The sequence below is a fragment of the Bacteroidota bacterium genome (assembly GCA_018266755.1).
Classification (GTDB): domain Bacteria; phylum Bacteroidota; class Ignavibacteria; order Palsa-1295; family Palsa-1295; genus JAFDZW01.
The window spans coordinates 1,488,977-1,604,319 of sequence record JAFDZW010000005.1; the positions used below are offsets into that span (position 1 = coordinate 1,488,977).

Genomic DNA, 115,343 nt, shown 5'->3' on the forward strand with positions numbered 1-115,343 from the left:
CACCGGGGACGGACTGAGAGTCCGTCCTACTTCTTCGCCCCAACACGTCATTCTGAGCAACGCGAAGAATCCCTTTCGGTTTGCCTCGACCTTCCGTACACTCCTGAAGGGATTCTTCGCTTCGCTCAGAATGACACGTGTTGGGGAAGTTTTACCAATAAAAAAGGCGGGTGGTGGCCCGCCTTTTGTAGACTTTGTCGGATCGACGTCGATTAGACTTCGATGGTCTTTGCTTTTTCGAAGACGTCCTCGATGGTGCCGACCATGTGGAAGGCTTGCTCGGGGAGGTCGTCGCATCCGCCGTCGAGGATCATCTTGAACGAGCGGATGGTGTCTTCGAGCTTCACGTACTTGCCCTGCAAGCCGGTGAACTGCTCGGCCACGAAGAACGGCTGTGAAAGGAATTTCTGCACTTTGCGTGCGCGCTTGACGATCGTCTTGTCCTCGTCGGAGAGTTCGTCCATGCCGAGGATGTTGATGATGTCCTGCAGGTCTTTGTACTGCTGCAAAATGTTCTGCACGCCGCGCGCGACGGCGTAGTGCTCTTCGCCGACGACGTCGGGGCTCAGGATGCGGCTCGTGGAATCGAGCGGATCCACGGCCGGGTAGATACCGAGTTCGGAGATCGCACGCGAGAGCACGGTCGTTGCATCCAAGTGGCTGAACGCCGTTGCCGGTGCGGGATCGGTCAAATCGTCAGCCGGCACGTAGATGGCCTGCACCGATGTGATCGAACCCTTCTTCGTCGAGGTGATGCGCTCCTGCAACTGCCCCATCTCTGAAGCGAGCGTCGGCTGGTACCCCACGGCGCTCGGCATACGGCCAAGCAGAGCGGATACTTCGGAGCCTGCCTGCGTGAAACGGAAAATGTTGTCGATGAAGAGCAGCACGTCTTTGCCTTCTTCGTCGCGGAAGTATTCGGCGAATGTCAAAGCCGTAAGGCCGACGCGCTGGCGCGCTCCGGGCGGCTCGTTCATCTGTCCGAAGACGAGCACGGTCTTATCGAGCACGCCGCCTTCGCTCATTTCGAGGTAGAGGTCGTTTCCTTCGCGCGTACGTTCGCCCACGCCGCCGAAGACCGAATAACCGCCGTGGTGCATGGCGATGTTATGGATGAGCTCCATGATCACGACCGTCTTGCCGACGCCGGCGCCACCGAAGAGGCCCGTCTTACCGCCTTTGGAATAGGGCTCGAGCAGATCGATCACCTTGATGCCCGTTTCGAGAATCTCGGCTTTGGTCGAGAGGTCTTCGAACTTCGGCGGATCGCGGTGGATGCTCCAGGAAAATTTCGAATCGATCTGCGCGCCGCCGTCGATCGTCTGGCCCACGACGTTGATCAGGCGTCCGAGCGAGTTCGGGCCGACCGGCACCGAGATCGGCGCGCCGGTATCGAAGGCCGACATGCCGCGGACGAGACCGTCGGTCGAGTCCATCGCAACGGCGCGGACGCGGTCCTCGCCCAAGTGCTGCTGCACTTCGACGATCAGGTCTTCCTGCTTGCCGTCGGCGTTGGTGCGGGGTACCTTGATAGCGTTGAGAATAGCCGGAAGCTGGCCGTCCTTGAAGTCGATATCGAGAACGGGGCCGATAACCTGCGCAATAGTGCCTTGATTCATACGATTATGGGGCGATAGAAGCGTGATATTTTCAGACCGATGTAAACAGCCATCCGGTGGAGAGGGTTTCGGCAGTACGGCCCCTACTGAATATGGTACTCCGAAAGGACCTGCGCTACCCCTCGATGCGTCGAATCCATCAGCTCCACCATCCCGATATTCTTGGCATAGTAAAATTCGTACATCGTGGGCTGGGCGTTCGGTATGCCGGGGTAGTATTCCCATAGTTCGAGCTGCAGTACATCGCTGTAGGTATGACCTCCGGCCGTGAACGAGGGCAACAACGCAATCGTCGTGTACTCCCAGCGGCGCGCATTGGGGTTGGCTGTGGTGTCCGAGATCTCGGTCCAACTGGCGCCGATACGCGTATCGAGGAATATGCCTTCGCGTACGGGGAGCGAGAGCACTTCGTAGAGCGAGTTCTCGTCGCTGCGAAAGTACGACTGCGAGACGAACGACGTACTGTTGTTCGGAGGCAAAAAGGTCACCGAGTCCTGCAAGATATGATAAATGCGCCCTTCGAGCACCGTATCGCCGAGCATCGTGCGATAGGTTGTATTCCCTGCCGCCATCGTATAGACCCACGTGCTCCCGGCGCCCGATGGCAAGAAGACGCCCGCATCCGGCGACTGTTCCGGCGATGTCGTCGAGCGGCAACCGACGGATGCGATGAGTACGCCCGTGAGGATCAGGATGCAAACGCTACTGAGTCGGGTCATAACGATCGATAGAGTTATTGGATATGGTAGTCAAGCAGCGATTCGGTCGTATCGCCATTGATAATACGCAGCGTTTCGCCGATCCCGCGAGCAAAATACTGTGTACCGATCACCGTATCCCGGACGCCGCCTTTTGTCGTGTACGCGACCCAGGTGAGCGCAAGGTTATTCGCATACGATTTGCCGTTGATGCTCATCGAGCCCTTCACGGGTGTCGAGCGGAACGCCCCGTTGACGAGCGAGTCCTGCAGCTTCAGCGTCGATCCCCAATTGAGATTCGGCGTTTCGTCGAGGATCAATCCTTCGGAGAGCGGGTGACGTTGTTTGTCGAAGTACAGCGTAAAGTACGACGAATCTTCGCGCCGGTAGTAGAGTGTATCGTTCTTGTCGTACTCGTAGATGCGGGTGTATTCTTTGTTACGGATCGTAACCAAACCTCGGACCGCACGCGTCGAGGTGCTGTCGTGGGTCTTGTAGCGCCACCACGTACCGGAAGTCATCGGAAAATGTTCGGTGCCGAGCACGGTGTTGTCGGTCGGCGAATTACTGTCCGAACATGCAGCAAGCAAGAAACAACACCCCACCGCGGCGATCACCGCCGCAACAAACGACCTATTGTGTTTCATCGTGACAATAGAGGAATGAACACTGCTCGTTGAACTACAACCTCATGCGGGTATTAGTGCCATTGTTCGATCAGACGGAGAAGGGCAAATTGGTTCTCTCGATCCTAAACTGATGTCGACCTCATACATTGTGCGTTAGAACTTTAATACTCGGATGCAGAGCCGTCGGTTGAACCGGCTGACCGACGAGTTTAGCATGAAGTCAGAGAACATACACGGAGTTATAGCCGTCCACTTCTATCACCACAACTTCACATAGATTCACTCGTCGGTTCGTAGCATCCAAGCAATGACCGCAGGAGCGCCCCTCGATTTAGAGTCACGAAGATTTATTTAACAGAGATCTAACATGGGCAGTAGCAACGTAGAGGAATGGTATGTGAAAGAAAGAATGAGAATTCCTCTTATCATCGAGTCTACTCGCAATCTAATCCTTGCTGACCTCATTCAATTTACGTGGTACATTAGGATCGAGGTGGTTGAACTCTCGGACAAGAAGAAAAATAAAATACTTTACATAATGTTCTGCGCTTCAAAAACACAAGTTTATCAAAGGAGCCCAATTCAACCATTGATCAGCTCATAAAATTTCATTTCTTGGAAAATTTATGCAGAAAAACCCACTCAGTTCATGAACCCCGTATTTTGTGCCATAGTTATTAAATATGGGTACTTTCGGGTGCCTCGTAAAATAACAGAGTCGGACAAACCCCACGGGATGCCCGACTCAGTCCTTAAATAGGGGTAGGGTGTAACTTTTCACTGGAACGCCCTCTCCCAATCTTAGAAAGGTAATGTTTATGGCAGCATTGTTAGTAACCTATGACCTAAGGAATCCAGGCCAAGATTATAAAGACTTTCATGAAGTCATCAAATCGTATCCCTGGATCGAGCTATCAGAATCGTCTTATGGAATTGCAACCTCGTCATCGCCCGACACCGTCTGGGAGCGATTGCAGCCATACACTGACGCAAATGATAGTGTTGCCATCATCCGGCTGACACGGCCATACCAAGGGTGGCACAATCAACCTGTCTGGGACTTTCTAAATAAGAACGTCCAATGACGGGCTTGCCGTAGCACTGGCGAAGGGCTTGGACTATGAACTCCAAGCCCTTTCCCTTGTCCAAGGAAGTAGGCTTTAATATCCTCTTCCCTTACTCAACAAAGATACGGATTGTCGTTCTTTAGTCCAAATCATTTGTAATTAAAAAATAGTACAGCTTCAGTTCCCGAAACGTTGATGTAGAGATACACAGGCACGTTCATCTCAAAACTCATACTCAAATGACAGACATTACGCTCATCGACGCGCTACACAATGCTAAAATTATCCAAGAGAGTTCTACCACCTTAATGACAACTCTTGGCGACAGTGGACTTAAAAAAGAGAGTCCGCTTTTCCAGTCAATTCATTACGAGGTCCTCAAAGTACAGAACTGCGCGAATTCGCTCGTCTCAATACTAACTCTAGCTAATGGCGAGAAAGGGCTCGGCTAAACTATGGGAGTATTTGACAAAGTGGGTGGTGCAACTATCGCCGAAATCGACGCAATGTCCGAGGAGGATATGATTGCGGAAATAGAAACAATCGCCAAGTTTTACAGCACCGGTGACCCAAGACACGCTTTCGCTGTAAATATGTTGCTCCAGCGACGAAACGATAGGCTAACCAGAAGGATGCTACGCGTTGCAATTATTACGCTGGCCGTATCACTCATTGCACTTTTGATTTCTTTTATGAACCACACAGCAAGCCATTGCTGAGTTACAATTTTGTCCCCACATACCCGAACTCACACTTGAATTAGGAAGCTACCCCCCCATGCTGCATTTTACCCTCCCGCGAAACCTGTGTTGGCGGGGTGCGTGAGAGTATGGAATGTATCATCATTCTCTTTCATTTTCTTGCCACATGAGAACACGCGTGTTATTGTTACTCCTCTTGATTGTGGCGGCGGCGCAGCTCGATGTGTATGCGCAACCTGTCGTGCGGCTGAGCGGGACGATTACCGATGCGCATACGCACGAAGTGTTGCCACGCGCATCGGTCGCCATCCTCGGCACACGCAGCGGGACGATCGCCAATAGCGACGGCAAGTACTCACTCGCGCTCACAGCCGGTTCGACGGTACGCTTGCGCATCAGTTCGCTCTCGTACCGGCCGGATACCATCACGATCTCGATCGCTGCCGACACCCGCCGCGACATCGAGCTTACCCCATACCCCGCAGAACTCGAGACCGTCGTCGTCACCTCCGACGCATCGCGCGAACAAGCGCGCAAGATCATGCGCGAGGTGATCCGGCGCAAAAAACTCTGGCGCGACTGCTTGCACAGCTATCAATGCACGGCGTACTCACGCTGGAACATGCGCACGATCAGCGGCGACGACACAACGGTTCGCTCGGTAGTCGAATCGAACGCCGACGGCTATTGGCGTTCGGACAAAGGGCTATACGAACGGGTAACCGCACGTCGCCAGACCGCGAACTTCCCGGCCGAAGCAAACCAGTTCAGCCTCGGCGAGATCATGAATTTCTACGACAACCGGATCGACTTCGACGAGTTCAGCCTGACCACGCCGGTCGCCGACGATGCATTCTCGTCCTACGATTATGATCTCGTCGGGACGGGAACGGTCGGCAACTCGCCGGTCTGGAAGATTCGGCTCTATCCGGGCGTTGCATCCGAAGCATTTGACGGCGTCGTCTGGATCGATCAGATCGACTACTCGATCGCATATCTCGACCTGACGCCAAGCGCCGCCGTCAAACTCGGACCGATGAAAGATATTCGCTTGCAGCAAACATTCGATCTGTTTCGCGATACGTTTTGGATGCCGGTGAATTTGCGCTCGCAGGTGACCTTCAAGCTCGATCTGCCGTTCGTGCCGCAGTTCAAGCTCGAACTCATCACACTTATAAAAGACTATTCGATCAACACGTCGATCCCCGACTCGATGTTTATCGGCCCACGACACCGCGCGGCGCCGCAAGCCGACTCGACGAGCAAGACTGTCTTCGAGGAATCGCGGCCGATCCCACTGGCAACCGACGAAGCCAAGGCGTACCACACGATCGACAGCTCGGTCGCAGCCCACAAGTCCGATTCCTCGGGCGGCGGATTCTCGCTACTCGACGTGCTCTCGTTTCTCGATATTCCTCGGTACGATCAGATCGAAGGCTTCCGATTCGGGATTGCACAGTCCGTCAAGCCGCTCGACTCCTGGCCGCTTACGCTTAGCGGCGCGCTTGCGTATGGGCTTCGCGATAAGCAGTGGAAATACGATGTCGGCTTGCGGCAAGGGCTGATCTGGAAGACACAAAAGCGATCGGTGTTTACGGGTTCGCTCAGCGGCGAATTCTCGGGCGAGTACAAAGACGTGCAGGATGTATGGCTATGGCTATCGGCACACTACTTCGACGATCTCGCTGCGCGTGGCGATGCGTACTCATCCGTCGAAACCTCGATCACGTCGCTTATTTACAAACGCGATTACCAGCAGTTCTACCGTCACAAGGGCTTCAGTGTTGGTCTCGACGGCAGTCCGGTAAGCGGATTGCAGCCCTCGCTCACGTATCGGAACGAGAACATTTGGGATGCCGACTCGCTCCGGCTCGTCAACGACAGCATACCCTCGCAGAAGCACACGAACGCAACGCTTGCGTTATCGCTCGGGTATGACATTCCGGTGCACGGCATGTCGATCGAACTCGGAGCGACGCTCACGACTGCATCGCACGGACTTGGCAGCGACTATGCGTTCACGACCGCACAGGTCGATCTGTCGGCCTCAAAGCGGCTTGGCGGATGGGGCGTGATGCAGATCACGGGTCTCTATCAAACAACGCTTGCGGGGGGATTGCCGCGATGGAATCTGCTCTATTTCGAAACGCGCGACGAGTTCTTTTCGAAATTCGATCACATCCGCGGGATGAAGCCGTTCGAGTTTATGGGCGACCGAATCTGGTCGGTCGATATCGATCATAACTTCTACGATCTGCCCACGCGGCTGCTGGGGTTGAATTTCCTCGATCCGCTGAATCTGCAGTGGCGGGTACATGCGGCGATTGCTGCGACAAGCATCACGCACTCGGCAACCGCACCCGCCGCCACGACGGGAGAGCGCCCGTACACCGAGATCGGCTTCGGCGTCGGGAACATCTATCACATTATCAATCTGGATGCGACGTGGCGGCTCGACCACAAAACAGGTTCGGACTTCTACCCGTCAGTAAATTTGCAGTTTGTGTTCTAACGGTTGTGACACTATGAAACTGCATTCCGGTATCTTCCTTGCCTTCGTGCTGTGGGCGGGAATTGCATTCGGCCAGAGCGAGCCGCCGGCGTATCATCACGTCGCCGAGCGCATCGTGGCGGCCTTCAACAACGATCAGTTTATCGCCCTTCCCGAACTCTGCGCGGAGAATCTGAAAGACCAATTGGTCAGCGCCAGGATCGTCAAACTCTTTAAAGACCTGAAAGCCGAACAAGATGCGATACTTTCCTGGGAGTACGAGTATCGCCGTGGTTCGTATGCGTACTATAAGATATTATTCGCACGGTCGGTCTGGTCGTTGCGCTTCTTACTCAATGGGGAAAACCTGATCACTTCCATCACGATGATGCCGCGCCTTGCCTCGCAAACGAACACCGTGCATAATCTCACCCCGATGTCGCTTCCGTTCGAAGGGCAATGGCATGTGATCTGGGGTGGCGATACGCCGGAGCAAAACCGGATGCATCTGCAATCGAATTCGCAGAAGAACGCATTCGACGTGAACATCGTCGATTCGACGGGCCGATCGTACAAAACAACCGGGCGAACGAACGACGACTATTTTGCATTCGGTCGGCCGATACTTGCACCGTGCGATGCCGTGGTGGTCGAGGCGGTTGACGGCGTGCGAGATAATCCGCCGGGTGCGACAAACTATCTGCATCCGGGAGGGAATACGGTTGTTCTGCAGACAACCAACGGCGAGTATATTTATCTGACGCATCTGAGGCAGTACTCGCTCATGGTCACCGAAGGCGACGAAGTCCGCCGCGGACAGCTCGTCGCCTCCTGCGGCAACTCCGGCAATTCGTCCGAGCCCCAACTGCACATGAACCTGCAGAACTCCGATCTGAGCACGGCGACCGGCATCAAATGCTACTTCGATTCGATCGTCGTCGGGGGAACACTCCTGCGCAATTATTCGCCTGTGCGCGGCGACGAGATACAAAACCCGCGCTGAAGCCCACCGTTGGCGTATTTTTGCACCCGAATCGTAACGCTCGAACTCTTATTCCTATTTATTACTACGGATGTCAGTACTTGTAGTTGGCACTTTGGCGGTTGATACGCTCGAAACTCCGTTCGCAACGAAAGAACGCGCACTCGGCGGCAGCGCAACATATATCTCACTGGCGGCGAACTACTTCGTGCCGGGCGACGGTGTCGCGATCGTCAGCGTCGTCGGCGAGGATTTTCCCGAGCACGGATGGAATCTGCTCAAAGGCCGCAAGTTCGATCTCGATGGCGTTGAAGTGGTCAAAGGCGGAAAAACATTCTTCTGGCACGGCCGCTATCACTACGACATGAACACGCGCGATACGCTTGTCACCGAGCTCAACGTACTCGCCGACTTCAAGCCGCAAGTCCCGGCGCACGCCGCCTCGCCGGAGTTTCTGGTCCTCGGAAATGTCGCACCGGATCTGCAAGCGGATGTCATCAAGCAACTGCGCACACAGCCGAAGCTGATCGTGCTCGACACGATGAACTTCTGGATCACCGGCGCGCTCGACGCTCTAATGAGTACGCTCTCGCAGGTCAACGCTCTTGTGCTCAACGATAGCGAGGCCCGGTTACTGGTCGAACATCCGAGCTTAATCGTCTGCGGCCGCAAGCTTCAGTCGATGCTCTCGCCGAACGGTACACGCATCGTCATCATCAAAAAGGGCGAGCACGGAGCGCTGTTGTTCTATGACGACAAATTCTTTTCGGCTCCGAGCTTCCCGCTCGAAGACATCTTCGACCCCACCGGGGCCGGCGATACGTTCATGGGCGGCTTCGTCGGGTACCTTGCGAAGCGAGGTACCGTGACGTACGAGGATGCAAAACGCGCCGTGATCTATGGCACGGTGCTGGCAAGTTACTGCTGTTCGAAGTTCTCGACGGAAGGTATCGAGCAGTTGAATATGTCCGATGTCTACGAGCGCTTCCTGCAATTGCGCGAGCTCTCGACATTTGAAGAGGAATAACATCCAGAATTTGGATTGCTCGGATAGGGCCAGCACTATGTGTCATTCTGAACGGAGCGTAGCGATGTCAGGAATCCGGACAAGTTGTATTCTATAAGCGACAGGTGTCTGAAATCGCAGCCAAACCAGATTCTTCCTTCGTCGCAATGACACCAGCCCCTGCACGACAATCACAGACACCCCCCAGCCCGACGAATTCAAGTTCAGACAAAAAAAAGAGCCGGCCATTGGCCGGCTCTTTCGTATAATCAAGAATGATCGTTCGCTTCGTCAGTCATTCGGCAGTTTGATCGAGATCCAACGCGAATCTCCGGCTGCCGTTTTGACCGTCAATCCGACAGCAAGGCCCTTACAGCCCTTCAACAGTTTTTCGAAGTCGTTGACGTTCTTAATGCTCGTCGTCGTCGTCTTCACACGAAGTTTCGTGATCACCGCATTCGTCCCGAGACCGCGATCGTATGCTTCGGACGCAGGATCGATACGGGAGATAAAGACACCGCCGTCGGTGCCGAACTTCTCCTTCTCGTTGGACGTCAGGTTGCGCACGGTCATGCCGATGTCATCGAACGTTGCAGAGGTCTTTTCTGGTACGGCAGCGTCGTTGTCGTCCGTGTTGTCGTTATTCTTATCGTTCGATGCAAGGTCTTCGGTTCTCGGCTTGAGCTTGACGTTGACGTCGAACTCCTTGCCGTCGCGCCACATGTGCAGCTTGACGTTATCGCCCGCATGATGCAGTGCGATCTGACCCTGCAGTTGGTTCGCTTCGCCGACTTCCTGGCCGTCAACCGACAGAATCACGTCGTTTTGCTTCAGACCCGCAGCTTCGCCCGCGCCGCCTTTGACGACATCCTCGATGCGTACGCCGCGCGGTGAGCTCAGGCCGAGCGCTTCGGCTTCCGTGGCATCGACGCCTTTGATCGTTACGCCGATATACCCACGGTTGACCTTGCCGTTACGAATGAGATCGATCGCAACGGTCTTTGCCAGATTGACCGGGATCGCAAACCCGTAGCCGGCGAACATACCGGTCCGTGTAGCGATAGCGGCGTTGATCCCAACGACCTGGCCCTTCACGTTGAAGAGACCGCCGCCCGAGTTACCCGGGTTGATCGCCGCATCGGTCTGAATGAAATTCGTGATCGAGTAATTACCCTTCGACGAACGCGAGGCGCCCTCCTGGGGCAGGTCGAGCTGACGGCCGAGCGAGCTGACAATACCTTTCGTTACGGTCGATTCCAACCCAAGCGGATTGCCGACCGCGAGCACCCAATCGCCGACCTGCACATCGTCGCTATTGCCGAGCGCAGCGGCCGTAAGGCCCGTTGCGTCGATCTTCACGACGGCGAGATCGGTCGTCGGGTCCGTGCCGACAACCCTGCCGTCGAACGTACGCTTGTCGGTTAGTTTAATCGTGAGGCCGCCTTTCTTTGCGGCATCGGCGACAACGTGATTGTTTGTCAGGATGTAGCCGTCGCTGGTGATAATCACACCGGATCCAAGCCCTTCCTGCGGACCTTGCTGGCCGAACGGATCGAATCCGTCCCCCTCATCGTCATCTCCCTGGCCCGGGAAATTGTGGAAGAAGAACTTGAACGGGTTGCTCGGGTCCATCTGTCCGCCGCCATTGCCCGAGCTCTTCTTTTTCGGAGCTTCGGTTTTGATATGAATGGAAACAACGGATGGCTGGATCGCTTTGGAAAGCGCACGGAAGGCTGTGTTCATGTTCTGGAGCGCCGAAGCATCCGGAACGTTCGGCGTCGGTCCGCCGAGTTGCACCGGATCGCCGGCACCGAAGGCGAGATTGAGCTTCGACACACCGCCGAAGGCCACGACGATGCCCAAGCCCATCAGCACGCCGAACGCAACCATCATGAACGGTCGTACTGTCAATTTCTTCATTTGCATAGTTCGTTGATTCTCCTTGGATAAATTCTACGCTCCGCGGTACGCACGGAACGTATCAATTCAATTAAACGAGGGGCGTTTCTGGAAGTTTCAGAGCTGATCTTCACCACGCGGCTCCGGTGGAAACGGCATCGGTAACCGTCATTCTGAGCCTGAGCAAAGCGAAGGGGAAGAATCCCTTGATGAAACCCTGCGAGGCTCCGCCAAAGGGATTCTTCGTTTTGCTCAGAATGACTATTGTACACTGAGCCGCTACCGATCTTCCCCACCCCGGCGATTAGTGCTGCTGCTTCCCGTTCTTCATCGCCCCGAATACTCGCTCGGACTTCGCGCGTCCTCGCTGCATTCCCTCGAGATGATTGCCGAAGTACGTGCGAAAGAGCGTGTCGAGCCCGATACGCGCAGAGGGGCTCAGTCGTAGCGCCGCGGCATGTTCGAGCGGATTCGCGTTGAGATACTTGACCGCACCGATGATCTCGCGCGTCAGCGGGACGTATCGCTGTGGGTATTCGTGCCCGCTGCTTCCACCGCCATCAAGTTCGATGATGTCGCCGATCTCGGTATCGAAGAAAAAATGCTTACCCTCTTGTGGTTCAAATGTGAACGTGATCTCGAACCCGCTCAATGCCGAATAGCGAAGAAAGAACCAGTAGAGAATCGGCCAGACAGCCTCGCCGGTTGTCGTCGCATCCATCAACCCGAGCGTCCGACACACGAGATCGAATATTTCCGCATGCCCTTCTTCGTGATGCTGGGAGCGGATCAGCAACTCGGCGATGCGCGTGGCCGCTTCGATGTGGTCGAGGTCGGCCATAATACGCCGATGCGCGAGGTTCACCTCCGCTGCCGAAAGAAGGTAGAGCTCGGACTGCTCCTTGCGATAGAACACGATCTTCGAGTTGGTGAACGGCTCGAGCGCCGAGCCGAACTTCGACTTCTGCTGCCGGGCGCCTTTGGCAATAACGTCCACCAGCCCGTACTCTTTCGAGTAGAGCGTGACGATCTTCGATGTATCTCCCTGCTTTCGGGAGCGAAGCACGATGGCGTCGGTAGCTACGAGCATGGGTTACGTTGTACGAATCGCGTTCGGGAGACGGGGAATGTAAAATGTAAAATGTAAAATGTAAAATGGGGTTTCAAGATGCCACTTGATTCGTATGGGCACACCCCGTATTCAATTTTACATTTTACATCTTACATTTTACATTCTCCCCCGCCCCTCCCTGTATCTTTTTCAACTAAAAAGCGTTCTTTTAGAGTACTCATTAACACACAACGAGGCAAATGAAGCATCTCCTTCTGTTCGGATTCGCGCTGGCGATGACGTATATGGTAGCATCGTGCGGTCCAAGCGTGACGACGAGTGACCCAATCAATAAGCTTGACACGTTTATTACCGGATCGGTCACCGCTTCCGGTGGCATTCGTTTGTATCAGCTTGATCTGACATGCGGGTGCCCGTTCGCGATGCGAATTGACGGTGCGGATACCACATCGATCGTGTACGACACCAGGGACTTGTCGACGATCACGAGGCCGCATGCAGTCAAAGCCTCGATGCGTAGCGGACTCAGCTCCGGCATGCACACCGGCTGGATACTCCTGCATATGGCGCCGCCGTCGCTCGACACATTCTATGTGACGCTCCGCGATACGGTGATGATCCCGTAAAGAACGCGAAAGTTCTGTCAAAGAAAGGCGCCCTCAGTGGCGCCTTTCTTATTGCACAACAAAAAAAGGGCGGACAACTTGTCCGCCCTTCTCAGTTACGACGTTGTGGTCGTTGCTTAAAGCACGATCAGCTCTTTCGGCGATTTATTGATCACCTCGACATGATCGCCGCGGACGATGACATCATCCTCGATACGAACACCACCAAGACCTTCGACATAAATGCCCGGCTCGATCGTGAACACCTGGTTCGGTTCGAGCATGAAGCGTTCGCCGCGCTGGCTGATGACCGGAATCTCGTGCACCTCGATGCCGAGTCCGTGACCCGTACCGTGGCCGAACTTCGAGCCGTAGCCATGCAGCGTGATGTAATCGCGGCAAATGCTATCGACCTCGCGGCCGTTCATGCCTGGACGAGCTCTGTCAATACCGCGTTGCTGCGCGATCTTGACAATATCGTAGATCTTCTGCAACTCGGTCGATACTTTGCCGAGCGCAACCGTACGCGTCATATCGGAATTGAAGCCTTTGTAACGGCAGCCGAAATCGAGCGTGATCATCTCGCCCTTCTTGAGCTTCTTGTCGCTGGCATGTCCGTGCGGAAGCGCCGAGCGCTCGCCGGATGCGACGATGATCTCGAACGCATCGCCTTCGGCGCCGAACTTACGCGTCCAGTACGAGATCTCGGCAGCGACGTCGTATTCGGTGATGCCGGGCTTGATCAGCTCGATCACTTTCGCAAATACTTTGTCGCCGATGGCCGCCGCAGCCTGGATCATTTGGATCTCGTCTTCCGTCTTGATCATCGTCATCGACTCGACGAGTTCTTTCTTTGCGACGAGCTTCAGATGACGGAATTTCTTGCGGATAAAATCATAGACCCAATAGGGCATGTGATTTTCTTCGAAGCCGACCGCATCGAAATCGCTGAAGAGCTGCTTCTCGGCGATGCAGTCGAGCAGCGTTTGGTTACGATCGACGATCGAGATCTTCGCTCCTGCGACTTCTACCTTGCATTGCGCTTTGTAGCGGAAATCGGTGAAGAAGTGCGGCTTCCCTTGTGCGGGGACAACGAGGATACCGTTCGAGCCGGAGAACCCGATGAGATAATGAATGTTCGGCAGGTGCGTGATCACGAGTGCATCGAGACCGTGATCGCGAACCGTCCGTTGTAGTTTCAAAAGTCTTGCCATGTCAAAATTCGAACGTCACTTGAGAGAAAATACACGTTGGATAGCGTGGGGAAACACTGAAATAGCCGCTTCCGCTTCGATTATTTTAAACTTTTTTCAAGCCTGGAGCGGCTCCCGTGGGTAGAAGAGGGGGTAGAAAAAATAAATCCCAGCACCCGAAGGCACTGGGATTTTTCTCTCACCTTGACTCTGGTTACAAACGGCCTAGATGGAACCCGCCTACAGCCATAAGTCTCACAATCAAATTCTCTAACGCCACCGAACGGGCCGAAGGTTCCGCAACTGGCCACATCCTGCGTTTTTTTGCTTCCGCGAACACGAGGGTACCGCAGTGGTACCCTCCGTCCAAGCGTGGGGCGCTCCGAAGCCTGCACCCGCTGATGAGGCCGTCGCCTTTCTTAAGACGACGAATGAGGTGAAAACCTCCCTGTTGTCAATCAGATCCTGCTTCCGGCAGGATCCCGGGTAGACCCTCGGCGATTTCGCGGCCTGTACCCCGTGTGGTTGAGTTTTGCCCGATGTTGATGAGCGGCATCGCCGAGGGAGTACATTGTCACACTCAACTGCCACACCCGGAAAACTGGCAGATGAGACACTCTCTCTTCTAGCAGACCGCAGCGCTCACTAACCCATCACGCTGCGGTCTGATACAAAAATAACCTACGATGAGTACAATCCTACTACTCAGAAAGTACTCAATTTGAAAATTGACCCATAATAATCCGGCAATAAATCGACGGGTATATTTGACAGACCGATTAATGATAACTATATGATATTAAATGCTTTGGAGAAATTGAAAAACCTGAGATTCTACGCGGACGCTTGGAAATACACAATAAATGTTGGTACTCAGACCGAGTACCTATATGGAGGAAAGAAACAAATGCATGCTCTCACTTTCCGAAAGACCGATCTTTTTCCTCGCGCGATAACGGTGGTTTTCGACACTGCGCTCGGAGATACTGAGAATATTCGCTATCTCTTTAGAAGTCAACTCGATACGTAAGAGCGTACACACCTTTGCTTCCATCGGGGTGAGCGTCGGGAATTTGCCGAGCAGGGTTTGCTTGAAGTCCGGGTGAACGGCCGAGAACGTCTTGTCGTATTCTTCCCAGTCGATCGACTGGCTCGACAGATCGCGGGTCTTCTCTTTGATCTTCTGAAGTCCGACGGCCGGATTGGTCGTTTCGGAAATAATCCGGCGTATATCGCCGCTGAAACGAGAAAGCACCTCGGCCTGCCGCACCAGATGCCCGGTCTTTTCCATCAACTCCCGCTCGAGCTGCTCGCTCTTGAGCCGAAGCAGCTCCGCCTCTTTCTCTCGCTGCTGAACCTCATGCTCGATGCGGATCATGTCCATCCGCCGCTTCGTCTGCTCGGAAAGCAGATGCTCTTTTTGTTTATGAAACTCCTTATAAGCCTCAAGGGCCTCTTCGTACCTATGCTGCGCTGCCGCAAGCTTGGAGGTCATCTCGTATGTCGTGAGAATCTGGAATGCGTGCGGCACAATCTCGCATAGTGCTTTCGCGTGTATAAGATGCTCCTCCGCGAGTTTGAACGACCCCTCGTCAATGAGTAATTCAGTGAGATGCAGTTGAACATTAGCTTCGAGCATTTTACGACCACTATTCTCATAGTCGGCGATAGCACGTTCAAGGTGCATCTTTGCTCTTTCGTACTGACCCAAATGATAGTAGGCACGACCAAACATATGCTGAACCACTGCGTACTGAGGTTTTATTTTCTTCCTGACGACATCCTCCTCGATCGGACCGAGCATCTCTATCACCTTTGATGCTTCGCCGAGAGAGAGCAATATTATGCATTCTCTGATTCGAAAGAGTACAATCCCAACCGGTTCTCTCTCAGAGCGAGAAAGCTCAATTGCAGCCTGTGCTAAGGTCAATGCTTGATCGTATTGTCCAATGGTATTTAGATGTTCCGAAATCGCGGATAGCGCTCGTGCCTTTGAAAATACATTTTGACTCTCCGTAGCAAGTTGAACACAACCTTCATATTGCGCCACAGCTTCATCACTTGCGCCGTGTTGATGATAAAGATCGGCAAGCCAAAAGTGCGAAAAAAGCTTAGTTGCAATACTCGCGTTCGAATCTGGTGCAAGTACTTTTCGGTAGGATATGATCGCATCCTGTACCCGGCCTCTGCTTGCTTGCAGTCGCGCATGAAATGCAACGAGCCATGCGTTACGCTCAGCAGTCGGGGTTTCGGCGACGAGTCTCTCCAACCATTCAGTATATTGTTCTTCCTTTGTAAGCGGTTCGGCGAAAGGTTGCCAATGGAGCAGTACTGTCAACGCTTGAATTAGAATCGCCTGAGCAAGAGCTGACGGTTCCGATATCGCGGACTCTATCCTATCCAATTCCGACCGGTCTGGCGCGTCGGACGCAAGCGTTTGGTACTGGCGTTTGATATCGTCTTCTATTTGTAACATCGCACAAAATTACTAAATAGTCAAATCGCCCGCTTGGATTTCCAATAGTCATATATTTGTAGGGTACTTCACATTTCAGACCAGCAACAATGCTAATACTTGCCACGAACCTCAGCCACTATCCGCTCACTTCTGTCGTACTAAGCTATGTCACGTTGAGCGGCAGTCCAGTCACAGATACTTGCTCAATTCCGCCCGCCCCATCCGGTAGTTCAATGGGAAGCGTTGTCACCGGCACGCAACCTGCTTCTGCATTCACCGGTATAACCGTGACGATGGGAGCAAATGTCTACACCGTCGCGTTTGGCGGATCGATCCCTGCTGCTTCCGGACTGAAACTCTCGTGGGCACAGAACGGCGACGCCTCCGAAGTTATCTTTACGGATCAGAATGTGGTAGGCGAGCACTAAGACCTAAACCCCTTGCCAACGAGAACGCAGACGCACATTCGGCTGCGTTCTCATCTTTGTCCTCTTGTCTAAAGCGAGCTTATTTGTCTTGGGGGTGGGGTGTGAATCACTGTCATCCCGAATATTCATCAACCATTACAAACCAATGAAAACATCAAAACAGCTCATTCTCAGCCTCGCTATCTTCGGAGGCCTTGTAGTTCTCGGAGGTTGTTCACAGCCTTCATCTCCAAATTCTGGGGGGGGGGATAATCGCTGTCGCCCATGACAACGATCATTCTCAAGTCCTCCATAAAGGGAAGAACTCAACACTTTCCGTTAACGATTACGTCACAAACTATACGACCGAAAGCGCGGTGATTCGGGTGTACTCCGGTTCATCCACCTACGATGACATTTCTGTAAGCGGCCAAGGTCAATTCACCTATAGTATAACAAACACTGCTACTACCGTCTATGTTAACGGGACAGCGGTGCCGTATAATACTCGGACGAATGTCACGCTTCCGAACTCCCATGTGATCAGTATTACATGGTATAACGATGGTACTAACGCCATAACCCTCATGGACGAAAGCGTGGTCTGAGTCACCCGTTTGGTCGAAACACAAGGCACATCAAGCGACCTACTTGATGTGCCTACTTATTCCGTCATCCTCTACAGCGACCCCACCATTTTCTCCGGTCGCACCCACTCGTCGAATTGTTCGCTCGTCAAGAGGCCGAGATCGATCGCGGCCTGGCGAAGCGTTGAATTCTCTTTGTGCGCTTTCTTTGCGATCTTCGCCGCGTTCTCGTAGCCGATGTGCGTATTGAGCGCCGTGACGAGCATGAGCGAATTCTCGAGGTTCTCTTTGATCGCCGGCATGTTCGGCTCGATACCGACCGCACAGTGTTCGTTGAACGACAGACACGCATCTGCGATCAGTCGAGCCGAAGTCAGCACATTAAAGATGATCACCGGCTTGAAGACGTTCAGCTCGAAATGGCCCGTCATACCGCCGACCGAGACCGCAACGTCGTTGCCGATCACCTGTGCGCAGACCATCGTCATGGCTTCCGACTGCGTCGGGTTCACCTTGCCCGGCATGATGGACGAACCCGGTTCGTTTTCCGGGATCAGGATCTCCCCGATGCCACAGCGCGGGCCCGACGCAAGCAAGCGAATGTCATTGGCGATCTTCATCAGGCTCACGGCCGTCGTCTTGAGCGCACCGCTGAGTTCGACCATCGCATCGTGCGCCGCGAGCGATTCGAACTTGTTCTCGGCCGACACGAACGGCAAGCCGGTCAACCCTGCAATCTTCTTTGCGACAAGATCGGCGTACCCCTTCGGCGTATTAAGCCCGGTCCCGACGGCCGAGCCGCCGAGCGCCAACTCTGCGACATGCGGCAAGGTATGTTCGATCGTGCGCATGGCATGATCGAGCTGCGAGACATAGCCTGAAAACTCCTGGCCAAGCGTGAGCGGCGTTGCGTCCATCAAATGTGTACGGCCGATCTTCACGACGTCCATATACTGCTTCGCCTTGGCATCGAGCGTATCGCGAAGCGTCTTGATCGCTGGCAGCACGTCGTGCTTGACGATGGTGTATGCCGCGATGCTCATTGCCGTCGGGAAGGTATCGTTCGACGACTGCGACTTGTTGACGTCGTCGTTCGGATGGATCTTCTTCTTCTCGTCGAGCAGTGTACCGCCGAGGAGGACATGCGCGCGGTTCGCGACCACTTCGTTCACATTCATGTTCGACTGTGTGCCCGAACCAGTCTGCCACACGACGAGCGGAAACTCGGCGTCGAGCGCCCCGCTCGAAATTTCGTCGCAGACCTTGCAGATGATATCGCATTTATCGGTCGGGAGTACGCCAAGCTCGTTGTTGGCCATGGCGGCGGCCTTCTTCAGGATGGCGAATGCGCGGATGATTTCCGTCGGCATGCGGTGTCCGCCGATCTTGAAGTTGTTGCGCGAACGCTCCGTCTGCGCACCCCAATAATGTTCTGCCGGCACATTGACCGGACCCATCGTGTCCTTCTCGATTCTGAATTCCATAACGGTTGAGAGCGGTGTATTAAGTGGCCGTTAAACGAAAATCGGAGGAAAAATGTCAACGGACTTTTCTTGGTAGTGGCTCAGTCTGAAACGGTGTAAGCAGCTCTCATTCTGAGCAACGCGAAGAATCCCTTTGGCGGAGCCTCACAGGGTTTCAGCAAGGGATTCTTCGCTTCTGCTCCTGTGGTCGCAGAAGAATGCTCAGAATGACGTTTGGAATACAGTCAAAACTAAGCCACTACCCTTTTATTGCGGGCCGTCATTTTCAACGAAAGTCACGCAGGGACCGTAGTGAAGATTCCCTTCTGTCTGCACTAACCCCTCTAATACACCTGAACTGACAAGCGGTTACACAAGTAGCTCCCGCTTTAGCCGGAGCGGCGCCGACTTTAGTCGGCGCTACTTGTGATTGCTACCCGATCATTTGTCGCTTATACAAGTATTCGATCAATGCCTTGTCGAATGGTGTGGTGGTGTCGAGGACAACATGGTCGATCTGCTCGTTGGCAAGTGACTCGTGTAATTCGCTCAGATATGCATCGACTGCGGTCTTGTAGCTTTCTTGCAGTTGATACGGCTGCGTCTTGATGAATTCGCCCGTCTCACTGTCGTAGATCGTCGCATCGCTCGCCGAGAGTGCGAGTGTACGCTCGACGGGATCGAGCACCTGAAACGCGATCACTTCGTGCCCACCATGACGCAAGAGTTTGAGCGAGGTGATCACTTCCTGCGGCTCGTCGAGGAAATCGCTGATCACGATCACAAGCCCGCGCCGCTTGATGCGTTCGAGCACGTTGCGAAGCACTGCTTGCGTACTCGTCTTGTTCGACGGCTCGGCCTGTTGCAAGACGCGCAGCATCTCGCGCAAATAGCTTGCTTTCAATCGCGCCGGAAAGAACGAACGAACCTGCTCGTCAAAGATAGCTAACCCCACCGCGTCTTGCTGCCGCGTCAGGAGGTATGCAAGTGCGGCGGCGAGGATCGTTGCGTATCGATATTTCGTAATGTGCTTCGAGTCACTCGTATAATCCATCGACCGCGACGCATCGACGATGATATGCGCCTTGAGATTGGTCTCTTCCTCATACTGTTTAATATAGTAGCGGTCGGTACGTGCGAAGAGCTTCCAGTCGATGTTACGGATGGGGTCGCCGGGGTTATACGGCCGGTGTTCGGCGAACTCGACGCTGAAGCCGTGATACGGCGACTTATGTAAGCCCGTGATGAACCCCTCGACGACAAATCGAGCCACCAACTCCATATTCCCGAGCGACGAAGCAATCTCGGGCCTCAGGTAATCGGGTGTGGTGATGGTTTCGGGCATGCGGTCGATCAGTATAGTGCGTAGCGTAGCGAGCAGTGGCACGGACTCTTAGTCCGTGCTCTCTCGTACACCACTCCGTTTCGTATTTGGCTGAATGTAGAATGCATAGTCTTCACCGCCAGCGGACAGCCCTGACTTGATCGGATTGTTCCACATATATAACTACTTTTCGTGTAATTCCTTCTCATCGCGTATCAACCGATCGAAGTACTCGTCCTGCCAAACGCTGCCGCTGCGATTCAATAGCGTATTGATACTGCGAGCGCTGGATCCTTTGATACCTCGCAGGATCTCCGGCAACCCGAACCATGTCTCCCGCCCGTTCGGTAACGGTCGCAGGAGTATGTGAACATGATCTGGCATCACCACGCCGAAGTAGAGTTCGTATCTCCGTGTATGGTCGAAGAGTACATGATGTTTCACGAGTAGGCGGGCCTCATCGGACAGATCACCGATACCGGAGCGAAATGTAATAAAGTACGTGCTTCCTCCCTCTTGCCAATGCGGGAGGTTTCCCCGATGTTCTTGGAATTCTAAGCCGACGGTATGGTCGAGATACACGAGGACTTCACGGATGGTGGTTGCTTCAAGAGCACGGACTAAGAGTCCGTGCCACTACTCACACGCTCGCTGCGCCTACGCTTCGAAACCGCCAGCCACGCTCGGCGCCCAGGTCGTTGGCGCAACCTCGATCACTTCATACTCGGCAACGCCGTTCGTGCGAAACGGGTCGGCGGCGATCATCTTCTCGATCACCGCCACATCGTCTGCTTTGCCGAAGAGCACACCACCGGTGCGCGGAACGCGCGGACCGCTGAAGAGCAGGATTCCCTGGTCGTACTGCGTGCGCAAATAGGCACGATGCACATCGGTAAATTCCTGCACTACTTCGATAGGCTTGACGTATGTCAGGTGGATCAAGAAAAACTTCATAGTTCGGTCAAAGAAAGCGATGAATTCGGGTTGAACCAAAACCAGTGGTTTCGGTATTGTACCCTGTCTGTTAATTATTGTCAGATATGAACACAAATCTGCAACGTTTATTCGTAGCTATTTTGCTCGCACCGGTATTGCTGTGGGGGTGCGGCGGGAAAAAGACGGTTAGCGGTGAGAACCGCGTCGTCGAGCACATCCTCTCGGATCTCGAAGGTCTCAATCCGCTCAATACCACCGGCGCGAACGAGACGTACGCCGAGGAAGAGGTATTCCAACGTCTCATCGGGATCGACGTCAAGTCGATGCAGTATACTGTTCCCGTCCTCGCCGATTCGCTTCCGATCGAATCTGCCGATCACTTGCAATTCGATTTTCGTCTTCGCAAAGGCGTAAAGTTCGCCGATGGCCAGGAGATGACGGGCAACGACGTGATCTTCAGCCTCAAGGCTCTGAAAAATCCGCTCAATATCCAGAGCGCGCAAAAACGGGTGTACGTCGATAACATCCATAGTGCAGAGCTGATCGACGGCGATCCGTATCGCGTCCGCTTCAAACTCTCGAAGCCGTACTTCCTCGTCAAACAAGCGGCGTTCGGAGACGTGCTTTATATTTTACCGAAGCATGTCTTCGACCCGAAGGGATTGACGGATCAGTATTCGTGGGACGACATCGCGGCGATCGTAGAAAAGAGCGGCAGCGCCGATCTCGACAGCGCAACGGCTGCGAATATGAACGTCAACCAGGCAATGAAAGAATTTGCCAACTGGTTCACCCAGCCCGAACGCACACGCGATCCCAAATACATTATGGGCACGGGACCATACAAGCTCAAGCAATGGATCACCAATGACCGTGTCATCCTTGAGCGCAATACATTTTATAAGAACATGATCGGGACCAAGTACGGCGACGCCTACCCGGACCAGATCATCTACAAGAGTATCAGCGACTGGAACGCAGCCGTAACGGCAGTCAAAGCACGAGACCTCGACCTCATCGGATTCCTGCAGCCGCAGTACTATGTAAAGATCGACACGGCGCAGCAGCCATACATTAAGAAAACAACCTACCCGATGCCTGCCTATGCGCTCATCGGCTGGAATATGGAGCGTCCGTACTTTAAGGATCCGAAAGTCCGCCTTGCATTGGCACATTTGATCGACCGAAAGACCATCATCGACCGCGTGCTCTTCGGACTGGCTCGCCCGACACAATCGCCCGTCTTTTTCGGAAAACCGGAATACAACCCAAACCTCCCGCTGATCTCATACAACCCGGACACCGCAAAGCTGCTGCTGAAGGAAGCAGGCTGGGAAGATCACGATGGCGACGGCGTCCTTGACAAGACGATCGACGGCAAGGTCGTGCCGTTCTCGTTCACCTTCCTTGTGAACGTCAACGACACGCGCAAACAGATCCTGCTCGTGATCGCAGAGGCATTGCGAAAGGTCGGGATCAAGGCCGAGGTGCAAGCGCTGGAATGGTCGGTGTTCCTCGATCGCAATCGCGATCACAATTTCGACGCACGCTACGGTTCGTGGCAAAACGATCCGTTCGAGAATGACGCCTACCAGCTCTATCATTCGTCGCAAGCCGCCAACCGAGGCTCGAATTACGATAGCTGGAAGAGCCCTCGCGCCGACAAATTGCTCGAAGCGATCCGCAGCGAGCTCGACGATGCGAAGCGCATGGAGTTGCAGCGCGAGTTTCAGCAAGTGCTTTACGACGAGCAGCCGGAAGCGATCCTCTGGGTACCGGAGAATCCGACCGTATGGGTCGATCGCTTCGACAATGTCGAATTCAATGCCTATCGTCCCGGATACAACCCCGCATGGTGGAAAGTTCGAGGCGTCGGCGCTACACCGAAAGAAAACGCTAGTTTCTAAATGAACCACCTGACATCGCATTTACAACGTGCAATGGTGCATGACCTCAGCGTCATGCAACATCTGCTGACGAAGTTACCGGAATCCGCATGGGACTATCGCCCACGCGAGAACATGCGCAGCGTTCCGGAGCTACTTCACTATCTGTCCTACATCGGATCGTCGTCGCTTGCTGTGTTTCTCGCCGGCGGTTTCGTACCCGAGAACATGTCGATCTTTCGCGAAGCGCGCGAGCGCACCGCGAATCTCACACGGGGTGATTTCCATGACGCCTTCGAGACTGAGAAGCACGCGATCACGGAAGCGCTTGCGTCGGTAACGGATGAGGATCTCTACTCACGCCCATCACTCCAGGCGGGGAAGATCGAGGGTTCGCTGTTGGATGCGATCCTGAACGGATCGGTCAAATATCTCGCGTCATACAAGATGCAGCTCTTCCTCTATGCGAAGGAGTGCGGTGCGGAAGTCTCTACGCCGAATAATTGGAGAGGCGTCGATCCGGTGCCGACCGCATAGTTACTTGTGTTTCTTCTTTTTCTTGACAGGTGCAAGCGTTTGCAATAGCGCTTGCGCCTGTTCTCGTTTTGAGGAGGGGATGCCGCGAAGTTTGAGCATGGCATGCAGCGTCGCGATCGCCTTCTTCTTTTGGGCCAGCTTCACTTGTGCACGGGCGCTTCCGAGATACGAGCGACCAAGCTGATCTCCGGTGAGGTCGAACACATCGCGGGAATGATCGAAGACGGCCAGCGCCTTCGCATGGTTACCAAGCGCGACATACTGATCTGCAAGATCAAGCGTCGCACCCGCACCGATTGCATCGCCAGTGTGCGCAGCGGCAACCGTTTCCAGTCGTGTGATCGCCTTCGCATGCTCGCCCGAATTGATGAGAGACGAAGCGACCTGCAACTGAGCACGAGCTCCGATATTCGTTTGAATCAGATACCGTCGAGTCAGTTCGTCGAAGATCGCATTCGACGAATCGGCAAGATGCATTCCGTCGCGCACGTAGACAGCATATTCATACATCGCCTGCGGTGCGGCATCGCTTGAGTAATAGCGCATGTCGAACGCATTCGTATAATACGTAGCAACGTTCTTCTGCTCGTCTTTTTTGGCCAGTCGAGCAAGTTCGAGATATGCCATCGACGCGGCCATCGAAGCGGCGTTGTGCAGCGTCACGTCTGCGAGAATTGCGCGAGCGTCGTCGTGCGAGCCTTTGCCCGCAATGATACTTCGGGCCGTCATCAAGCGCGCCATCGCGAAGAGCGTGTCGCGTTCGTAACGCTTTGCAAACTGCTCGAACGTTGTGCGGGCCGATTCAAACCGTTCTGCCTCGAACTCCACCTCTCCCTTGCGATACAGAAGCCCCGGAGCGAACGCTGCATCTGCATTTTTCTTGTACATCGAATCGGCAAGCGCAATGGCTTCGGGATACCGTTCGAGCGACGCAAGCGCACCGATGGCGCCGAAGATCGATGCGACATATTCCGGCGATGCGGGATACTCGCGCACAATGCGTCGATAGGCCACGTAGGCTCCTGCAAGATCTCCACCGCGTTCGCGCTGCCCCGCTTGTAAGTATGCGACCTTCGCGGCGAACGGCGAGGAGCGGTATTTTTTATAGATCGTCGCGGCGGCTTCGTTGGCCCGCTCGTTCTGCTTGATGGCATAGGCTGCCACTGCGATATTATAGTAGCAGCGATCGAGCAGATCGGTCTGCGGTACTTTATTGACAACATACTGAAATGCATTGATCGCCGAACGCGCGCTGTCGGAGCGCATGCGAATGATGCCGAGCTGGAACATCGACCGCGCAGTGCGGTAGTCGTCGAATGTCGGCCGGTCCACAGCAAGATTGTAGATCTTGACCGCTTTGCTCAGATGTCCCGCCGCATATTCCGCATCGCCTCTGCGCGAGAGCGCATCGTAGGCGTACCGCGTGATCGAATCCAGTTTCATTACGCGCTCGAACGACCGGTCTGCCTGCACGTACTCACCCGCACGAAAGAGCGACCAGGCATATCCGTACTCTGCATCGATTCGTCGCTCGCTCGACGGGAATTCGTCAAGCACTCGTTTGAACATGATGCGTGCCGGCTCCACGCTATCGACGCGAAGCAGCGCCCTGCCATACCAGAAGAGCCCCTCGTCAAGTCCGGGCGAGTTGAGATTCGCACGGAGGACGAACTCGCCGAGATCGTGAACGGCGTCGTGCCATCCGCCGAGCGCCACAAGCGATAGCCCGCGTTCAAGCGAGCTCAACGCGATCAGTGCGGTATCGTACGACGAGAGGTTCGATAGCGCGAACCCGAAGTACTCGGCGGCTCGGGCGAAGTTCATCTTGCGATAGTTGATATCACCGAGAAGAATCGCAGAGTAAATTCCTGCTCGCGTGCGCCGCGTCGCCACCGGTTCGAGCAACGCTTCGGCAGCGATCGTGTGATTGCTCGTGAACTCTACAAGTGCGAGATGATAGCGGGCTTTGTCGGAATAGATCGCCGTCTCGTCCTGCGATAGGGCCGTCAGGATGTCGCGAGCCGACTCGAATTTCCCTGCGCGAAAGAGTGCGATACCGGCGTAGAACCGCGCTCGTGACGGAATGTCGTCATAGACGTGCTCGGTCGGTGCGGCAAGAGCGGGCGAGGCTTGAACACCGCGAAGTGCATCCGCGTCGTTATAAAACGTCCCGGTGTAGCCAACGAGCGGACGCGAGAATTTCGAGATCACATTGCTAAGGCTGTCGTCGTCGGCAAGCGCACGAAAGAGTGTAGCAGCGCGTGTATTGTCTCCGTTCTCCAATGCCGCCCACCCGCGTTCGAACTCGACAAGGTGGTGCAGGTATGTGCGTACTTGCAGATCTGCATTATTGCTATCGGGCCGAGCGAGTATTGTGTCCGCGAGATCGAGCACACGTACTGTCGAGTCGAACGCTCGTCGTGATGAATACACAGATGCTCGAAGCACACATTCGTACACATTCGGGTATTGTGGCGCGAAGAGCGCTGACCCCACACTATCCGTCATTCCCCGTTCGGCGCGCGAGCTGATGCGTTCTTGTCGCAACGACGGATCGCGCAGAAGCGGCAGAAACAGAGAGCGGTAGCCGCCATTCTCGATGTCATGATCGAATCGGCTCGTGGTATCGGCAAGCAAGCGGGCAATCGCATCCACCCGTTCGCCGAGCAACTCGTAGCGCCCCTGTGCACGGAGCATCGATGCCGAACGAAGCATCGCAAGCAACCGAAACGGGTTCGGCTGTGGCAGGGCTGCCACACTATCGTAATCGCGCCGAGCTTCTTCGCTCAGGAGAATATGTTCTTCCAGCTCCGCCTTCCGATAACGCACATGCGCATAACTCATCGGGGGCAACTTCAGCGCAAGCGTGCTGTCGTAATACTCCAGCGCCGCACGGTGCTCGTCGAGCGAACGTAACACCTCGGCACGCCAGTAGAAGTATTCGCCTTCGATCAACGGTTCTTCTGCGAGATCGCTCGAGCAAATAGCGGCAAGCTCGGCATCGAGGATCGAACACTCCTGACGAGTCGTCTTCCCGGACGACAGCGAAAGCAACACGGAAAGAAGCTGCGATTCTGCATGGTGCTGCGTCGGCGGCTGACGATGCGACGCTCGGCGAAGCAACTCGACCGATGCGCCCAGATGGCCCCGGTCGAAGAGCGACACAGATAACAGGCGAGCGAACGCATCCGAGAGTTCCGATGCATTCTCGTTCTCGAGTCGGTGCAGTAGTTCGTCGGAAGCGACCAGCGAACGATGCGGCGTGTTCAGGCCACGAAATTCGTCTTCACTGTGCGAAAGCTCGGATGCGGCATCCGGCTCGAATACCCGAGAGCCTTGCGGCGACTGAGCTCGTACTCCCGTGGCAAACAGTACGATGGCAACCGAGAGAAAGAGTACGATACGATACAATGCCGCGCGTGTTGGTGGAAAATGAACAGGCAAATTTACGGTACGCACCGAGAGATGTTGCGATTCTCAGGACAAGAGGCCGACGAGGTCGGACAAACTTCCGATCTGCGCATCGGCATCCTCCGGCGCAGCTTCATGGTCGTTCAGGAGGAACACCGTCTTCGTTCCGGCACGGTGGCCGGCTTCGATATCGCTCGGCGAATCGCCGACGAAATAACTTCTGGCAAGGTCAATCCCCCATTTGTCACGTGCTTCGAAGAGCATCGTCGGGGCCGGCTTGCGACGAACGGAATCGTTCGTTGCGTCGGTGCAGGAAATGATGTCGTCGAAGCGGACGCCAAATTCGCGCATGAGTTCGGTTTGCATCCGTTCATGGATCGCATCGAGATCGGCCCCGGTCATTTTGCCAATCCCGACACCACGCTGGTTGGTAATGATAATCGCGAGATACCCAAGGTCTTTGATCTGTTGCAGCGTTGCCCCGACGTCCGGCATCCACTCGAACTCGCCCCACTTCGTGACATATCCGCCGAGGATGCGCGTATTGACGACGCCGTCACGATCGAAAAAGACTGCGCGCTGCATCAGTAGGCGTTCTTGTCTCCTTCGAGCATGGTCAGCACGGTGCGGCCGATGATCGCGAGATCGAAGCCGAACGACCAGTTCTCGATATAATACACATCGTGCTTCACGCGGCGCTCCATCTTGTCCGGTGATTCGGTCGCACCGCGAAGTCCGTTCACTTGTGCCCAACCTGTCACGCCCGGCTTGACGAAGTGACGCACCATATAATTACCGATGATCTTACGATAGTCTTCGGTATGCTTGAGCATATGCGGACGCGGACCGACGACCGACATGTCGCCTTTGAGCACATTCCAGAACTGCGGGATTTCGTCGAGGTTCGAGCGACGAAGGATCGAGCCGATCCAGGTCAGACGCGGATCGTCGGGCACGGCTTGTACCGAATCGGCAACTTCGCGGCCGAGATCGCGCATTGTACGGAATTTGTAGCAGACGAACGGCGCGCCGTCCTCGCCTGTACGAAGTTGCTTGAAGAAGATCGGGCCTTTCGACGACAACTTGATGAGCAGACCGCTGACAATGAACACCAGCGGAAAGACTACAATCAGCAGCACGATACTGAAGACGATATCGAAGAGCCGCTTCATGACCTTGTTCATCGGCTGATCGAGCGGCGCTTCGCGCATGCGTACGAGAGAGAACTCGCCGACTTCTTCGATCACGCGCTTGCCCTCGAACGCTGCGTAGTCGTTCGGAATCACGTTCACTCGGATACACTTGTCTTCGCACTGCGTGACGAGCTGTGCGATCGTCTCTTCGTTCGCTTTTGGTAATGCGATCACGACCTCGTCGACGGCCTGTGCTGCGGTGATGCGTTCGAGGTCGCCGAGCTTGCCGAGGATCATCGGCCTAACCTTACTCTGGATACCGTTATCGTCGAGGAAGCCGATGACGCGGTAGCCGTAGTTCGGATTCGTCGAAACGGTATGATAGAACTTCTCGCCCGTGCGGCCTGCGCCGATGATGAGAATATCGCGCGCATTGAAATCGGCCGAGCGCAGGAAGTTCGACGTCGAATTGACGATCAAACGAAAGAGCACGAGGCCCGTTGTCGAGAAGACAAAGAACCACAACAGGAAGCCGCGCGAGTAGAAGTTGTATCCACCTTGCGCAACGATGAGCAACAAGACGGCGGTGGCGAGCAACCCAAGCGCTTTGAAGAGATCGGCGAAGCGGCCGACCGGTGCGTGCATGTTGCGGCTATAGAGCCGCGCCGCGATCGAGATCACGAGCCATGCGCCCGTGATATAGAGTTCGAGTGGACCGTAAATGCCGCTCGGCGCGCCTTCGAGCAGGAAGGGCGCCTGGAACAAGAACATTGAAAAACGAACGAAGAAGGCGAGTTGGAACGACACGTTGAGCAGTGCGAGGTCGATCGCAAGCGCCAACAGCCGTGCAGATCGCACGCGTCGAAGGTCTCTGGTCGGATTGCCTGTCTGTACCATTACGATAATGCTTCCCTCTTCGGGACGCCTACAGTAAAGAAATTAGGCGCAATTCCTTCGATAATGTCATCGAATGATGAAAACACTTGATCCCAGCTATATCTGCGTTCGATGAGAGTGCGGCTGTTTCGCGCGAGCCAAGCAGACTCCTTGGCATCGCCCAGCAACCGTAGCCCATTATGAACAAACTCTTCGTCCGTTTCGCTCACCATGACGTGCATGCCGTTGATGATGCCGTCAATGCCCGAAGCGCCGATCGGCGTCGTGACTACGGGGCAACCCGAGGCCATCGCTTCGAGCAATTTATTCTGAATGCCCGCGCCGACATCCTGCGGATGCACGAACACCTTCGCTTTCGCATAGAACGGTGCAAGATCGGCCGGGTCGCGGAAGAGCTCCGCGCCGTCAGTCGCTGCGATGAGCTTCACGAGGTCGTCGGTCGGATCTTTGCCTGCGATCCAGAGCTTCACGTCCGGCCGCTCTGCACGAATCGCCGGGTAGATACTCGTGAGCACACGCTCGACCATACGGCGATTGTGATAGATACCGAGATGCCCGGCGAACAAGATCGCATTCTCGCGCTCGCCGTCGTTGAATGCGTAACGTTCGAGATCGACGCCGTTGGTGAGGATGGCGGTGCGAACAGCCGGATCCACACCCTTCACCCGTTCTTCATCGGGCGTAGCGACGAACGTCGTAACGGCGAACTGCTTCATCAGCGCAGGCTCGTAACGACGCAAGCGAAGCGCATCGATGCGGCGCACGACATACTCTGGGCTTGCAGAGAAATGCTTCGTCGCGCGTTCGTCGGCGAGCAGACGTGAATCCTCGGCGATGAGCATTTTCGTCACGCCCGTTGCATACTTCAAATAGCAAGCCGTGCGAATGAAGAAGCCGATGGCAAGATCGTAGTGGTTGCAGATGAGCGCTTCGTCAACGGCTCGCTGCATGAGCGGGTCGTTGTAGTACGCCGCTTCGATCGGTGTCGAGCTCGCAAGCGAACGAACGATGCGAAGCGCGGCAGCGCGTTTGCGAAACGGGACGACCTTCACCGAGTGGCAGAACGAACGCAGATGCTCGAGCGCCTCGCCGTGACCGGTGTCCCATTCATCGAGCGAGATGAGATCAACGTCGGCGATCGTCGAGAGATGGCGAAGAAGATGATAGCTCTTGACACGGTCGCCGCCGACGAGCGGATACGGAAAACGGTACGTCAGGAAGAGCACGCGTTTGCGTGTCGTGTTCGGCGCCGAAGTGTGGGTGCCGCTTCCGTTGGTAGGTTCTGTCCTTGTTTGAATCATCTTCTCTTAGCTCCGTGCCGATGCGGCCTGCGCCACATCTAAGAGTCACCCCCGACTCAGTATACGCTGGGTCAGAAGTTTGTGACTTTCTCGGCTCGGTTGTAGAAAGAAAACAGTATCAAACAGTCAGAATAGAAGCTGCTTTAGTGAGATAACTGTATGAGAAACAGTGACTTATACAGCGCGCTACGAACTGGTCATATTCACGCTGGATTACAAATATACTACAATTTATGGCGTGGTGCAAATTTTGGTGACCGCATTCCTCAGATAGCGGCAATCGGCCGCAAGTCATGGAACGCTCAGTACTGCTCACACCATTCGAACTGATCGCGAATGATGTTCGCTTTTTCCTTTTTCAGATACGCCAGGTATGCCGCAGCCACCGGCAGCGCCTGCTTCTCCTTGAGCCAGATCAGATTCCACGTCGAACGCATGGGCAAACCCTTCACCGGGACGATCTGTAACTGCCCCTCGTTCAACTCGTTCTTGAGTCCGATCAGCGGCATCACGGAGTACCCGAGCCCGGCAATGACTGCCTGCTTGACTGCCTCATTGCTTGTCAACTCCATCTTCTTGGTGACTGCCAATCGGTTTCTGCGGAAGAATCGCTCCATGACGTATCGTGTCCCGGATCCTTCCTCGCGGTAGATGATCGGAATCGTCTGAAGCAGTTTTGTGGCGTACTCCTTTTTTGGAAAGAGCTGCTCCCTGTTTCCGACCAGGAACAACTTGTTCTGCATGAGCTCCACCTTTTCGATCTTGAGATGTTCGGGGATCACACTGACGAGCGCGAAGTCAACCTCGTTCTTTTCCAGGCTTTCGATGACCCTCGCCTTGTTCGTCACGTCGAGCATCAGTTCGACCCCTTCATGCTGTTTCATGAACCCGGAGAGGAAATACGGGGCGATGTACTTCCCCGTAGAGACAACCGAAATCCGAAGCCTGCCGGTCAAGAGCCCGCGATGCTGATGCAGCTTATACTGAATACCGTGTACCTCGGCAAGGATGACCTCAGCGGCTCGGGCGATCTCCTTCCCGAATTCCGTGACGAATATCTTCTTGTTGACCATCTCTAGCAGCGGAATCGTAAACTGTTCCTGAAACTTCTTCAATTGCATCGACACCGCGGGCTGAGTCAGATGCAGTTCGTTTGCTGCCTTCGTCACACTCAATGTTTGCGTGACTTTGAGGTAGATGCGCAGTTGGTGCAGAGTGTAGTTCATAAGCAATCCTTATAACATATATCACTCTATTAACCTTCCCTTTATGAACTTCCAGGAGCCGAAAAGCGTCTGGTGTCAAAGTAATTTTACAGAACACATGACCAATATTACAATCGCACGCGGAGACGGCATCGGGCCGGAGATCATGAACGCCACCCTGTCAGTGCTGACGGCAGCAGGGGCACAACTGCAGATCGACGAGATTGAGATCGGCGAATCGGTCTATAGGGCCGGCAACACGGCGGGTATCTCTGCCGACGCATGGGATGTCATCCGCAGGAACAAGATCTTCCTGAAAGCACCGATCACGACACCGCAGGGCGGCGGATACAAGAGCCTCAATGTCACAACACGAAAGGCACTCGGGCTCTATGCGAACATTCGCCCATGCTTTAGCCTGCACCCGTTCATCGAGACAAAGCACCCGAAGATGGATGTCATCATCATCCGGGAGAATGAAGAAGATCTCTATGCCGGTATCGAGCATCAACAAACCGACGAAGTGGTGCAATGCCTCAAACTGATCAGCCGGCCGGGATGCGAAAAGATCATCCGATACGCATTCGAGTATGCAAAGATCTACGGCCGCAAGAAGGTCAGTTGCTTCACGAAGGACAACATCATGAAGCAAACCGACGGCCTGTTCCATCAAGTGTTTCTCGAGATCGCCGAAGAGTATCCTGAACTCGAGCATGAGCACTGGATCATTGACATCGGCGCAGCCCGTCTGGCGGACACGCCCGAGCTCTTCGACGTGATCGTGACCCCGAATCTCTACGGCGACATCCTCAGCGATGTGGCAGCGCAGTTGACCGGCTCGGTGGGTCTCGCCGGTTCCTCGAACATCGGTGAGGAGTGCGCAATGTTCGAGGCGATCCATGGATCCGCGCCGACCATTGCCGGACAGAATATCGCGAATCCCTCCGGCCTCTTGCAGGGAGCCGTCCAAATGCTCGGACACATTGGACAAACGGATGTCGCCGAGCGCATTCATAACGCCTGGCTGCGAACGATCGAAGATGGGATACACACCTTCGATGTATTTCAGGCCGGCATCAGCACAAAGCGGGTCAGTACGATCGAGTTTGCTAACGCAGTGATCGAACGCCTCGGCGAGGTTCCTCGTCAATTACAGGCGATCCACCTCAACAGGTCGGCGGTGCTTCGTCTGCCGCAGTATGTCCGCAAACCCGCGATGCAGAAGGAGCTTGTCGGTGTCGATCTCTTCGTGCACTGGTCGGGCAATGATCCGAATGCGCTCGCACAGGCGCTGCACGAGTTGGATACCGATCGATCGAAGCTGTCAATGATCACAAACCGCGGGATCAAGGTCTATCCCAACGGGTTCAAAGAGACGTTCTGTACCGACCACTGGCGTTGCCGGTTCACTTCACCGGAGCAGGACACGATGGCGAAAGAACACATCATCCAACTACTGGCAGAAGCCGAATCGAAACAGATCGACGTGGTCAAGACCGAAAACCTGTACACGTTTGACGGCAAACGTGCGTACTCACTCGGGCAGGGCCAGTAATCGACCTTCACATCCGCACCAGCCGATTCGATACGATGAACGAGAACATAAAGGCCCGATCAGACGATCGTCACCGCGCTGCGAACAAGTTATTCCTCGCGTGTCCGTTCTGCCAGCTTGAACGACTGCTTGAGCGCAATTTGGGTGAAGGATATTTCCTCTCGGTCCCGGCAGGAATTCTCGATCTCGAAGAGCAGGGGTTCCAAGAACAACTCGAGTACCTGCTGCTCCAGGAAGGGATCACCGACATTTACCTGGTGTTCGAGCCATCGTGCAGCATCATCGAAGATGCTGCGGCACACCACCATCCGAATTCGGCGCAGGTCCATTCAATTCGGGATCTCCTTGCCGAAGCTCGAGAGCCGATCGCTGCCGGGCTGAAAGTGCTCAGAGACCAAATGGAACGGCTCATCGCTCGCCCGATCCTGCAGGCACACGTCAATTCAAACACGCTCCGCATCCACCGTGTGATCACGTATAAGCATGAGGAGAGTGTATTGGAAGTGATGTGATAGCCGGCGCGTGGCATCGCACGAATCGCAGATGCGTTCGAAGTGAAGTGGTCGCCCAGATGGTGTTGGCTGACCCCTCTCAGCCATTGCCTTCCGAAACGATCTTGGCGGAAGGATCGAATCCTTTGACAACCAGCCACATGCCGAGCGAGAATTCCCAGAGCGCGATCGGCAGCGCGGCGACGGCAGCCACGGCGGATATCCGGTCTATGAGGCCGAACAAGGCAGCGATCTGCGCGGCGATGAGCAGCGGCGCGCCGATCAGACTCATCGTGGGAAGTAGGCGCGGCACCAAGCGAGACCGGTACATCAGTGTGCCCAACAGCAACGCGTTTATGGCCGGCATGAGGCTTTGTGCGAACATGAACGTGCGGTCGTACATCGCAACGAGCGCGCGGCCGGTGGCCAATGCTTCTACTCCCGCTCCGGGCCCTCCCCCCATTCCGCATCCGACCCGCCACCCGCCCTTGATTGAAATCGTGGGCTACGTTTCATTCGGTCCTCCGGACGTAATACAGCAGTAGGACGGACTCTCAGTCCGTCCCTCTTTCGCACACCAGTCATTCTGAGGCGCCAGACGAAGAATCCCTTCCGCGGAGCCGCAGCATCTCCACGCCTCCACCCACCCGTAGGGGCGAGGCACGCCTCGCCCGCCCTCTCGCCCACCACCAAACAAAAACGGGGCGACTCCTCCCGAAGCCCCCCACTCGTTACTCGTTCCATTAACTCACAATTTCTCAAACACCAGCTTCGTCGTCAGCACCTCGCCTTTGATCGTCGTCAGACGGGCGTAGTAGGTGCCAGGCGACCAGCCGGTGGTGGATATCTTCAGGTGGTGTTCACCTGCATCGAGATAGCCTTGCCCCTCGGTCCAGGCTTGTCTGCCGAGGGCATCGTACACCTCCATCTTCGCGACACAGGGCAACGATGTTGTGTACGTGATCTCCGCATTGCCGCCGAAGGGGTTGCGATCGGCTTGAAGTGAACGAAGTGCCTTCTTGCTTCCTTCCGGCCCAGCAGCAACATCCGCGTTAAAGCCACGCAAGAATGTCTGCCCGATCTGATCGAGCGACGGGAGCGTCGAGTCGAATGGAGTCTTTAGTGAGTCGGTCACGGTGTCTTTCCAGTGCTTCACCTCATGTTTCCAATACCCGGGAATAGCATTGTTTATGTACGGACAACGCAAAGAATCAGCAAGGTAGCTCAGTATTGCGATGGTCGTTCGGTAGTCGTTACCAGCGCCATTTTCATCAAGAAAGCAGAAGGTACCGGCATACTCTTCAAGATCAGAACAGAAGTATGACGTATCGGAATTCAAGTGAAGCACGTCCTTCAGCCATTGACGAAACGCCGACCAACGTTTAGTACCTTGCTGGTCCATCCCTGCACAAGATTGCGTGATCAGTGCGAATTCACCAAAGGCGTACTTCTCAAAATAGCAGTGCTCGATAAAAGAGCGTAGTGTGTCGTACGCGAGCGAGAAGTTAGAAGCATCGAGGTACTGCTCACCGCGTTGCTGTAGTATCCGGCAACTCCCTGAATCCTCAGCTGCCAGAGTTCTCACAGAGTCGAAGTATATTCCATGGTATCCATAACCACATGCTTTGCCTGGGTTGATTACCCACATCACAAGTAGGAGGGCGAGGAAGCCAAGAACGGACTGTATCATGACGAGGCGAATGGATGGTATCAATTAATAGTCAAATATACATGGTAAATTAACGAAATCGTCACCATAGAGCCGTACTTGTCAAACAACCAGATAACAGTAATGTTAAATTTCTAAAATAAGGGGTTAGTTTATTATTACTCTGCATGTTTGTGGGATAGGATTCTGCATCCTTCATCCGAGAGGCAATCCTGAGGGGATTCTTCGCTTCGCTGAGAATGACAGGCTAAGCGGAGGAATGATCATCATGCAAAAGCCGGCTAACGCCGGCTTTTTTTGTTGGTTCAAATTGTGTTGAATAGCCGAGTTCGGATGATAAAAAACGGGTTTACGATGGGTAGTTTGGGCGCTCAACCAATGGGGTGCCCGAGCGCTGCGCGTCGGGGGGACGGACTAAGAGTCCGTCCTACCGAGCGAATACACGGACTGAGAGTCCGTGCTACTGCATGTCTACAGCGGGTTGTGCGCGATGAAGCGCTCGGCGTCGATCGCGGCGGTGCAGCCGGAGCCAGCGGCGGTGATAGCCTGACGATAGACGTGGTCCTGGCAGTCGCCACAGGCGAATACACCCGGGATGTTCGTGTAGCTCGACTTGCCCTTCGTGATGAGGTAGCCCGTCTCGTCCATCTCGAGAATACCTTTGAAGAGCGAGGTGTTCGGTTCGTGGCCGATCGCGACGAAGATGCCGTTGGTCTTCATCTCGGTGATCTCGCCGGTTTTCGTGTTGCGAATCTTCGCACCCGTAACCGTCTTGCGACCGAGGTCGTCGCTCGTGCCGAGCACTTCGGCGATCTCGGAATCGAGCAAGAACTCGACTTTCGGATTCGCTTTCACGCGGTCGAGCATGATCTGTGACGCGCGGAATTCATTGCGGCGATGCACGAGCGTCACCTTCGTACAGAAATTTGTCAGGTAGTTGGCTTCCTCCATTGCCGTATCGCCACCGCCGACGACAAGCACTTCTTGATTGCGGAAGAAGAAGCCGTCGCATGTCGCGCATGCACTGACACCATATCCGAAGTACGTCTGCTCCGATTCGATGCCGAGGAGCTTTGCGCGAGCGCCGGTCGCAACGATCACAGTTTCTGCTTCGTCCATGTTATCGCCGCGCCAGACTTTGAACGGTCGTGCGGAGAAGTCAACCTTCGTAACGGTATCGAAGTGACACTCCGCTCCGAAACGCTGCGCTTGTTTGCGGAAGATGTTCATCATCTCCGGGCCTTGAATGCCATGCTCGAAGCCGGGGTAGTTCTCGACCTCGGTCGTGATCGTGAGCTGTCCGCCGGGCTGATCGCCTTCGAAGACGATCGGGCTCAGATTCGCGCGAGCGGAGTAGAGTGCTGCCGTAAGACCTGCCGGGCCGGAGCCGATGACGATTACTTTGTGCATAATGGATTCGATAAATATCCGTGGATATCCGTCTCATCTGTGTTCATCCGTGGCTTGATACGTTTGGCCACGGATGAACGCGGATCGTGCGGATCGGCACGGATCGATTACTGCTTGCTTCCGGAACGTAGCAACGCCCGCACATTGCGTTTCAAGCCGGCGAGCTTTGTTCGTTTGACGGGCGAGTTCTTGAACGCCCGCGAATATTCTTCCTGCTCCATCGCGAGAACATCGTCGGCGGTGAGCCGCAGATTCTTCTCGCGTGGGGCGAACGCGCTTAAAGGTGACGTTCGGGCGAAACGGTTCCACGGGCACACATCCTGGCACACGTCGCAGCCGAAGAGCCAACCGTCGAGCTTGCCGTCGAACTCGGACGGGATCTCGTGTTCCGCTTTGAGCTCGATCGTCAGATACGAAATGCACTTCGTCGCATCGAGCTGATACGGCCCCGTAATCGCATCGGTCGGGCATGCATCTATACAACGATTGCATGTTCCGCACCGGTCGGTGGCAGGAGTATCCGGTTCGAGATCGAGCGACAAGATGATCTCGGCGAGAAACACCCACGAGCCGACCTCGCGCGTGATCACGTTCGTATGCTTGCCGATCCAGCCGATGCCGGCACGTTCGGCAACGGCTTTGTCCATCACCGGGCCGGTATCGACGTAGTAGCGTCCCTCCGCTTCCGGTACGAGCGTCTTAATCTTTGACAACAGATCAGCGAGCATATCACGAATGATCTCGTGATAGTCGTCGCCCCACGCGTAGCGGCTAACTTTTAGATGCGGCGCTTCGGGCGTAGGATTCGGATGGAAGTAATTCAGCGACAGTGCGAGAATGCTCTTAGCCGAGGGAAATATGTTTCGAACGTCACGCCGCTCTTCACGGCCGCGTTCGAGGTACTGCATTAGGCCGTGCGCGCCGCTATCAACCCATGCTTCGAAGCGTGACGCTGCTTCGTCGAACGGTTCGGCGGATGCAACGCCAACGGTCGTGAAGCCAGCTTCGAGAGCGATCTCCTTCACACGCCGTGTTAGTTCAGACCGCTCCACGCGTCACTCGTTCTTTTACACTCGTTACTCCGAAATCGCGACAGCTTTGAAGCCCTTCTCCGTCGCTTCGACACGGACGATGGCATCGGATGGATCGTGTTCGAGCAGAAGAAGCCATTGTTCCTCGTGCATACGCGGCACGTATTTCTTCTTCTCCTCAAGTGTCGTCAACGGCCAGTTATCGTAGCCCATGATGTAGGGGAAATTGATATGCGCCTTCGTCGGGACAAGATCGGCACAGAAAAAGAGCTTCGTCGTGCCGTCGGTAATGAGCGGCAGTTGCTGCGCTTTGGTGTGGCCGTTGAAGATATGCAGTTCGATACCCGGGAAGATTTCGCCAGGCCCGTCAAGCTCGGTGAGCATGCCTTCGGCGACAAGCGGCTCGTAGTCGTTTTTCATGAAGCTCGCACGATCCTTCTCGGTCGGCTTGCGCGCCCAGGCCAGATGCTCTTTCTGAACGTAGTACTTCGCATTCGCGAACGTCGGCACCAGTTTGCCGTCGGCCGTTTGCGTCACCGCGCCGCCACAGTGATCGAAATGGCAATGCGTTTGGATCACGTCGGTAATGTCGGCAGGCGTAAGCCCCATCGTTGCAAGCGACGACTCGAGTGTGCCGGTCTCATTATCGTACTTATAGATCGACCGGTTCTTCTCGTCGTACTTCTGGCCCATGCCTGTATCGATCAGAATGTTCTTGCCATTGCCCTGTACCAGCAGCGACCGCATCGCCATCGGAATGCGGTTCTGTTCATCGGGCGGGTTGGTTCGGCTCCAGAGATTCTTTGGGACGACGCCGAACATCGCGCCGCCATCGAGGGCGAAGCGTCCGGTTTCGAGCGGAGTGATCGTGTACGGTCCGATCGTGAGTTGCATGCGAAGGGTAATTAGCTGAATGGGATGATAACAGCCGTTGTGCGTTGTTCGTCCCGTCAGAGGCAACGAACTTACCTCGACTGGCGAATACGAATTCGCACCGACCGATCGTAAGGTGGCGCGTCGACATCGTCGCTCGATCGTGGTTTTAGATGCAGGTCCGGATGAAGATCGGTCCGGCGCTTCAGTTCGGCGACGAGTCGCTCGGTAATCGCAAGTGCATCGGCCGGAGTCGCCCCGGAGGTGGGCAGAGGATATCGAACGGAGATCTGCGCATCGGGCCCGATGAGCGAGAGCAGTTTCGCGAACATCGCATCGGTCAGCGCGTCGGATGCGGGGCCGCTCTGTGGAAGGAATACGAATGTAAGCACTTCCTGCTGCGTCATATTCTTGTCTTGCTCCGCGTAACTCGGCAGTCGCAGCGTGTCGGCATCGGTCGCGACCTCTGCGTCAAGATCGGTGGCTCGTATGGATGCGACTAACGGCTCCGGCTCCGTCGAGTGCGCCGCACGAACGGTGTCCGGCGCTAAATCGAAATTCGCGATATCGGCCCCGTCCGCATTTTCGCGGTCGCTGAAATGCGCCAGTATGTGCTGCGCTTGCCGCACTTCGATATCCCAGGATCGGAGACCGTGCTCGGCAATAATCGCCTTATCGATTCCCATGTGGGGTATGACGTAACTGCGCTCGATCCACTGCGTCGCAACAGGCGCAACGAGCGAGGTGGTGATGATTCGGATCGTATCTGCGCTGGCACTCGAACGTCCATGCGGATCGATGACCGATCGAACCCGGCGAGATGGCACTCCCCACGTCGATCGCAAATATGTTTTTACAGCATTGATGCGCTCCGATGCTAACGGATCTGCAGCATGAGTTGAACTACATTCGAGTGTAAGAACAATGCCGGTATCGGTGCTCATACGATACCCGACGATATTCAACAGGTTCTTGGCGAATGCACCGAGCGCTGCTCGAGTGAGCGAAGCAGGAGAAAACGATGCGGCCTCCGTTGCTTGAATCTGCTCGTACAAAGGAGGCAGCGTAGCGGCCGTTGGTGGAAAGACGAGATAGGAAGGGATCTGCACATACTGCCGATAGTACGATTCTACACCCGCAACTTCGATCGGGGTGTTCGCTTCGTGCCGAACCCCGTTTTTGGTAAAGTGCACATTCGCCTCGAGTCGGGTCGCAATCGCGTGTGGTCTCGACAGGACAGTATCGGCCGGAGGCGGGACGGCACGGTGTGGCTGGATCACGGGCACAAGCGATAGCGACAGGCCGGCGCTGAGCGCTTTCGTGCCGATGGTCGACGTACTTGCAAGGTCAACACGTCCATAGAGCCGCGGCTCCATTTGAAGCGATTGCGAGAGTGGGATATCGGTAAATACTCCGGCCTCCAGTCCGTAGTGGGTATGCCCCACTGAAATACTATCTCCGCGTGCGAATTCGCGCGACGTGCCGCCCGCCGGAAATGCCGGGACAATTGGAGAATCGACATACACTGTGCCGACGATCGAACGCGAAAGTTCGACACTTGCCCACGAACCGAACGCTGCGCCAAAGGATCCCGATCGAAACTCGAACGGGAGCGAGAGATCGAGCGAATGGATCGTGGAAATGACCGTAAAATGATTCGAGGTCTTGATCAGGGTCACGCTTGTATCGTATCCGTTTCCGGGGAAGGACTCGGATGTGAACGTGCCGAAGCCAAGTCTGTATTGGAGCTGCGGCGAGAGCCCAAGTTGCACCGAGAAAAGGTCGGGCATAGTGAGCGCGACTCCAATCCCTATCGTGTGCTGGTAACTCGATCCGGTACCGGACGTTGGGAATGTATTGATGATGCCCGGCGCTCGTTCGATCGCCAAGGGATAGCCGTACTCATAGTTAAGCACAGGCTCGAGCGCTATCGTTTGTGTAGCACCACGGTTGGGGAACACGAACAGCAGCATCATGCCCCATACGGGCAGTGCATACTTCCATCGGCTCCATATCAATTCTGCGAAGGGCTGCAAGTGCGATTAAACCGCGAAATACCGAAAGCGGTTTAGCACAAAACGAAGCGCCGGTCCTCCACCTAGGTGGAAGGACCGGCGTTCGTTCGGATGGTGATGATGAAACTGGGTATTGAAAAGATTACTGTTTTTCTCGCAAACTGACTACATCGATCGCCACCCAACTCTCGTTGCCATTTCCGGAAACGAGTGTCGAGGCGTCGATCTCGAGGTTTGCGTAATCTGCGTCGGCCGTCCAATCGAGCGAGGTTCGGTCATCCCAGATATCCATCTGATTTAGCGTGAACTTCCCGATCTGCGCGACCTGCCCGGGCACGAGCTGCCAATGCATGCCGCCGGGGTTCTGGTTGAACGCAAGGAATCGGACGATCACATATCTTTGATTGTGCCAATCCCCAGCCGCCGAATTTGACTTCATTTTGAAGTTCACCTGATATGTGTGGCCCTTCTTGATGGGGGTCGAAAGCGGCTGCCAGATGGCATTTCCATCATCCGAGGTACCCCAAAGGTACGCGTATCCCGGAATTGAATCTGCGCCGACACCTGCGCCGAAGCGAGGGTTGCCGTAGGCCACATCCCACGGCGGGAATGTGGTATTGTCGATGTAGCCTGTACTGGTATACGATGTACGGAAACTGGGATTTGCGAGGGTGTTGGCACCGTAGGTGGGGGTTCCGCCACCGCCGCCGCCGCTGGAGGTATCGACGGGCGTTGACGTCGTATCGCCGATCCAACCGCCTTCGGTGAACAAGCTCACGACATCCGAAGGCAGAAGCGCCTTGCCGTAGATACGAACATCGTCAACCACACCGGTAAAGAAATTCGACGACGTACGATCCTTGCCGATAAAGAGATAGGCCGTATTGTTGCGGTCCGGATAAAAGGTCGTCAACGGAAAGCTCGCTTCAAGCGACCCATCGATAAAGAGCGCACTGAGGGTATTCGCCTCTACGATGAGCGTGATCATGTGCCAGCCGCCATTATTGACCGATGTCGTGCTGCGCATCGTTGGGTTGCGATCGCCCGAGACCGTCGCCAGAACTTTCCCGTTCTTATCCATCCCGATCGCATAGCCCGGGAGCTGACCATTCACCGGCCCTTTGGAAATGATCCCGCGATAGTTGGAGGAGGTATCGGTCGTTTTGATCCATGTGGAGACAGTGAACGAAGCCAGCGAATCGAAATCGAGATCGGTTGCGTCGTTCACACTGACGAACGACGAACCGTCGAGGCTCAGAGCACTCTGCGCGCCACCGAACCGGTCCGGGACGTAAGAGCCGCCCTGCGCGGTACCATTGTGACCGTTGCCGCTGGAGTCGGCGGCATTCTGATCGAGCTTGTACCATGCGATCATCGATTTCGAGGCAGTATTATCCGCGGCAGGCGGAAGGCTGTCTTTACAGCTTGTCAGACCGATGAGCCCCGTCGTAACGAGAAGCGCAAGGGCCAGATCGAACCACGTTCGTTTGTTCATTTGGGTAGTGCGTTGACGTGTATTCGGCCCGAGACAATTGGGCCGTTATACCCTCAAGACGCAACATCCCCAACGAACCTTACATCACACTTGCGAATTATTTCTTCCTTCTGTGTGTAAGGTTTGGCCTAATTCGTCGTCTTATACTATAGCGATCAGCGTGCACGTATCGGAGTCGCACACCTCAGACACCCTACTTCTCAGCCAAGCTCTGGCGGGGGATAATGAGGCCTTGCGCAGACTTTACGAACGCTATAACAAACGGTTGACGCTCTATGCGTACCGGATGCTGTCGGCGCACGAGGAGGCAACCGATGTTGCGCAAGACGTATGGGCTCGCGTGATCGAGCAACGCGCCACCCCCCAGACCGTCAGCCATGTGGCCGGTTATTTGTTTACGATCGCCAGACACTTGTGCTTCGACCGGTTGCGGGCGCGCCGCGATTCGATCGAGATCGGCAAACTCCCCGAGGATCTGCATCCGATCGCCGAGAGCAACGAACGAAGTCATCTGGAAGATATTGTCGTGCTGGCGCTCGAACGACTAACCCCGGAAGATCGCGAATTGCTCGTGATGCATACATATCTTGGCTACGGATACGATGAGATTGCAGTCATGCAGTCGAAGAGCCCGGAAGCTGTCTGGACAAAGGCGTCACGCGCCAGAGCCAAATTGCGAGAGATTGTCCGCTCGCTCGCCGAGCGCGAGGGAGTGCCGATTACACGCGATACGATATCGAAGAACCGATGAGCGACCGCGAATTATTGATTGCACGATATGTCGATGCCGCGCCTGCCGAGCGCGAACAGATCGTCGCGCACGCATCGATCGACGCCGACCCGGCGCTTCGCGACGACATCGAATTCGAAACGTTCATTCAGCGCACCCTCGTCGCCGACCGCGACTCGCTCTCGCAACAACTCGATCTTCCCGCAGTCTCCGTAGCGCCCCTGGAGGTTCTCCTCAACGAAACGCCGCCAACCCGAGCAGATAATAACGTGATCTACTTCGTCCTGGCAGGCGTCGTGTTGATCATCGCATGGCTCCTGTATTTCCTCGTCAGCCAGCCAAGTACCGATCAGTCGCCGAAATCGGCCCCGACCGTCTCCCAACCGTCTGCCACTCATACACAGCAACCGACTGTGCCTCCGGCATCTGCCGAACATACGTCTGCATCGGCATCGACCGAACCTGCTTCCAAGCATCCGTCGTCGGCGAATGTACACGTACCGAAGACCGATCGAAATCAGATCGATCTTGACAAAGATCTGGTGCCGCCGAAAGTCTATGACGACAAGAAGGCACAGATGCCGCTGAAGAAACAGTAGCGTTCCACACATCAACAAGGGCGGGCAACACAGCCATAACGGGCCGTTGATAGAGTCCTGATCATCGCGTAATATCCGGCTAATGTGTCGCCGGTAGTTTTGCCGTCTCATATTCAACCGACTACTTCGACCATGATCAGAACTTTTGCATTGGCTTCTCGCAGGAGAAGCATTCTATCGGCCCTGACCGCAGCGGCGATCGCTGTTGGCTGCGGAAGCTGTTCGAAGGATGCAACCACCGCGACAACCGCATCCGGCATTAATAAAGTGAACCACATCATTGTGGTGTACATGGAGAACCATAGCTTCGATAATCTCTATGGCGAGTACCCGGGTGCAAACGGGATAGCGAACGCAACCGCTGCGACCAAGACACAGATCGATACCGCGACCGGACAACCGTACACCAACCTTCCGCCTCCGCCTGCCGATTCATCCACTAAATTATTCCCGAAGCCGATCCCTGGCAACGGTCCGTTCAACATCGATACCTATGCAACGGAAAATGTGAAGACCGCCGATCTCGTCCATCGCTACTACCAAGAGCAGATGCAGATCGACGGCGGGAAGATGGATAAGTTTGCAGCCGTCAGCGATGCAAAAGGTCTGTCGATGGGATACTATCATACAGCCTCGCTGCCGATGTACCCGATCGTCCAACAGTATACGCTCTGCGATAACTTCTTCCATAGCGCATTTGGCGGTTCGTACCTCAACCACATGTATATGATCTCGGCGGCTGCCCCGATCTTCTCCGGCGCAACGACGGGCGTAGCCCAGGTCGACGCGAACGGCAAGTTGATCAAAGACGGTGCGATCACGCCGGATGGCTACGTCGTCAATACGAGCTTCTCCGTCAACAGCCCGCATCCCGCATCGGCAAACCCGGCGGCACTGGTCCCGAATCAAACCATGCCGACGATCGGTGACCGTCTGAGCGAGAAGAATATTTCATGGGCATGGTACTCGGGGAAATGGAGCACCATCACTGGCGGCACCGCCACCCATGCCGATAGCAGCCTCTTTCAATTCCACCACCAGCCGTTTGCATATTTCGCAAACTATAAAGACGGCACTGCGGCACGAACGGCACACTTGAAGGACGAAACCGACTTCATGACGGCACTCTCCAACGGCACGCTGCCCGCCGTCTCGTTCTTGAAGCCGTATGGAAATGACAATGAACATCCGGGCTATACCGACCTTATGACGGGTGAAACGTATCTCGTGAATCTCGTCAATAAAATCAAGTCGAGCCCAATCTGGAATGATTGCGTCGTCGTGATCACCTACGACGAACACGGCGGCTTTTGGGACCATGTCGCACCGCCGGTGATCGACAAGTGGGGGCCGGGCATCCGCGTTCCGGGCATCATCATTTCCCCATTCTCGAAGCAAGGCGTCGATCACACACAATACGAAACGCTCTCGATCCTCGCATTCATCGAAAAGCGATACGGACTATCCCCGCTCGGTACGCGTGACGCTGCGGCAAATCCGTTCAGCGGCGCATTCAATTTCTAAGATGTGAATAGTCTCTTCAACGAGGAAGAGAATCCGTGAAAGAACAGCAATGCCGGCTCTGGGGGAGAGCCGGCATTGTCGTTTTGCGGGGTGACGATCGTTGGTTAGAACACGACGTAGTTGATCCCGATTGCCAAACCTTCTTTTACTTGCGTGCGCGGCGTGACAACCGGATCGTTGATGAGCTGCACAATAAGACTCGTCGAGATATATTTGCTCACCTTCGCCGTCAACGCATTATCCATGTGCATGACGATCTTGTCAAGCGTCTTGATCGGAGCGAAGAGCTGTAGTTTGGAGGTAAGTAACACCGTGCTGTCGATCGGCCAGGCCAACTCTGTCACCGACTCGAGGCCGCCTTCGATCTTTGTCTTCTCGATATCCGTGGTGTTCGGATCGTCGGCATACTGATTATACTTCGAGGTAAACGTCTCGCGCACACCGAAGCCGAGACGAGTTTTAATTACCTCGGATGGTTGATACCCGAAGCCCACCGACTGCACGCTATAGGCCGGATCAAACAAGCCGGACACTGCCGTCTTCGTAGAATCCTGATACTTATACCCTGTCGTGAATTGCGACAAGAACGTGACGCTTGCATACGGATTGACGTACACATTCAACTTATAGGTAAACACCGTCGCGAGATCGATTTTATCGTCCGTTTTGCGAAGGCCAAAATCATTGAGGCGCGCTTCGCCATACGCAAAATTATACGTAGTGGCCCAGTTGGTGCTTGGCAGGTCCTGCACGGACTTCCCGGCGATGAGCAGCACATAGGCAAGCGCATTATCGCCGCCTTGTGCCCAATTGGTATACGACACCTGCGACAAGTTCAACGTCGCGGCAAGCGAGTGCGTCCAGGCAGACTTCACCACCGAATCGGTCGGAGCTTGGGCTGCTGCAGTCGCCGTCAGCACAACCGTCAACACGAGGCAATATAGACTACGCTTCATACTATCGTTTGAAAAGAAAGGGAATGAATACGACACTGACTCAGGGGGCGTGCCGTTCGGCACGCCGTGTCAGCATTCTGGATGTGAGAACACGAGTTACTTCGAACGTAACGCGTCGCGAATCTCGGTCAGCAGCGCGACTTCCGGTGTCGGAGCAGCAGGCGGTGCGGGTGCGGCCTCCTGTTTCTTGCGCATCGTGTTCATCGCTTTGATCATCAGAAAGATGCAGAATGCGACGATCACGAAATTAATGACCGTATTGAGAAACGCTCCATATTTTAACAAGACCGCAGGCTGATCGCCGGACGCCGCTTTGAGCGTGACGGCAAGCTTCGAGAAGTCGATACCGCTGAGCAAAATACCGATCGGCGGCATGATCACATCTTCGACAAGCGACGAGACGATCTTGCCGAATGCACCGCCGATGATCACACCGACTGCCAGATCGACGACACTGCCTTTGCTGGCGAATTCTTTGAATTCTTTCATCATCCCCATAGCAATCTCCTTTTGTATTGTGAACAATCTTCTCACTAATTTACAACAATAAATAGCGATGCCGCCCGAGGAACTCCCGGGCGGCATCGAATGAGACGACCAAATACATTCGTCTGTGTTACTTTGTACGGACGAATTCGATACGACGGTTCTTCTGCTTGTTTTCCGGCGTATCGTTCGGCGCGATCGGGCTATCGGGTCCGAAGCCCTTCGTCGTCATGCGCGTTGCCGCGATGCCATGATCGACAAGCCACTGACGCACCGACTTGGCACGGTCTTCCGACAGCTTGACGTTCTTGTCATGCTTGCCTGAATTATCGGTATGGCCGCGTACTTCGACTTCGACCTCCGGATGATTTTGGAGGGTCTTGAGCGCCTTCTGCAATTCGACCTCCGATGACGGGCGGATCGTTGCCTTGTTCACGTCGAACTCGATCCCTTCGAGCGTGATCGTGCCGCCGGCCTTGCTCAGATCGAGCTCGTCCTTCGGTACTTCCTTCACGACATCGTCCGCTGCGTCGAGCGGGTTCGTCCCACGCTTCACCTCGACGCCGTCGAAGACTGTTCCGCCATCGGTATCCGGATTCAACGGATTCGTATGGTAGCGGTTCACTTCCTCGCCGTCGCTGAGTTGGTCGCCGTCGGTATCGACTGCCAACGGATTGGTCTTGTATTTCAAGACCTCATCGCCATCGGTCAACCCGTCGCCATCGGTATCTTTCTTGAGCGGATCGGTATGATGCTTCAGGACTTCGTCACCGTCGCTGAGGCCGTCGCCGTCGGTATCCATCTTCAGCGGATCGGTCTTATACTTCAGGACTTCGTCGCCGTCGGTCAGACCGTCACCATCGGTATCCGCTTTGAGCGGATCGGTGTTGTAGGTTCGGACTTCTTCTCCGTCCTTCAACCCATCACCATCGGTATCGCTGTTGAGCGGATTCGTCTTGTACTTGTTGACCTCTTCTCCGTCTTTGAGGCCGTCTCCATCGGTATCCGGGTTATGCGGGTCGGTGCCCAGGAGACGCTCTTGGGCGTCGGTGAGCCCATCTCCGTCGGCATCGTCATTGCCGGTGTAGAACTGATACATGATGCCGACCATCCCATGCCACCAACCGTCGTTGCGGTTGTCATGGGCGGGGTTGAGGTTGTCGGTGAACGATGCATTTCCGCCGAGCGAGAGTTCGATGCCCCAGTAGTCGCTGAGCTTGTGATAGATGCCCGCGCCGATCGGGACGAAGAACCCAACGCCGCTGGATTTTGCGTCCGATGCCTTATTGATCGGCTCCTGTGTGACGTTCCAACTGACCGCCCCTACACCGGCGAAGAGGTACGGTGACCAATCCGCCGATTTCAGCGGGCTCAGGCGCACACGGAAGTCGATCGGGATGAGTGTGGTTTTGTAATCGGAGAATCCGGACGGCGGGTTTGCGCCGCTGATGCTCTCGAAGCCGAAACCGAGTTCCGGCGTAATCTGCTGGTCCCAACCGCGAAGCCATGCCACATAGACACGACCCATCGGTCCGAGGGCCCTATTTTCCGATTCGTTCACGCCGAATGCCGCGCCGCCGCCGACTCCGATCGCCCATACCGGTTCCGTCTGCGCTCGTAGCTTGGCTGCGAACGGTACTAACAAAAGAAGAATGACTATAGACTTTTTCATAATAAATAGTACTTTAATAAAAATAATAAATGTCGTTGAGTGGAAATAGCAAAACAACTCGTTCCTCGGACTCCGTCGTGGCACGGCGCCCAGGTTGATCTCGGCAACTGCACTAACAATCAATGTCCGAAGAAGTTGCAGGGGATCCCATCGGTACTTCACCCTGAACGGTTGATACAGGCGTCATTCTGAGCGAAGCGAACGTGCTCAGAATGAAAGCCTACAAAATCCGAACTTCGCCCGCAACGAAACGTCGTTATTTCTTCGGCACGTCGTCCGTCGGGTCGAGTGGGTTGGTGCCCCTGTGTACCTCGACGCCGTCACCGACAGAACCGCCGTCGGTATCCGCCTTGTGCGGATCGGTATGATATTTGAGAACCTCTTCCCCATCGGTGAGACCATCGCGATCGGTGTCCGCCTTCAGTGGGTCGGTATGATATTTGAGAACTTCCTCGCCGTCGCTGAGACCATCGCCGTCGGTATCCGGCTTTAGAGGATCGGTATGGTAGCGACCGGTTTCTTCTCCGTCTGTAAGGCCATCGCCATCGGTATCCGGATTTAGCGGATCCGTGTGGTACCGATTGACCTCTTCGTTATCGTTGATGCCATCGCTATCGGTATCGACCTTGAGCGGATTGGTATGGTAGATGTTGACTTCGTCCCCATCCCTGAGTCCGTCGCCGTCCGAATCGAAGTTCAACGGATTCGTATGATAGCGATATACTTCGTCACCGTCGCTCAGGCCGTCACCATCGGTGTCCGGATTGCGCGGATCGGTGCCGTAGGTACGTTCCTCGTCGTTCTTCAGGCCGTCTTCGTCGAAATCGTCGTTGGTTCGAACGAAGTGATATACAACGGTCAAAGCCGCATGCCACCATGCGTCGTTTCGTCCGTCATGCGCGTCGTTGAGATTGTCGGTGAACGATGCATTCCATCCGGCCGAGATCTCCATTCCCAACCTTTTGCTGAGGCGATGATAGAGCCCGCCGCCGAGCGGGATAAATGCGGCCACGCCGCTGGCTTTGGCATCGGCAGCTTTATTCGGTGGCTCCGTCCCCAGGCTCCAGTGCACTGCTCCGATACCGGCATAGATATACGGCGACCAACTCGACGACGCGAAAGGCGAGAACCGCAGACGCAGATCGACGGGGAGCATCGAATTGCGGTAATTCGAAAATCCGATCGGTGGGTTATCTCCGGAGTTTGCAACGAAGCCAAAACCGATCTCGGGGGACAGCGACGAACTGATCCCATGCAGCCATATCGCATTCAGCCGAAGATGCGGACCAAGCCCTTGGTTCTGCGATTCATTGATCCCGAACGATGCGCCGCCGCTAAGACCAACGGCCCAGAGTTTTTCCTCCTGTTGGGCACGAACAGCGGCCACCGTGCAGAACACGGCAGCGACGGTCAAGGCGATCCGGCGGAACATCGGTGCGATCTGGGTTGAAGCGATGCGAAATGAATCTTCGTGCATGCCGACACAGCGGCCTAAAACCAAAAAGCATAGCCGCTTGGGGCTATGCTTTTTGTAACGTTCGTACGCATCTTAGCGCTTGCGACCTGGATCGACTTCGTCGAGCCATGCCACCTTCGCTTCGAGCTGCTCCTTCGGTTCGACCCAATTCGGATCGTTGACGCAGCAGTCGACCGGGCAGACAGCGGCGCACTGCGGCTCATCGTGGAAGCCGACGCACTCCGTGCACTTATCCGGTACGATGTAGAAATAATCGTTCGAGTGGAAGCCAACCGCTCCGCTCGGGGTCGGATCCGACGGGCCATAGCTCTGACCTGCAAGCTGCCAGTTCGAACCGCCTTCGTAGATCGCGGTATTCGGACATTCCGGCTCGCATGCACCACAGTTGATGCACTCGGACGTGATCATGATTGCCATTTGATTCTCTCCTGTAGGATTTGAAAAACTTGTACGGAAAACAAAATTACGAACAAATCCTTCCCGGCGATTATAATTTGGCAGTGGCTACGTTCGGACACTTCCTACTGACGTCATTCTGAGCGAAGCGAAGAATCCCTTGATGAAACGCAGTGAGGCTCCGCCAAAGGGAGTCTTCGCGGAGTGTACACTGAGCGAAGCGAACGTGCTCAGAATGACGTCTGCTTGCACCATTTATCTGACACCGCTACTTACAACTTCGTCCCGCCCGACAGCTCGACAGCGGGGAAATAGGACGGGTCAACTTCATACTCCGCTTTGTTCGCTGCCATGAGCTTGGCCCCTTCGAAGCATCGCCGCAGGCCGTCGCGAAAGTTTGCGAGATCGATGCCCATGTAGTCCGGTTCGTAGCGATCGAGCTTCTCGAGAGATTTTTGATACTGGCTCATCGCCCCGGTCGAATTCCCGTTGGAAAGATGATAGCAGCCAACGGCGGCCTGGATCATCCCCTGCAAGAACAATCGACGCTCGCCGCGCTCTTCGTGCCACAACTCCTCGAGCACATCGTGTGCTTCAAAAAACTCCTTCTCGTTAATGAGCCGAAGCCCATGCAGAAATTGCTCCTCGAAAGTGTCGTCCGTCATGTGGGCTCTCAACACGCTTCCCCGTTCAATCATCCGCTGCGAGCAACCCGCAATGATGCACCATAAACACCTACATTATCTTCAATACGAATATCGAACCGGTGTAAGCAACAGTAATAAAAAAATCCCCTTCCCGCGACGGGAAGGGGTTAGGGGAAGGGTCCCCTCCCGGAAGCGATCATAGTGTCGTTCGAAAAGCCCTACCCCTTGTATTGCCGTTTGCGAACCGATCTCGAATATTACCTTACAGGCATAGTGTTGCCCCTCTGCCACCTCCAATGGGGTGCAGATGGAGAGGGATTCTTCGCGTTGCTCAGAATGACATCTGTCGAAACCGTTTCAGACTGAGCCATAGCCGACGGAAGGTCGCGGGAACAGGAACGCCGCCGCAGCCGTTTTCCACGCTCCGAATTCCATTTCGGGCCTATAGCTCAGTTGGTTAGAGCGTGCGCCTGATAAGCGCAAGGTCAGTGGTTCAACTCCACTTAGGCCCACGTTTTGAATGTACAATTCAAAATGTAAAATGTACAATTGGGGGACATGGCCGATTCTGCGGATTCGGCAGACCACTGTTACATTTTGCATCGTAGATTGTACATTCTGTGGAACGGGCCCTTAGCTCATCTGGTAGAGCGACTGATTTGCATTCAGTAGGTGAGGAGTTCGACTCTCCTAGGGTCCACAAACGAAAAGTCAGAACTGTGAAGTCAGAGGCCGGAAATGGCATCGACGCACGGTTCTGACTTTTTTCATTGGTGCCGTTGTTACCTTTGATGCCCCCGGAGTGTCTAAATAGAGACAGCATGCTTCACACGTTCAGAACTTACCGCACGCTCCTGATGCTGGCAGCACTTGCCGTCATCGCCGGATGCAAGAGTACCACGACCGATCCCGTCACCTATACACAGGCTATCGGCCTCAGTGTTCGCAATTTTCCCCCGAGCCGCCCAGGCGAGACGTACGCGCTGTGGTTCGGCTTTCCCGGCGGTGTTGCCCACGCGAAGACACAATCGCCCCAGCATTCCGGCACGACGAAATATCGCTTCGTCTCTCGCTTTACGGTCGATTCCTACGGCAAAGTTCATGATTTCGACACAACGGGCGCCGCAGCTCGCATCGGCTATCCGTTTGCGCTGGCCGAGCAGGCCGATATTTCCGTCGAGATCGATACCGTCATCAACGACACACTGCCCAAGGCAAAACTGATGGTCAGCGACTTTACCGGTACTGTGCATCAGGGAATTGCATCGCTCACCGTGAACGACGATGCCGCACTCGGGTACACGTTTGCGTCGTTCGCGGGCGGCTATACGCTCACGCCGAGCCATGGCGCAGGCAACGGGACTGACCTCTATCTCATGAACGCGACCAGCGCAGCCAATGCGCAAGCGTCGATCGCCGACCTTCCGCCGCTCGAGGAACCGTGGCAGTACGCGCTCTGGGCAGTGGATAGCGGATCGGGACAAACCAAGAATTATTACTACGGCACCTTCAGCGCGGCATCCGGGCCGGACTCCGACCCCACAAACGACGCATTTGCTTTCCCCGGCGGACGAATACCGGGCGATACGACAACTGCCGCGCTCGATCTTCGCAACGGAACGACTTCCGTCTATGTAACACTCGAACCGGGCACCACAGGTATGGCTCCGAAACTGCCGTTCGGAGTTCGTCTGCTCGGCGGAGTGATCCCGATTTCGGCTGGGTTCTTTACGCCAACAGCACTCAAGAATACCGTCGTACTCCCGACGGCAACCGTGATCGTCAATCGGTGAAATTCGTTGTTGCGATAGTATTCGCACTCGGCCTTGCAGGCTGCGTGCATGAGTCGGTCACACCGCAATATAGCGGCAACTACCCGCCTGCGGTTGCTGCGGTGATTTCGCAGAACTGTCTTGGAGGCTCATGCCATAGCGGTCGCAATGCGCTCAACGACAGCCTCGATATGACCACATGGCAAACGATGATGCTCGGCAGCCGGTATGAGTACGACGTCATCCCATACATCGCTGCCAAGAGTCACTGCTTCGAGCACGTCAATACCAATCCGGATCTTGCAGCCGAGGCCACGCCGCGCATGCCGCTCTCGCGCAATCCACTCTCAGAGGCCGATCAACGTACGATCTTCGATTGGATCAATCACGGAGCGCCGAGCGCAACCGGCCAGATTGCATATTCAAACAGTACGCACCGAGTCTATGCCCTGAGTGAAGGGGAAGACCGCATGACGATCATCGACGACGATGCCCGCCGCATCGTACGAATGACGCTGATCAATGCCGATGCCGACGCGCTTGCTCCTTCGTGTTTCTGCCCGATGCCGGATAAGCAGTCGGTAATTGTCGGAGCCGTAAATGCGAAAGGGAGTATCCGTAAATACTCGCTGCCGGATCTCGCACAAACCGCCGAGCTTGCAAGCAACTACTACATCAACGATCTTACGCTCACCCCCGACGGCGCAAAGGGGTATATCACAGACTATCCGCCGTCCGGTTTGCAGCGCGTTGGTGTGTTCGATCCCGTTGCGATGCAGTTCACCCGCTCGATCTCGATGAACGGCATGACGGGTCCGTACGGCATGGCGCCGAGTGGCGACGGAGCGTATGTGTATGTAAGCGGAGCCCAGTCGGATAACATTGCCAAGATCGATACGAAGACGGACCAGATCGTGAAGCTCTTCCCCGTGGCCGACGATGTGCCCTCGCCGCTGCCGGACGGGTATAACCCAAAGTACTCACCGGGCTTTATGACGATGTCGGCCGACGGTAAGACGCTCTATGTCAGTTGCCGAAATTCATCCGAGGTTGTTCGTATCGACGTTGCGACGGATTCGGTTACCGGCCGTGTGAGCATTCCGTTCACCCCGTACCGCTCGACGCTATCGCCCGATGGCAGCGAGCTCTGGGTGACGGCATGGACCACCAATTCCGTGCAGGTTGTCGATACGCATACATTGACCGTAACGGCGAAGGTGGATAGTATCAATACGAATCCGCGCCAGATTGCATTCTCGCGCGATGGCGCCGTCGCGTATGTCTGCTGTGAAAAACTTGTCGGTGGAATTCACAACCACGGCCTCAACGGTGGCGCGCCGCCAAGCGGGATCTATGTGATCGATACCCGCACGAAGAAGATCATCTACGGATTTGCAGGCCCCGGGTACACGACGCAGATCATCCCCGGCTTTTAGGCAAAAAAAAACGGGCGACTCTCGCCGCCCGTGTTCACTGTACTGGTGATACAGTAATTACATCTTGTCTTTGATATCGGTCACCTTGATCATTTTTCCGTTCATCGTTCCGGTGACGGTGACTTCGAGATCCTTATCCTTCTTTGTCGATGCAAGCCACTTCGCAGCCATCGCATCGCCCTTCTTGTCGAACTTGTAGAAGGTACCGTCCACGGTGAGACCATAGCCCGACTTTGCGCACATCGGCTCGGTCGCACACATCTTGGTATGTCCGGCACATTTGGTCATGTCGCCTTTCATCTTGGCGGCACAGGCCTTATCACCGAGAATACCATTCCATGTTCCGGGTTTGGTTTTTGCAAGCAGGTCGGTCGAACCGGCGGCGAGAATGCCGCATACAACGAGAATGAGCAGTTGTTTCATATTCTATCCTGTTAGTGAATCAAACTGTATGATAGTACTACAACGAAAGCCGGCGAACGGATGGTTCATTGGGCCACCAATCATCGGCCCGAAAGCCTACGCTCGAGCACCCGATGAAGTTTCGCCCACAAATACCCGGTCAGCGCACCGAGCGCCATGCCGCCGAGGACGTCAGAGGGGTAATGCACTCCCAGATACATGCGTGTGATGCAGATCACCGTCGCCGGCACGAACAACCAGTATAGCCATTTCTTTCGTGGGAAGATCAGAATAAAAAACACCACACCCGCGAAATTATTGAGCGCATGTGAGGACGGAAAACTATCGCCATAACGCGGGCCGTCCGGCAACCGAATATCCTCGACCACCCGTTTCCCTGCAGCGATTTCCGCACATGGCCGCTGTCGTGCGACAAGCGGTTTGACGGCGACGTTCGTCACCGTGTTCGCGACGGCGATCAACAGAATCGTGCTCACGACAAGACGTACACCTTCCCACCGACGATAGTATACAACAAGCACCGCAGAGAGCACGTAGATCGGCGCCCAGAACTTCACGCCGGTAAGCGCGATCATCACCGGATCGAGCCATTCGGCCGAGCAGGTGTGATTGAAGAAATACAGGATAGCGAGGTCAGGATTCACGTCTGTTCTTGTGCGAGGCAAATCGCATACCAACGAGTAGGACGATCATCGCTGCGAGCGCCCACTCGCACGGCACGGCGATGTAATCGCCGAGTTGCGTATAGAGTGTTTGCTGACCGTCGAGAAGGATGCGCCGCGTGATCGACGTACTCGTAAACAACGGCCGATCTTCGAGGATATGTCCCTTGTCGTCGATCACCGACGAAATGCCGGTATTCGCCGACCGAATCACCCAACGCCGGTTTTCAACCGCGCGCAAGATTGCATAGCGATTATGCTGATACGGACCGGAGCTCTTGCCATACCACCCGTCATTGGTAATAATGCCGATCACTTCCGCTCCGTTTGCAACGAACTTCCTCACATACGACGGATACACCGACTCATAACAGATCATCGTACAGAGCTTCGCAGTGTCCGGCGCCGTTCGGCCGGCACGAGAAAGCGGGAGCCTGAGCACATCGTAGCCCTCGCCGCTATTCCAACTACCGAGCCCCACCCCCCACTGAAACCAGTCGCCGAGGATCGGAAACCAATCGACGAATGGGACATGCTCGCCGAACGGGACGAGTTTTTGTTTATGGTACCGTTCGTAGGTAGGCCGTCCGTCGAGTCCGATATAAAACAGCATCGAGGAATTCCAGTCGCGATAGAACAGCATGGGATCCTTCGACTTCTTCGCGTCTCGGGGAATCGCGTCGACACCGTTGATATATTCTTCACGATCCGGAATACCGGTCAGCACCGCCGCGCCGATCGAACTGACAAATCCGTACACATTCGAGAGTTGGTTCTGCGTCCACTTAAGTGTCACCGGATATGTGATGGCCGTCTCGGGCCAGAGCACGAGATCGGGTTTCTCGGTGCCGGCCGCCCGGATCGCCGTACGCGTGGAGCGAAACATCGAATCGGTCACGGCCTCGATACCCGTCGACCATTTGTCCCATGGATTGATGTTCGGCTGTACGATCGTGACGGTGATCGATCGCTGAGTTGTGTTATCGATGGGTAACGAGCCTTCCGCGAGCACCATCAGTCCATACGAATACGGCAGAACGATGAGCATCACGATCGCCGCAACGATCCACTTTCGCACGCCTCCCCGGAATCCCGATACTTTCAGCGCTTCGCCGACAGGCGGCGAGACGAACTGGCGCTGTCGGAGCAAGAGATACACGAGGATGTTCACGAGCAGGATTACCAGCGAGAGACCGTAGCTGCCGGTGAACTCGATGAATTGAATGAATGCCGTATTGTAAGTCTGTGTATTATAGAGCGATAGCCATGGGAAGGAGAGGTCGCCGGTCGAATGCCAATATTCGAACCCGATCCAGATCACCGGCAATGCAACCAGCGCAGCGATACGGCCGAACCGACGACGAAACGCATCGTACACCAGCACCGGGACGACGAGAAAGATCGGGTGTACGAGCGCAAGCGCGACACCGCCGATCATCAAAAACGGATCCACCGACCCTTCGCCCCGCCAGCCGCCGACCCAATACGTCGCGATGAGCGACGCAACGAACATCATGAGATAGCCGATGCTAAACGCATCGCGCAAGCGCTTCGTATCCTCGAGCGCGATGAGCATCGGCACGAGCGCAACGAAGGCTCCGAACCCTGCGACAAGCCCGAAGGGGGGAAATGCGAGTGCGAACAGCAGTCCTGCAAGGATCGCCAGACCGCGTGTTCGCCAACGTGAAGATTGAGACATCGGCTACAAATCTACGAGCCGAGGACGGTGCGATTATTCAAACCGCAGTGCATCGATGGGATCCATCCGCGCTGCTTTCATGGCTGGGTACAAGCCGAAGATGACTCCGACAAGCGAACAGACCACAAGCCCGATCCCGACCCACAGATACGGGATATATACCGGCGTATGCTGGACCAGTGCGAGGATGTTCCCGAGGCCGATACCGAGGATGATCCCGATGAAGCCGCCAATGAGGCAGAGCACGACCGATTCGGTCAGAAACTGTGCGGTGATACTGGCGCGACGGGCGCCGAGCGCTTTGCGAATGCCGATCTCTTTGGTGCGCTCGGTCACGGAGACGAGCATGATGTTCATGATACCGATCGAAGCGGCGATCAGCGCAATCGCGCTGATACCCGCGCCGGCATAGACGATATACTTCGAGAAGTCCTCGAATTGCAGGCTCAGGCTCGTATTGCTCTCGACCTCGAAATCGTTTTCGGCGCCGGGCTTCACGCCGCGTGCCGCGCGCATACTGCCGATCACTTCATCCTGCGTCGCTTCGAAGAGTTCGTCGCTCGGCGCACGAACGGTCATCGTCAGCGAAGCCAGATCTCGATCCGCATGATATTTCAGCATGTTCGTGATCGGGATCAGCGCGAAGTTGTCGAGCGATGCGCCACCACCGCCGCCTTTTTGCGCAAACACGCCGATTACCTCGTAGGGCCGATTGTTGAGCTTGACCGTGCGGCCGATCGGATGTTCGCCATGCGTGAACACTCGCTCATAGAGATCCTTAGCAAGCACACAGACATCGCGGCCGTACTCGACGTCTTCTTTGGTGAGCATGCGCCCCTCGGTCAGCTCGAAGTTGTGGTTCAGCGCGAAGTTGTCGTCGCTGCCGGTGAGGCTGAACTGGGGGTCGCTCTTGATGTTGCCGTACGAAATCGTCAGCGGCGCGATCGTATTCTCCGCGCTGATCGCTTCCGGCAGCTTCGTGAACGAACGCACGAACTTCACCTGATCGTAGGTGATCTTTTTGCGATGGACGTATTTGAGCCAGTCCATGCCGCCGGTCTGAATGGAGGGAAACTTCTTGATCGTGAACGTCTCGCTCCCGAGCTGCGAGAGCTCGCTCTTGACGCCGTTGGTCAGGATGCCGAGCGCCGTCATCGAACCGATGATCGACAGGATCCCTACGACGATCGACAGCATCGTCAGAGTCGCGCGAAGCTTGTTCGAGCGAAGCGACGACAACGCCATCTTGATATTTTCGCCAAGCAGGTTCATTCGTAGCGTAATGCGTCAACCGGATCGAGACGAGACGCCTTGAGTGCCGGAGCGATTCCGAAAACAATACCCGTAAGGAATGACAGCGTCAGTCCGACAAGCGCATAGAAGATCGGGAAGCCGATGTGCAAATCCGAATCGGATAGCAAAAGATTGTTGGTCAGCAGTGTGACCGGGAATGCGAGCATGATGGCCACGATCCCGGCGAAGAGCGAGAGCATCGCAGCCTCAAAGAGGAATTGCGCGATGAGCGAACGGCGTGTCGCGCCGATCGCTTTTCGAATGCCGATCTCGCGGGTACGCTCTTTGACGGAGACATACATGATGTTCATAATCCCGATGCCGCCGACAAGTAACGACAATCCGGTGATCGTGAAACCCACGAACCCGAGCAGGCGAGAAATGTTATCGATCGCCTGATTGAACTGGTCCTGATTATTGATGCCGAAATTAAGGTTGTCGCCGGGCTTGATCTTCCGAACCTGACGCATGACGAACTCCAGTTCGTCGCGCGTGTCTTCTTTATGCTGGACCGATGCGGCTTTCACACCAATCGTGACGCTCTGGTGTTTCTCGCCGAACGCCGTCTGCAACGTGCGAAACGGCATCACGACGTTATTATCGACCGTAAAAAATGCAAACAGACCGCCGACACGCTTCGCAACGCCGATCACCTGCAACGGGTATCCGCTCAGTCGGATTGTCTGGCCGAGCGGCGATTGGTTCGGGAACAGCTTATTGGCGATCTCGTAGCCGATCACGCACACCGGTCGTGCACTCGTGAGCTCGGAGGCGGTAAAGAAACGACCGTATTCGATGACCGTGGATTCCGTCGAGAGATAGCCTTCGTCAACACCTTGTGCATTGATAAACTGCACGCTGCGATTCTTGAACCGGGCCTCTTGCCCCCACTTACTCGCCGAAAGACTAAAGGCGCTCGCCGTCGTCATTCGTTGCTTGAGCGTGTTAAGATACTCCTCGCGAATCTCCGGGCGATTGCGCATCAGTCGCCAATCGCCGCCGCCCCAATTCCATTTGTCAACGTAATAGACATCGGTCTTCATACTGCTCGCCGTTTGGCGAAACAGCGAGTCCATGCCGTTGAGGAACGCGCCCATCAGAGTGACCGTAAAGATCCCGATGATAATGCCGAGCATCGTCAGGACCGAACGCAGCGGGTTCGCTCGAACGGCTTGTCCGGCGATCGCAAGGCTCTCTTTCGTGTCCTGAAAAAATTTCAAGAATGCTCCTGACTCGGTGTATCTGACTCGACTTTGCCGTCGCGAATACGAACGATGCGATGTGCATGGCGGGCGATCTCTTCTTCGTGCGTGACGAGAATGATCGTATTGCCTTTGGCATGCAATTCGCCGAAAAACCGCATGATATCCTCGCCGGTCTTCGAATCGAGGTTACCCGTCGGTTCGTCGGCAAGCAGGATCGACGGTCGCGTGACGAGTGCGCGGGCAATGGCGACACGTTGACGCTGACCGCCGGACATCTCGTTCGGCTTATGCCCGACCCGGTCGCCAAGGCCGACCATCTCCAGCGCTTCGTACGCACGCTCTAAGCGCTCGCTCTTCTTGATGCCGGCATACACGAGCGGCAGCTCGACATTATGAAGCGCATCCGATCGCGGCAGCAAATTGAACGTCTGGAAAACGAAGCCGATCTCGCGGTTGCGAATCTCGGCAAGCTCATTATCGTCGAGCCCCGCGACGTTCGCGCCGTTGAAGTAATAATTACCCGACGACGGCGTGTCCAGACAGCCGATGATATTCATGAGCGTCGACTTTCCCGAACCGGACGGTCCCATGATGGCGACGTATTCGTTGCGCCGGACCGGGATCGTCACGCCTCGCAGCGCGAAGACCTGTTCCGAGCCCATATCGTAGACCCGGTAGATGTCTTCGAGATAAATAACCGAGTCGGTGATGGGATTGCTCATGTCGTTATTTCTTAGAGTCTTTCGAACTGCCGGCGCCCTCGGTGTTATCGATCTTGATCAGTTTCCCGTCTTCAAGATCCTTCGATACCGCCGCGTAATTTCCCTTAACCACTTCTTCGTTGCCGCTGAGGCCCGAAAGGATTTCGACATACGAGTTATCCGAAATACCCGTCTTGACCTGCACCGCTTTCACCTTCGTACCGTTGACGACGAATACGATCGTCGGCGTTGCGTTTTGGTCTTCTTGATCGGTACCCGGCTTTTTTGCTTTGCCGACTTCGGCGACCTGCTCGGTCTTGTCGTCGGTTTTCGTCGTCTCTTTGGCGCGACGGGTGACGGACATGATCGGGACGGTCAGCACATTGCTGCGAGTCTGCGTTTCGATCTTCGCGGTGCAGCTCATACCGGGACGAAGCTCGCCCGTTTGGAACGACGACAAGCGGATCTTCACCTGAAAGTTCGTGGATTGGTCCTGTGTGCCGGCGCCTTTGAGTTCTGCGCTGTTGGCAATTTCGATCACGATGCCAAGGAACGTCCGGTCGGGGAATGCGTCGATGCTCACGCGAGCCGTATCGCCGAGCGCGACGTTGACCACATCGTTCTCATCGACATCGACCATTGCGTTCATGACCGATAGATCGCTGACATCCATCATTTCCGTGCCGCTCGAGAACTGTCCCGTACCGACGACTTTTTCGCCGAGACGCGAGATCAACTGGGTGATGTATCCGTCCATCGGTGAACGCACGATCGTTTTACGCAAGCTTTCACCGAGCTGCGTGAGCGAATTCGAGTAGTAGCCGACGTTATGCTGCGCAGAATTGAACGAGGCGATAGCCGCATCGGCCTGGGATTGCGCCTGTTCGAGATCGGCATCGGATGCGATGCCCTGCTCGTGCAGCTTCTTCGTGCGCTTGAGGTTCAGCTCCGCGTTGATCTTCGTCGCTTTGGCCTGTTCGACCTGCGACTTCGAGGCTTCGAGCTGTGCTTCGCCGGCATCGTATTGCGCTTTGATGGCCGTCGGCTTGATTTCCGAGAGCATCTCGTCCTTCTTTACCTGCTGGCCTTCTTTGACGGGCAGTTGGATGATTTCACCGGATACTTCCGGCGAAATCTTGACGGATGTTTCCGGCTGAACCTTGCCGGTCGCTTGCACGACCTCGGTGATCGTACGCTTGGTCGCCCGCTCGGTCTGGACCGTAATCGCCTTTTCCTTGCTCCCACGAACGACAGCAAGAATGATAATCACAAGCAGCAAGGCGCCCAGCCCGATCCAGATCAGGCGATTACGCTTCTTGCGTTTCTTCATTTTCTGGACTACCGCCTGAGTGGTCGGCGAACCCGGAGTTGGTGTGCGTTGATCCATGATGATGCTGTCGATACTATGCAGGGTAAAGTCTTAGTAGTTCGTGCGGCCAAGCAGGTATTCGAGCTGCTTGGCAGCGAGCAGGTAGTTATATACTGCGTTGATTCGGTTGACGCGCGCTGTCTGCGCCTGCGCTTCGGCAATGATCACGTCCACCTGAATGCCTGCGCCGACGCGGGCACGTTCGGTCGCCGAACGCAAGCTCTCTTCGGCGGCGACCAGTGCACGATCGCTTGCATCGAGCGCTTGTTGGGCCGAACGAAGATTGTTTTCGGCCTTCGCAATGTCGCTTCGGAACTGCTGTTCGGCCTGGTCGAGCTGCACTTTGCTCTCGTCGAGCTGCGTCCGCTGAATGTCGAGCTGAATGCGAGTCTGCATGCGGTCGAAGATCGGCACGCTGAGTGTCAGCCCGCCCGTGAGCGCATGGCTTAGCGGGATGTTCGAAATGTTCGTGTTCGTCCCGCTTCCGCCGATCCCGATATTCGCATTGAGCGATGGCAACAGCGCCGAGCGAGTGACGGAAATTCCTTCTTCCTGCGATTGAATGTTCGCGCGTTGTGCGGCGAGATCCTCGCGATGATTCAATAGATCGGCGAGCATCGTCGGGTCCGACTTGAGTTGGTTGGCGCGCGATGCGATGCCCGTCACCGATGTATCGACACCCTTGAGGCTCAGATCGTAATCGGCATGATTGCTCGGCGGAATATCGAGCAGGAACAGCAGATCGGTCACGGCATTATCGTAGTTGTTCTGCGACTGAATGCGCTGCAACTCGTCCTGACCGACGACTGCCTGCTGCTGGTAGACCGAGTTGATCGCAACGGCGCCGGCCTCGAACTGTGCCTGCACGCGCACGAGTTGCGCGCTATCTTGCGAGTAGGTCGTTTGTGCGCTGCGCAGCAATTCACGCGTCCGCAGCGCATTCATATATGCCGCGATCGTATTATAGGCCACGCTCTGGCGCGTCCATTTCAGGTTATAGCGTGCGGCATCGAGTTGGCTTTCGCTCGAACTGATACTTGCCGCATCGAATCCACCGTTGTAAATATTGAACGACGCACCGACGTTATACGACAGCGTGTGGGTTGCATCGGGGACCGCCGTCGTTGTGGTGATCGGCGTCGCAAAGTAATCGGTCGTGGTGACGGAGGTCAGCCCTTTATGATAGCCATAGCTCGCGGTGCCGTTTGCCGACGGCAGCAACGCGTCGCCCGCTTTCGAGCGTCCGTACTGCGCCTGTTCGAGCTGGAGGATCGCCTGCCGCGACGAATAGTTTTTTTCGAGCGCCAACTTGATAGCGTCGTCCAGGGTAATCTCGCGAGAACCCGAAAATTGCTGCCCGAACGCGTTCAGAGCAAAAAGGGTCAGGATGGTAGTAACTGTCAGTTTCATCACGGGCTTCCTACGGCACGGGCCGGTACTCGTTTCAACGAATTATGATCAAAGATATTGTAGCGTGGGGGATCCTGAAGCCATGCCCACGCTCCGAAGGCATGGGTGGACTGCCAGAGGGTGTATAACGTGCGAGCACCCATAAATGAATTCCCAGAAGCCCGATAGCAACAGCGAATCCCCGGCAACCCAAAAACCGGGCAGCCGGGGATACAAAACGGCGGTTTGAGGCCGGATTCGTTAGGGGTGCTTGATGATGATGCGTCGTGTTCGCTGTCGGCCATCCCCGGTCTCGACGACGAGGAGGTACATTCCCGTCGGCAATGACGACACGTCGAACTGGACCTTGCCGTTCACGGAGCCTGTCGCGCCCGCTTCGACCGCCGGCAATGCCTCTCTGCCGAGAAGATCTCGAAGGCTGATCGTTACCGGCTGGTTCTTGGTCAGCGAGTAGCTGGCAAACAGATACATGAACGCCGGGTTCGGATAGGCCACAAGACCCGAGATCGACTCTTGTTCCGCCAGCCGGACGTCCGAGGTTTGCACCGACCCAAGTTCAGGCACCGCCTGCGCCAACGATGTTTGCGGTGCATACCAAAAGATCAGGCCGTCGTCATACTTCGAGTCCAGCAACCTGCCATGTTCCTTTCGTACCAGGATCGGGACCAACGAGTTAATCTGCGCGAAGCGAGCTTCATCGGCCTTGTGCTGGAGCAGGTACTCACGATACTCCAAAGGCCGACGAATCTGTTCGAGCCGGAGCTTCAGCGTATCGCTGAGCGTCGGGTCGGAGATGAGCGCTCGGATACAGTCTTCCTGCGCCTGCAGTTGCTCTAGTTCTGTATGTTTGGAGCGCGCAGCAGCATCGAGTTTCGCGGCGATCATCCAATCTGTCGGGCTCTGAAGGGCACGTGTCGCCGGGATCGGAGCCCCGAACCGTGCGCGGAGGCCATCTTCTCCCCCATACGAGGCTTTCAACGTGGAGTCTTTCACGGTCAGTCGAGCGACGATCGCATTCGTGATCTGACGAAGCGTGTTGCGGTCGTCAGGATACGGATAGCGCACGATGGTATCGAGAGTGACGATCCCAACGGTCACCCGATATTTTTCGACCAGTGTCGGCGGATTCGTCGAGCTGTCGATCACTCCGTCCGTGCCCATCGACGACATCGTTCGATAGTAGCTCAACTTCGGCATCACGCTGGGAATGCCCGCCGGCAGTGTTTGTGATGACATCTGTCCGCCGTTCGCACTGCTATGTTCGGCGATCATCAGGAGGTTACCTTTCATATCGGTCACGAACTGCGGGTACAGCGTAAACGGAGGAAGTACTGCGGGCACCGGTTCACCTACGCGAATCTCGCCACTTGCCGGGATCGAATCCGTCGCGAACGCAGTCCGGTAGGTTGCGCCGTCGAACAAGAGCACGGCTCCGTCGGATCGGCGGGTGATTCCGAGCGCCTCCAGTGTCTTGTCCGAGACCTCGATCGGTGTTGCATACCGGATGTCTGCGCGGTCGAACGGGATGAAGTGCATGGTGTCTGCCGGTTTCGCGACCGCGTCGCCGCGCTCGGGGAGCACAGTCGGTTTCGTTGTCGATGCTGTCGCATCAGTCTGACCGAACAACGCTGACGGCGATGTAGCGTTCTGTATGGATTTCGGTGCAATCCCGGAGCCAAGTTGGAGCCCAAGATACACGAGCCCACTCGCAATAAGCACGATAATACTGGATGTCATGATGCGTGTTCCTTTCGGTTGATTGTTGGTTGATAGTGTCGAACCAACCGGAGAGACCGGGACGGCTTCGCGAGAAATGAGACCGGCGAGTTCGTTCTCGTGCGGCTCGGGCGCATCGTCACGAAGAGCAGCGAAGAGGGTATCGAGTTGCGAATTTGAACTGTAACTCATAATCGTTCTCCTTTCTCACTATGCAGAAGCGCTTCGGCTTCTTGGCGGATACCGAGCAGCGATCTAAGCTGTTCACGTCCGCGCGAAATTCGCATCTTTACTGCCGAGAGGCTTACGTGTTGCATTCCTGCAATCTGTTCCATTGGAACGCCGGCGACCTCAAAGAGCGTAACCGCTTCACGCATCGGCTCGGGCAGTTTCCAGAGCGCCTCCTGCAGGAGCGCGATCTCCGCCGACTGATCCGGCGCGATACCGCCTGCGACCTGCTCGGCGCCGGAGCCATCGAGCCCCGAGAAGCGCCTGCCCCGCTCGCGTTCCCGCACCGCCAGCCGCGAGGCTGTCGTGAACAGATACGCGAGCAGTGCCTGCTCGTCACGAATCCCATCGAAGTTGCGCCAGGCAGCAAGAATTGCATCGCTTGCCAGATCGCGTGCCGATTCACGGTCATGCGTCATCGCACGAGTAAACCGGAGCAACCGTCCGTGCAGCGGCTCCACAAGAGCGGTAAACCGCTCCTGTTTTGCCACATGCTCAGAGTCCGTGTTGGTTCGATTCATGATTCGCGCGAATACAGTGGGTAGGTACAGGAAGCGCCGAAAAAGTCACACAGCACGCACAAAAAAGACGCACGGGTGTGCGTCTTTCGATGAATCTCAATTGTCCGATACTACTACCGCACGACTTCGATCTTCGTGAAGCCGGTCGAGTGTTGTGTTGAAACGATCGCGGTATAGAACCCGCTCGGGACCTCGGCGCCTGCGTCGGTGGTGGCGTCCCACGCGACGGCACCTTCGCCACTCGGGGCACTCAGCGGAATATGACGGACAACTCGTCCGGTAAGATCGTAGATCCGCAGCGAACCTGTCGTTTGATCGCCGAGCGAGAATCGTAGTTGTGTCACGGATGACGTGATGCTCGGGACCGCATTGAGCTGCAGCGACGATATATGCTCTGCTTGCGAAATCACGCCGGAAGAAGCTGCACCGACGCTATCGACGGCAATATCCCATATCCCGCGGCCATACGTGCCAAAACGAATTGTGTTCGAATGCGGGACACGCTCGACGCTCCAGAAGAGCATATCCGGTGCGGTTTGTCCGTAGATGGCAGCGAGGTCATACCAACGTTTTGCCGCCGTGCTATATAAGTACGGACCGATCTCCGTCGCAGCAAACAGATATCGCTCGTCGTTCGAAGCGACCATACCGTAGATGAGGGTCTTCGGCAGCGCGGAGTCGATCGCCGTCCAGGTCTTGCCGTTATCGTTCGAGACGAATGCCCCAGGATTGGAATACCCACTGCCCGCAACCCACAATGTATTCTTGTCGAACCGCGATGGGATGATCGTCGAGCCATAGAAATAGTGTCCGCCGGGCAAAGAGTTGGTATCGGATTTCGACCAGGTCTTGCCCGCATTCGTCGAGTTGAAGTAATACCCGTTATTGGTGAGTACATACCAGCGCATCGTATCGAGCGGCGAGATGGCAATCGCCGATATTTGCGTCGAGCCGCCGATCGAGAAATCGTATGGCAGCATGGTGGGTTGCAGCACGGTCCCATTATCGACGAGCCGCCAGAGCATCGATGCGTTCGAACCCGATGTCGAATCGCCGCATGCGACAAGACAGTGAGTGCTCTTGCCCGGTATCGCGCACAACGGCGGTATCCAGAGTTTATTCGAGCCGATGAACGACCAGTCGCGGTGACCGCCGGACGTACGCGCATCGAAATAGCGGATGACGAATCCCGGATAGTCACCCCAGACGGATGTGCCGGAATCGCTGCTGACGATGTGTCCGTAATCGCCGCTAATGACCTGGTTCATGTTCAGAATACCAAGCTTGCTGTCGTTGCCGCGCTGCCAGCCCTGATCCTGCGCGCCTGCATTGATGACATACGGTGGCACCGAGGTGTAGGTACTGTAATACTGGCTCGTGCGGATGCCGCTAAGTGTGAGGTTCGAAACGCTCTCCATTCTATCGTGGGAGATAAATGTACCACCGTCGGTCGAAAAGAGCGTGAGCTCATTGCCGACAGGATCGCGGATCACGTCGATGCCGTCGATGTCGGCATGGAGTTGCCCCGCGACATCGCCGTAGTACTCCCACCATTGATGCGGCACGTCGAACTTGGCGCTCGTATCGCTCGGCACGTTGACGTTCACATTCCCGAGATAGCACTTGAACGGCAGCGACGTTGACACGCGAAAACTATTCGCCGAGAACGCGCCGCCATCGACGTATCCTTTATACGACCAGGTCTTGAAATTGCCGTTCGACGCATAGATCTGGCACGTATTGTTCGTGATGGCGCAAATACCGATCATCGGCTTGCCGCCAATCACTGCGCCGTCGAGCAACACGCCCCCTGCTTTACCGATCGTGTCGTTCGTAAACTGGTTCACGAACGCGAGTGTAGAATCGTTGGCGATATAAAAGAGCGAATCCTGCTTGATGAAGAACGCACGCGAGGTCGTATCGCGCGATTGCCACACATCGATCTGGTCGCTCGATACCGGCCAATTCCCGATCTTCTTGAAGGTCGCGCCCTGATCGGTCGAACGATAGAGAAATGAAACGGCGCGCCAGTTCGCTGAGTAATCCCACTCGTTACCGACGAGGCAGATCGTATCCTCGTTCGCGCTCACCGTAGCGCGCTTGATGCCGCCCCAACTCTTCGGGCCATCAAGCCCCGTCGCGCTCTGCCACGTCTTTCCGCCGTCGTCGCTGTAGCGGACCGTCACCGGACCGTTGCAAGCAGCGATGATGCGCTTGCCTGTTGACGTATGCAGAATGCGGAGCATCCGGATGTCACCGAAGCGGTGATCGTCGTTGAGGATCATCCAGACGCTGTCGCCACGTTTTGCTCTCCAGATATTCCCCATCGAGGAGGCAACGTAGATCGAGTCGGTGTCGAAGTCAATATCGGCGGTATGCGTGCGGCCACAGACGTTGTTGCTGCCGCGTTCGCTCCAGGCACCGACGAGTCTGCCGCCGGCGAACGTATCGAGCGTGGTTGCGAGCGGACGCATGCCAAGCTGCGATCGGCGCTCGAACAACTGCTCGAACTTCGTTTCGCGCATCGCCGCATCGATGGCATCGATATTCAGTCCTGGCTCAGCTCGATGCATCTGGCGCATCCATGCTTCGCGGGCACGTTGGTACGATTCGTCCTCCGTGCGTCCGAGCTCGGGGATGAGAGTCGTTTGGCGGGTTTGCGCTGTCGCGAGCGTGGCGAACAGCAATGACACAACAAGTACGGTATATTTCACGCGCATAAAGGGAATCAGGCTATACAAAAGCCTGAACGGGGGATCTTAGTTCGCGCTCACCCGAAGCAATAGCGGCTCAGTGCTGACTGTATTAGTACCGTCATGCTGAACACATTCGCTGTGCTCAGAATGACGGCTGGGCAAACCGTAAAACCGAAGTCGCTATGCAGGGGTACCGGGCACCGTTACCGCACGATCACCTTCACCAAATCCGCCGCTTGTCTTGCGCGCGCGCGGAGTTCATCCGTATTCGTACCGGGTGTGTCGAATGCAAGTGCGACTGCCATGCGGCGGTATTTGCGTGTCGTCGGTTTTCCGAATACACGAACGTCCACCTTCGACATTGCGAGCGCATCTTCGACACCGGAATACTCCGGGCGGTTCTGCGACTCTGCATCCGCCAACACGACAGCACTCGCACCCGCTCGTTCGAGGGTGATCTCTGGGATCGGAAACCCAAGCACGGCACGGCAATGCAGTTCGAACTCCGAGAGATTCTGCGTCCCGCCGAGCGTCACCATCCCAGTGTCATGCGGACGGGGCGAAAGCTCGGAGAAATAGACCGTGTCCTTCCCCAAGAAGAACTCCACACCCCAAATGCCAAAGCCCGTAAGCGCCTGCGTGACTTTCGCCGCCATATCCTGCGCTTCACGAAGCTGTGCGTCGCTAATCGCCGCGGGCTGCCAGCTTTCCTGATAATCGCCGCGTTCCTGGCGGTGACCGATCGGCGGACAAAAGAGCGTCTTTCCGTTCTTTTGCGTGACGGTGAGTAGCGTGATCTCCGATTCAAACTTGATGAATTCTTCGACGATCACTTCGATCAGGTCGCCGCGGCCCTTCGTCGTTGCATACTCCCATGCGTGATCGACGTCGGCCGCCGTCTTGACGGTGGACTGTCCTTTCCCACTTGAGGACATCAGCGGCTTGACCACACACGGAATGCCGATCTCGGCAATGGCCGCATCGAACTCCTCGCGCGTCTTCGCGTAGGCGTACTTCGCCGTGCGAAGGCCAAGCTCCTTCGCGGCGAGATCGCGAATCGCCTTGCGGTTCATCGTGAAGTTCGCCGCACGCGCGCTCGGCACGACCTGCACGCCCTGCTTCTCGTAGTCGTAGAAGCGTTCGGTGCGGATGGCTTCGATCTCGGGGACGATGATGTCGGGCTGGTGCTTTGCGACGACGCGGTCGAGCGCGGCACCGTCGAGCATATCGATCACCTCGCGCTCGTCAGCCACCTGCTGCGCGGGTGCATCGTTGTACGAATCGACCGCAACGACGTACTGCCCAAGCCGCTTTGCGGCGATTACGAATTCTTTGCCGAGTTCACCGGAGCCGAGGAGAAGTATTTTCTTTGTCATACGATTGAAGAGAATCGCTACGGATCTGTATTCCAGCTTGGTAGTATTCGCAGTGTCATTCTGAGCAACGCGAAGAATCCCTTCGTCGGAGCCTCAGAGGGTTTCATCAAGGGATTCTTCGGTCGCCGTTCGGCGACCTCAGAATGACGGCAGCGTAACATGTTCCGATTGAGCCGCTACCCTTTTTGACGGAACACATTGGAAGCGGAATCCGTAGTTACTTCCTCAAAAATACCACTTGCGACTATGTATCGCTCCATTCCACTCATTCTCATTTGCATGAGCCTTTCTTTCGCCTCGACGGATTCTCTCGCTCAACTGAGGTACCCGCATCCTGCCAAAGACAATGTCGTCGATGAATACTTCGGTACGAAGGTCGCCGATCCGTATCGTTGGCTCGAGAATACCGATAGCGCCCTGACGCATGAATGGGTCGAAGCCGAGAACAAGGTTACCTTCGGATACTTAGACCAAATTCCGTTTCGTGCGAAGATGAAAGCACGGATGGAAGAAATCCTAAATTACCCAAAATTTTCTGCGCCGCAGAAGATCGGCAAATACTACATCTTCACGAAGAACGACGGTCTTCAGAATCAGGCCGTGACATTTATTCAGGAAGGCCTCGGCGGCGAGCCGCGTGTGCTGCTCGATCCGAACAGCATGAGTGCCGACGGTACCGTCGCCCTTGGCGGAACGTATGCATCGAACGACGATAAGTATCTGGCCTACTCTGTTCAGAAGGCCGGCTCCGATTGGCAGGAGCTCTTCGTTCTCGATCTTGCTACCGGCAAGAAGCTCAGCGACCACATCGAATGGGTCAAGTTCTCCGGCGCCGCGTGGTATCGCAACGGATTCTTCTACTCTCGGTTCGACGCGCCGAAGCAAGGCACGTACACCACCGCGAACGAGAACATGAAGGTGTACTACCATACGCTTGGTGAGAACCAAAGCCAGGACATGCTGATGTACGAAGACCCCGCCAACCCGAAGTACATGAACTACATGGGCGCGACGGAGGACGAACGGTTCATCACCCTCTACATTCGTATCCCGGGCCGTAAGGGCAACATCCTCAAGATCAAAGACACCCAGCATCCCGAACTCGGTTTCGTCACGCTCAACAACGACCCGGATGTCGATTGCGGCATCGTGGAATCGAACGGCGAGGATATTTACCTCATGACGAATCGCAATGCCCCGAAGAATATGGTCGTCGTTACCCGCATCGACAATTCGACGTCGTGGAAGCCGGTGATTGCGGAATCGGATAACGTCCTCGAAAACGTCTCGATGGTCGGCGGCAAACTCATCGCGACATACATGAAGGACGCGAGCAACCATGTGTTCGTGTACGATCTCAACGGAACGAAGCTCTACGAGATCGCGCTGCCGACCGTCGGTTCGGTCAGCGGCTTTGGCGGCAAGAAGTCCGATACCGAGGTGTTCTACACCTTCTCATCGTTCACCTATCCGGCGACGATCTATCATTACGATCTCAAGACGAACACGTCGACGCTCTTCCGCAAGTCTCAGGTGAAGTTCAATCCCGACGATTACGAAGCGAAACAGGTCTTCTATCCGAGCAAGGATGGCACGAAGATCCCGATGTTTATCGTGCATAAGAAAGGCCTGAAGCTCGACGGCAAGAATCCGTGCTATCTCTACGCATACGGCGGTTTCAACGTAAGCCTGACGCCCGGTTTCAGCACGGCGCGCATCGTGTTGCTCGAAAGCGGAGCGGTCTTCGCAATGCCGAATCTGCGCGGCGGCGGCGAATACGGCGAGAAGTGGCACGAGGCCGGCACGAAGATGCACAAGCAGAACGTGTTCGACGACTTTATCGCTGCAGCGGACTATCTCTGCGCGAACGGCTACACATCACATGAGAAACTCGCCATCGCGGGCGGCTCGAACGGCGGATTGCTCGTGGGTGCGGTGATGACGCAGCGACCGGATATCTGCAAGGTCGCACTGCCGTCGGTCGGCGTGATGGATATGCTTCGCTATCACAAGTTCACGATCGGATACGGGTGGGCAGCAGATTACGGTACGAGCGACGACAGCAAAGAGATGTTCGAATATCTCTATCATTATTCGCCGCTGCACAATATCCGCGCCGGCATTGCGTACCCTGCAACAATGGTGACGACCGCCGATCACGACGACCGTGTCGTGCCGGGACATTCATTCAAGTTCGCAGCGACGCTCCAAGAGAAATATTCCGGCCCGAACCCGCAACTCATTCGTATCGAGACAAAGGCCGGACACGGCGGCGGCAAACCGCTCTCGAAATTCATCGAGGAGACCGTGGACGAGTACTCGTTCTTCCTCTACAACGTCGGCGCTTCGCCACAGTACTAAGTCTTTCTCATACATCATCATCAATCATGACCACTCCACTCATCAGGCGCGTTGCATGCTTGTCGCTGCTTGTTGCAGCGCCGGTGAGCGCGCAGTTTCGCGACCTCGCCACTCGTCCCAAGCTCGATACCGCGGCGATCTCGCAGTTCATCTCGTCGTATCGCGGCCGGCACGAGGCGCTGTACGCCAAGACACTTGATAAACGGTATTTCGGGCCTCTGCTGACCTTTTCGGGCAGGCAGTTCGTGTCGGAGGCGAACGGAACAATGCCGGCCGAGGCGGCGACGGATCTCGTCATGATCGGCAACTCCACTACTTTCGGCGCCGTGGTCGGTGGGCTCGCAGGCTTCCTGGCTTCGCTCGGAGCGTTCGCCAGCGCCGCTTCGAAGAATCCACCGGAAAGTCAACACGTCTCCCTGTCGCCGACCGAGATCACGCTCATGATCGCCGGACCGCTTGCCGGCGTGCTCATTGGCGGGCTCATCGGGCACTACATCCCAAGCGAGATTAATGCCGCCCCGATGAATGCGTTTCGGACTCGCTAACGATGAAGCCTCGCCACGCGCTGATCGGCCTATTATTACTGTTCGCGGGGCTCGCGATTGGCTACGTGCTGCGAAGCAGTAGCATTGCCGATGCTGGCGGGCCGGGCACACATCCGGTCGGCGACTCGAGCCTTACACTGGAAGAGAGCGTGCGTCGGCTTACTCAATCCGCTCCGGGGCTTGGCGAGTTTATGGTCGCGAATCAGCTACATGCGGCAAAGCTCTGGTTTGCTGCGAAGAACGAGAATTGGCGATTGGCGAAGTACGAACTCGACGAGCTCACGGAGGCAATGCAAGCCGCCGAAGCGCTGCACGTCACGAAGAACAACGTGAATATCACGGAAGTATTGACGGGTGTGGAGAAAGGAATGATCCCGCCACTCGATGCAGCGATCGCCGGAAAAGACTTTGATACCTTCAAGCACGCATACGACCAACTCCTGAGCGCCTGCAACGGCTGCCACACCGCAAGCGATCACGGCTTCATCAAGATCGTGACCCCAACGACAGAACCGGTCTCAAACCAACAGTGGGCACCGTAGAAACAGCGCCCACTGGGAATTTTGTTTTGGCAACGATCATCGCCGGATTCAGACGGCGCATCGTCGGGATCGGATCGCGAACATTCATTCACACTTTTCGAATGTCAATTGCGTTGATTCGACACGTGAGGGAACTATGCGCTATATGTTATCCCAATTATTAGGGGCAACACTTTCTGATATTGGAGGACACAGGATTGACACAGCACTGAATGAAGAAATATTGCGCCATGTTAGTGTCGAACGTGTTTATTTACATCATGCGATTTCTGCTTGTCTTCGGTTTCCTCTGTGTATATGCGTCCGGGCTTTTTGCTCAAGGAGCAGCCGATCCGAATGCAATTGATTTGAGCGGCCGTATGGATACTATCGCCCGGGGACTGCCATTTAATGGCAAGTTCCAACTTGATCCGATTGGCTTTCTGAATATACGTCAGCAAAACAGCGACGAATGGGAGGATTTCGAGATAGAATGGGCAGCGCTTGAAAACCACTCGACAATGCGATATGGTGGAAGTCTTGTATTTGATACCGCGAATAATTTCGTGTTTTATGGGATTCCTAAACTCATAGGCGATTTTGACAAGGACGGAAGAACTGACATTGTTGATGCAGAGATGTTTCGATTGTATAAGGGAAAGAACGAAGAACCGTACTACGATTCCCTCCCGTCAATGTCGTTTCTATTTCATAGTACGGCAGGGAGTGAAGCTGTCATAGACTATGACGAGGACGGATTCGAAGATGTCATCGGTTCTGGGGTAGATGGAAGCAACTATTACATTACACTCTACAGAGGTAATACCAACATCGGCGGTAGACCATTTATATTCCCGTCGGATTCAATCGCGCTGCCACCGCATGGATATGATCACATTATTGCGGGTAAGTTCGCTTCTCATTCGAAGCCGTCAATTCTATTACAAAAAGGAAGAGCCATAACTATTATCCCCAATACAACTAACCTTTCCCAAGCCTCGGCATATCTCATCAGCGACACCTCGAACAACGGCATCTCCACCAAGAATATGTACGCAACGGACATTACTGGAGATGGAATAACTGACCTGCTTCTCTCAGATGGTGACCACATCTATATTTTCAAGGGCGGTGATAACTTTGGGACATATTCACTTACTGCGGAAAAAGCTTATTATGTAATACCGTCTCCGAAACTCCTTGATCCTGCAGCATGGGGATTATTAGCTAATGATTTTGGAAGCAACCCAAACGGAAGCGAGATGTATGCAGTAGGAGATCTAACTGGCTCAGGAATTCCCTATGTCGCCGTCGTTACTAATATGGTCGACACATCAGTCGGCTATTTCAAGCCGTATGTATTCATGTATGCCGGAGGGAAAGCATTAGATTCACTGTACGATGCGGTCATTACTTGTCAAAGCCACGATGGTCTCGGCGGCATTGACACATTGCATTCACTATATACGAACGGCAGAACGGTCTTCTTGCTTTGTGACTACGCAGATCAGAGCTACAACCTCAACAATCTCGGATTTCTTGTTTCGCGTGACTGCGAAAAAATCCCGCATCGAACGAACCCCAATTTAGTTGTAGCGGGTCAGGGCAGTACACAAGTGCTTGCGTTAGCGGTATCACCATGTTTTGCAAATCGCTATGCGAAACTGATTATCGAATCGAAGGATGCAGCGGAGGCGACGATTCGGGTCTATGATGTACTTGGCAAAGTAGTTGAGAAACGAAACACGCTTCTTGATTCAGGAAGCAATACCGAGTATATCAACACAACCAATTGGGTATCCGGTACATACACTATTCAAGTCGAAACAAACGTGAGTTTACGAACTAAGAAGATCGTCGTTGGGCACTAATATCTACAGACTAGCATGCCGCCATATTTAGGTTCTCTATGCAAAAGGCGGGATGACCCGCCTTTCCATGCTGACGACCTGATACCTGCCACTACCTCAACGCCTCAATCGCGGCGCGGACCTTTGGTAGGACGGAGTTGATCTCATCGACATTCGTCGCACCGACGGAGAGGCGGCACCAGCCCGTCTCTTCACGCAGATCGAAGGCGTAGAACGGGACTATCGCGAAGCCTGCCTTCTCGAGCAAGTACTTGCGGATCTCTTCGGTGCTCGAAAGCTTCTTGCCCTCCGGCGTGGTCTTGCCGATGAGTTCGAACTGCACGCTGAGGTAGATGGCGCCCATCGGCGGGATAGCATTCACACCCAGGCCTGCCGCATTCATCGCCGAGAAGCCGTCATATAGTGCACGCAGACGCTCCTCCACGCCTTTGAACATCGTCGCGTGATACTGGTCGATCACATCGTCGCGCATCAACAGCTCGGCAGTTGCAACCTGCTCGGCGCGTGGCGCCCAGGCACCGACGTGTCCGAGGATGTTCGACATCGTCGCCGCAATATCCGGCGGAGCCACTGCCCAACCGACACGAACGCCCGTCGAAGCAAAGCCCTTCGAAATGCCGTCAACAAACACAGTGTAGTTCGCCATCTCGGGGCGCAAGGAAACCGGGTTCACGTGATCGGTCTCGCCGAACGTGAGCATCCAATAGACCTGATCGTACATCAGGAACAGCGGACGCTCGCCTTCGCCGCGCGAGGCGTTCTCTTCGAGGATCAGATCGCAAATGCCTTCGAGCTGATCGCGGGTGAACATCGTACCGGCCGGATTGAGCGGCGAGTTCAGCGAGAGCAACCGCGCGCCTTTGAGCTTGCCTTCGAGCAGTGCGCGCGTCGGCATGAAGCTATCCGCAGGTGTCGTGATCACCGGCTTTGCGATGGCCGAGTGCAGACCGCAGTAGTGATTGTTGTTCCACGACGGCACGGGATAGACGACCGTATCGCCGGGAGCGACGAGCGCGTTGTACGTGCCGTAGATCACCGGACGGGCGCCGCCGGTGATAATGAACGACTCGAGCGGATAGTCAAGACCCAAGCGGCGCTTGTAGAACGACTGCACCGCCTTGCGGAGCGTCAGCACGCCGTCGGACGGTGGGTAGTTCGTCTCGCCACCGTGCAATGCCTTGGCGATCTCGTCCTCGAGAAATTGCGGGATCGGGAAATACTTGGAGTTGAAGTCGCCGACCGTCAGGTTGCATACCGTCGCTCCGCCCGCGACCATCGCGCGGATATCGGCGGCGATCTTGAGGATCTCGGACCCAATGATCTTTGACGGTACCGGCGCAACGCGCGGCGTCGGGCTGGTCTTGAACGTCGGTGTAACGACAGTCTCGGCGGTAAGTACTTCCATAAGTATCCTTTCTTGAATGATAGCCCATTGAAACAGTATTACGACGCGAAGTGCTCCCTATCCCCCAGTGTCATTCTGAGCGAAGCGAAGAATCCCTTCAGGATTGCCTGAACGTTCGTGGCACACCGAAAGGGATTCTTCGCTTCGCTCAGAATGACGGCGTGTTGAACACTTTCAGATGCTGTCACTGTGCGCGTCACTAACCGCGAACCGATGCAACACGACCAACTGTTGAGTAGGCATGAAGACCTCTGAGGCTGCCCGAGCAGCAATGATGGGCGCTACGGTTGTGATCCTGAGCCAATTTGAAGGTTGGAACAAGCTGATCGCGATTGGAGCCTTATTTGCCCTCGCCTTTGTGCTGCGGTTGTTCCTGCCGAAGCAGTTGGTATAGTCCTGCCAACACCCCAATACCTACAATCTTCTTCCTCATTCATTCGTTAACCGATTCACTCTATGCCGGTTACCGAACGAGATACCGAACTCATGCGCCGAGCCCTTGCGCTTGCCGTGCGCGGACGAGGGCACGTCAGCCCGAACCCGCTCGTCGGTTGTGTCATCACCGACGCGAGCGGCTCCGTTATCGGCGAAGGTTGGCATGAGCGTTATGGCGAAGCGCATGCCGAGGTCAACGCTGTACGTAATGCGGAATCGAACGGCCACTCGGTCGAAGGCGCCACCGCCTACGTGACGCTCGAACCATGCTCGCATCATGGCAAGACCGGCCCTTGCGCCGATATGCTCATTGCGAAGAAAATCGCACGGTGCGTCATTGCGATGGAGGATCCCTACCACGAAGTGCAAGGTCGGGGCATCAAGAAGCTTCGCGACGCCGGGATCGAGGTTGAGGTCGGGGTACTCGAAGCCGAGGCCCGCGAAATTGGCAAGTTCTTTATCAAGTACGTCACGACCGGCATGCCGTATGTGACGATGAAGATCGCAATGAGCCTCGACGGCAAGGTCGCGCTCAAGAGCGGCGCATCGAAATACATCACGAGCGAAGCCTCGCGCGCCGTTGTCCACCGCATGCGCGCGGAGTACGATGCCGTGATGGTCGCAAGTGCGACGGTGATCTCGGACGACCCGGAGCTCACGGTGCGCCTCGCGAAAGGCCGCCAACCGAAACGGATCATCCTCGATGCATCGCTGCGTGTCAGCGAACATTCGAAGGCGTACTCCGACGAGCATCGGGCGTCGACGATCGTCGTCGTCAACGAGCGCATCCTTACAGAGAAGAAAGAGAAGGCGGCGCTTCTGTCATCCCAGGGCGTTACGTTCGTCCCAGTGGTGACAAACGGCGAACAACTGGATCTCTCCACTGTTTTGCAAGAGCTCGGGAAGCGCGGCATCGCCAGTATCCTTATCGAACCCGGCCCGACGCTTGCCACGACCATCTTCGCCCAACTCCTCTTCGACGAACTTGTGCTTTTTTACGCGCCTACGGTGTTAGGTGACGATGCCCGCTCGGCCTTCGGCGATCTGCACCTGCGTTCGCTTGCGGCCCGCGAGAACCTTACCCTCGTTCGCGCTGAAGGGGTCGGGGAATCGGGCGATGTGTTACTTGAATTGAGATTGAAGCATTGAGAAGACGGTTCAACAAAGCCGCTTTCTCACATTGCAGTTCTTCTCAATTCTCAATTTCCAATTTCCGATGTTGATTTCCATGACCGGCTTCGGCCGGGGTGAAGTGACCAGTTCGAAAGAAGGCTCCGGCCTCACGGCAACCGCCGAGATCCGCAGCGTCAACTCGCGCTTTCTCGAAACGTCCATCCGTCTGCCGCGTACGCTATCGGAGAGGGAGTTCGAAGTGCGTGAGCTTATCCGCAAAGGGCTCGGCCGTGGGAAAGTAAGCCTGAACGTTACGATCTCCGGCGGTGACGACAGCGCGAACATTCCGCTCTCGGTCAACGAGACCGCCGCGAAAGGCTACTTCGAATTGCTCGATCGCCTTCGCACGATCACCGGCGTCACGGCTGAGATCACCGTGCGGGACCTGACGTCGTTCAACGACGTCTTTCTCACCGACGGCGCCTCAGGTGCCCGAGCGGCGCAGGAATGGGAGCTTGTCCAGGCCGCCATCGTGAAGGCGATCGAAAACCTCAATTCCATGCGCAAGCAGGAAGGTGCCGAACTCGAAAAGGATTTTCGTGGCCGCATCGCGACACTCGAAACCATCGTCGCCGAGATTGAAGCGAAGTCGGCCGATGCATCGAAGCAGGAGTTCGAGCGGATGAAAGAGCGCGTGAAAGAGCTGGTGGATGATCCGGCCGTAATCAAGAACGAACGTCTCGAACTCGAGATTGCGATTCTGGCCGAACGGCTCGATATTACCGAGGAGATCGTTCGCTTCCGCTCGCACATCAAGTTCTTTCTCGAAGCGCTCGATGGCAGCGAAGCGGCAGGACGCAAGTTGAACTTCTTGCTGCAGGAAATGAACCGCGAGATCAATACGATGGGCTCGAAGTCGGGCGACGCTCCGCTCGCGCATCGCGTCGTGGTTGCAAAGGAAGAGTTGGAGAAGATCAGAGAACAGGTGCAGAATATCGAATGATGAAGCGAGGTTGGATCGTCGCACTTTTTGCTATCATTCAGCTACAGATGGCAAGGCCGTCTGTGGCGCAAGAAGCCGATAGTGGCAAGGTTGGTGCAGCGGTAGTCAACGTTGACTACTCTTACGCTCCAGTGTGCCCGCCTTCAACCGATTCGAGTCTGAAGGCGATCATGCAGCGATTGAACGCATCGCGGGTTGGAACGCTACCCATCGGTGCGAGGATCGTGGCGGCCGGCAAAGAGCTCCTCGGCAAACCGTACTTGGACAAGACTCTGGAGGTGGGTGAAGATATGATCGTGCCTGTCTGCAATCTTGAGGGCTTTGACTGTGTGACATTGTTTGAGAACGCATGGGCATTCGGAAGATTGGCTAAGAACGGGAGCTCCGTACGACTCGGGAACCTCAGTGCTGAAATTCGTACCACTCGCTATCGCGATGGTCGCGAGAATGGTTTCTACAGCCGCCTGCACTACACCACCGACTACTTCTATAACAACACCCAGCGTGGCCTTCTCAAGGAGATGACTCGCACGATCGGCAAGAAGTATGCGATCCTTGAGACGAAGCCGATCAACTTCATGACGAAGCATCCGAATCTGTACAAGCAGTTGAAGGACGATCCGGCGATGGTCGCGAAGATGGATTCGATCGAGCGTATGATCAGCGCACGTGGCGGGTTCTATTACATCAAGAAGGAGAATGTCGAGAAGATCGAGTCGGGCATTCAAGACGGCGATCTCATCGGCATCACGACGAGCATCCCGGGCATCGACATCTCGCACACCGGCATCGCCGTTAAGGGAGACGACGGACGGATCCATTTCATGAACGCGAGCTCCGTCTTTCACAAAGTGATCATTTCCAAAGAGCCGCTTGCCGACTACCTCGCGAACAATTCCAAGCAAACCGGCATTATCGTCTACCGACCGATAGAACAACCATGATCACCCGCAAAGACACCGAACACATCGCGAAGCTCGCACGGCTGGAATTCTCCGATGCCGAGTACGAGCAGCTCACCGGCGAGCTCAACAATGTCATTGGCTACATCGACCAGTTGAACGAGCTCGATGTGACGAACGTCGCGCCGCTCGAGAACATCAACGAGTCTGTCCAGACGAATGTCTTCCGTGCGGACGAGTCCAAACCGTCGCTTCCCGTTGAAGAAGCGCTGAAGAATGCGCCGAAGGCTGCCGATGGATTTTTCCTGGTCCCGAAGGTGATCGCGCAAACCAAAGCGCCGACGGCGATTGCATCGGAGGATGAAGAGGAAGTCTACGACCTCTGAGGATGGAAGCGTGATGGAATGTCATTCCGAGCAACGCGAGGAATCTGTTACGCTGCGCTGTTTAGGATGATCGTTCATCGCGGATTCCTCGCTCCGGTCGGAATGACAGAGGGTTACTTACTCCCGAACCGGCTTACTAATTCCCGCGCCGCTTCATAGCTCGAGAGCTGCTTGTTGACTACGGCATCGAGCTTTTCTTCGAGTCCAGTCGTCCGCTCTTTCGTCCAGAAATTCACTCGTAATAAGGCTTCGACGAGTTCGACGATACGCTCGCGTTCGCGCTCGCGGCGTTTGGTCTCGAGCGTGTGCGTGAGTTCGAGATGCGCTTTGTGACGGTCGATCTCGGCAAGCACGAGGTCGATGCCCTTTCCCGACGCAGCGATCGTCTGGACCACCTCGGGTATCCACTCGTTCTCGGCGTGCGTGATGCGGAAGGTAAGAATGGTCTTGAGCGCACGCACGGCCTGCTCGGCGCCGTCGCGGTCGCTCTTGTTGACGACAAAGAAGTCCGCGATCTCCATTAGCCCCGACTTCATCGCCTGCACTGCATCGCCCGATTCCGGCACAAGCACCACGATGGTCGTATCGGCTGCCTTTGCGATGTCGAGCTCCGACTGACCGACGCCGACAGTCTCGAAGAGGATGATATCGAAGCCCGCAGCATCGAGGATATCCGCGGCGTCCTTCGCTTTGGCCGAGAGTCCGCCAAGCGAACCGCGGGTCGCCATCGATCGGACGAAGACTCCTTCGTCCATCGAGACATCCTGCATGCGAATGCGGTCGCCGAGGAGTGCGCCGCCGGTGAACGGGCTGGTGGGGTCGATCGCGATGATGCCGACGGTTTTGCCGAGCTTGCGGAATGCACGGGTGAGTTCGTTCGTCAGCGTGGATTTCCCCGCACCCGGAGGGCCGGTGATACCGATGCGATAGGCATGGCCGAGCCGCGGCGAGAGCGCATGCAAGAGCGGCGCCGCTTCGGGCAGGTCGTTCTCGACGATCGTGATGGCGCGAGCGACGAGGCGACGGTCGCGCGCAATGACTCCGTTGATGGTTGCCGTGCTATCCAAGTCGCCTCTTAACACACGAGGTGGCGTGAATGTCACCGACGAATTTTCCGCAGTTCTTTCTCGAACTGCGCAGGGTTCAGTACCTTGGCTTCGCCGATTTTCCGGAGATCAAGCAACGCCTTGTCACCGGTCACGAAGTAATCAGCATGCGATGATACCAACAGATCGAGCAAGAAGCTGTCCTTCGGGTCAGGTTCGAACGTGTGCGTAGCTGGCGGTGAGTACCATTCGGCGATCTCATTCAACAACAGAACCAACTCCTCTACAGCCGCCTTCGGAAAATACCGCGATAGCGACGGCCTGCGGGTGACCTGAAGCAGCTCTTCGATGAGTTGATCTGAAACAACAAGGACGACGGAGCTATCCGCAAGGAGCGGTGCGAGCGACTTCAGTCGTTTCCCGATGAGAAAACTGATCCAGACGTTCGTGTCAATGACGACGCGAACGGGTCTTGCGGCTGCCATGGAGTTCTGCGCGGACCTCTTCCACTTCCTTCATGATCTCATCCTCCGAGAGATCGTCCGTCTTGAATATATCGAGTAAATTCGAGAACCTACGCTCGATGAAGTCACGCTCCAACTCCTTCGAGAGCTTTCGGCGCTCTTTGAGCGGCAATCGGTTGATCAACTGGACGAGCTGATCATAGGTGATCGGGATGTGTAGCGAGCGTTCACTCATATCAGAATTAACCCCACCCAAAGCGAATAGTTCACAGTTGCTTCCCGTAGATCCGATACGTCTTATACCGCTTGCCGTTCATCATCTCGCAGGCGCGGTTCATCATGTCGTTGTCGTCGAGGATCCAGGACGCTTCGCCGTATTTGTAGCCTTTCTTCTCGGCACGTTCGATCGTTTCCCGATAGAGCATGCCGTCGATGCCGCGGCCACGGAATTCCTTCGTGACGCCGAGAACGAGGATGCGAACGGTGTCGATGGCCTTCTTCTTCGTGAGCAGATTCCAGAGCGCGATCGGAAGATTCATGATCCCGCGCGGGATACGCGGTCCCGCGGCAAACGCCTGATTGACATCCGGCAATGAGAGCGCAAACCCGATCGTCTCGCCTTCATGCTCGGCGAAGAGCACGAGGTCGGGGTCGTAGATCTGTTTGAGGTCACCGGCGAGGAAGTCGAACTCCGCGTCGCTCATCGGCACGAAGCCCCAGTTCTTTTCCCACGCAGAGTTGTAGATGCGCTTAACACGCTCTACGTCTGCCATGAACTGCTTCGGGTTCATCGGACGAATGGTGACGTTCGCCCGCTTCTGCAGCGCGCTCGTGACGCGAACGAGCTTCTCACTGCGGGCCGTCTCGGTCGAGAGCAGCCATGCGTAGAGATCTTTCGACTTCGAGTACCCGTTCGCTTCGATGAGGTCGATGTAGTACTTCGGGTTATAGGTCATCAATAGCACCGGCGGCTTTCCGAAGCCATCGACGAGCAGCCCATACTCATCGTTCGCCGACGGATTTGCCGGGCCAAGCACGCTCGTCATTCCCTTCGACTTCAAGAATGCTTCGGCTTCGGCGAAGAGCAGCTTCGCAACTTCGCGATCGTTGATGCATTCGAAGAACCCGAAGAAACCGGCTTTATCCTGATGCGTCTCGTTGTGGTTGCGATTGATGATCGCTGCGATGCGCCCGACGATCGTTCCGTCGCGCTCGGCGAGGAACCACGCGACTTCGGAGTGCTTGTAGAACGGGTTCTTGACCTCGTCGATAAGCTTCATGCGGTCCATCTCGAGCGGCGGCACCCAGTTCGGGTCGTCGCCGTAGATATCCCACAGAAAACGAACGAAGCGGAGCTTGTCCGCTTTCGAGGAAATGCGCCTGATGGTCGTCATGTGTGTTCTTAGCGAGCGAGCTGGTCTACAACTCGTTTGACAAGTTCGTTCGAGCCTTTGACGTCGTCGATCGTCGTTTGGTATGCCTCCTGCATCGCAGTCTTTGCAGTGCGCGCTTTGTTGACAAGCGCCGCATACTGTTCCTGACTGTCGGATCCGCCATGCACATGCACGATCCCGTCGTTGACATCGAATCCGGCATTCTGCAAAAACACGAGCGCCGAGCGGATTGCAAGTACGTAGTTGGACGACTTCAACGAATACTCGACGAAGATCGACGCCTGGTGTTTGAAGTCCTGCCAGAAATTATCGAGCGCGTGCCACCGAGCCGAATCGCCGAGGCGGGCTTCGAGATAATCCACGCTGTCACTGAGCTTGTGAAGGAGCGTCGTGTTCTGCTGTCGGAACGCTTCGAGAAATTGTTGGTAGTGCAGTAACGATTGCAGATGTTCGTAGATCTGATTCGTGTCCAAGCTTGCAGGCTCGAGCGGAGCCATATCATCAAGCCCGAGCCGCAGCGCCTGAAAGCGGCCGGTATTGTTATTGAATGCCTCGACGGCATGTGTGACAAAATACGCCGCATCGATACCGGGGGCATTCCCGGTATTGACCTGTGCTTCGCATGACGGCACGACGGCCAGCGTCAGAAGCGCTGCCGCAATCAGCGACAGCAACCGATCACTTATTCGCCGCGCCATACGCCTTATTCATTTGGTCGCTCGCTTCCAGCGTTGCCTTCTGCGACGCTGCACTTGCCGATACAAGCTTCCTATTCGCCGCGTTCACTTTGTTCATCAGCGTCTCGTACTGCTCGTACTCGGTCTTGTCGGTAAACGAGAGCTTTCCGTCCACGACCTGTACTTTCGCGGTGGATATAAATTCCAACACTTGCTTCACGTTGGTGTACACGTTCGTCAACGCCATCGTGTACTTATCGAATGCCGTCTGATCGCTGGCGTATGCATCGAGGAATTCCTGCAAGTATGCTTTGCGGACACGAATAGGCATTTCAGAGCGCATGGCGGCGACAGAATCATCGACCTGCTTGCGCATATTCGCGCTGAGCGAACGGTACACATCGAGATAGGCAAGAAAATCATTGATCTTGCCGGTATTTTCTTTGATCTTCTCCGCCGAAAGCATCGAGGGATCGAGGGGCCGGGCTTTATTGATCTTCCCCAGCTCTTCGTTGAACCGTTCGGCACGCAGGTTCAGCCGTTGCATACTGCTATCGATGAGCCTGGATGCACGGTGATTCATTGCCTCCATCGGATCGTTGCGCTGCTGCGCAACCGACGCCGAGGCTAGAAGCGTACATACTGCAAGAATTCGTATCACGTGATTCATAGTTACGAGGGAATAGATCGTAGTAATAATCGTCAGAACGTCCAGCGAAGTTTCGCCGTCGGAATGTAGGCGACAAAGCCGCTCGAGAGGCGGCGTTCGATCAACTGGCCTTCGAGATGGATTGCCGAGTTATGGTCTTTTGCCAAGAGCGCCGCATCGATCGCCGAGAGCAGCCGGTTCACGATTGCGCCCCATAAAAAGTACTGCGCAATATCATACTGCTGGTTCATATCGGCGCGCATGTATGCGTGACGCTGCGCCTCGGGCGAATCAGTCAGATAATGCGTCGTCGCATCCTTCCATCCGGGCGTGAACTGATCGTATTTGGAAATAAGCTCGTAGTACTGCTGCGTGCCAAAGGCCGGAAGGTTATGCGTAAAGTCCGGGTAGCCGCGAATATTGAGCGAGTCCTCGGCCATATTGATCTGCTCGACATTATTCGGGTCGGTGATGCGAAACGGCCGTCCGGATTCCGCAAGCAATGCATTGAGCGATGCCGCATATCGGCTGCTGCTCCAGAGCGTATCGGCCCACGCGTGAAATGCAACCAGCGAGTCGTCGCCTCGTTTGTTGTACACGTAGCGGCCGTACCATACGCCGCCTTCGATCGCGGTGAAGATCATCCCTCGCCAGATCTGGTCGCCGACATAATACTCCCCCAATCCCGGCAGGATCAGCGACAACCCTGCCGCAAGCAAGCCGCTCTTTTTCGAGGCCGGTTTCTTTGCGATGGGCCCGTCAAGGCCGGGGATGGAGGTCTCGTCGTGATCCTGCACGGCGGACGTTTGCCAGAATTGCTCCCTGCGCATCAGATCGTTCGTGACGATCACAGCAGACGACGCGGGCCGTTCGGCGAACTGCGCGACGGCGGTCCGACCCCAAAGACACACAAGCAGCATGAACATGCTGCTTGCGATCGATGCTATACTTCTGGAGCGATGCACAGGTAGAGTGTTGCCAGCCAACGTTGTTCGAAGGTTACCAGGTGATTCCCAGACTGAACCGAAGCGTATTGGCAAGCGGGTGGTTCTGCTCGAAGGTATTGATGTAGCTAAAATCGAATTGATAGACATCGTAGCGGAGTCCGGCCCCGAAGGTGAGGTAGCGACGACCACCGATCATTGCGCCTTCGGTGTAGTACCCGGCGCGCAAGGCCAGCAACTGATCGTACCAATACTCGGCACCGAGCGAGAGCATAAACGACTTTCCGGTATTCGCATCCCATGCGGTCACGAATGCTTTCGGAAGGTTGTCCGACAGGCCGGTCGAATCGCGGTGGACCAACAGTTTTGCGACATCCGCCGCAAGCGTGATCTCGTTATACTCATCCTTCAGCACTTTATACGACGCACCGAGACGCAACACCGTCGGCAACGGATCTGCCTGAGCCACATCGACATACCGCACCTTCGGGCCGATATTGGCGATGTTTACTCCGACAGCAAGGCGATTCGCCAGTTCTTCGATGTACGTCGAATCCGGGCGCCACATCGCGCTGATATCGAAGCTGACCGAACGACCGACGCCCTTCTGCTTCTCCTGGCCGACCGTCAGCGGCGACAGCGAGGACTGGATATAGCGGATATTACCGCCGAAGCCCCACTCGTTCGAGAGCTTCGTCGCATACCCAAGCGCTACCGAGTATTCGAACGAATGGAATTCGCCGAGCGGATCGGGCGATTGTTCGGTCGTATAAATAAACTTACCGAGGTTCAGGAACGTGATGTTCGCCGCGATCGTCCCGCCGAACGTCTCTTCGTCGTTCCACTTGAAGTTTGCATACTCGTAGAACAGATCGCTGTTGAACTGCGGCAGCCACTGCGAGTGCGTCAGATACACTTCCTTCCCCGATTGGAATGCCAGCCCTGCCGGATTCCAATAGATGGCGTTCGAATTATCCGCAATACCGGTCCCGACATCGCCCATACCGCTGGCGCGGGCATCGGGAGCGATCAACTGGAACGGCACCGCCGTCGTAAGGATCTGGGTTGCTGTCGATTGTGCAGCGCTGCGTTGAGCTCCGAGGCCAACGCCGATCGCCACGACAAGAATAGATGCGATATACCGTTTCATGTAACTGGATTCTCCTATAAACTCTTAATGATCCCGCGTGATGATAAATGTCCCGCCCGAGGTCGTAGTGACACCCGAGAGGCGCTGGGTTGCCGTCATGCGGAACAGATACATCCCATCCGCAAGCGGCGAACCGCTCTGGTCGTTGCCATCGAACGGGATCGTAATCACATTCGAAGAGATGCTCGGTACCTCGATCGTCCGGACATGTTGTGCGATCGCCGAGTACAAATCGAGCGTCACATCGACCGGGCTTTCGGGCGCTGCCGGCTGCTCGAGCGTAAACGTTGCCGTACTGCGTACCGGATGCGGCGTGACCGTAACATTGAACAATCGATACGGCGCATCGCCTTTGGCGACAAAGTCGATGCTCGTGAACGCCGGATTTCCGGCGGCATCGAATGCGCGGATATTCATCCGATGATGTCCGAGCGGCAACGACACACGCTCGGTGCTGGTGCCGTTGGTAAAATCGTCGGACGATGCAACGTACCCATCGGCAAGATCGATCATGCCCGACGTCGAATCGTCGACCCACCCGACGAACGAATGACCGATCGACGAGGTCGAGGTGTTCAGCCCGGAAAGATCCTTCACGTCGACAATGAGCACCGAGTTGACCGGCACCACGTCGCCGGAGTGGAATGCCCGCGTCCCGATGAATGCCTTGAGTGCAGGGCCCTGACTATCGGCGTCGATGCGTGCCGTATCGATGCCAAACACTCGGATATTCTTCGCATTGCCAAGCGCGGAGCGAAAATCGTCGGAGTACGCAAGCATCGAGATTTTCGCATGCGAGGTATCGAACTTGATGTCCTTCGACACGACGAACGACGTATGGAACCGTCCGTTCGTGACCGTAGCGCCACCGGTATACAGAATGGGTCCATCCACCTGCCAGGTGTCGGTAATCGGCGGCGTCTCGATGAAGGTCGTCGTATAACTCACGAACGACGGAGCGTCGTAGAGCGTGACGGCGGTCGAACCGTTGAACGTCTCGTCGATATCCGAACCGTCGCAAATATTCGAAACGTGACCGGATAACGCCACAAGCGAAAGTGCGCTGATCTGCACGGGCGATGCGGCGTTCTTATCGTATGACTGGCCGTTAATGCTGTCGATCACCATGTATTGACGTGGCAGCAAGACGCGCTGTGCGGGATCGCCGAGCAAGAAGTATTTATTACGATTCGGCGTATAGCTGCTCGTCGCGCGTGCATACACGTACGAAACGCCGACTGGTGTCGTCGAGACACGCGAATCGCACGGTTGCGAGAACAGCGAACGATAGAACTGCGGGGCGAACGAGTCTCCGCCTGCAACGGAGCGGCACGTCGCAAGCAACCCGATCGCGCCGCCATCGGGCTTCTTGAGCATTTGCACGCCGCCCGAGATCTTTGCTGCGTAATCGTCGTACTGGCTGAAGTCGCACGTCGCGGTCGTGACATATGCCAGGCGATTGAAGTTCGTAAACTTATTGATTGTCGAGGGCACCGATAGAATACTCTCGTCGGCCCACACCGTCGGATTACCGTGACCGACGTACGAGATGATCGCTGCGCCACTGTTGAACGCATCGACGATCGCGGCTTCCATTTCCGGTTTCCGGCGACCGGCAGACGTAAAGATATTCGGATATGCCTGTCCGTATATTTTCTCAAACAGAAAACGATCCGGCGTCTGATACACCTCGTTCTGTGTATCATTGAGGTGATCGAGACCGTCGGGTGATTTCAGATCGGTGTGGTAGCGATCGTCGCAAATGAATGCGATGCGTGAGCGCCACGGGCCCTCGTCGCTCGACGTCTCGTACTTTGCAACTTTCGCAATATATTCTTCGGCTTCCGTCGCATTGAGCACGGCAATGCGGCCAATGGCCATATCGACGGTGCTATTCGGACTCGGGTTGAAATCGCCGAAGAAGCCGTCATCGGAATCGTACTCCGGCTCGCTGGCACGGAAGCCTCCGACCGTAACGACGTCTGCCGTCTCGTACACCGGAATATTCACCGGGATCTGGGTCATGCGATTCTGATAATCGACATGCCCCGCGCCGAAGAGACAAACGTACAACGGCACCGTCCCGCCGCTGACCGCCGAACGACGCTCGGCCGCGCGGATGAAGTCGCGAATTGCAGTGGCATCGTTTGCACCATAGCCGAACTCGCGGTATATATCTTCCAGCGTCACGACCGAGACCGTGATCGGGCCCGTCGCTTGCCCGCCGGTACGCCGGATCTTCGCCAGTTTGTTCGCCTGTTCGAGCATCGAACTCGGGACGATAATGATCTCCTCCGCCCCTTGCGTACAGACGGTCGAACGAAGCGTCGGCGTAGGGATGCTTGCCAGCGTTACACTCTTGAGTTGGGACGACGTGAATGCGTAGAATCGGCGCATGGTGGTCGCTGGTCCGGCGATCGTAGCAGTTATCGACGAGCCTGAGGCTGTTGCGAGTTCGCGAATGTTCGTAAGATCTGTCACGTCCCACACGCTGCCGTTGGGTGCGTCTGTAAAATCATAACGATATGCACTCGCATCCTCGGTCAGATAGAACGGGATCTGACCATTCGAAAGGCTCAGCGAATGGCGATAGAACACCTCGATGAAATTCAACCAGAACGATGCGGCTGTTTCGTTCGCCGTGGCCTGCAGTGTAACGGTGTTCGGCGTGCCGAACCCTGCGGGCAATAAGAATTCGGGATCCCAGCGACGCGTCGTGTACGGTCCTTCATTCAGATCCGAGATCGTACCGTAATCGACGACATCGGGGAATGAGGTCCCGTTGATCTTTACCGAGAAATTATGCCGGGCAGTTGTACGCGAATTGAACGCCGGACGAATGACCGTCGAATCCGGCAGATACCCGGGCAAGGACGGCAGACCGATCGATACGTCGCGTCCGATCGGGATCGACTCGCCCAAGAATTCACGACTGATGTTCGGATGCTCGAACCGCATCTCGGCTTCATGTAAGGCGACTGTCTGTACAGACGACGCTGTCGTAACCGTCACCGAAGCGTCGATCTGATCCGGTACGCTGAGCACCCGTTTTGTTGCAGGAGCGCCGCCGACCTTCAGCAGGAAATGTCCGGCGGTCGAATACGGATTCATCACATGATACATCCCGTAGATACGTGAACCGCCCGAGTTATGCTGGTACGCCCATTTTGCCGGACCGGGAGCATAGAAACGGATTTCCGAAAGGCTGCCGTCGGGCTTTGTGACCACCGAGATCGAACATTCGTGCAATTCACCCGTCAGGCTATCGACACTTTCCGGCAACGCTTGTGCACCGTAGCCATATACTGCGACAGTATTAGCATCGATATTCGTTGCGCCGGCTTTTGACAGGTCGTCTGCCGTGATATGGTAGATGCCATCGTCTGCCGTCGTAAGTGCAAACCATTGTTCGTTCGCGGCTGTGGGTACCGACTTCATCGAGATCGCATTCATCGGCAGACCCGATGCAAGCTGTGCAACCGCCGAACGGTAGAGCGATGTGTTATCGCCATTGATGCACATGGTCTCGAAATACTGCGATTCGAGCGGCGAGTATGTCGCGGTCGATACCACATGCGATGCGCCGGGAATACGGATACGAACGACCATATCCTTCACGAGGGTGATCGTCGCATTATCAAGTTCGTAGCGCACGGGATGGATAACGAGCGCACTGCGCCATGCCGTGCGAAGCACCTGCGGCGCATTCGCCGTTGCGTATGCAACAACATCGCGCGAACCGTAGGCTTCGGGTGTTCGGACATAGCGAAGTTCGGCGGTGCCGTTCGATACCGTTTGCACCGGTACCGGAGCAAGAACCCCGACGAGCGATTCGGTCTGCATCGAGACGATCTCGACCGACGGCGTTGCATCGGCCCCCGGCACGAGCACACCGAGATCGAGATACGCTTCGGCGGGAGAACCGATCGGGATCGTACCAACGGTCGACCCGGAGTAGGAGATCGCAAGATAGCGTTCGCCGGTGACGCCGTCGCTTACGCGCCGCGTCGAAAAGTCGGGGTGAATGTGAAGAACGATCTCGGACTGACTTGCGGAAAGGACCTCATAGCTCGAACGCGCTGCGAGCTGCTGCCCACGCGCATACGAAACAACCAGTGCAACGGCACACACCGCTGCAACATACCTCAGGACGATATGATACGAATTTCTACGCATAAACGGGTACCTCCAATGTGAAGACATCGGTGAATACCTAATAAACGTCGGTCGTTCTATTTTGATACAACAGGTGACGCGTTCTTACCTCAGCGACCGCCGAGGGGTCATCCGCTGCCGTTTAACTGTAGAAATTCGCGATAGCGTATGTGTTTTCGTGAATTAAAGAGCGGAAAAGCCCGCGGACGGGCTTCAACACCTTTTTAAAGCCGTTTCGGCCCAAAGAAGTTCGCCCCGACCGGACACGTCCCCAAGCCTACGCAGCCCAAAGAACAGTGTTACTAATATGACACCCCAGACTTCCCGTTTGTATCGGAAACGGTGAAAAATTCTTGGCCTGAGATGGAGACCTTTCGTCCGTTGCAAGGCCTTATGGCAACTACCGCCCAGAGCTACACCCTGTTTGCTTGTGAGTTTTTCCTCCCCTGGTGCGACTATATACTGATGCTCAGCCCGGTGGCCAATGCAGTTGTCGGCCGCCGAGGAGGTGGCAGTGGATATGATCGACCGACTGGCCACCGTCGCGGTTACAGTTGAACACGAGGCGGTAACCGTTTTCGGCGATGCCTTCGGCTGCGGCAATTTCTTTCGCAGCAAGCAGCAGCGTGCCCATGAGCTCGGTGTCGGTCGGCATGAGGTCGTTGACCGTCGGGATGCTGCGCTTCGGCACAATCAGGATATGCACCGGGGCCTTTGGGTCGATGTCGCGGAAGGCAATGACATCGTCGGTCTCATACACGATCGTCGCGGGGATCTCGCGGGCAATGATCTTTTCGAAAATGGTCATGGCTGTCGGTGCGAAATGGATGGACGTTACCGGGTAAGCTGTGCCAGGCCGGGCTTGGGTTCGCTGCGCAAGCGGCCGATGACGAGACGGAAATTGACGTCCCCGTGCGCGACCGCAATACTATTGGTATCCTGCATGCCATGGGCGAAGGGCCCGAACACGCTGGGATTCGATGCGCCGCCTTCGGGCAACATGGCCAGCACCCGCAGGTGCGGTTCGAAGTACGAGGACGCATCGCCAAGGGCGAGCTGGTCGGCCGGGCTCCAGAGTTGGCGGCCATCTGCACGGGCGATCATCCCTCCACGCGGCTGATACTGGCCGGGCTTTGCGATGGCGGCGCCGATCTCATAGAGGTATGCCGGCGCTGTGGCGGAGTAGGAAATCATCGGAAAATGTCCGATACCTTCTGCTGCGACAATGGAAGAATCGAGCACGAACCGAATATCGAGCGAATCGAGATGCAGATCGGTGCTTGCAGTCGTTCGTTCGCCGCGAACGAGCTGGGTGGCATGGTCGCGAACGTCGGCTGCCGCTTCGGAGCCCCGATTCGTGCCGAGAGCGTTGACAACGCCGGCGACGATCATCGCGATAAATGCGACGCTCCGCAGCAACCGGTCAACCGCGCCGCGACGAACCGCCGGACCGCGAGAATAGCTTGCGGCAATGACAAAGAACAACGACATCCAGATGAACGCACCGGATTCCACGCCGACCTTCATCAACACCAGCCCGAGCAACGAGACGATTAGCAGGATCGTACCCGCACGCTTCGTCGAACGCGATTGCCACGACACTTCCTCCATCGGGAGCAAGAACGCACGCACCAGCGAAGCCAGTGCAAGCAACACGACGACAGCGGAGGTGGTGATCGCGATCAGATCGCTTCCCGGGAATGCGGCCTCGCGGACGATCGGCGTTGCGGCAACCGCGAGGAGCATGTGGGCGGTAGGTGTCCAGGCGATGAATCCGCTCGTCGAGAGCATGAAGATCGGAGCCGGAGCGAATACGCGCAGTAGCAATACGACACAACCTGGGATGACAAGCCCGAGGACGCGGTTGAAATTCGAGAGCCAGCCCTGATTCAAGTGTACCGACCGACGCTGTTCGCTTGCAACCGCGAACGTGATGAAGATCACCGCAAAAAACGCCAGTGCATGACACAACGCCACGAGCGTAAATCCGACCATCAGGACGTAGTACGAGCCGCTTCGGGGGTGGTCTTGATGCAGAAAGAAACTCACCAGTGCGATGACCAGCGTTTCACCCACAAGATACGGGACGGAGCCGACAAAGAATACGCCGCTCCAGACGATGACCGGTACCAGGAAAAACACCAACGCTTCGCGGACCCTCAAGGCTCGCAACAGCGAGACCATTGCCATCCCTCGACCGAAGAACCCGATACCGACAAGCAGCAAACGAGTGACCACCTCCCCGTTAAGAAGAAACCCAAGCAGACCGCTGACGAACGGGACGAGGATGTTGGCGCCGGGAATGAGCACCAGGCGAAGCCCATCGTTCGGGCTCCCGGCGAGGTGCTGGCGGATCGTTTCGGATTGCAGACTCCAGAGCGATGCGTCGAGCGGGAGGTACTTGTGGAAAAATATCCACAATGCCTCGATGGCGAGCACGAGCATTACCAGCGCGCGCGCCTGCCGTTCCCCGCGTCCGACGGAATCATCCAACATCCTACCTGTGACGAGTGTAAGGGTTCAAAAATACACACAGATTCCAATCCGAACTGAATATGTACGGATTGGATCGTCCGAGCGCATAGTTACCAGTGTACGATTTGCTCGATCATCAACAACCATGAGTTATGGCGCAAACGACAATACCAAGTTGCCGCATCGATCTGCCGGTAGAAATCCAGGCCCTACAGGCTGACTACGCCCGCATTCGGGCAGAGCGCTGGCAGGCGCATTTCAATACGAATGACTACGTCGGCGACTGGAGCGGCCTCGCACTACGAGCGCCGCACGGGAAAACCGACACACTCTACCCCGACCCCACGGCAACAAACGATTCGTACCGTGACACCGCATTGCTCGAACACTGTCCGGGTATTCGCGCCATGCTGTCGTCGCTGCGCTGCGATATTCGATCCGTGCGACTGTTGCGCCTTGCGCCAGGAGCCGTCATCAAAGAGCATCGCGACCATGCACTCTCGTTCGAAGAGAACGAAGTGCGTTTACATATACCGATCGTCACGAACTCGGAGGTACAGTTCGTCAGTAACGGCGCGTCGTTAGCGATGAACGAAGGCGAGTGTTGGTATATCAACGCGTCGCTTCGTCATAGCGCCGAAAACCGCGGTACGACCGAACGAGTGCATCTGGTAATCGACTGCGTCGTCAACGATTGGCTCCGCGCGCTATTCCACCGTGCAATGACGCTCGCACAACCGCAAATCGTCGAGCAGATCGTTTCGTTTGTCCGATCGATCGGGATTCCGGTTGAGTTCGGTGCTGTCGGCGAGGATGCTGTATTGCCCGGAATTCGCATTCAACAGGCAGGGCTGATCGTGGACCTCTCGACGTTACTATACCCAGGCGACATCCTGCACGAGGCAGGCCATATCGCCGTTGCACCACCCAACATTCGACGCGCAATGGACGGAACGATCGACCCCGCCACCGATCTTGAACATGCGGGTGAACTCATGACATTACCGTGGACGTATGCTGCAGCGCTTCATATCGGCCTTGATCCTGCAATTGTTTTTCATCCAGACGGATATCACGGATCGAGTGAATCGCTCCTGGATAATTTTCGCAACGGCCGCTACATAGGCGTCCCGATGCTCGAATGGGCAGGGATGACACTCAGCAGGCAGCAAGCTGCAACCGAAGGAGGTCTGCCATTCCCGCACATGACCCGCTGGATACGGGAATCGTAATTAATGTAGGTGCGTGATCGTACTCTCGAACTCGCGAAACGCGCGATCGAGTCTGCCGCGCTCGGTTGCTTTATCGCGAGGGGTGAGAAAACTATAGTCGATACTATTGTAGACGAACTGCTTGATGTCCGCGTATGAGAATCGGGGATATCGCATCGCGAGTTTGACAAATTCCATCGTATGGTCGCTGCGAAGCACACCGGGATCGTCGGTGCTGATCACGATCGGAACATGATGATCGGCATAGAGTGTAACGGGATGCGTGGAGTTCTTGACGCCGAGAATAAATTCGTTGCTCGTCAGATTGATCTCGACGGTCACATGACGCTTAGCCATTTCGTCGAGTAGCTCGTAATTCTTTGTCTCGGATGCAATGTCGACGCCATGCCCAATGCGCTCGGCGCCGGCCAGATCGACAGCCGAGGAAATGTGCCATGTCAGATCCTCAGGCTTTACCATGCCGGGGACGAGTTCGCCGGCATGCATCGACACGTGTACCTTCGGGAATCTCGTCCGCATAAAGTGGAACATCACCATGTGAAGCCAGTAATCGTTCATCGATACATCCGCGTTTTCCGGCGCAACGATATTCACACCCATCACGAGGCTATCCATATCGCAGGAGGCGAACGATAGATACAGCTGCCCGAAAACATCGGCGGGCGGCGATACACGGGTGACATAATTTAAGAATCGAACCGTCACAAGCGAATCGAGCCCGTCCGGCAATGCCGACGCATCGCGAACACCGACGAGCATCGCATGGTGATTTGCCGCAAGTTTGTCCGCACCGAATTCGTATCGCAGCGAATCGAATATCATACTCAATACGTCCAGCGCCGCACCCGTATCGCGGGCCGCTTCGATGCGCCATAGCTTCTCGTTGCAACGGGAGAAAAAGGTTTTCAACTGCGCATTCCCCGACGGCATCGACGGCCGGATCAGCATCGACTCGATATAGGATGTATGCTCCGCAATCGCTCGCCGCTTGATCTCCTGCAACATCGGCGCTTCGCTGCCCCAGATGGCGGGACCGAAGAGGTTGAACGTTGCGAAAAAGTGCGCGTCCGGCGCACCGGAACACGGCGTGAAGTCTTTGACCGACCACAATCGGATCAACCGGTCTTTGAAATACGATCGTTTGCCGACGGACATGGAGTCGAACGAGACAACCGACCGGACGCCGCTCGGCTGCATCCCTGGTGGATAGATCACGAGCGCCGACGTATCGAGCGAATAGTGTTTGTGTGCGGCTGTGTCGAAGAACGTCTCGGCATAGATCGCACCGCTGAAGTGATGGTGCAGATCGCCGCCTTTCGGCATGCGATGGAAGAAGGCGCGAAGCTCGGCCTCATTCGAGCGAATGGATTCGAAATACGAGGAGACTCCCGGTTCACGAACGGACGGTTGGGCGTAGACCGCAGACGAGAGAATCGCAGTAAGTATAATGGCGATGGCAGACTGTTTCACGTGTTCCTCCGAATGGAAAAGAACAAATCTACTGTCAAATATTCACCGTGGCCGAGATTCCTTACCGAAAGCAGGTTTTGTGCCGACATGCACTGCAGTTTCGGTTCTGTTGCTACCGATTCTCCGACGGCAAGCCGGATTGGGATTGATACTGGCGGAGGATCATGCCTGTGGTCGGTCGAAACCCGAGTGTTGTGTAGAAGCCGGCAAGCGCAGTGTCACAACAGACGTCGATCATGTAATAGGCTGGCATTGATCCCAGCAATGCGCGGACCAAACTCGATCCTACTCCCATCCCCCTGTAGTTTGGCCGAACTTCCAGTAAGGGGATATATGCCGAGAGGATCCCGTCGCCGATACAGTTAACAAAGCCGACGATGCTGTTTGCCTGCAGGTCCACTGCTACTGCAATGTATGACGCCCGTCGAAGGATCTCCAACAGCGTACTTGGCGAGGGAGGGTCGGCCCATCCTTCGAAGAATCCACCCAGCATCGACTCGTCGATCCCGTGCAGGTTGGTTCGGATCTCGATGTGCTGCGGTAACGACATCACTTCATCATCGGCACCCGAACACCGTGCTTCGTCGCCATCTCGCTCGCCTTCTCATAGCCGGCGTCGACATGGCGGAGGATCCCCATTGCCGGGTCGTAGGTGAGACAGCGTTCGAGACGCTCGTCGGCTTCGACGCTCCCATCGGCAACGATCACCATACCGGCATGGATCGAATTGCCGATACCCACGCCACCACCATGATGCAGTGACACCCAGGTCGCACCACCGACAGCGTTGAGCGCGAAGTTGAGCACGGGCCAATCGGCGATGGCGTCCGATCCGTCTTTCATCGCTTCGGTCTCACGGTTCGGGCTTGCGACGGAGCCGCAATCGAGATGATCGCGACCGATGACGATCGGCGCTTTCACCTTGCCGGTGCGGACCAGTTCATTAAACAGATGTCCAGCCTTCGCGCGGTCGCCCATCCCGAGCCAGCAGATGCGCGCGGGAAGTCCCTGGAAGTGGATATGCTTCTGCGCAAGCGGGATCCATCGATGCAAGATTTGATCGTTCGGGAACAGCTTCAACAGCTCTCGGTCGGTCGTGAAAATGTCTTCGGGATCGCCGCTGAGCGCGGCCCAACGAAACGGCCCTTTTCCTTCGCAGAAGAGCGGACGGATGTATTCCGGCACGAAACCCGGAATGTCGAATGCATTCGCAACTCCCTCGTTCTTTGCTTCGCCGCGAATGTTGTTGCCGTAATCAAATGCAATCGCGCCGCGCTTCTGCATCTCGAGCATCGCACGAACGTGTCTGGCGATCGATGCGCGGGAGTGTTTCAGATACTCTGCAGAATTCGATTCACGAAGCGTGTCCGCCTCTTCTTTCGTGTACCCTGCCGGATAGTATCCGCGAAGCGGATCGTGCGCGCTGGTTTGATCGGTCACGATATCCGGTATCCACCCGCGCCCCACAAGTTCGGGATGTACTTCGGCAGCGTTACCAAGCAACGCGACCGAGAGTGCCGTCTTGCTCGTCGTTGCTTCTTCGATCCATCGAATCGCTTCGTCAACGTTTGCCGTCCACTTGTCGCAGTAACCGGTGTCTATACGTTTTTGAATACGTGTCATATCGACTTCGACACCAAGGATAGCCGCACCCGCCATCTTGCCTGCGAGCGGCTGCGCGCCGCCCATGCCGCCAAGTCCTGCGGTGAGTACCGACCGACCCGCAAGCGTACCGCCGAAGTGCTGCCGCGCACATTCCATAAAGGTCTCGTACGTGCCTTGCACGATCCCCTGCGATCCGATATAGATCCAACTGCCGGCTGTCATCTGGCCGAACATCGTCAGTCCCTTCGCTTCGAGACGGCGAAACTCATCCCAGTTCGCCCACGCCGGGACGATCTGTGAGTTCGAGATGATCACGCGCGGTGCGTTGGTATGCGTCTTCAGGATGCCGACCGGCTTGCCCGATTGCACGAGCAGCGTTTCGTCGGCTCCAAGATCTTTGAGCGATGCAAGGATCGCATCGAAGCACTCCCAGTTTCGTGCAGCTTTACCGGAGCCGCCATAGACGACCAATTCATCCGGGCGCTCGGCGACATCCGGGTCGAGATTATTTTGGATCATTCGATAGGCGGCTTCCTGTAGCCAGCCTTTGCATGCCAATGCGTTGCCCGTCGGGGCGTGGATCACTCTGCTCATTGCAATTCGTTACAATACCAAGTTGTGACGATTGCGCACTTGCGTAACCGCCAACGAAGATTCGATAATCAATCAGTTCGACATCACAGGTCGCCGCCGATCGGACGGATCAGTAGTTCTTCGACGAGCACACGCTGCGGCTCGTCGAGTGCGGCGACGATCGCGGCAGCGATGTCTTCGGGTTGCATCATCCGATCGTGAAATTCTTCGCGTTCGGCAGGATCCCACGTCGGGGTTTCCGTCGCACCGGGCAATACCGCGATGACCCGAATCCCTTTCCTTCTGACTTCCTCACGAAGGGCTTCGGTAAACCCAAGCGATGCAAATTTGCTGGACCCATACGCCGTACCTCCGGCGAACCCCTTGCGGCTGGCGATCGATAACATCTGGACGATCGATCCCTTCCCGCGCTCGATCATATCGGGAAGGACCGCTTTGGCACACAGAAAGTTGCCGACGAGGTTCGTGTTGATCACCTGATCGAACACTTCTGTCGTCGTATCCTCGATATCCTGATACGGAGAAATGCCTGCATTATTGATGAGGATATCCGGTCCGCGGCCGTACGTCTTGCGAATAGATTTGACGGCCCAGTCGACATCGACTTCATCACTGACGTCACAGACGATCGCAACCGCATGTCCCTCGGCTGCTTTGATCTCGGCTACCAAGCTCAGAAGCCCTTGCTTACGTCGTGCGGAAACGATCACGGTCCTTCCGCTTGCGGCAAGCGCTTTGGCACATGCACGACCGATGCCGGTCGACGCGCCGGTAATCCAGACAAGTTCTTGTTCCATAACGGGCCGAGAATTAGGATAGGAGAACACCGAAGCAGACAAAAAAAGCGCACCCGGAGCGTATGCCCCGGGTGCGCTTTTCCTCATTAGAACACCATTATTACTTTGTGAGGACCAACAGTCTTGTCAGTCTGACCCCCTCGCTTTCGAGAGTGTAGATGTATGTTCCGCTGGCAAGGTCGCTGCCGTCGAATGTGACGACATGCGATCCCTCGCTCACGCGGCCATCGATCAGTGTCCGGACGACATATCCTGTCAGATTGCTCAGCCGAACTGTCACGTTCGCTTCATTCGGCGTTGTGAACGTAAAGCTCGTCTGACCCGGTGTCGGGTTCGGATAATTCTGGCCAAGCACGTAGCCGGATTCTTCCGTCGTCTGCGTGACGCCTTCGGTACCGGTTACCTGCATCCAACTTACGCCAACCTCGTTATCGGTGCACGGTCCGCCATTCGGGAAGGTCAGTGCACCGGTATAGGTGGTTTGATGCTTAGTCGGATCGTATCCGATCATGATCTGCACATTGCCTCCCGATGGGACGACAGTCGGCACGGGCTCGATGAGCCGATACGCACTATCCGGCTGCACTAACGACGGTGTGCCAAGCACATAGTCATAGTTACCGGTATTGTCGATCGTCACAGCAAACGTCGAGTGACCGCCGACGTTGGTTATCGGCACCGTGAATTCACGATTGCTCAAGTTAGCGCACGCTCCGATGCCTTTGAGATCGAGCACCATCGAGTTCAGATATTCGGTGCCAACCACGAGACGCGAATCGAATTCACCCACGCCCGTCGGAACGAACCGCACACAGAACGTCGTGCTCTGTCCCGGCTGCACCGACGGCGATTGCGACGGCGTAACCGTATAGTACGTGTCGTCGGTCAAATGCGCCGAATAGACGGCCGTAACATCGCCGCAGTTGGTGACTTCGACGCACAACACCGAATCGGTGTTCTTCACGACGAAGTGTTCTTCGAATAGCGGCACCGTATTGTCGGGGTTAAGCGAGGCACATACCTCCTGGCCGAATACGACTACCGGAAGCGATGCTTGCAACGAGAGCTCTGCAGAGGTCCCTTTGACCACCATTGTCGCTGCCCGGATCCCGCGCTGTGCCGGCGTTGCGCATACTTCCACCGTGTGGTATGTCTTTGCCCGAACGATGAACGGCACACCCGGATTGCTGATACCGAATTCCGATGCGTTCAGTCCTTGAATATACATATCGGATATTTTGATATCGGCCTCGCCGAAATTCCAGATCGTATCGATCGCACAGACGGTCGTGCCGATAATCGTCGAATCCAGTTTGGCATCTCCGGATCCTCCACGCGAGAGGAAGAGCTCACCGTACGGGACACCCGTCCCACTGATTTCGACACGGATCGTACCCGTATCACGGCGAATCGGCGTCATGACGCTTAAGTAGCTGCCGCCGCCCTCGCCAGCGCCACCGGCTTCATATTCGAATGTCAATGGAATATTGGTAAAGAGTGTCAGCGTCGCGGTACGGATTCCGGGTCGCTTCGGCATGAAATTCACGCCGATGAATCTCGACATTCCCGGCGGAATGAACGAGTTTTCTCTTGGCAACAGATCGAACACGAAATCGCCGTCGTTCGAGGAGATCACCTGATTCAATAACCACAGTGTGTCACTGCCGGGGTTACTGATCCGAAGATCCGTTCGGACATTCCCGCCGATCAAGAGCGAGTCGAACGTCAGTGGGTTCGGTTCGACGACGATCTTCGGCAGGATACCGGTCCCGTTGAGATCCACATACTGCGTGCCATTGAGCGCATTGCTCACGACATTGAGCTCTGCCCGATGCAGCCCTTCCATCGTCGGGGTGAATTTGACCCGAATCGTATCGATGCCTCCGGCCGGAATCCCGTCGGATGGGAGTTGCGAAATGAAATACTCATTCGGGAAATCACCGCCAATGTCCGTCGAGCCGCACACGCGCAAGTTACCGTCTCCGACATTCTTGACGAGCATTGTTTGCTCCAGCGTGTCGCCGAGGGTGACATACACTTGCGTAAACAGCCTCGTCGGTGTATTATGTGCATCGACGGGGATGAGTTCTATCAGTGGCTGCAAGCCAATGCCACGGAGCGTGACGATGATCTCGGGGTTGTTATCCGATGCATTGTTCACCACCAGTTCTGCCGAGTCTACAGCATGGATCGTCGGTGCAAATACGACGCAGATATCCACGGAAGCATGCGGTGCGATGCTCTCGGGTACTTCACCGACGATCTGGAATTCACCGGCGCCATCTCCGGCGATGACTGCCGAGGAGATTGCGACTGACGCAGAGCTGTTGTTCGTGATGCTCACGCACTGTGGTTCGCTCTGCCGTCCGATAATGAGGCCACCGAAATCCATCGCTGTCGGCTCATACGAGATCAACTGCGGCTGCTTCACGGATACGACGACATTGTCGAAGGCGATATTGCCTCCGTTGCAATTATAGATAGTTTGCGCAAAGAACACGAGTCGGAACGTCGAATACCAATATGTGCTCGGCACCATCATTTTATAATGACGCCAACTCGACCACGATGTATTCGGATCGGCCAACTCCCACCAATTCCCGTACGCAGAATTATCGTAGGTGTAATAGTCTGACGTATAGGAAAGATCGAGGAGCGGGCTTGCGCTCAGATACCCACCATCGCCGTTATCAGGAAACACCTGAAATTGCGAACCGCCATGTCCGTGCGACCAGACTTGCTGCTCATCCTTCCAGTTGAATTCCATATAGACATCGAATTCAACAAACACCGAGTCCAGTTGGGGATCATAGCTGCTGAGGTTTAACGAGGGACTATAAATACGATCCCATCTGCAGTCCCACATATTCATTACCCACGACCCGTTATGGCCGCCTGCTCCGTGCTGCGACCAATAACTACCCGGCGTACTGCCGCCGTGATCGTGACTCCAGCCGGTCGGCGGGAACGGCCCGCCGTAAAAATCCTCCGACAGAAGTGTTGTTGTCGTGGACGCCGTCGCGGTCACCGACCCGAGGGCACAAAATAGCGCGATATAATAGAGGATGTATCGGATCCGTCCTCCGGATGATACCATGGTTTTCATTGTAGTAGGTTCGTTACGTTGACAGATTGATCAATACGGGTCTCGAACGGCCTGGGGAGTCGCGAAGTCCGAGGCGGGCATACTGCCTGAGTTGCGGTGGAGACTTCAGGCAATCAAACAGTCTCCTGTTATCGAGTGAGCAATGGGTGGTGAGAGGGAACGTTGCTCTGCAATATTTCAAAACAATAATTCGCCGAAACGGCTTGCATCAGATAATCACAGGTGGAGTGAATGCGACCTGGTCATTTCTGCGGTCGTCGCCAGTTCCTCTTGACTGACGAGGTGGACACACACTAAACAATCCCGCCAGAAAACTAATGCACGTATTCTTCTTTTGTCGAAGAAAAAGTGTGTGTGAGAACAACATTTATCATTCCCCTCGACGCACAGGATTCAGTTACATACAGTCAATAAAAAAGCGCACCCGAGGCGCAAGCCCCGGGTACGCTTCCTCATTATGAACACCAATTTTACTTGGTGAGGACCAACAGTCGGCTCAGTCTGACACCGTCACTCTGGAGCGTGTACACATACGTACCGCTTGCAAGGGTGCTGGCATCAAGCGTAACAACGTGTGCGCCTTCGCTGACGCGGCCGTTGATGAGCGTGCGAATCGCATGACCCGTCAGATCGCTCAGGGTCACCGTGACTGCAGCTTCACGCGGCGTCGTGAACGAGAAGCTCGTCTGGCTCGACGCCGGGTTCGGATAGTTCTGCTCGAGCACGAAACCGGACTGCTCCGTCTGTTGCGAAACGCTCTCGGTACCGGTCGTCTGTGACCAGTTCAACCCAGGAGTGTTCTCGGTGCATGGGCCGCCGTTCGGGAAGCTGAGCGAACCGGTGTAGGTCGTCTGCGTCTTGCTCGGATCGTACCCGATCGTGATCTGCACATTACCACCGGCCGGAACGGTTGTCGGAACCGGCGAAATAATACGGTATGCACTATCCGACGCAGGCTGCGTCAGTACCGGAGTACCGAGAACATAATCGTAGTTTCCGGTATTGTCGATCGTGATCGCGAAGGTCGAATGACCACCGGCGTTCGTGACCGGCACGACGAAGTTCTGACTCGTCAGGTTTGCACATGCTCCGACACCCTTGAGGTCGACATTGACATCAGCGAGGTTCGGGGCAGTGATCACGAGTTTCGCATCCTGTTCGCCTGTGACGGTCGGATTGAAGTGTACGCAGAAGTCCACGGTCTGACCCGGCTGAATCAGCGCGGATTGCGCCGGTGTCACCGAATAATACGTCGTGTTCGATACCTGTGCATTATACACGGTCGCGACATCGCCGCAATTGGTCACTTCGACACACTGCACCGAGTCGGTCGACTTCAGCACCTTCGTGTCGAGGAAGAGAGCCTGTGGGTTCGGCGCTGCACAGACGAGTTGTCCGTACACGACCAACGGGATCGAGGAAGTGACCGTCGAATCCGTCGACGTGCCATTTACCGTCAGCTGCGCACGACGCAAGCCGCGTGCCGAAGGCGTCGCGCAGACGTTGACGACGACATAGCTCTTCGGGTGGATCACCAACGGGAAACTCACACCGGAGAAGTTGAAATCACCCTGTTCGCTGCCGCTGATGCCGATGTTCTTTACTGTAATATCGGCGGAACCGATATTCCAGATCGTGTCAACACGACAGATCTGCGTACCGACGATCGTCGAATCGACACCGCTCTTGCCATTGATAATCGCGAGCGAACCGTACGGAACGCCAGTGCCGCCAATTGCAACAACGATTGTTCCGGTATCGAGACGCGGGGAATCGAACGTACGCGGAATATTCGTGAACAACGTCAAGCGAGCCTCGCGCGAACCTGCCTGCTTCGGGATGAAACAGATGCTGATGTCGCGGCTCTTATCCGGCGGGATCGAGGTAAACTCTGCCGTCAAGAGACCGATCTTGAAATCGCCTTCGTTGCTGGTGATCACCTGGTTCTTCAACTTCAACGTATCGCTGCCCGGATTATACACCGTGACCGACGTGCAGACCGTATCGCCGATCTTTGTCGAATCGAAGCGAAGCGGATCGGGAGTCACGACGATCTTCGGCAATACGCCAACACCGTCGAGATTGACAACCTGTGTGCCGTTCGCAGCATCGCTGATAATATTGAGCTTTGCGCCATGCAATCCTTCGATCGTCGGCGTGAATTTCACGCGGATCGTATCGATCGAACCAGCCGGGACACCCGCTACAGGCAACTGGGAAATAAAATACTCCCCTGGGAAATCGCCCGTGATGCTCGTAGCCGGAAGGATGTGCAGATCACCGGCTCCGATGTTCTGCAACAGCATCGTCTGCTCGAGCGTATCGCCAAGCCGTTTGGTGGTGGTGAAGAACATCTTCGTTGTCGTGTTGTGCGCACCAACAGGGATCAACTGAATGACCGGCGCTTGGGCAAGGCCCTTGACATCGACACTGACGGAAGCATAGTTATCCGAAGTGTTATTGACGATCAGCTTTGCGCTGCGGTTGCCATTTCCGTTCGGGTTGAACTGGACGCATACATCGACATCCGAATTTGCCGGAATGCTGGTCGGGACGGTGCCGCTGAGCGCAAACTCATCCGCGTCCGGTCCGACAAAGTAGATCGAGGAAATATCGACCGGCGCAGTGCTCGTATTGGTGAGCGTAACACACTGTGGTGTTGACTGCTGTCCGGATTCGACCGCGCCGAAGTCCATGACACCAGGCGTAAAGTTGATATTCTGCGGCAAGCTTGCAGTGACAACCACGTTATCGATGGCGATATTACCACCGTTGCAGTTCCAGTACGGCTGCGCCATGAACACCAATCGGAATGTCGAGTAATAATACTGCGACGGAATGGTGATAGTGTAGTGACGCCAGCTGCCGCTATTGACATCAGGATCGTAGATCTGATAGTCGGCTCCGCTGGAGTACGTATAGTTATCGGAAGTATAGGAGAGATCCTTGAGCGGTTGGTTGCTCCAGAAGTTACCCGAGCCGTCGTCCGGGAAAACCATGAACTGAGCTCCACCTTCGCCGCTCCAACTCTGCGCGTCCATGTCATAGTAGTTGAACTCCATGTACATGTCAAAGTCGAGCGTAACGGTCGTGTTCACGTCATAGCTGCTCAGATCGATCGTCGGGCTGTAGATATTGTCGTTATCGCAATCCCAGAGATCGAAGACCCAGGAGCCGTTGTAGTCTCCTGCCCCGGCAGAGGACCAGTAGCTGGCTCCCCAGGAATAATTGTCACTGTTCCAGCCCGGCGGCGGGACGTACCCCTCCGAGAAGTCTTCGCTGAGCAACGTCGTGTTGACACGCGCCGATGCAACCGATGCGCCAAGCAACGATGCAAGCACGATCACGAGCGCCGCAAATATGCCACGTTGGTGTTCTAACAAGGTTTTCATGTGTCGTTCTAATGATTCAAAAAAACAATCTATTTCAACAAGGGCACGTACAACGCTGGGGACGTTGCTTGATCACATCGTAGGGGGGACAATCCCACTGATGCAACCAACTGAATACAAGTTTGAGGAGACCACCATGAAACAGTTTAAAGATGACCTACAACAAACCTGTTTCATAGTTTCCACAATAACCGACAAGGTCATTGTACGGGATGCACAATAAACACTTTGACCCCCAAATAGTTACACGGAAATATCCGTAGAAAATGCGAATTAATAGATCGGCAATATAAAAGCCCATGTTCCAACACGGAACATGGGCTTTACAGTCTCCTTTGGGGAGTTAGGCGCTTGCGGAAGCTTAATTCATTTCTTCCTGCTGGCGCTTTTGGCGGCGAGCCGCGCGCTGAAGTTTCATCTTATTGACGACCGACGGCTTTTCAAATGCCATGCGGCGACGAAACTCGCGAAGGATCCCTGCACGCTCGTATTTCTTTTTGAAACGACGAAGAGCGCGATCGATCGGCTCGTTATCTTGGATGATAATTCCTACCACTACCTATCTCCCTCCTTTACGGGTATCGAAAAATGAAATGTTACTGGATTACAAAATTTTCGAGCAGCTTCTTTTCACCCATCTTGTCGAAGTTGACAATGATGGCGTGACGACCGCCTGCGGTTACTTCTTTGGAAACAACCGAACCGATATCGTCCCACTCTTTATGATAGACGGCCTCGCCGATGGCGTAAATACGCTGCGGCGTGTAGGGCGTGCACTCCGATGCTGTCAGGTTTGCGTGCGGCTTCGGCTTATCGTCGAGCATCGCTGCAAGGTTGACGAGCATCGTGTTATGACACTTCGTGCAACGAACCCACAAATTATCGGACTGGCGTTCGCCAGTCACCGGATCGATCGGCTGCGGAGCTTCGCCGGCAGCCTGGGTGCGCGCTTCTCCGACGATCTCTTTGCGGGCTGTCTTCGTGCAATCGGAGCACAACAACAGGCCTGTTATATACTTCATGCGCCGGCGCGTGCGACCCCTGGTCGTCCGCTTCGGCTTCTCGGCGGTTGTTGCTGCTGTTTTTGCCACGACTTGTACGGAATTAGTTATATTTGTTCACCATCTTATCGGCACTCCAACCGTTACCGGTTGGCCACCCACTCTGCCAGTCTCCTGGCAGCACGGGAATTCCTGCCTCAAAGTTATCCACAAAGCTAAGCATACAAATATACGACATTTTTGGTTGAAAGCCAAGAATTTCCTGTGATGGAATTCGTACGCTAACTCGTGAAAAATGAAGCAAATTGCGCTTAACTATATATAAAACAACAAATTACGTGATTAGTTCCCCCAATCGCGCGGATATCGGAAGTCCACATTTATTGTTCGTTGACCGATCTTTGCTATGACGGGAGGCATACGTTTGTACTGAGACCGCCGGACCATTCGGCTGACTTTCTCACACAGCGCTCGGTCGAACCCCATTGACTCCAGTTGGGACAAGGTCGCGCGATGATCGACCATCTCTATCAACAACTTATCCACCTCTCGGTAACTCAAACCCATCTCCTGCTCGTCCGTTTGCCCCACCCAAAGGTCGGCACTCGGTGCTTTGTGCAAAATCGAGGACGGCACACCGACCGCTTCCGAGAGTTGCCACACTTGCGTCTTATAGAGATCGCCGATCGGGTTAAGCGCGCTGGCATTATCGCCGAACTGCGTCGTGTAGCCAAGCAGGCCTTCGGTCTTATTCGAGGTGCCGAGGACCAGCGCAGCGAGTTTTGCGGATCTATCGAAGAGGACGATCATCCGCTCGCGAGCCATGACATTGCCGCGGCGCAGATTCGACATGTCGGGATTTGCCTGAAAGAACGGTTCGACCATCGGGGTGATCTCTACCACTTCCGACGAGCACCCGAGCGCTTCGATGACGAGCTTCGCATCGGAAAGACTCGCTTCGCTCGATGTGCGATACGGCATCATCACACAATGGACATTTTCGCTGCCCAGTGCACGAACCGCGAGGAACGCGCTCAGTGCACTATCGACTCCGCCGCTAAGACCAAGCACCACGCGCTCGAACCCGGCGCGACGCACTTCGTCGCGGATGAACGTGTCGATGATCGCCAATGTCTCGGCAACCGATAAGCGAAGCGCATCGCGAACGTCCGGCTCCATTCGCTCAGGATAATTTCTCGAGACCGGCGCGAAGACGCCGTACACCTTCGACGATATCGTCATTCGATGCGGCGAACGACAATCGGACAAAGTGAGGATCACCAAACGCATCGCCCGAGACAAGCGCCAATCCCTCGGTTTCGAGCAGGTACTCGCACAGATCGAACGAGCCTCCTATCTTCTTCCCGTTCGGTGTGAGACGCCCGAGATAGGAAGAGATATCGAAGAACACATAGAATGCACCTTTTGGATACGTGAACGAGATACCGGGCACCTCGTTCAGAAGACCCACGACAAGATCACGACGCCCTTGGAATGCAAGGCGCATCATTTCCACCGAATCCTGCGGTCCCCCGATCGCCTCGATGGCAGCTTTCTGGCTGATCGAACTCGGATGCGAGACGGCCTGAGACTGCAGACGGATCATCGCGTCGATCACCCATTTCGGTCCGGTCGCATACCCCAAGCGCCAGCCGGTCATTGCATATGCTTTCGAGAGTCCGTTCACCGTGATCACCTGATCGGCGATCTCGCCGAATGCACCAAGCGAATAGTGTTCGTGCCCGTCGTAGAGAAGCTTTTCGTAGAGCTCGTCGACTAGCACGAGGATCCCGGACTGTTTGATCACCGGCACCAACGCGGCGAGGTCGTCTTTGGAGTAGTAAGAGCTCGTCGGATTGACGGGGGTATTGAGCATCAATAGCCGCGAGCGGTCGGTGAGCGAGGCCTCGAGCAGTTCGGGCGTCAGGAGCCAATCGTTCTCGGGCGACGTCTTCACAATCACCGGAGTTGCTTCCGACAAGCGCGCGATCGCTTCGTAGCTTGCCCAAAACGGAGATGGGATGATTACTTCATCGCCGGCCTCGCACGTAACGAAGAGTGCGTTCGAGAGTGCATGCTTGCCGCCGGAGGTAATGATCACGCGGTCTGCTGTCGTCTGGATACCGTTATCAGCGCGAAATTTTCCGGCAACCAGCTCGCGCAACTCCGGCATGCCTTCTGCCGCAGTGTACTTCGTAAAATTTTCGTTGATCGCACGGATGGCGGCCTGTTTGATATTATCCGGCGTCATGAAGTTCGGCTCTCCGGTCGAGAGACTGACGATCGAGCGCCCCTGTTTCCTGAGTTCGGTCGCACGCGCCGCAATGCGCAAGGTCGGGGAATCCTCAACCTGATCGAGTCGTCCTGCGAGGCGTTCTTCGGCTGCTCGTATTGTCATATCGCTAACACTCATGCTTCAAATCGCTTTCGTAACGCGGCCTGCACACAGTTCGGGACGAAGTCCGACACGTCTCGTCCGTAGCGTGCAAGTTCGCGAATGATCGTAGAGTTGAGATACGTATACCGCTCGTTCGGCATCAGAAAGACGGTGGTCAGATGCTCGAGCTTGCGGTTCATCAAGGACATTTGAAACTCGTACTCGAAATCGCTCAGCGCTCTTAGTCCCCGCACAACCGCAACCGCATTGGTCCGGTGGGCATAGTCGACGAGCAGGCCGCTGAATGCATCGACACGGATCGTCCGGGCATTCGGCAACATCTCGGCAACGGCCTCTTCGCAGAGGGTGCGTCGTTGCCCTTCGGTAAAGAGTGGCGTCTTCGCGCTGTTCGTGGCGATCGCAACGATTACTTCGTCGAAGAGCTCCGAAGCGCGCGCAATGACATCAAGGTGTCCGTTCGTGATCGGATCGAACGTCCCCGGATAAATCACCCGTCTCGGTTGTGCGCTCGTGAGTGCTGCCACGTCGTTGCAAAAAAGTAAATTTCGCCAGCGAAGCGGTACGCTCCTTGACGATCTCGGCACCGTCGGGTGGAATAATATCCGACCCGCTTCGGTGCTCGATAATAACAATAGAATCGGGAGTTAAGAGCCGCGAGGAGAACAGCGCTTCCGGCAATTCGCGCAGCGTCCGTTCGTCGTCATAGGGAGGGTCGGCAAAGATAACATCATACATTTCATGAGCTTGCGCGATCCACGAGTACACATCGGCCCGTGCAATCCGCACCTTCGGGCCACAGCCCAAGGTCTGTGCATTTCGCTCGATGGCCTTCTGGGCATCACGGGAGCTATCGACCTCGACCGCTCTCGCGGCCCCACGGCTGATCGCCTCCAACCCAAACGCCCCGCTGCCGGCGAAGAGGTCGAGCACGACCGCATCGCGAAAGTCGGTCATGTTCGTAAGCATATTGAAGAGCGACTCTCTGGCACGGTCAGAGGTCGGGCGCGTCTTCGTCCCACCCGGCGCGACGAGCACACGGCTGCGATAAATCCCGGAAATAATTCGCATCAGTTGAGGCGGAGATACCGGACGATCCGTTCATACGTCTTTTCACCGACACCGTGGATATTCATGATCTCGCTCAGGCGCCGGAATCGTCCTCGCTCCGTTCGGTAGGCAACAATCCGCGCCGCCATTGCCTTCCCGATTCCGGGTAGGAGTGCGAGCGAATCTGCACTCGACCCATTGAGCGAAATACAGCCAGCGGTAAGATCGCGCTCTTTCTTCGAAAGCCCTCCGCCCATCTTCCGCTCGTTGTCGATCCCCAGACTTTCGGCGGGCATCCAGAATTCGAGCGAGTCGCGGACGAAATCCTTCCGAGAAAGCAGCGCGAAGAGACTGTCGTTGCGGTGCGTCGCCGCAACGATGGCAGAATCACGAAGCAGCGGAATGTGACGCGTCACGATTGTCCGGCCTGCACGCCAACAAAGCACGGCAAGACCGGCCGCGATGAAGAGCAGCACGGCACGATACTCTTGCGGCGTGAAGAACTTCAGCGCAATATTGCGCAACCTCGCTACAAACGCGTTGATCGATTTGGGCACTAATGACACGACATCGAAGGCTTCGTTCGAGCCTCAAATATACAACACTGCGCCAAAACGACAACGGCGGCACAAGGCCGCCGTCGATAGAACACTATATTGTCAGGTGGTTAGCTAATCGGGTGGCTAGCTAAACATCGACTTGATGCCGTCGAACACACCAGCTTGTTCGCTTTTCGCACCGGAGCGTGACTTTCCGGCCTTAGATTTCTCGGCGCCGTGAACGCTTGCTCGGAAGTTCTCTTCTTGCGAGAGCTTCTCGATCAGATCTTTTTCCGCACGCGAGATTTTTGTGGGTGTGACAATATGAACACGCACCAACTGATCGCCCTTACCGCTGCGGTTAAGATGTTGGATTCCTTTATCGCGCATGCGAAGGATCGTCCCGGAGCGAATCCCGCCCTGAATCTTCAGAATGGCTCTGCCGCCAAGCGTCGGCACTTCGACGTCGGCGCCGAGCGCTGCTTGCGGGAAGGTGATATCGAGATCGAGGATCACATCGTCGCCATCGCGGACAAAGATATCATGCTCGAGTTCTTCGATCACTACGATTGCATCGCCGGCAACACCACCGCGACGTCCGGCATGTCCCTGCCCACTGAGTGTCAGATAGTTACCGTCGCTCACGCCGGCGGGTATTTTCACTTTGAGGGTGCTCTCCTGTTGGGTGCGGCCTTCACCACTGCAGGTGCCACACTTGTCTTTAATGATCGTCCCGGTTCCGTTACACGTGGGGCACGGACCGACGTTGACGAACTGCCCGAAGCCCATCGAACGGACCTGGCGTACTTGTCCGGCGCCGCCGCAAGTATTACATGTCATCGGTGCCGAGCCTTCCTTTGCGCCGCTACCGTTGCAGGTTGTGCAACGACGATAGTGACGAACCTTAATGGTCTTCTCGACGCCGGTCGCGATCTCTTCGAGCGACAACGCAAGGCGGATCTGCAGATCGGCGCCACGTTCCGGTCCGGCCTGCGTCCGCATTCCGCCCTGACCGCCGAAGAACTGGTCGAAGATGCTTCCGCCACCCATCCCCGAAAAGATATCGGAGAAGTGGCTGAAAATATCCTGCGGGTTCTGGTACTGGCCGTAGTCGTTCTGGCGCATCCCCTGATGGCCGAATCGGTCGTAGCGGGCGCGCTTATCCGTATCGCTCAAGACCTCATACGCCTCGGTCGCCTCTTTGAATTTTTCTTCGGCTTCGGTATTGCCCGGGTTGCGGTCAGGATGGTACTGCATCGCAAGTTTGCGATACGACTTCTTGATCTCATCCTCCGAGGCCGTCTTTCCGACACCCAGTATCTCGTAGTAATCCCGTTTCATGTCCACTGATTATTCTTCCGCTCCTTTTGCGACGATGACTTTGGCATGACGCAGCACTGCATCATGCATGTGATAACCCTTCTGTACTTCGGTCGTGATCGTCCCCGGCTCAACGTCGGTTCGCACTTCCTCCATCAAGGCATCGTGCAGATGCACATCGAACGGTTTGCCGACCGATTCGATCGGCTTGACATTGTGCTGTTCGAGTACTTTGAGAAAATTCTTATACACGAGCTCGACCCCTTCGGTGATCGGCGACTGCTCTTCGGGTTTGACGAACGAGAGCGTGCGTTCGAGATCGTCGATCGTCGGCAACAACTCCGTGATCAGCCGCTTATTCGCGTCGAGGATCAACTGCATCCGCTCCTGCTGATGGCGGCGGCGCATATTCTCGAGATCTGCGGTGCGGCGAAGCAACAGATCGTTAGCCGACGCAAGCTCTGCTTCGAGCGCAGCCTGACGGTCCTCGGCGCCAAGATCCTGTTCGGACACCTGTTCTTCCGGTGTGGTCGTTTTTTCTTTTCGTTCAAACATACGTGGTCGTAATTCCTATTGACGCGAGGCAAGCGTGTTGCTCATCGCCTGTGCGACGTACTCTACAACGGGTGTTACGCGTCCGTAATCCATTCGTTTCGGACCGATCACCGCGATCGTCCCGTGCTGGTCGCCGATCCGGTACGTCGTAGAGATAATCGAGTAATTGGACATCCAGCCGCTATCGAGTTCGGATCCGATCTTGATCGAGACGGGCATCGCATCGGTTCGAGAATCCGCCGCACCCGAACCTTCGAGGATATGGATTACAACCTCTTCGTTCTCGATGAGTTCGATGATACTCTGTACTTCTTCGCTCGAGTATGTTCCCCGGCGCTGGAATTCGGGCTGGGTAAACATATTGTTGGCCCCCGAGATCTTCACCCGTTCGGTGCCCGGATCGTCAAAAAGCCGTTCGGGTGCTCCGAGAAACACTCGGAGGATCGACTGCTCTTCGAGCGGAAGATCGCGGATGCTCTCGGCAAAAATGGCTTTGACCTCGCGAAAGGTCTTGCCGCTGAGCCGTGCATTGAGTACCCCGGCGAGCTCATCGAGCTTCGAGCGGCTGATCGACGTCTCGGTTTCGAGCGTCACCGTGCGAACTCGTCCGCTCGAGGCCGCGACGACGATGAGGATTCGATGCGAGCTCATCGGGATAATCTCGACGCGTTCGAGGATCGCATCCTGCAATGCCGGAAGCACGAGCAGGGATAGCTGCTTGGAAAATTTCGCAAGGATCGTCGCCGATTCGCGCACAACATCCTCGGCCGTTACGGCGTTCGAGATCGACTGCGCGATCGCCGCGCGTTCGTTGGCCGAAAGATGTTCGAGTAACATCAGGCTGTCGACATACAGGCGGTACCCTTTGTCGGTGGGCATCCTTCCCGCACTGGTGTGGGGATGGTCGATGTATCCCAGGTACTCCAGATCCGCCATCACGTTGCGCAATGTCGCATCGGAAAGGCCCAACGAACTGATCCGCGATATATATCGAGAGCCGACCGGGTTCGCGGTAAGCACATACTGCTGCACCACCAGGCGCAAAATCTCGCGCTGGCGATCGGTGAGCGAATCCGCTCCGACAGGTTCAATGCTTTTGTGGCGTGCCATTTGGTCGTTCGCTGAAAACAAGAAGGGGTGAAGGTAGGGTTTCGATTGCCTGGAAGTAGTAACCAGGGTAGGATTATATTAATACTCTCAATGCAACGTCATTCTGAGCGAAGCGAAGAATCCCTCGATGAAACCCTGTGAGGCTCCGCCAAAGGGATTCTTCGCTTCCCTCAGAATGACGTAGGTATAAGCGGGTCAAACCGGGGCCATTTCTTTGGAGGTAGCATATACAGCATGGCTTCTCGTATTCTAATTAAGCGGAACTGTATCTTCTGGGCAGTAGTTAACAGTAATCATTCCTATTACTAATATGGAAGAAACGAGAATCGGCAAGCGCAGTACCCGTCAGCGGGACCTCATCCGGGGGATCGTGCAGTCGTTGCATACGCATCCTACGGCTGAAGAGGTGTATGATATTGCCCGCCAGTCGCTTGAGCATATTTCGCTCGGCACGGTTTACCGCAACTTGCGGCTGCTTGCCTCGGAAGGCGTGATCCGCGAGGTGCAGTTCGCCGACGGACCGACGCGCTTCGATGGCATGATCGAAGATCACGAACATTTTGTTTGTACCCGCTGCGGAGCCATCCTGGACATTTCGCCCACACCGCACGTTCGTGACCACGCACACCGCCACCCGCAACTGCAACACGTCAGTATCAGCAACTACAATTTGTCGTATTATGGCCTCTGCACAAAGTGCAGCAGCGCTCACTGATATTCACATTCACAATTGTTCATTTACTTTCTAATTAAGGAGTAACCAATGCCAACGTTAGCAAACACCAAAACCTATGAGAATCTGAAGGAAGGGTTCGCAGGCGAGTCGCAGGCGAATCGTCGTTATCTCTACTTCGCACGTCAGGCCGATATCGAAGGCTACCCGGATGTTTCCGGTGTCTTCCGTGACACTGCCGAAGGAGAGACGGGTCATGCGTTCGGCCACCTCGAATTTCTTGCCGAAGTAGGCGACCCGGCGACGGGCAAGCCGATCGGCGATACGAAGATGAACCTTGTCGCAGCAGTGGCCGGCGAAACCTACGAGTACACCGAAATGTACCCGGGCTTCGCACGCACGGCACGCGAAGAAGGCTTCGACGAGATCGCCGAATGGTTCGAGACGCTTGCACGCGCCGAGAAGTCGCATGCCGGCCGCTTCCAGAAAGCGCACGATACCCTCTAAGCTGGTATCACCCTGAGTGTGCGTAGGGCCAAAGCACTACGCGCAGCGGGAGCAATCCCGCATCTATTAAAAAACAATAACGGTACTGCCCTGCGTCGCGCCGTGAAACGCCGCAAGGCAAACGCGGCGCAGTGGTAGTATCGTCATCGAAATAGCCTGAAGATTCGACGCCTGCCTATGATGAGGTTTGATCCGCACGACCCGAAATACTGGGATAAGCAAGAGCTGGATTCGGAGTTCACTCGTGTTGTCGATATCTGCAATGGATGTCGGCTGTGCGACAATCTCTGTCCGCCGTTCGCCGATCTCTTCGATCGGATCGATCAGGAAGACGACAAGCAGACTGCCGCAGGCATCGGTCATGAGAACCCCGTACTTCAACTGAAGGCAGCCGATTACAAGCACACGGTCGATACCTGCTATCAGTGTAAGCTGTGTTACCCGAAGTGTCCGTACACGCCGCCGCACGAATACCAACTCGATTTCCCGCGCTTGCTCTTGCGTGCGCAAGCGATCGATGTGAAGGAGAACGGCAAGTCGTTCAAGAACAAGCTACGAGACTCGTTCCTCGGCGACGCCGACAAGACGGCGAACATTGCGACGACCTTCAATGCTCTCTTTAACTGGGCGAACACAAACCCGATGACCCGCTCGCTGATGCAATCGGTCGTCGGTGTGCATAAGAAGAAGAAACTCCCCCATTATTACGCAGAGCCGTTCGACAAGCGCGCGAAGAAGAACGGCGCATCGGTGGCGGCGCCAGTGGACAAAGTCGCACTCTATTATACATGTCTCATGAACAACAACCGGCCGTGGGTGCCGGAGCAGTTCACGGAGATCTTGCAAGCACATAACGTCGAGGTGATCGTCCCGCCACAGGAATGCTGCGGCATGCCCGAGCTTGGCACGGGCGAGCTCGACCGTGTATATCCGAAGGTCAACCGCAACATCGAACGCCTGCTTCCGCTCGTCGATGCAGGATACAAGATCATCGCTATGAGCCCGAGCTGCTCGATGATGCTACGCCTGGAGTACGAGCAGTACGCACAGGACAAGGAAGCGGCGAAACGATTAGCTGCCGCAACGCTCGACCCGTGCGAGTACTTGATGCAATTGCATCGCCGCAAGCTGCTCAAGACCGAGTTTCCAGGAGCGTCGACGATGAAAGTGAGCTACCACGTACCGTGCCACCTGAAAGTGCAGAACATCGGCTTCCAGACTCGCGACCTGCTGAAGCTCATCCCCGGCGTTGAGGTCCAGACGATCCAGCAATGCTCCGGCCACGATGGCTCGTGGTCGATGAAGCAAGAGTATTACGAAATCTCGCTCGATGCAGGGAAGAAGCTCTTTAAGGCGATCGAACGCGAGAAACCCGCGAAGGTCGCCAGCGACTGCTCGCTCGCACACCTGCACATCGAGGAAGGCACCGGCGAGATCGCCGACCATCCCATCGAGATCGTC

The 115,343-nt window shown here is 55.6% G+C and carries 96 protein-coding genes and 2 tRNA genes (1 of these 98 cut by a window edge); 29 read left to right on the forward strand and 69 right to left on the reverse strand.

All coding sequences use genetic code 11. The features are described from left to right. Window positions 1-212: 212 nt before the first annotated feature. The 3 genes from atpD to JSS75_10955 all read right to left on the reverse strand — a co-directional run bounded on the left by atpD (window position 213) and on the right by JSS75_10955 (window position 2,964). The gene (gene atpD, locus JSS75_10945) at window positions 213-1,619 is read right to left on the reverse strand and encodes a F0F1 ATP synthase subunit beta (protein ID MBS1904212.1); all 1,407 of its coding nucleotides are present in this window, start codon (window positions 1,617-1,619) and stop codon (window positions 213-215) included. 83 nt (window positions 1,620-1,702) lie between these two features. Continuing rightward, the gene (locus JSS75_10950) at window positions 1,703-2,338 is read right to left on the reverse strand and encodes a hypothetical protein (protein MBS1904213.1); all 636 of its coding nucleotides are present in this window, start codon (window positions 2,336-2,338) and stop codon (window positions 1,703-1,705) included. Window positions 2,339-2,352: 14 nt separating this feature from the next. After that, window positions 2,353-2,964: a hypothetical protein gene (locus JSS75_10955; protein ID MBS1904214.1), complete on the reverse strand. Its 612-nt coding sequence runs from the start codon at window positions 2,962-2,964 to the stop codon at window positions 2,353-2,355. Between the two features lie 1,916 nt (window positions 2,965-4,880). Here JSS75_10955 and JSS75_10960 point away from each other — a divergent pair. The 3 genes from JSS75_10960 to JSS75_10970 all read left to right on the forward strand — a co-directional run bounded on the left by JSS75_10960 (window position 4,881) and on the right by JSS75_10970 (window position 9,214). Then, complete coding sequence (locus JSS75_10960) at window positions 4,881-7,226, forward strand: carboxypeptidase-like regulatory domain-containing protein (protein ID MBS1904215.1); 2,346 nt, start codon at window positions 4,881-4,883, stop codon at window positions 7,224-7,226. A gap of 13 nt (window positions 7,227-7,239) precedes the next feature. Next, window positions 7,240-8,208 carry a M23 family metallopeptidase gene (locus JSS75_10965; GenBank protein MBS1904216.1) on the forward strand — a complete coding sequence of 323 codons (969 nt, stop codon included), beginning with the start codon at window positions 7,240-7,242 and terminating at the stop codon, window positions 8,206-8,208. 70 nt (window positions 8,209-8,278) lie between these two features. Further along, window positions 8,279-9,214 (forward strand): sugar kinase, encoded by a 936-nt coding sequence (locus tag JSS75_10970; protein MBS1904217.1) that lies wholly within the window; start codon window positions 8,279-8,281, stop codon window positions 9,212-9,214. Between the two features lie 270 nt (window positions 9,215-9,484). On the opposite strand, the gene JSS75_10975 is transcribed toward JSS75_10970, so the two are convergent. Then, window positions 9,485-11,113: a trypsin-like peptidase domain-containing protein gene (locus JSS75_10975; GenBank protein ID MBS1904218.1), complete on the reverse strand. Its 1,629-nt coding sequence runs from the start codon at window positions 11,111-11,113 to the stop codon at window positions 9,485-9,487. Window positions 11,114-11,396: 283 nt separating this feature from the next. Beyond that, window positions 11,397-12,182, reverse strand: a complete 786-nt coding sequence (recO, locus tag JSS75_10980) for a DNA repair protein RecO (GenBank protein ID MBS1904219.1) — start codon at window positions 12,180-12,182, stop codon at window positions 11,397-11,399. Window positions 12,183-12,403: 221 nt separating this feature from the next. On the opposite strand from recO, the gene JSS75_10985 reads away from it, so the two are divergent. After that, window positions 12,404-12,790: a hypothetical protein gene (locus JSS75_10985; GenBank protein MBS1904220.1), complete on the forward strand. Its 387-nt coding sequence runs from the start codon at window positions 12,404-12,406 to the stop codon at window positions 12,788-12,790. Window positions 12,791-12,906: 116 nt separating this feature from the next. On the opposite strand, the gene JSS75_10990 is transcribed toward JSS75_10985, so the two are convergent. Both JSS75_10990 and JSS75_10995 read right to left on the reverse strand, forming a co-directional pair. Beyond that, on the reverse strand, window positions 12,907-13,983 hold the full coding sequence (locus tag JSS75_10990) for an aminopeptidase P family protein (GenBank protein ID MBS1904221.1): 1,077 nt from the start codon (window positions 13,981-13,983) through the stop codon (window positions 12,907-12,909). 865 nt (window positions 13,984-14,848) lie between these two features. Then, window positions 14,849-16,438, reverse strand: a complete 1,590-nt coding sequence (locus JSS75_10995; protein ID MBS1904222.1) for a tetratricopeptide repeat protein — start codon at window positions 16,436-16,438, stop codon at window positions 14,849-14,851. Between the two features lie 215 nt (window positions 16,439-16,653). On the opposite strand from JSS75_10995, the gene JSS75_11000 reads away from it, so the two are divergent. Continuing rightward, window positions 16,654-16,848: a hypothetical protein gene (locus JSS75_11000; GenBank protein MBS1904223.1), complete on the forward strand. Its 195-nt coding sequence runs from the start codon at window positions 16,654-16,656 to the stop codon at window positions 16,846-16,848. A 658-nt stretch (window positions 16,849-17,506) separates the two neighbouring features. Here JSS75_11000 and fumC read toward each other — a convergent pair. The 4 genes from fumC to JSS75_11020 all read right to left on the reverse strand — a co-directional run bounded on the left by fumC (window position 17,507) and on the right by JSS75_11020 (window position 21,155). Beyond that, on the reverse strand, window positions 17,507-18,898 hold the full coding sequence (gene fumC / locus JSS75_11005; GenBank protein ID MBS1904224.1) for a class II fumarate hydratase: 1,392 nt from the start codon (window positions 18,896-18,898) through the stop codon (window positions 17,507-17,509). Window positions 18,899-19,310: 412 nt separating this feature from the next. Continuing rightward, window positions 19,311-20,222 (reverse strand): DUF58 domain-containing protein, encoded by a 912-nt coding sequence (locus JSS75_11010; protein MBS1904225.1) that lies wholly within the window; start codon window positions 20,220-20,222, stop codon window positions 19,311-19,313. A 162-nt stretch (window positions 20,223-20,384) separates the two neighbouring features. Beyond that, window positions 20,385-20,645: a transposase gene (locus JSS75_11015; GenBank protein ID MBS1904226.1), complete on the reverse strand. Its 261-nt coding sequence runs from the start codon at window positions 20,643-20,645 to the stop codon at window positions 20,385-20,387. A gap of 213 nt (window positions 20,646-20,858) precedes the next feature. Beyond that, window positions 20,859-21,155, reverse strand: coding sequence for a hypothetical protein (locus JSS75_11020; GenBank protein MBS1904227.1), 297 nt, complete (start codon window positions 21,153-21,155; stop codon window positions 20,859-20,861). An 86-nt stretch (window positions 21,156-21,241) separates the two neighbouring features. On the opposite strand from JSS75_11020, the gene JSS75_11025 reads away from it, so the two are divergent. Beyond that, window positions 21,242-23,044 carry a hypothetical protein gene (locus JSS75_11025; protein ID MBS1904228.1) on the forward strand — a complete coding sequence of 601 codons (1,803 nt, stop codon included), beginning with the start codon at window positions 21,242-21,244 and terminating at the stop codon, window positions 23,042-23,044. Further along, on the forward strand, window positions 23,045-23,560 hold the full coding sequence (locus JSS75_11030) for a hypothetical protein (GenBank protein ID MBS1904229.1): 516 nt from the start codon (window positions 23,045-23,047) through the stop codon (window positions 23,558-23,560). Here the strand turns inward: JSS75_11030 and JSS75_11035 are convergent, their stop codons facing one another. The 5 genes from JSS75_11035 to JSS75_11055 form a co-directional block, all read right to left on the reverse strand. Then, entirely contained in the window at window positions 23,561-27,004 is a 3,444-nt protein-coding gene (locus tag JSS75_11035; protein ID MBS1904230.1) for a tetratricopeptide repeat protein, read from the reverse strand. A 33-nt stretch (window positions 27,005-27,037) separates the two neighbouring features. Next, window positions 27,038-27,556 (reverse strand): HAD-IIIA family hydrolase, encoded by a 519-nt coding sequence (locus tag JSS75_11040; GenBank protein ID MBS1904231.1) that lies wholly within the window; start codon window positions 27,554-27,556, stop codon window positions 27,038-27,040. Continuing rightward, complete coding sequence (locus tag JSS75_11045; GenBank protein MBS1904232.1) at window positions 27,556-29,001, reverse strand: undecaprenyl-phosphate glucose phosphotransferase; 1,446 nt, start codon at window positions 28,999-29,001, stop codon at window positions 27,556-27,558. Before JSS75_11045 ends, JSS75_11040 begins: the two co-directional genes overlap by 1 nt. Continuing rightward, window positions 29,001-30,302 carry a glycosyltransferase gene (locus tag JSS75_11050; GenBank protein ID MBS1904233.1) on the reverse strand — a complete coding sequence of 434 codons (1,302 nt, stop codon included), beginning with the start codon at window positions 30,300-30,302 and terminating at the stop codon, window positions 29,001-29,003. The genes JSS75_11045 and JSS75_11050 overlap by 1 nt, the downstream gene beginning before the upstream one ends. A 302-nt stretch (window positions 30,303-30,604) precedes the next feature. Further along, on the reverse strand, window positions 30,605-31,528 hold the full coding sequence (locus tag JSS75_11055) for a LysR family transcriptional regulator (GenBank protein MBS1904234.1): 924 nt from the start codon (window positions 31,526-31,528) through the stop codon (window positions 30,605-30,607). 97 nt (window positions 31,529-31,625) lie between these two features. Between JSS75_11055 and JSS75_11060 the strand changes: the two genes are divergently transcribed. Together JSS75_11060 and JSS75_11065 are read left to right on the forward strand one after the other, a co-directional pair. Then, window positions 31,626-33,062 (forward strand): NADP-dependent isocitrate dehydrogenase, encoded by a 1,437-nt coding sequence (locus JSS75_11060; protein ID MBS1904235.1) that lies wholly within the window; start codon window positions 31,626-31,628, stop codon window positions 33,060-33,062. 35 nt (window positions 33,063-33,097) lie between these two features. After that, entirely contained in the window at window positions 33,098-33,574 is a 477-nt protein-coding gene (locus JSS75_11065; protein ID MBS1904236.1) for a hypothetical protein, read from the forward strand. A gap of 79 nt (window positions 33,575-33,653) precedes the next feature. Here JSS75_11065 and JSS75_11070 read toward each other — a convergent pair whose 3' ends face one another. The 7 genes from JSS75_11070 to JSS75_11100 all read right to left on the reverse strand — a co-directional run bounded on the left by JSS75_11070 (window position 33,654) and on the right by JSS75_11100 (window position 42,046). Then, window positions 33,654-34,016 carry a DUF4386 domain-containing protein gene (locus tag JSS75_11070; GenBank protein MBS1904237.1) on the reverse strand — a complete coding sequence of 121 codons (363 nt, stop codon included), beginning with the start codon at window positions 34,014-34,016 and terminating at the stop codon, window positions 33,654-33,656. 285 nt (window positions 34,017-34,301) lie between these two features. After that, a complete protein-coding gene (locus tag JSS75_11075) occupies window positions 34,302-35,138 on the reverse strand; it encodes a T9SS type A sorting domain-containing protein (GenBank protein ID MBS1904238.1) in 837 nt (278 codons plus the stop codon). A 555-nt stretch (window positions 35,139-35,693) separates the two neighbouring features. Next, entirely contained in the window at window positions 35,694-36,632 is a 939-nt protein-coding gene (trxB, locus tag JSS75_11080) for a thioredoxin-disulfide reductase (GenBank protein ID MBS1904239.1), read from the reverse strand. A 107-nt stretch (window positions 36,633-36,739) separates the two neighbouring features. Then, window positions 36,740-37,684: a tRNA epoxyqueuosine(34) reductase QueG gene (gene queG, locus JSS75_11085; protein MBS1904240.1), complete on the reverse strand. Its 945-nt coding sequence runs from the start codon at window positions 37,682-37,684 to the stop codon at window positions 36,740-36,742. A 24-nt stretch (window positions 37,685-37,708) separates the two neighbouring features. After that, window positions 37,709-38,557, reverse strand: coding sequence for an MBL fold metallo-hydrolase (locus tag JSS75_11090; protein MBS1904241.1), 849 nt, complete (start codon window positions 38,555-38,557; stop codon window positions 37,709-37,711). A gap of 71 nt (window positions 38,558-38,628) precedes the next feature. Further along, a complete protein-coding gene (locus tag JSS75_11095) occupies window positions 38,629-40,512 on the reverse strand; it encodes a hypothetical protein (protein MBS1904242.1) in 1,884 nt (627 codons plus the stop codon). A 181-nt stretch (window positions 40,513-40,693) separates the two neighbouring features. Next, the gene (locus JSS75_11100; GenBank protein ID MBS1904243.1) at window positions 40,694-42,046 is read right to left on the reverse strand and encodes a LamG domain-containing protein; all 1,353 of its coding nucleotides are present in this window, start codon (window positions 42,044-42,046) and stop codon (window positions 40,694-40,696) included. 232 nt (window positions 42,047-42,278) lie between these two features. Between JSS75_11100 and JSS75_11105 the strand changes: the two genes are divergently transcribed. The 3 genes from JSS75_11105 (at window position 42,279) to JSS75_11115 (ending at window position 44,899) form a co-directional block, all read left to right on the forward strand. Next, entirely contained in the window at window positions 42,279-42,797 is a 519-nt protein-coding gene (locus JSS75_11105) for an RNA polymerase sigma factor (protein MBS1904244.1), read from the forward strand. After that, on the forward strand, window positions 42,794-43,375 hold the full coding sequence (locus JSS75_11110; GenBank protein MBS1904245.1) for a hypothetical protein: 582 nt from the start codon (window positions 42,794-42,796) through the stop codon (window positions 43,373-43,375). The genes JSS75_11105 and JSS75_11110 overlap by 4 nt, the downstream gene beginning before the upstream one ends. Before the next feature lie 132 nt (window positions 43,376-43,507). Continuing rightward, on the forward strand, window positions 43,508-44,899 hold the full coding sequence (locus tag JSS75_11115) for an acid phosphatase (GenBank protein ID MBS1904246.1): 1,392 nt from the start codon (window positions 43,508-43,510) through the stop codon (window positions 44,897-44,899). Between the two features lie 104 nt (window positions 44,900-45,003). Here JSS75_11115 and JSS75_11120 read toward each other — a convergent pair whose 3' ends face one another. From JSS75_11120 to JSS75_11145, 6 genes are all read right to left on the reverse strand, one after another. Next, on the reverse strand, window positions 45,004-45,855 hold the full coding sequence (locus JSS75_11120) for a DUF3078 domain-containing protein (protein ID MBS1904247.1): 852 nt from the start codon (window positions 45,853-45,855) through the stop codon (window positions 45,004-45,006). Between the two features lie 96 nt (window positions 45,856-45,951). After that, window positions 45,952-46,353, reverse strand: coding sequence for a large-conductance mechanosensitive channel protein MscL (mscL, locus tag JSS75_11125; GenBank protein MBS1904248.1), 402 nt, complete (start codon window positions 46,351-46,353; stop codon window positions 45,952-45,954). A 118-nt stretch (window positions 46,354-46,471) separates the two neighbouring features. Beyond that, window positions 46,472-48,013, reverse strand: coding sequence for an OmpA family protein (locus tag JSS75_11130; protein ID MBS1904249.1), 1,542 nt, complete (start codon window positions 48,011-48,013; stop codon window positions 46,472-46,474). 256 nt (window positions 48,014-48,269) lie between these two features. Next, on the reverse strand, window positions 48,270-49,490 hold the full coding sequence (locus JSS75_11135) for an outer membrane beta-barrel protein (GenBank protein ID MBS1904250.1): 1,221 nt from the start codon (window positions 49,488-49,490) through the stop codon (window positions 48,270-48,272). A gap of 72 nt (window positions 49,491-49,562) precedes the next feature. Beyond that, on the reverse strand, window positions 49,563-49,907 hold the full coding sequence (locus JSS75_11140; protein MBS1904251.1) for a 4Fe-4S dicluster domain-containing protein: 345 nt from the start codon (window positions 49,905-49,907) through the stop codon (window positions 49,563-49,565). A 251-nt stretch (window positions 49,908-50,158) separates the two neighbouring features. After that, window positions 50,159-50,551, reverse strand: a complete 393-nt coding sequence (locus JSS75_11145) for a DUF309 domain-containing protein (GenBank protein ID MBS1904252.1) — start codon at window positions 50,549-50,551, stop codon at window positions 50,159-50,161. A 420-nt stretch (window positions 50,552-50,971) separates the two neighbouring features. On the opposite strand from JSS75_11145, the gene JSS75_11150 reads away from it, so the two are divergent. The 4 genes from JSS75_11150 to JSS75_11165 all read left to right on the forward strand — a co-directional run bounded on the left by JSS75_11150 (window position 50,972) and on the right by JSS75_11165 (window position 53,741). Then, a tRNA-Ile gene (locus JSS75_11150) sits at window positions 50,972-51,045 on the forward strand. A 115-nt stretch (window positions 51,046-51,160) separates the two neighbouring features. After that, window positions 51,161-51,233: transfer RNA gene (locus JSS75_11155), tRNA-Ala, on the forward strand. Between the two features lie 121 nt (window positions 51,234-51,354). Continuing rightward, window positions 51,355-52,326 (forward strand): hypothetical protein, encoded by a 972-nt coding sequence (locus JSS75_11160; protein ID MBS1904253.1) that lies wholly within the window; start codon window positions 51,355-51,357, stop codon window positions 52,324-52,326. Next, entirely contained in the window at window positions 52,323-53,741 is a 1,419-nt protein-coding gene (locus tag JSS75_11165; protein ID MBS1904254.1) for a beta-propeller fold lactonase family protein, read from the forward strand. Before JSS75_11160 ends, JSS75_11165 begins: the two co-directional genes overlap by 4 nt. A 57-nt stretch (window positions 53,742-53,798) precedes the next feature. Here the strand turns inward: JSS75_11165 and JSS75_11170 are convergent, their stop codons facing one another. The 12 genes from JSS75_11170 to purT form a co-directional block, all read right to left on the reverse strand. Continuing rightward, on the reverse strand, window positions 53,799-54,164 hold the full coding sequence (locus JSS75_11170) for a hypothetical protein (protein MBS1904255.1): 366 nt from the start codon (window positions 54,162-54,164) through the stop codon (window positions 53,799-53,801). An 80-nt stretch (window positions 54,165-54,244) separates the two neighbouring features. After that, window positions 54,245-54,808 carry a phosphatase PAP2 family protein gene (locus JSS75_11175; GenBank protein MBS1904256.1) on the reverse strand — a complete coding sequence of 188 codons (564 nt, stop codon included), beginning with the start codon at window positions 54,806-54,808 and terminating at the stop codon, window positions 54,245-54,247. Next, window positions 54,798-56,525 (reverse strand): apolipoprotein N-acyltransferase, encoded by a 1,728-nt coding sequence (gene lnt / locus JSS75_11180; protein MBS1904257.1) that lies wholly within the window; start codon window positions 56,523-56,525, stop codon window positions 54,798-54,800. Before lnt ends, JSS75_11175 begins: the two co-directional genes overlap by 11 nt. A gap of 33 nt (window positions 56,526-56,558) precedes the next feature. Continuing rightward, window positions 56,559-57,797 carry an ABC transporter permease gene (locus JSS75_11185; GenBank protein ID MBS1904258.1) on the reverse strand — a complete coding sequence of 413 codons (1,239 nt, stop codon included), beginning with the start codon at window positions 57,795-57,797 and terminating at the stop codon, window positions 56,559-56,561. Beyond that, window positions 57,794-59,038, reverse strand: a complete 1,245-nt coding sequence (locus JSS75_11190; protein MBS1904259.1) for an ABC transporter permease — start codon at window positions 59,036-59,038, stop codon at window positions 57,794-57,796. Before JSS75_11190 ends, JSS75_11185 begins: the two co-directional genes overlap by 4 nt. Then, a complete protein-coding gene (locus tag JSS75_11195) occupies window positions 59,035-59,745 on the reverse strand; it encodes an ABC transporter ATP-binding protein (protein MBS1904260.1) in 711 nt (236 codons plus the stop codon). Before JSS75_11195 ends, JSS75_11190 begins: the two co-directional genes overlap by 4 nt. A gap of 4 nt (window positions 59,746-59,749) precedes the next feature. Then, a complete protein-coding gene (locus tag JSS75_11200; protein MBS1904261.1) occupies window positions 59,750-61,111 on the reverse strand; it encodes an efflux RND transporter periplasmic adaptor subunit in 1,362 nt (453 codons plus the stop codon). A 33-nt stretch (window positions 61,112-61,144) separates the two neighbouring features. Then, window positions 61,145-62,503, reverse strand: a complete 1,359-nt coding sequence (locus JSS75_11205; GenBank protein MBS1904262.1) for a TolC family protein — start codon at window positions 62,501-62,503, stop codon at window positions 61,145-61,147. Window positions 62,504-62,743: 240 nt separating this feature from the next. After that, window positions 62,744-64,411 (reverse strand): T9SS type A sorting domain-containing protein, encoded by a 1,668-nt coding sequence (locus JSS75_11210; protein ID MBS1904263.1) that lies wholly within the window; start codon window positions 64,409-64,411, stop codon window positions 62,744-62,746. Continuing rightward, window positions 64,408-64,968, reverse strand: a complete 561-nt coding sequence (locus JSS75_11215; protein MBS1904264.1) for an RNA polymerase sigma factor — start codon at window positions 64,966-64,968, stop codon at window positions 64,408-64,410. The genes JSS75_11210 and JSS75_11215 overlap by 4 nt, the downstream gene beginning before the upstream one ends. A 113-nt stretch (window positions 64,969-65,081) precedes the next feature. Beyond that, a complete protein-coding gene (locus tag JSS75_11220) occupies window positions 65,082-67,682 on the reverse strand; it encodes a hypothetical protein (protein ID MBS1904265.1) in 2,601 nt (866 codons plus the stop codon). A gap of 185 nt (window positions 67,683-67,867) precedes the next feature. Then, the gene (purT, locus tag JSS75_11225) at window positions 67,868-69,040 is read right to left on the reverse strand and encodes a formate-dependent phosphoribosylglycinamide formyltransferase (GenBank protein ID MBS1904266.1); all 1,173 of its coding nucleotides are present in this window, start codon (window positions 69,038-69,040) and stop codon (window positions 67,868-67,870) included. A gap of 246 nt (window positions 69,041-69,286) precedes the next feature. On the opposite strand from purT, the gene JSS75_11230 reads away from it, so the two are divergent. The 4 genes from JSS75_11230 (at window position 69,287) to JSS75_11245 (ending at window position 74,338) form a co-directional block, all read left to right on the forward strand. Further along, window positions 69,287-71,401: a S9 family peptidase gene (locus JSS75_11230; GenBank protein MBS1904267.1), complete on the forward strand. Its 2,115-nt coding sequence runs from the start codon at window positions 69,287-69,289 to the stop codon at window positions 71,399-71,401. Between the two features lie 26 nt (window positions 71,402-71,427). Beyond that, window positions 71,428-71,946, forward strand: a complete 519-nt coding sequence (locus tag JSS75_11235) for a hypothetical protein (GenBank protein ID MBS1904268.1) — start codon at window positions 71,428-71,430, stop codon at window positions 71,944-71,946. Window positions 71,947-71,948: 2 nt separating this feature from the next. Beyond that, window positions 71,949-72,488, forward strand: a complete 540-nt coding sequence (locus JSS75_11240) for a hypothetical protein (protein MBS1904269.1) — start codon at window positions 71,949-71,951, stop codon at window positions 72,486-72,488. Window positions 72,489-72,748: 260 nt separating this feature from the next. Next, complete coding sequence (locus tag JSS75_11245) at window positions 72,749-74,338, forward strand: T9SS type A sorting domain-containing protein (GenBank protein MBS1904270.1); 1,590 nt, start codon at window positions 72,749-72,751, stop codon at window positions 74,336-74,338. A 91-nt stretch (window positions 74,339-74,429) separates the two neighbouring features. Here the strand turns inward: JSS75_11245 and JSS75_11250 are convergent, their stop codons facing one another. Further along, on the reverse strand, window positions 74,430-75,743 hold the full coding sequence (locus JSS75_11250) for an aminotransferase class I/II-fold pyridoxal phosphate-dependent enzyme (protein ID MBS1904271.1): 1,314 nt from the start codon (window positions 75,741-75,743) through the stop codon (window positions 74,430-74,432). A gap of 241 nt (window positions 75,744-75,984) precedes the next feature. On the opposite strand from JSS75_11250, the gene JSS75_11255 reads away from it, so the two are divergent. From JSS75_11255 to gatC, 5 genes are all read left to right on the forward strand, one after another. Further along, complete coding sequence (locus tag JSS75_11255; protein MBS1904272.1) at window positions 75,985-76,137, forward strand: hypothetical protein; 153 nt, start codon at window positions 75,985-75,987, stop codon at window positions 76,135-76,137. A 62-nt stretch (window positions 76,138-76,199) separates the two neighbouring features. After that, window positions 76,200-77,327 (forward strand): bifunctional diaminohydroxyphosphoribosylaminopyrimidine deaminase/5-amino-6-(5-phosphoribosylamino)uracil reductase RibD, encoded by a 1,128-nt coding sequence (gene ribD / locus JSS75_11260; GenBank protein ID MBS1904273.1) that lies wholly within the window; start codon window positions 76,200-76,202, stop codon window positions 77,325-77,327. A gap of 79 nt (window positions 77,328-77,406) precedes the next feature. After that, the gene (locus JSS75_11265; protein ID MBS1904274.1) at window positions 77,407-78,294 is read left to right on the forward strand and encodes a YicC family protein; all 888 of its coding nucleotides are present in this window, start codon (window positions 77,407-77,409) and stop codon (window positions 78,292-78,294) included. Continuing rightward, window positions 78,294-79,238 (forward strand): DUF1460 domain-containing protein, encoded by a 945-nt coding sequence (locus JSS75_11270; protein MBS1904275.1) that lies wholly within the window; start codon window positions 78,294-78,296, stop codon window positions 79,236-79,238. Before JSS75_11265 ends, JSS75_11270 begins: the two co-directional genes overlap by 1 nt. Next, on the forward strand, window positions 79,235-79,582 hold the full coding sequence (gene gatC / locus JSS75_11275; protein MBS1904276.1) for an Asp-tRNA(Asn)/Glu-tRNA(Gln) amidotransferase subunit GatC: 348 nt from the start codon (window positions 79,235-79,237) through the stop codon (window positions 79,580-79,582). The genes JSS75_11270 and gatC overlap by 4 nt, the downstream gene beginning before the upstream one ends. A 113-nt stretch (window positions 79,583-79,695) precedes the next feature. On the opposite strand, the gene meaB is transcribed toward gatC, so the two are convergent. The 11 genes from meaB to JSS75_11330 all read right to left on the reverse strand — a co-directional run bounded on the left by meaB (window position 79,696) and on the right by JSS75_11330 (window position 92,554). Next, window positions 79,696-80,631 (reverse strand): methylmalonyl Co-A mutase-associated GTPase MeaB, encoded by a 936-nt coding sequence (gene meaB / locus JSS75_11280; GenBank protein ID MBS1904277.1) that lies wholly within the window; start codon window positions 80,629-80,631, stop codon window positions 79,696-79,698. A 50-nt stretch (window positions 80,632-80,681) separates the two neighbouring features. Then, a complete protein-coding gene (locus JSS75_11285) occupies window positions 80,682-81,113 on the reverse strand; it encodes a putative toxin-antitoxin system toxin component, PIN family (GenBank protein ID MBS1904278.1) in 432 nt (143 codons plus the stop codon). Beyond that, complete coding sequence (locus tag JSS75_11290) at window positions 81,079-81,327, reverse strand: hypothetical protein (protein MBS1904279.1); 249 nt, start codon at window positions 81,325-81,327, stop codon at window positions 81,079-81,081. The genes JSS75_11285 and JSS75_11290 overlap by 35 nt, the downstream gene beginning before the upstream one ends. Window positions 81,328-81,358: 31 nt before the next feature. After that, the gene (locus tag JSS75_11295; GenBank protein MBS1904280.1) at window positions 81,359-82,486 is read right to left on the reverse strand and encodes a hypothetical protein; all 1,128 of its coding nucleotides are present in this window, start codon (window positions 82,484-82,486) and stop codon (window positions 81,359-81,361) included. 8 nt (window positions 82,487-82,494) lie between these two features. Further along, window positions 82,495-83,184 (reverse strand): hypothetical protein, encoded by a 690-nt coding sequence (locus JSS75_11300; protein MBS1904281.1) that lies wholly within the window; start codon window positions 83,182-83,184, stop codon window positions 82,495-82,497. Next, a complete protein-coding gene (locus tag JSS75_11305) occupies window positions 83,165-83,833 on the reverse strand; it encodes a hypothetical protein (GenBank protein MBS1904282.1) in 669 nt (222 codons plus the stop codon). The genes JSS75_11300 and JSS75_11305 overlap by 20 nt, the downstream gene beginning before the upstream one ends. Window positions 83,834-83,865: 32 nt before the next feature. Further along, window positions 83,866-84,798, reverse strand: a complete 933-nt coding sequence (locus tag JSS75_11310; protein ID MBS1904283.1) for a hypothetical protein — start codon at window positions 84,796-84,798, stop codon at window positions 83,866-83,868. A gap of 13 nt (window positions 84,799-84,811) precedes the next feature. Then, on the reverse strand, window positions 84,812-85,906 hold the full coding sequence (porV, locus tag JSS75_11315) for a type IX secretion system outer membrane channel protein PorV (GenBank protein MBS1904284.1): 1,095 nt from the start codon (window positions 85,904-85,906) through the stop codon (window positions 84,812-84,814). 24 nt (window positions 85,907-85,930) lie between these two features. Then, window positions 85,931-90,082, reverse strand: a complete 4,152-nt coding sequence (porU, locus tag JSS75_11320) for a type IX secretion system sortase PorU (GenBank protein ID MBS1904285.1) — start codon at window positions 90,080-90,082, stop codon at window positions 85,931-85,933. 448 nt (window positions 90,083-90,530) lie between these two features. Further along, the gene (locus JSS75_11325; protein MBS1904286.1) at window positions 90,531-90,869 is read right to left on the reverse strand and encodes a histidine triad nucleotide-binding protein; all 339 of its coding nucleotides are present in this window, start codon (window positions 90,867-90,869) and stop codon (window positions 90,531-90,533) included. A gap of 26 nt (window positions 90,870-90,895) precedes the next feature. Further along, window positions 90,896-92,554: a hypothetical protein gene (locus JSS75_11330; protein ID MBS1904287.1), complete on the reverse strand. Its 1,659-nt coding sequence runs from the start codon at window positions 92,552-92,554 to the stop codon at window positions 90,896-90,898. A 134-nt stretch (window positions 92,555-92,688) separates the two neighbouring features. Here JSS75_11330 and JSS75_11335 point away from each other — a divergent pair, with 134 nt between their 5' ends. Then, entirely contained in the window at window positions 92,689-93,768 is a 1,080-nt protein-coding gene (locus tag JSS75_11335; GenBank protein MBS1904288.1) for an aspartyl/asparaginyl beta-hydroxylase domain-containing protein, read from the forward strand. Here JSS75_11335 and JSS75_11340 read toward each other — a convergent pair whose 3' ends face one another. The 16 genes from JSS75_11340 to hrcA all read right to left on the reverse strand — a co-directional run bounded on the left by JSS75_11340 (window position 93,769) and on the right by hrcA (window position 112,702). Further along, the gene (locus JSS75_11340) at window positions 93,769-95,238 is read right to left on the reverse strand and encodes an adenosine deaminase (GenBank protein ID MBS1904289.1); all 1,470 of its coding nucleotides are present in this window, start codon (window positions 95,236-95,238) and stop codon (window positions 93,769-93,771) included. It abuts the gene before it with no gap. Between the two features lie 112 nt (window positions 95,239-95,350). Next, on the reverse strand, window positions 95,351-95,788 hold the full coding sequence (locus JSS75_11345) for a GNAT family N-acetyltransferase (protein MBS1904290.1): 438 nt from the start codon (window positions 95,786-95,788) through the stop codon (window positions 95,351-95,353). Beyond that, window positions 95,788-97,437: a urocanate hydratase gene (gene hutU, locus JSS75_11350; protein MBS1904291.1), complete on the reverse strand. Its 1,650-nt coding sequence runs from the start codon at window positions 97,435-97,437 to the stop codon at window positions 95,788-95,790. The genes JSS75_11345 and hutU overlap by 1 nt, the downstream gene beginning before the upstream one ends. Before the next feature lie 83 nt (window positions 97,438-97,520). Further along, window positions 97,521-98,234: an SDR family oxidoreductase gene (locus tag JSS75_11355; GenBank protein MBS1904292.1), complete on the reverse strand. Its 714-nt coding sequence runs from the start codon at window positions 98,232-98,234 to the stop codon at window positions 97,521-97,523. A 100-nt stretch (window positions 98,235-98,334) separates the two neighbouring features. Continuing rightward, window positions 98,335-101,331, reverse strand: a complete 2,997-nt coding sequence (locus JSS75_11360; GenBank protein ID MBS1904293.1) for a choice-of-anchor D domain-containing protein — start codon at window positions 101,329-101,331, stop codon at window positions 98,335-98,337. A gap of 479 nt (window positions 101,332-101,810) precedes the next feature. After that, a complete protein-coding gene (locus tag JSS75_11365) occupies window positions 101,811-104,732 on the reverse strand; it encodes a choice-of-anchor D domain-containing protein (protein ID MBS1904294.1) in 2,922 nt (973 codons plus the stop codon). Between the two features lie 361 nt (window positions 104,733-105,093). Continuing rightward, window positions 105,094-105,288 (reverse strand): 30S ribosomal protein S21, encoded by a 195-nt coding sequence (gene rpsU, locus JSS75_11370; GenBank protein MBS1904295.1) that lies wholly within the window; start codon window positions 105,286-105,288, stop codon window positions 105,094-105,096. Between the two features lie 40 nt (window positions 105,289-105,328). Continuing rightward, entirely contained in the window at window positions 105,329-105,823 is a 495-nt protein-coding gene (locus tag JSS75_11375) for a hypothetical protein (GenBank protein ID MBS1904296.1), read from the reverse strand. 252 nt (window positions 105,824-106,075) lie between these two features. Further along, complete coding sequence (locus JSS75_11380) at window positions 106,076-106,912, reverse strand: NAD+ synthase (GenBank protein ID MBS1904297.1); 837 nt, start codon at window positions 106,910-106,912, stop codon at window positions 106,076-106,078. Between the two features lie 4 nt (window positions 106,913-106,916). Continuing rightward, window positions 106,917-108,131, reverse strand: coding sequence for a pyridoxal phosphate-dependent aminotransferase (locus JSS75_11385; GenBank protein MBS1904298.1), 1,215 nt, complete (start codon window positions 108,129-108,131; stop codon window positions 106,917-106,919). Window positions 108,132-108,142: 11 nt separating this feature from the next. Next, a complete protein-coding gene (gene coaD, locus JSS75_11390; protein MBS1904299.1) occupies window positions 108,143-108,622 on the reverse strand; it encodes a pantetheine-phosphate adenylyltransferase in 480 nt (159 codons plus the stop codon). Continuing rightward, window positions 108,576-109,199, reverse strand: coding sequence for a 16S rRNA (guanine(966)-N(2))-methyltransferase RsmD (gene rsmD / locus JSS75_11395; protein ID MBS1904300.1), 624 nt, complete (start codon window positions 109,197-109,199; stop codon window positions 108,576-108,578). The genes coaD and rsmD overlap by 47 nt, the downstream gene beginning before the upstream one ends. After that, a complete protein-coding gene (locus JSS75_11400; protein MBS1904301.1) occupies window positions 109,199-109,735 on the reverse strand; it encodes a helix-hairpin-helix domain-containing protein in 537 nt (178 codons plus the stop codon). Before JSS75_11400 ends, rsmD begins: the two co-directional genes overlap by 1 nt. 126 nt (window positions 109,736-109,861) lie before the next feature. Beyond that, window positions 109,862-111,058 carry a molecular chaperone DnaJ gene (dnaJ, locus tag JSS75_11405; GenBank protein MBS1904302.1) on the reverse strand — a complete coding sequence of 399 codons (1,197 nt, stop codon included), beginning with the start codon at window positions 111,056-111,058 and terminating at the stop codon, window positions 109,862-109,864. A 9-nt stretch (window positions 111,059-111,067) separates the two neighbouring features. Next, the gene (locus tag JSS75_11410) at window positions 111,068-111,592 is read right to left on the reverse strand and encodes a nucleotide exchange factor GrpE (protein ID MBS1904303.1); all 525 of its coding nucleotides are present in this window, start codon (window positions 111,590-111,592) and stop codon (window positions 111,068-111,070) included. 15 nt (window positions 111,593-111,607) lie between these two features. Further along, complete coding sequence (gene hrcA, locus JSS75_11415) at window positions 111,608-112,702, reverse strand: heat-inducible transcription repressor HrcA (GenBank protein MBS1904304.1); 1,095 nt, start codon at window positions 112,700-112,702, stop codon at window positions 111,608-111,610. A 310-nt stretch (window positions 112,703-113,012) separates the two neighbouring features. Between hrcA and JSS75_11420 the strand changes: the two genes are divergently transcribed. From JSS75_11420 to JSS75_11430, 3 genes are all read left to right on the forward strand, one after another. Then, on the forward strand, window positions 113,013-113,417 hold the full coding sequence (locus JSS75_11420; GenBank protein MBS1904305.1) for a transcriptional repressor: 405 nt from the start codon (window positions 113,013-113,015) through the stop codon (window positions 113,415-113,417). Between the two features lie 48 nt (window positions 113,418-113,465). Beyond that, entirely contained in the window at window positions 113,466-113,882 is a 417-nt protein-coding gene (locus JSS75_11425; protein MBS1904306.1) for a rubrerythrin family protein, read from the forward strand. A 177-nt stretch (window positions 113,883-114,059) separates the two neighbouring features. Next, window positions 114,060-115,343 carry the 5' portion of a 4Fe-4S dicluster domain-containing protein gene (locus tag JSS75_11430; protein ID MBS1904307.1) on the forward strand. It continues 45 nt past the right edge of the window, so 1,284 of the gene's 1,329 nt are visible here — the first part of the coding sequence; the start codon lies at window positions 114,060-114,062; the stop codon falls past the right edge of the window.

What these genes read in the sequence shown, in the direction of transcription:
- atpD (MBS1904212.1), bottom strand. Translation starts at nt 1,619, where the DNA reads ATGAATCAAGGCACTATTGCGCAGGTTATCGGCCCCGTTCTCGATATC.
- JSS75_10950 (MBS1904213.1), bottom strand. Translation starts at nt 2,338, where the DNA reads ATGACCCGACTCAGTAGCGTTTGCATCCTGATCCTCACGGGCGTACTC.
- JSS75_10955 (MBS1904214.1), bottom strand. Translation starts at nt 2,964, where the DNA reads ATGAAACACAATAGGTCGTTTGTTGCGGCGGTGATCGCCGCGGTGGGG.
- JSS75_10960 (MBS1904215.1), top strand. Translation starts at nt 4,881, where the DNA reads ATGAGAACACGCGTGTTATTGTTACTCCTCTTGATTGTGGCGGCGGCG.
- JSS75_10965 (MBS1904216.1), top strand. Translation starts at nt 7,240, where the DNA reads ATGAAACTGCATTCCGGTATCTTCCTTGCCTTCGTGCTGTGGGCGGGA.
- JSS75_10970 (MBS1904217.1), top strand. Translation starts at nt 8,279, where the DNA reads ATGTCAGTACTTGTAGTTGGCACTTTGGCGGTTGATACGCTCGAAACT.
- JSS75_10975 (MBS1904218.1), bottom strand. Translation starts at nt 11,113, where the DNA reads ATGAAGAAATTGACAGTACGACCGTTCATGATGGTTGCGTTCGGCGTG.
- recO (MBS1904219.1), bottom strand. Translation starts at nt 12,182, where the DNA reads ATGCTCGTAGCTACCGACGCCATCGTGCTTCGCTCCCGAAAGCAGGGA.
- JSS75_10985 (MBS1904220.1), top strand. Translation starts at nt 12,404, where the DNA reads ATGAAGCATCTCCTTCTGTTCGGATTCGCGCTGGCGATGACGTATATG.
- JSS75_10990 (MBS1904221.1), bottom strand. Translation starts at nt 13,983, where the DNA reads ATGGCAAGACTTTTGAAACTACAACGGACGGTTCGCGATCACGGTCTC.
- JSS75_10995 (MBS1904222.1), bottom strand. Translation starts at nt 16,438, where the DNA reads ATGTTACAAATAGAAGACGATATCAAACGCCAGTACCAAACGCTTGCG.
- JSS75_11000 (MBS1904223.1), top strand. Translation starts at nt 16,654, where the DNA reads ATGGGAAGCGTTGTCACCGGCACGCAACCTGCTTCTGCATTCACCGGT.
- fumC (MBS1904224.1), bottom strand. Translation starts at nt 18,898, where the DNA reads ATGGAATTCAGAATCGAGAAGGACACGATGGGTCCGGTCAATGTGCCG.
- JSS75_11010 (MBS1904225.1), bottom strand. Translation starts at nt 20,222, where the DNA reads ATGCCCGAAACCATCACCACACCCGATTACCTGAGGCCCGAGATTGCT.
- JSS75_11020 (MBS1904227.1), bottom strand. Translation starts at nt 21,155, where the DNA reads ATGAAGTTTTTCTTGATCCACCTGACATACGTCAAGCCTATCGAAGTA.
- JSS75_11025 (MBS1904228.1), top strand. Translation starts at nt 21,242, where the DNA reads ATGAACACAAATCTGCAACGTTTATTCGTAGCTATTTTGCTCGCACCG.
- JSS75_11030 (MBS1904229.1), top strand. Translation starts at nt 23,045, where the DNA reads ATGAACCACCTGACATCGCATTTACAACGTGCAATGGTGCATGACCTC.
- JSS75_11040 (MBS1904231.1), bottom strand. Translation starts at nt 27,556, where the DNA reads ATGCAGCGCGCAGTCTTTTTCGATCGTGACGGCGTCGTCAATACGCGC.
- JSS75_11045 (MBS1904232.1), bottom strand. Translation starts at nt 29,001, where the DNA reads ATGGTACAGACAGGCAATCCGACCAGAGACCTTCGACGCGTGCGATCT.
- JSS75_11050 (MBS1904233.1), bottom strand. Translation starts at nt 30,302, where the DNA reads ATGATTCAAACAAGGACAGAACCTACCAACGGAAGCGGCACCCACACT.
- JSS75_11055 (MBS1904234.1), bottom strand. Translation starts at nt 31,528, where the DNA reads ATGAACTACACTCTGCACCAACTGCGCATCTACCTCAAAGTCACGCAA.
- JSS75_11060 (MBS1904235.1), top strand. Translation starts at nt 31,626, where the DNA reads ATGACCAATATTACAATCGCACGCGGAGACGGCATCGGGCCGGAGATC.
- JSS75_11065 (MBS1904236.1), top strand. Translation starts at nt 33,098, where the DNA reads ATGAACGAGAACATAAAGGCCCGATCAGACGATCGTCACCGCGCTGCG.
- JSS75_11070 (MBS1904237.1), bottom strand. Translation starts at nt 34,016, where the DNA reads ATGGGGGGAGGGCCCGGAGCGGGAGTAGAAGCATTGGCCACCGGCCGC.
- trxB (MBS1904239.1), bottom strand. Translation starts at nt 36,632, where the DNA reads ATGCACAAAGTAATCGTCATCGGCTCCGGCCCGGCAGGTCTTACGGCA.
- JSS75_11090 (MBS1904241.1), bottom strand. Translation starts at nt 38,557, where the DNA reads ATGCAACTCACGATCGGACCGTACACGATCACTCCGCTCGAAACCGGA.
- JSS75_11095 (MBS1904242.1), bottom strand. Translation starts at nt 40,512, where the DNA reads ATGATGCTGCTGTTCGTGTTCCCCAACCGTGGTGCTACACAAACGATA.
- JSS75_11100 (MBS1904243.1), bottom strand. Translation starts at nt 42,046, where the DNA reads ATGAACAAACGAACGTGGTTCGATCTGGCCCTTGCGCTTCTCGTTACG.
- JSS75_11110 (MBS1904245.1), top strand. Translation starts at nt 42,794, where the DNA reads ATGAGCGACCGCGAATTATTGATTGCACGATATGTCGATGCCGCGCCT.
- JSS75_11115 (MBS1904246.1), top strand. Translation starts at nt 43,508, where the DNA reads ATGATCAGAACTTTTGCATTGGCTTCTCGCAGGAGAAGCATTCTATCG.
- JSS75_11120 (MBS1904247.1), bottom strand. Translation starts at nt 45,855, where the DNA reads ATGAAGCGTAGTCTATATTGCCTCGTGTTGACGGTTGTGCTGACGGCG.
- mscL (MBS1904248.1), bottom strand. Translation starts at nt 46,353, where the DNA reads ATGGGGATGATGAAAGAATTCAAAGAATTCGCCAGCAAAGGCAGTGTC.
- JSS75_11130 (MBS1904249.1), bottom strand. Translation starts at nt 48,013, where the DNA reads ATGAAAAAGTCTATAGTCATTCTTCTTTTGTTAGTACCGTTCGCAGCC.
- JSS75_11135 (MBS1904250.1), bottom strand. Translation starts at nt 49,490, where the DNA reads ATGCACGAAGATTCATTTCGCATCGCTTCAACCCAGATCGCACCGATG.
- JSS75_11140 (MBS1904251.1), bottom strand. Translation starts at nt 49,907, where the DNA reads ATGGCAATCATGATCACGTCCGAGTGCATCAACTGTGGTGCATGCGAG.
- JSS75_11145 (MBS1904252.1), bottom strand. Translation starts at nt 50,551, where the DNA reads ATGACGGACGACACTTTCGAGGAGCAATTTCTGCATGGGCTTCGGCTC.
- JSS75_11160 (MBS1904253.1), top strand. Translation starts at nt 51,355, where the DNA reads ATGCTTCACACGTTCAGAACTTACCGCACGCTCCTGATGCTGGCAGCA.
- JSS75_11170 (MBS1904255.1), bottom strand. Translation starts at nt 54,164, where the DNA reads ATGAAACAACTGCTCATTCTCGTTGTATGCGGCATTCTCGCCGCCGGT.
- lnt (MBS1904257.1), bottom strand. Translation starts at nt 56,525, where the DNA reads ATGTCTCAATCTTCACGTTGGCGAACACGCGGTCTGGCGATCCTTGCA.
- JSS75_11185 (MBS1904258.1), bottom strand. Translation starts at nt 57,797, where the DNA reads ATGAACCTGCTTGGCGAAAATATCAAGATGGCGTTGTCGTCGCTTCGC.
- JSS75_11195 (MBS1904260.1), bottom strand. Translation starts at nt 59,745, where the DNA reads ATGAGCAATCCCATCACCGACTCGGTTATTTATCTCGAAGACATCTAC.
- JSS75_11200 (MBS1904261.1), bottom strand. Translation starts at nt 61,111, where the DNA reads ATGGATCAACGCACACCAACTCCGGGTTCGCCGACCACTCAGGCGGTA.
- JSS75_11205 (MBS1904262.1), bottom strand. Translation starts at nt 62,503, where the DNA reads ATGAAACTGACAGTTACTACCATCCTGACCCTTTTTGCTCTGAACGCG.
- JSS75_11210 (MBS1904263.1), bottom strand. Translation starts at nt 64,411, where the DNA reads ATGAGTTACAGTTCAAATTCGCAACTCGATACCCTCTTCGCTGCTCTT.
- JSS75_11215 (MBS1904264.1), bottom strand. Translation starts at nt 64,968, where the DNA reads ATGAATCGAACCAACACGGACTCTGAGCATGTGGCAAAACAGGAGCGG.
- purT (MBS1904266.1), bottom strand. Translation starts at nt 69,040, where the DNA reads ATGACAAAGAAAATACTTCTCCTCGGCTCCGGTGAACTCGGCAAAGAA.
- JSS75_11230 (MBS1904267.1), top strand. Translation starts at nt 69,287, where the DNA reads ATGTATCGCTCCATTCCACTCATTCTCATTTGCATGAGCCTTTCTTTC.
- JSS75_11235 (MBS1904268.1), top strand. Translation starts at nt 71,428, where the DNA reads ATGACCACTCCACTCATCAGGCGCGTTGCATGCTTGTCGCTGCTTGTT.
- JSS75_11240 (MBS1904269.1), top strand. Translation starts at nt 71,949, where the DNA reads ATGAAGCCTCGCCACGCGCTGATCGGCCTATTATTACTGTTCGCGGGG.
- JSS75_11245 (MBS1904270.1), top strand. Translation starts at nt 72,749, where the DNA reads ATGCGATTTCTGCTTGTCTTCGGTTTCCTCTGTGTATATGCGTCCGGG.
- JSS75_11250 (MBS1904271.1), bottom strand. Translation starts at nt 75,743, where the DNA reads ATGGAAGTACTTACCGCCGAGACTGTCGTTACACCGACGTTCAAGACC.
- JSS75_11255 (MBS1904272.1), top strand. Translation starts at nt 75,985, where the DNA reads ATGAAGACCTCTGAGGCTGCCCGAGCAGCAATGATGGGCGCTACGGTT.
- ribD (MBS1904273.1), top strand. Translation starts at nt 76,200, where the DNA reads ATGCCGGTTACCGAACGAGATACCGAACTCATGCGCCGAGCCCTTGCG.
- JSS75_11265 (MBS1904274.1), top strand. Translation starts at nt 77,407, where the DNA reads ATGACCGGCTTCGGCCGGGGTGAAGTGACCAGTTCGAAAGAAGGCTCC.
- JSS75_11270 (MBS1904275.1), top strand. Translation starts at nt 78,294, where the DNA reads ATGAAGCGAGGTTGGATCGTCGCACTTTTTGCTATCATTCAGCTACAG.
- gatC (MBS1904276.1), top strand. Translation starts at nt 79,235, where the DNA reads ATGATCACCCGCAAAGACACCGAACACATCGCGAAGCTCGCACGGCTG.
- JSS75_11285 (MBS1904278.1), bottom strand. Translation starts at nt 81,113, where the DNA reads ATGGCAGCCGCAAGACCCGTTCGCGTCGTCATTGACACGAACGTCTGG.
- JSS75_11290 (MBS1904279.1), bottom strand. Translation starts at nt 81,327, where the DNA reads ATGAGTGAACGCTCGCTACACATCCCGATCACCTATGATCAGCTCGTC.
- JSS75_11295 (MBS1904280.1), bottom strand. Translation starts at nt 82,486, where the DNA reads ATGACGACCATCAGGCGCATTTCCTCGAAAGCGGACAAGCTCCGCTTC.
- JSS75_11300 (MBS1904281.1), bottom strand. Translation starts at nt 83,184, where the DNA reads ATGGCGCGGCGAATAAGTGATCGGTTGCTGTCGCTGATTGCGGCAGCG.
- JSS75_11305 (MBS1904282.1), bottom strand. Translation starts at nt 83,833, where the DNA reads ATGAATCACGTGATACGAATTCTTGCAGTATGTACGCTTCTAGCCTCG.
- porV (MBS1904284.1), bottom strand. Translation starts at nt 85,906, where the DNA reads ATGAAACGGTATATCGCATCTATTCTTGTCGTGGCGATCGGCGTTGGC.
- porU (MBS1904285.1), bottom strand. Translation starts at nt 90,082, where the DNA reads ATGCGTAGAAATTCGTATCATATCGTCCTGAGGTATGTTGCAGCGGTG.
- JSS75_11325 (MBS1904286.1), bottom strand. Translation starts at nt 90,869, where the DNA reads ATGACCATTTTCGAAAAGATCATTGCCCGCGAGATCCCCGCGACGATC.
- JSS75_11335 (MBS1904288.1), top strand. Translation starts at nt 92,689, where the DNA reads ATGGCGCAAACGACAATACCAAGTTGCCGCATCGATCTGCCGGTAGAA.
- JSS75_11345 (MBS1904290.1), bottom strand. Translation starts at nt 95,788, where the DNA reads ATGTCGTTACCGCAGCACATCGAGATCCGAACCAACCTGCACGGGATC.
- hutU (MBS1904291.1), bottom strand. Translation starts at nt 97,437, where the DNA reads ATGAGCAGAGTGATCCACGCCCCGACGGGCAACGCATTGGCATGCAAA.
- JSS75_11355 (MBS1904292.1), bottom strand. Translation starts at nt 98,234, where the DNA reads ATGGAACAAGAACTTGTCTGGATTACCGGCGCGTCGACCGGCATCGGT.
- JSS75_11360 (MBS1904293.1), bottom strand. Translation starts at nt 101,331, where the DNA reads ATGGTATCATCCGGAGGACGGATCCGATACATCCTCTATTATATCGCG.
- JSS75_11365 (MBS1904294.1), bottom strand. Translation starts at nt 104,732, where the DNA reads ATGAAAACCTTGTTAGAACACCAACGTGGCATATTTGCGGCGCTCGTG.
- JSS75_11380 (MBS1904297.1), bottom strand. Translation starts at nt 106,912, where the DNA reads ATGGAGCCGGACGTTCGCGATGCGCTTCGCTTATCGGTTGCCGAGACA.
- JSS75_11385 (MBS1904298.1), bottom strand. Translation starts at nt 108,131, where the DNA reads ATGACAATACGAGCAGCCGAAGAACGCCTCGCAGGACGACTCGATCAG.
- rsmD (MBS1904300.1), bottom strand. Translation starts at nt 109,199, where the DNA reads ATGCGAATTATTTCCGGGATTTATCGCAGCCGTGTGCTCGTCGCGCCG.
- dnaJ (MBS1904302.1), bottom strand. Translation starts at nt 111,058, where the DNA reads ATGAAACGGGATTACTACGAGATACTGGGTGTCGGAAAGACGGCCTCG.
- JSS75_11410 (MBS1904303.1), bottom strand. Translation starts at nt 111,592, where the DNA reads ATGTTTGAACGAAAAGAAAAAACGACCACACCGGAAGAACAGGTGTCC.
- hrcA (MBS1904304.1), bottom strand. Translation starts at nt 112,702, where the DNA reads ATGGCACGCCACAAAAGCATTGAACCTGTCGGAGCGGATTCGCTCACC.
- JSS75_11420 (MBS1904305.1), top strand. Translation starts at nt 113,013, where the DNA reads ATGGAAGAAACGAGAATCGGCAAGCGCAGTACCCGTCAGCGGGACCTC.
- JSS75_11425 (MBS1904306.1), top strand. Translation starts at nt 113,466, where the DNA reads ATGCCAACGTTAGCAAACACCAAAACCTATGAGAATCTGAAGGAAGGG.